Below are 115,343 nucleotides of genomic sequence, written 5' to 3' on the forward strand. Positions count from 1 at the left end.
CCTGCACATATCCCAAGAAAATTACCACCGTTTTTAATATAATTCTTTATATTAGCATTTCCTGTGCCTTGCAATTTTTGTACATAGTATAAATCTCTTCCACCGAGTAAAATAAGTAATAAGGTGTTTTGAACCCACTTTTCGTCTATAATTTCTTGTGCAGTAATATAATCTACGTTATACTTTGGAGCATAAAGTCTTAAGGTATGCACGCAATGCTTAATACTTTCTTTTGAAACTCCTAGATCATTATAAATTTTTATTTTCATTTTTATATTCTTGACAAGGACATTATATAATTCTATTTAGTGTAATTACTTAAAAATAAATCATGCGGTAATTTTATGCAACTTAATTCAATCGCACTACAGTTAACCACAAGGCAAGCAATAGAAATAGTTTTAGGAGTGGCATTACTTACTATTTGTTCACAAATAGTAATACCTATAAAGCCTATATTTATTTCATTGCAAACCGTTGCAGTGATATTCATCGGACTTACATATAATAAGACTACCGCACCTTTAACAATATTATCTTTCATAACTCTTGGAGCAATGGGAATCCCTGTGTTCGGAGAATTTTCAAGCGGTTTACGAATATTATGCGGTCCTACCGGAGGATATCTAGCAGGTTTTGTAATTGCCGTATATGTTATGGTTAACTTAAAAGATAAAATTTTTACTTCTAATAAATGGTTAAATCAGATATCTTTATGTTTGATCGGTAATATAATTATTATGAGTTTAGGCTGGATGTGGCTCTCTACACTCTTAGGAGCAAGTGGTGCATTTTACGGCGGCGTATTACCTTTTATAATACCGGGAATAATTAAGTCAGTATTATTAATTGGACTTATCAATGTAGTAAAACCAAAAACTCGATGAACTTCAGTATTGCCTAAAAACAGTGGATCTAAAGTTTCGATGTCACATTCCCGCGCAAGCGGGAATCCGCTACTTTTAAGCTTTTTAAAAGCTCGATTGAATGACATCGAGTAGGTTTTTCGAGCCATGCAAAAACACCACCTTTGCAGGAATGGCATCGATCTTTAAGTTGACAACAAATATGGTATAACTCTATCATTCATGAAAAAAATCAATAACAATGCTAATGCCGCATTTTCCGGTGCCGACCTGGAAAAATAACATTAAATATAATCTTGAAAATATAGCAAGACTTTTAAGAGCCTTAGGTAACTCTCATTTAAGGCTTCCTCCCGTCATACATATAGCAGGTACAAACGGCAAAGGTTCAAGCAGTGCTATGCTTAAAAGCATCTTTACGCTTGCCGGTTATAAGGTACATTGCTATACATCTCCTCATTTATTAGAATTTAATGAACGAATCGTAGTAGCAGGTGAGAAAATCTCGGATAAGGAATTATGGCAGGTTTGTGAGCAGGTGAGGGTAGCAAGCGAAAAATTTAATATTGAACCTAGCTTCTTTGAAGGTACTACGGCAGCAGCGTTTCTAGCATTTGAGAAAACAAAAGCCGATATATTAATTTTAGAGACGGGACTAGGTGGTCGGTTAGACGCAACAAATATAGTAGAACGACCGTTAATTACTTTAATTACACCTATTTCACATGATCATATGCATATGCTGGGTAATACATTACCCCTAATAGCAGTTGAGAAAGCTGGTATTATGAAGTCTTGCGTTCCTTGTGTTATAAGTATGCAAGCTTTGGAAGTTTATGAAACATTATTTGCAAAGGCTGACGAGTTAGAAGTACCGAGTTTCTGTTATGAATATGATTTCGGTATTAAAAAGACGGACAACGGATTTATTTATTCATCACGAAATTTTACCTATGAGTTTCCGACTCCTTCGCTACTTGGTGATCATCAATTAATAAATGCTGCAAGCGTTATTGCCTTAATAAGCCTTATTAACAAACAATTTAATATTAATAATGAGGTTATTGCTAAAGGATTACAAAATACTATTTGGCCTGCTAGAATCGAAAAAATAGAACCGAAAAAATATTCTAAATTAATAGGTGATAATGTTCAAATTTGGATAGACGCAGCTCACAATAATAGCGGAGCTCAAGTTTTGGCAAATTGGATGCGTGATAATTTAAAATCATCGATATATTTAATACTCGGTATGACTCAAAATAGGAATATCGAGGAATTTTGCTCTTACTTTAAGGGCTTGACAATTAAAGGTTACGGCGTTAAAGTTTTATCCGAACCGCTAAGCCATAGTGCAGAAACAATAAATTTGGAAGGCAGAAAGAGTGGTATTGATTTTAGCGAAAGCGACTCACTCGAAGAAGCGATTAGTGATATAAAGAAGATAAACGGCGATAATAAAGCAAATATTATAATAACCGGATCGCTTTATTTAGCTTCCGATTTTCATAAGTTACTTTAGATGTCATTCCTGCGTAGATACTAAATCGTCATTGCGAGCAACTGCAAGGAGTGTGACAATCTCATAAAGTAAGACTCCTGAGATTGCTTCGTCAAAATTTTCAATTTTTCCTCGCAATGACGTACTGATTCTCGCTATAAATATATAAAAACCAACATAAGAGAAAATAACATGACCTATTGCAACAAATCTAATCAAACCTCATATCCTTTTATCTTACCTGATTTACCTTATGAGAAAGAAAGTTTTAAACCACATTTTACTCTCGAGACTTTTGATTATCATCATGGTAAGCATCATAATGCTTATGTACAAAATCTAAACAATTTACTCAAAGATAAAGAAGAATTACAAAAAAAAGATTTAGAAGAAATAATCGAATGGTCATCACAAAACTCAAATGCGGTTATTTTTAATAACGCAGCCCAAATATGGAATCATACCTTTTTTTGGCATTCAATAAAGCCGCAGGGCGGAGGTAAGCCAAGCGGTAAAATATTAGAACAAATTAATAAAGATTTTGGTAGTTTTGAAGAGTTTTGCGAACAATTTAAGCAAGAGGCAGTAGGGCAGTTCGGTAGCGGCTGGGCATGGCTTGTATATCACGATAATAGGTTACAAATTATAAAAACCGCTAATGCCGGTACACCTATAGCAAACGGTATGAAGCCGCTTCTTGCATGTGATGTATGGGAACATGCTTATTATATTGATTATCGTAACAAACGACCTGATTATGTTGACATATTTATTAAGCATATGATTAACTGGAAGTTTGTAGAAGATAACTTAATAAAATAAAACTATGGCTGATATAAAGGTAAGAAAACATCCTATTATTAATAATCTGAAGCAAGAGTCAAAAACTCCTGTAGTTAATGAGCAATCTGATATATTAGAGGAGTTAAAAGACCTACAAAAAATTCAACAATCTTCTAGCAATCAAACAAAAACATTGCAGGAGTTAGAGCAAGCACAGAAAGCTCCTATCGAATATATAGCTTTTAGTGGAGGAGGAGCTAAGGGAGCAATATATTCTGGAGCTTATGAAGCAGTAAAAAAAGCTGGTATTTTAGATAATGTCAAGGCGGTAGCAGGTTCTTCCGCTGGTGCTATAACTGCCACAGTGGTAGCTCTTGGGACACCGCCTGAGCGATTTGAAGAAATTTCTAAAAATACAAATCTGCAAACTTTACTTGGAAAAAAAGGGTTTTCTGCGGGTATAGTACAGTTAAATAAAGACGGTAAACCTTTATATGCTCTATTAGAACTTGTTATTAAAGAAAATATAGGAAATTTTTTACAGAGATCAGATATAGTAAATGTTAAAGATGATAAAGCTCTTGATGAATTAAGAGAAAGATACAACCAAAAAGACGGTAAAATATATTTTAAGGATATAGCGTTACTGCGAAAATACGATCCAGTGCAGTATAAGGATTTAGTAATTACGGCAACTCAGCAAGAGACAAGTGAACTAACTATTTTCAATAGCTTTGATACGCCAAATGTTGAAATTGCTTTAGCTTGCCGTGCTTCTGCTTCTATACCGCTTGTTTTTAAGCCGGTAGAAATTGACGATAAAAAATATATCGACGGTGGATATAGAGATAATATACCGACAAAATATTTTAAAGGCAATGAACCGGAATTTGATACAAAAGCAGTAACTGATAATATGGAGGAGATTACCTTAGCTAAAAAGCAAGGTAGAACTCTAGCTATGGCTTTTGGTACGGGTATGGAAGCTGATGCAAATATTGCTATATATAGTGCAAAAAAATTTGAAAGCCCAAGTGATATCGTAAAGTTTTTAGCTGATATATTATTTAAGACGCTTGCAAAAGTAGGAGGAAAATTTAAATATACTGAAACTCTAAGAGCAACTAATGAGCAGTTACGTGAAAATGCTTTAAACACTGTTGTTTTAGATACTGCCGGAATAGATACTTTGGATTTCAAAGATGCACAAAAATATTCTGATTATTTGCATATTAAAGGATATTGTCAAACTAGAGAACATTTGAATAATCATAACCTTGGCAAAGAAGCAGATAAAATATTTGACCATCAAAAATTTCTACTAAATGTTTATGAAATTTATGATAATAAAAATTTACATAAAACATTTGGCACTAAATTGTTAGAAATGTTTATTCCGTCAAAAGAAAATAATACTTCTAAATGGCAAGAAGGAGTTATTGAAAATCATAATGATAAAGCAAAGATGTTATTATCATTTTGTAAAACCGGAGCATTAAACGAAAAAGAATTAAATGAAAAGCTTAAAGAATATGTAATTATTGCTGCAACTAGTCGTAATAATACACTAAAAGCCGATACAAACTCATTGAACGCTTTGTTGTATACCTTAAACGATACTGCTGCTTCAAGTAAAATAAAAGATAGTTTCATTGAGGTACTTGGAATAGATAAAAATCAAAATGTAAGATTTGATAAAACTAAAACCTTTGATGAAAATATTGCTAAGTTTAAATTTACTAAACAAGATTTAGAAAGCTTTATAACTAAGAGTAAAAACGAAGCACCAAAAATTCAAAGCAAACATAGTGTAGCTACAAGTCATGTCAGTAGGGGGTGAGTTAGGTGTTTTTATGTCATTCCCGCGAAAGCAGGAATGACATCGAGCGGGTTTTTCGAGCCATGCAAAAAGCTCGCCTTTCCTCGCAATGACGGCTACTAAAAAAATGAATATCGGTAAATTTAAACTAATTGTTTTTGACAAGCTAGACAGTACACACTCTGAGGCTATGAGAATGGCTCAGAATACTAAAGTTGATTCAAACTATGCAGTACTTGCCAAATCTCAAACTAACGGACGTGGTAGAAGCGGCAAAAACTGGCAGTCTAGGTCAGGTAACTTACATGTAAGTTTACTAATAAAACCTGATAAAGAGCTAGAATTATTGCCGCAATTATCTTTTGTTACGGCACTTAGCGTTTATGATAGTATAACCTCTTTATGTCACTCCCATAGTGCTCTATGTCATTCCCGCGAAAGCAGGAATGACATAAGGAACGAAAATAACATTATACAACTAAAATGGCCCAATGATGTATTAATTAACGGTCGGAAAATTGCCGGTATACTTCTTGAATCTGTTAAAGTAAAAAATAATTATTACCTTATTATCGGTATCGGCATTAATATTACCTATCACCCTGATAATATTGACCAGCCTACTACTAGCTTAATAAGCGAAAATCTACCACCTATAGAACCGCAAGCTTTACTTGAGATATTAATAGAAAATTTTGAAGAATATTATCAAATTTGGCATAATAACGGTTTTCCTTTTATTAGAAAAAAATGGTTAGAACATGCTTATAAGTTATATGAAAATATTAGCGTTAAATATCAAAACGATATAGTAACCGGTCTTTTTAAAGATATCGATAATACCGGCAGAATAATATTGCAACTACCTTCCAAAAAAATAATCTCTTTTTCCACTGCCGAACTTTTTTTTAGCAAAAATATTACTAAATTTAAATTGTAGACTTAATTTTTGTTAACTTCTACTTAAGCTCCCATTTAACAAGGTAATAAATATATGCCCCAAGAGAATAACAACTCAAGTTATCTGTCTCAAGTGTTTTTAACAAATGCATATGAGCAATTAAACGAATTTAAAAAACTTTCTTCTAATAACATTCGTACATTAATGCAAGATTTTTATAAAATTGAAAAAGCTTTTAAATGTACATTATTTACGGGTAATAATAACGCATGTGAAGGTTTAGTAGAATTATATGACGAAGTAATAAAAAAAATGCCTAATTATGAACTTCAAAATATAAATATAACACAATTTAGAGATATTATGGTCTTAGTCGGAAGAGAACTTAAGCATGAAAAATGTATAAAATACCTCCTTATTGTCAGTAAATATTAATGAAAAATTTCTCAAACCAAGTGTTGTTACTCACGTAAAAACTATTGAAATATGTCAACAGCAAAATAGTGAAGATCCTTTCGCAATTAACGAGGATGAAATTATTGAAAATTTTAATCTCACTCTTGATAGCCTCCGTATATTTGTAACAATAGACTATTCAGGGCTTGTATCCTCAATAACTATAGACGAAGATGAGATAAAATAATAACCTCAGAATATAATTTATGTAATATATTATAGGGATATGGATTATGCAAGCAACTCCTATTTCAGCTCAAAAATTTATACAACTAACTCTTGAATATTTATATGAAAAAGGTAAAAAATCTTATCAAGATGCTTTACTGGAAGAAGAGATTTCTAAGCAATAAGAAAAATTTGTAGATACCATGTTATATTTTCAAGGTGCTATGTTTTTAGGAAGTAATGATGCTTGTACATATTTATCAGAATTTTATAAAAATGGAAATCACCTTGGAATTAATAAGGAACAACTAAGTAATTTAATAAAAATTGTAATTAATATAGGAAAATTTTTACATCATAGCAAGTTAACAAATTCTGTATGTTTAAAAGATTTTGGGATATCTGATTACTCTGAACTTAAAGAGCTAGCTATAATAGAAAATGGACATATGAATGCAGTACAGGGAGAATGGCGTAAAATTCCCGTTCCTGAATACTTAATTCTTTCTAATTTAAAATCAATTATAACAGATTTTAATAGCACTTTACCCACTGAGTACCATTTTTAATTACCAATGAAAGTGTTTTTGAATGTAAAGAAGCAATAAACGAATTTACCGTATTAGGTAACAATAAAGATAAGCATAAATCTATAATTCAAAAACCTCAAGAAACAGAAGCAATAATAAAGCCTACTAACGCCCAATCTCAATCTATAACTTCAAAACCAATAGAAGAATATAGAGAGTATGTTAAGCATGATGATTACGGGCTAACAGGCGCAACACACTGCACCATATCTTAAAAAAATAAAGGGATAAAAATAATGATCAATAACCAAGATAAAAAATTAACTTCTGATGCAATGTTTACAGCAGCACGAGATCAATATATAACAGACATCAACCGGCTACTTATTAGATCAGAAACTAATACATTAGAAATGACACCTAAGAACGAAAACATTATATGTGATTTACATCAAAAAATTAAAAGAAACATTCTTTTGCGGGCAAGGGGAGGCAGCTTACTATTTATCTCAATTTTACTATAACGGCTGGTCAGTTAAAAAAGATATTATTAAGGGAGATTTTATTCTTTCAATAGGGAAAAAATGCGGTGATCAAAATTGTATGGTTTTGGATTATAAAAATGATAGTTTAAGCATGTTAATGCTGCTTTCTAAAGTAAATGAACCGACAAAATATAATAATGCTGATAGAACCTCCACCACCTGTTCCCTTACAGCAGACAGAATTAAATACCGCACAACAAATAGAGATTCTTGGGTTAGGCGAAGATACAGAAACAAATAATAATTGCTTCGTTAAAAAATGTTTAATTCTATAAAAAACAATAAAATCTTTTATCTAGCACCGGTAAATCAGTTGCTTAAGGCAGGTTTAAGACAACAAGAAATGTTTTTTGTTTTTCACTATAAAATGGCCTTCTTATACTAAAAAAGCAGTTAATCTATTGTTTGAGTAGGCAGTAGAAAATTTGACCTGTGGCTACTTGGTGAAGAAGAGGCAATATTGCCTATATCGCAGCTTTATTGTAGCGGTACTATTTACGATATTTTACCGGATTTAGTTTTTAGTGATTATATTATTTTAATAGGTCAAAAACTTGGATATAAATCATGCCAAAATATTCCTTTAAGAATGATTACTAATACTAAGTGTTTAGAAAAGCAGCTAGATAGTCTCGCTATTACTTCTAATATGTTATTTTATTATCGTAATTTTAAATGCATAAGTAATGATGTTAAAAAAATTATTAGAGATTGCAATGAGCAATTTGATAAAGCATGGCATTTTTGTAAATTTGAATATTCCTCTCTTCAACATTATTATCTTTTGAAATGCCGGAAGAAGAAGCCGCAAAACTGAAGAAGTACCTTTGATGGGTACAAAATCTACTGATGATAGTAAATATTTGATATCTTAAATGTTACTCCTGTCATCCCGCGACTTGTGAGCTAGATCCAGTATTTTTAAATTTTTTTATGGATCCCGTGGTCAAGCTAGCCTTGTTGCGTGGATAGGTTTATGTCATTCCCGCCTACGCGGGAATGACATTGAGTAGGTTTTTCGAGCCATGCAACAAAGCCGGTCAAGCCACGGGATGACACCGTATTTTTCGATCCATACAACACCCACCTCTTAGTGCTAGCATTTTTTCAGTTATATTATCTTAATGGATCCTGTGATCAAGTCACGGGGTGACAACAGAAAATAGGTAATAAATATATGAAAAAATAATCTACAGCAATCAAACTTTCGACAATATGGAAATAAAATCCATAACCGATAAAAAGGTAGTAATTATCGGCTATGCGAGTGTTTATAATCTTATCGATCATCATAATGATACACTGGTGAAGGGGGCTTTTGCAAATGCTTCTCATCATAACGTAAAATTTCTTTGGCAACACGACAGTAAAAAGTCTATCGGGATTATTACTCATTTGGCTGCAAATGATCACGGTTTAAAAATGGAAGCAGTGATAAATAATAAGTTCAAGGCAGGCATGGTGGCGATAAAGCTAATAAAGCAAGGAGCAATAGACGGATTATCTATAGGTTTTTATATAAAAAACTCGGTTTATAATGATGCAAGGCAAAGAGTAATTACTGAAGCAGAGCTTTTAGAGATAAGTATTGTTACTTCTTTTCCAGCTAATCAAAGTGCTAAAATTTTATATATTACTAAAAGTCAAGATGTAGAATATCAAGATAAAATCAATGAGTTAGAGGAAAAGCTATATAATATGCAAAATATTTTAGAAATACCAAATAGTATTAATATAGAAAATCAGGAACAAAAAAACTCGTTTATTAATTACGTACGTAAAGGCGAAGATAATGGGCTTATGCAAAAGTCATCTCTAAATAGTAGTACGGAAGCAGGGGGCGTTTTAATATTACAGACTTTATATAACAGTATCATCACCGAAATAAATGCTAGATCACCAATGAGGCAGTTAGCTTCGATTGAAACAATTTCTACGAATGCACTTGATATAATAAGCGAGGACGGCAAATTTAGCAGTGGCTGGATTGGGGAAGTAGAAGCTCGAGAAGAGACTCCGGCAGCGAAGTTAAAGCAGCAGCGTATTTTTGTTCATGAACTATATGCACAGTCTAAAGCTAGCCAGGCATTACTTAAGGATACGACTTAGGGCTGAAATTGGTTCGGTGAAAGATTGCGTGATAGTTTCGTTAAAATGGAAAATAATGCGTTTATCAATGGTAACGGTATAAAAAAACCTAGAGATATTTTATCACCTGACCATGATACAATCGAGAAGATTTAAAATTACCGCCGATGGGCTGCTTGATTTTATAAACTCCCTTAAAGCAGAATATTTAGTGAATGCAACTTTGCTCATGAATCGTATTACTTTATCCGAAGTTCAGAAGCTTAAAGATCACCAAGGACGTTTTATTGGGTAGTCTTCAATATCCGATTCCCTTAAGCAAACTATATTTGGAATACTGGTAGTTTGTAGCTCCGCTATGCCTCCTATAGATAAAAAGGGAAATGCTATAGCGATAGGTGACTTTAAAGCAGGTTATAAAATAGTAGATAGAAGCGGTATTAATTATTATACGTGATCCTTACACTGAAAAGCCTTTTGTAAAGTTTTATGCCGTAAAGAGAGAGTAGGGGGTAATGTGGGTGGGGTATTTAATTAGATATACTTGTATGTCAGGCCCGCGAAGGCGGGCATTCAGTAATAAAAAGGTACAAATATATTGAATTTTTAATATTAAAAACTCGATTTATCTCGCTTTACCATGGATTTCCGCCTTTGCGGGAATGACATAAACGATCCATGCAGGCAACGCCTACAAGTGAGCTAGGATGACATCTTACTTAATTTTAAAGGTAATAAAATGACAAAAACAGTCGTGAAAAATTTTCAGCATTAAATTAAATTTTAAAAAAATATCGCAGGAGAAGAAATGGAAGAGGATAGATGGATAGAGAAATTAACAAGCTATGCTGAAATTAAATCACTATGCGATAGTAAATTCCTTGCTCTAGAAAAATATAAGCTTCGGACATATAATAACAGAAGGATATTTTTTATTTAAAATAAGATTTATTAAAAATATCACTACTAAAATGCGTATTTTATTTAAAGAACGGGAATTTGAAATTAAACGAATTATTAACGTTGAAGAAAAGAGTAAATTTTTAAATATAATAGCGTTGGAAATATATGTATCATGATTTTATCTATAATTTGCAGCTAAGTTTGTATAAATTACTTATAAACGATAATGAAATCAAAACTAAAATTAATAAAATATATTTTCCTGTTGTTCAGGATACAAAATGTCCGTTCTTACTTGTTAATATATTGAATGTTAATAATATATCTACTAATGTACAAAATATAATGCAGCTGGAATTTGCAATATGTATTTTTACTAATGATAAAAACCGTAATATTGCTCTAAGCCTTGTTAGTAAAATAAGCGATAAAATAGAGCATCACTCATTTGAAAATGTTGCTGGTATAAAAACAAATAAAATAGAGTTTCACACTAGCAAAGACTTAGTCAGTACAAAACTGGTAATGAATTATCAGGCATTATTAAAGCAAAAAATAGGAGTATAAAATGCATTTAATCGCAGGGCTAGATATAAGTATCAAGGCAGAAATTCGAAGAGTTGCGTAAACATTTAGATACTGAGCAGAATAAAGCCGGCAGTATCCAATCTTTTGAATTTTGTTATGAACTAGCTTGGAAAACAATGAAATGCTTTTGTGAAAAATCCGGCAAAACACCTTATATTTTAAAGGATGTATTTCGGGAAGCAGCGGTTAGCGGGTTGATTTCTAACCCTAGAATATGGTTTAAATTTATAGAGATTCGTAACATTACGGTTCATACTTATAATGAAAAAAATTTAGAACTAGTAATTAGTATTTTTGATGATTTTTCTGATGCTTTAAATGAGCTTATAAATAATTTGGAGAAATATAGTGGTTCAGATTGAAAAGCAAGATTTGTTAATATTACGTTCTATACTTGGGAAATATCCTTATAAATTTTATGCCTACGGTTCAAGGATTAAAGGTAATGCAAAAAAATTCTCCGATCTTGATCTTTGTATTATGGATGATATTAATTATGAAGTTTTGCTTGAAATTAGGGAAGCACTAGACGAATCTGATATATCAATACATATAGATATGAATGAAGATTTTCGCTCTTTAATTAAAAATGATCTTATGCTTTTTAATTAACAGCTCAGATATCTTATAAATTTTCACGATATACGCATGCCGGAATTTATTGAAAGTTTTGCGGTTAGGAAGCCGGAATTTTCTACTTCTCACGCTATAACTAAATTCGGTAGAGAAGCAAGACATTTAGATCGCAACTATGGCTGTCAGAAATATTTAATCAAAAATGCAAGGTTAAGCAGTACGGAATTTGAGCAATTTAATAACTTTTTTAAAGCAATACGTGGCAGTAATTTTGCTTTGAGATTTAGGAATTATGCAGATTATAGAGAAATTAACGAAGTTATTGCTAAAGGGGACAGTAATTTAAATAAACTTCAGCTAAGGAAGATATATAGCGATCCTATTGCTCCTTACGAACGAGTTATCACTAAACCGGTTAATAATAGTGTAATTCTATATATTAATAATGTAAGAACTATGGGCATTGTAGATTACAACGATGGTATAGTGACTTTACCAAGTCCCTTAGGTCAAGATGTAATTTTAACTGCTGATTTTACTTTTGACGTAGCAGTTAGATTTAGTATAGATAGTTTTGAATATTCTTATTGTAATGACGGTTCTATAGCGTTATCCAACATAGAGTTAGTGGAGGTGATTATATGAGTATTGCGATTGAAGAGGAAAGCTTACGAATTTTGTTTATTGTTTTCAAATTAAGCGAGCTAGCGGTGAGGAATTAAACTTAACAAATAGCGATCATGCTATAAAAAGTGAAGAGAGAGTTTTTTTACCGAATGCCGGTTTAGATTTAAAAGCAGCGGAATTTAACGATTCCGCACAAAACCATATAATCATTGAAGGTATTTTTGGGGAAAACGGCATTACGACGACAATGGATTTAAATAATGCTATTGTTAAAATAATAATATATACTGACAAGGTTTTTGAGCATTTCGTTACATATTATTGCACTTTAATATACAAAATACGATTTAAACTTTTAAATACATTTAAAACCCGAAACGGTAAAATATAATCAGACTATAATTAATCGATATAGCAAAACATGTAGAGCAGTTTTCGGAGATAGTCAATGTAAAATAGATAAAGCTTGATATAGTGGCATATATAAGGTTAAAGAAATGCTCAAGGAAAGTTTAAGAATACTAGATTTAGATAAAGAAAACGGCTATTATAACGGCGGTCAAATTATATTCAGCGAAAATCGTTTTAACAGTAAAGTTCTAAGCAATTTCGGTGATTTGATTATATTAGAGGATATTATACCGGATTATGTTAAAGATGCCGAGGAAGTAAAAATTACTGCCGGATGTGATAAAAATTTTATAACCTGTTGCAATAAATTTAATAATGCTATAAATTTTAGGGGCGGACCGCTAATACCAAAAACAGATTTTATAAATTTAGTATAATCAATGAAACAAAGTTTTATAAAACTAATATATGCAGAGCTAAAGAATATAATAAATATGAAAAGCTCCAAACAACAGCAAAAAAAAGAAACGCAATTAATTGATTATTTTAAAATAGTTGAAAGTAATATATTATATACATTTCAAAAAATAAAAAAGGAATATGAAAGAGACTAAACGTTTTTTTAACAAAAATAATAGATTAAATAAAGGTTATGCTAAGACTTTTAGTGTAAACGAACCTGATGATAATTTTTACCGTAAAAAATTTGAACATATATTACCGCCAATTGATTTAATCAGTGAGTATGAGAGTATTTATCCCGGTACTTTACAGGAATTAATGCATATGGCACAAAAAGAACAAGCTCATAAGCATGCTATAGACCTAAAAAACTTGAAAATACAGGCAAGAGTCACTAAATTAACACGAATCTGTTTATTAATATTTGGAATGTGCCTTGTCGTTTCAATTTTTTTTAAAACTTTCTAAATAAAATTAAAGATGAAATATTTTATTTACTTGTAATTTTAAATAAAATAAGTTAAATGCAATATATATTTATTTATAAACATAATACGGAGAAATTTTATTTCTAAAAATAATTTTCCTAAGGCTAATAGAGAAATCAGAGCTAAAGAAGTTCGTTTAGTAGGCGAAAACGGCGAAATGCACGGCGTCGTAAATATTAGAGAAGCATTAGATATGGCGGAAAGAGCTGGTCTTGACTTAGTCGAGATATCACCAAATGCTGTACCCCCTGTCTGTAAAATTCTAGATTTTGGTAAGTTTAAGTACGAAAGCAAAAAACGTTTGCATGAAGCACGCAAAAAGCAAAAAATTGTCGTACTTAAAGAAATGAAATTTAAACCTAATATTAGTATAGGTGATTTTGAAACTAAGCTAAAAAAAATAAAAGAATTTTTAAAAGACGGAGATAAAGTAAAAATTTCTTTATGGTTTAAGGGACGAGAGATTCTTCATAAAGAGGTCGGTCAAGCACTATTTAAACGTATAGAAATAGGGCTCGCAGGACTCATTAAAATCGATCAGCATGCTAAAATGGAAGGTAAGCAGATGATAATGATCGTTAGCCCTGATATTAAGGTGCAATAGCTACTCAAATCGTCATTGCACGCGAACGTAGAGAGTGTGGCAATCTCAGGAATTTTATTGTTTCATGAGGTTGCCACGTCGAGGCTTTGTCTCTCCTCGCAATGACGTGTAATAACAACAATAAAAAATCAAATCTAAATAAGTTATGCCGATTAAAATTTTAATGCCTGCTTTATCTCCAACTATGACGGAAGGAAATCTAGCTAGGTGGTTAAAAAAAGAAGGGGACAAAGTTAATCCTGGAGAAGTAATTGCTGAAATTGAAACCGATAAAGCAACGATGGAAGTAGAAGCAGTAGACGAAGGTATACTTGCCAAAATAGTTATCCCACAAAATAGTCAAAATGTACCTGTTAACTCTTTAATTGCCGTGTTAAGTGAAGAGGGAGAAGAAAAAACGGACATTGATGCGTTTATTGCAAAAAATAATAGTGTATCACCGTCACCGAAAACAGATGCTAATCTTCTGAAACCCCACGAGAACATAGCTAATGTAGAAGAACAGGTAACAGTTATAAAACATGATGCTAGTAAAATATTCGCCTCACCGCTTGCAAAAAGACTTGCAAAAATGGGAAATATTAGATTTGAGAGCGTGAAAGGTAGCGGTCCGCACGGTAGAATAGTCAAACAGGATATCTTATCATATACTCCTAGCACTGCTCATAATAAAATAGTTAGCAGAAATCCTGAAGAATATCGTTTAGTACCAAATAATAATATCCGCAAGATTATAGCCAAGCGTCTGTTTGAATCGAAACAAACAGTTCCACATTTTTATTTATCTATAGAATGTAATGTCGATAAATTGTTAGATATACGAGAAGACATTAATAAATCTTTTTCTGAAGATAAATCAACAAGGATATCGGTTAATGATTTTATTATTTTAGCAGTAGCCAAAGCTTTACAAGAAGTGCCAAATGCCAATGCTAGCTGGGGAGAAGATGCAATTAGATATTATAATAATGTCGATATTTCAATAGCGGTAGCGATTGAGAACGGGCTTGTTACACCGATAGTTAAAAATGCCAATCAAAAAAACATTCTAGAACTATCTCGTGAAATGAAAGAATTAATAAAGAAAGCAAAAGATAATAAATTAACCCCTGAAGAATTTCAGGGCGGAGGGTTTACCATTTCTAACCTCGGTATGTACGGTATTAAGAATTTCAATGCTATAATTAACCCACCACAAAGTTGTATAATGGGCGTCGGCGCTAGTGCAAAACGTGCTATAGTCAAGAATGATCAAATCACTATAGCAACAATTATGGACGTAACTCTTTCTGCCGATCACCGAGTAGTAGACGGAGCAGTCGGTGCTGAGTTCTTGGCAGCATTTAAAAAGTTTATAGAGAGTCCCGCTTTGATGTTGATATAAGTCGTCATTGCGAGCAGCCATAGACTGCGTGGCAATCTCGTCAAATATCCTGAGATTGCTTCGTTGAAACTTTCAGTTTCTTCTCGTAATAACGTTGAAATCTCACCCATAAACAAATCACAATAAAATAACATGCGTTTTTCAGATAATTTAGCAAAAATTTTAGATAAATACGAAAATTTAGGCAACAAACTATCTTCCGCCATTATGGGAGACGAGTTCGTTAAGACATCTAAAGAATATGCAGAACTTGAAGATGTTGTAGCAAAAATTAAAGAATATAATAAGGCTAAATCTGAGCTTGAAGAAGCAAATAATTTTAAGCTAGAAGTGGGACTTGATAATGCCACTTTAGAAATGATTGAAGACGAAATACACACTCTTGAAAATTCGTTACCAAAACTTGAAAGAGCCGTAAAAATTGCTTTATTACCGAAAGATGATGCGGATAGTAAAAGTGCTATTATTGAAGTTAGAGCAGGAAGCGGCGGAGAAGAAGCTGCACTTTTTGCTGCCGTACTTTTTAATATGTATCAAAGATATGCTGAGTTAAAAGGATGGCGTTTTGAGATATTAGCAATTTCCGATACGGGAATAGGCGGTTATAAAGAAGCATCGGCGTCAATAAAAGGCAAAGATGTATTCTCTAAGCTCAAATTTGAGTCAGGCGTTCATAGAGTACAGAGAGTACCGGAAACGGAATCACAAGGACGTATTCATACTTCGGCAGCAACGGTTGCAGTACTTCCTGAGGCTGAAGAGGTTGATATTCAAATTGAAGATAAAGACTTAAGAATCGATACTTATAGAGCTTCAGGGGCTGGTGGACAGCACGTTAATACTACCGATTCTGCCGTACGTATAACTCATATCCCTACCGGTATTACCGTAGCCTTGCAAGATGAGAAGTCACAGCATAAAAATAAAGCAAAGGCGTTAAAAATTCTACGTGCTAGAATTTATGAAGAAGAACGACGTAAAAAGGAACAAGAAAGAGCCGATAGCAGAAGAGGGCAGGTAGGTTCGGGAGATCGTTCGGAGCGGATACGTACTTATAATTTCCCACAGGGAAGAGTATCCGACCATAGGATCAACTTAACACTTTATAAGATAAACGAAGTAGTTAAAAACGGACAATTAGATGAGTTTGTTGAAGCTTTAATTGCAGATGATGAAGCTAAAAAACTTTTGGGGATATACAGCAAAAATACAGCCTAATAAACAAATGAAACCACAAGCATCTATAAACGGTAAAATCTGGCAGCAGAAACTGATTAACGAAGATATAGTCACCGAATTATGTCGTAGTTTTAAAATTAGTGATTTACTTGCTAGGATAGTATCATTAAGAGTAAATAATCTAGAGGAAGTAGAAAATTTTTTGATACCGAAAATCAAAAATTTATTACCTGATCCTTTTCATCTACTTGATATGGAAAAGGCTGTAGATAGAACCGTTACAGCTATTTTAAATAACCAAAAAATATGTATCTTTGCCGATTATGATGTAGACGGTGCTACTTCAGCCGCTTTACTTAAAAATATTTTTAGAGATTTAAATATACTATGTGATATTTATGTTCCCGATCGTATAGCTGAAGGATACGGTCCAACTCCTTTTGCTATGCAAAAAATTAAAGATAACGGCACAGAATTATTAATTACGGTTGATTGCGGTGCTATGGCACATGAAGCCCTAAAATACGCAAAAGACGTTAACCTTGATGTTATAGTAATCGATCATCATATAGCTACGGAAATATTACCGGATGCAGTAGCTATAGTAAATCCAAATCGTATTGATGAAAAAAGCGAATATAAACATTTGGCAGCCGTAGGAGTTGCTTTCTTATTTGCAACTGCAATATTATCGAATTTAAAGAAGCAAAATTATTTCACGCAAACAATGCTTCAGCCTAATCTAATGAAGTATCTAGATTTAGTGGCTCTTGGTACTGTTTGCGATATGATGAAATTAACAGGCTTAAATCGTGCATTTGTTGCAAGCGGATTGAAAGTAATGCAACAAAGGCAAAATATAGGGATTAAAACATTATATGATATGGTAGGGCTTAATGAAATACCAAAATGTTATCATTTAGGGTTTATTCTAGGTCCGCGTATCAATGCGGGCGGTAGAGTAGGAAAGTCAAGTTTAGGGGCTAATCTCCTATCTACTAGTTGTTCTAATGAAGCAAATAAATTAGCTGAAGAACTTGAAAAACATAATAATGAGCGTAAAGTAATTGAGTTATTAATGATAGAAGAAGCGATGGAAATTGCTTTAACACAACAAGATAGTAGTTTATTATTTATCGTAAAAGAAGGATGGCATCCAGGCGTTATAGGAATCGTTGCCGGCAAATTAAAAGAAAAATTTGATAAGCCGGTGGCAGTTATAGCTTTAAATGACGGGATTGGTAAAGCTTCATGCCGTTCTATTTTAGGTATTGATTTTGGTGCTGAAATTATCAATGCTAAAAGCAAAGATTTGCTAATAGCAGGCGGAGGTCATGCTATGGCGGCAGGTTTTACCGTAACTGCTGACAAATTACAAGAATTGCAGAATTTTTTTAATAATGCTTTTAGAATTAGTATAAATAAACTAGAAAATTATAAGCATGCGGAATATGATATTGAGTTAACGGTTAATAGTGTGAATTTCCCTTTAATGGAGGAATTAAACACTTTAGAGCCTTTCGGTCAAGGAAATCATGAGCCTATATTTAAATTCGATGATTTATTTGTATTAAAAGCGGATATTGTTGGAAGTAAGCATATTAAATGTATGCTTGTTCCAAATAAGCGAGGCTTTGGTAATAAAGCCTTATCTGCTATTGCTTTTAATTCGGTAGGAACTGCATTTGAAGATGTTTTATTAAGCTCTAAAGCAAAAAATATTGCCGCAATAGGAACATTAAAAACTAATAATTGGCAAGATAATTATACTATTCAATTAATTATAAAAGATATACTTCTAAAAGAGTAGATAGACAAGTATATATAATAACAACTTAAAAAAATAATAATTTATGAGCAATTTAAAGAAAACAAAAAATACTACAATTTCTAAAGACTTAGCAGAAGTACAAGAGCATTATCAAGATTATCCTTATCCTTTCAGAGACCCAAATCAAGAAAAAGAACGTTTACTTACAATATGCGGTGAGTTCTTAGGAGAATTAAACCATTTTCTATATCAAGGAAAAGAAAATTTTAATAATAATTTTAGATGTTTAATAGCAGGCGGCGGCACCGGTGATTCGACTATTTATCTTGCCGAGCAGTTAAAAGATAAAAATGCCGAAATAATATATCTAGATTTCAGCAAGCCTAGCATGGAAGTAGCACAAAAACGTGCAGAAGTACGAGGTCTTAAAAATATTAAATGGATTAATGATTCAATATTAAATATACCTAATCTAAAACTTGGAAAATTCGATTATATAAATTGTACCGGCGTGCTTCATCATTTAGCAAATCCTGATGAAGGTTTAAAAAATCTAAAAGATTCTTTAAAGCCGACCGGCGGTATGGGTTTAATGGTATATGCTAAATACGGACGTACCGGTGTTTATCAAATTCAGGATTTAATGAAAATGATAAATAAAGATACTAAAAGCCGTGTCGAAGAAGTAATGAACGGGAAGCTAATTCTAGATAATTTGCCTGCTACTAACTGGTATAAAAGAGGTTGGGAGTTATTTTCAGATTACCAAAATTATGGTGACGTCGGAGTTTATGATATGTTTCTGCACAAACAGGATAGAGCCTATTCCGTTCCTGAGTTATATGAATTCGTAGAAAAAGCAAGCTTAAATTTTGTTGATTATCTTGATCCTTTAGAAAAAATTTTATTAAGACCGGAAAATTATATAAAAGATTTTTCACTTCTACAAAAAGTTAAAAAGATGGATAAAGTAACTAGAGAAGCAATTTCCGAAATACTTACCGGTAATATTATTAAACATTCATTTTACGTATCAAATCAAAAAGATAGTGTAGCCTCTCTTGATGACCTTGATAATATACCGTACTTCCATAATATTGCCAATTTTGCTAAACAAATTTATGAGCATTTGGAATCTAATCCTTCAGCAGTAAATAATGCTATTAATTTTACTATTAATAATGGGATATTAAATAATGTTAATATCTCAATGTCGATATTTAGAAGCACTAAATATATTTTTAAATATATGGTAGAAGAGAAAAGTTTAAGAGAAATATTTGATGCGGTACGCAGCGAATTAAACCAAGAAATAAACAATGAGGCCTTATTAAATGAAGTTAAAAACGTATGCATTCCATTACTTAATACAAATGTGTTATTGTTAAAATCAAAGGATTGCTAGAGTTACGTGGATTGATTTATCCGTCATTGCGAGAAGAGGTTACCAGGGTCGTCATGAGCTACGCAGCCGTAAGCTGTGCGGCAATCTCATGAAATAATAATAAACTCCCAAGATTGCTTCGTAATTTTCCTGCAATGACCATTTACCGATTACCTGCTCACAATGACGATTTGAGTTGACAATATGCTATTAACGTTGTTAGTATGCTTTTACATACATAGGCAGCTCTTATAAGCTAACAAGATAAATAATTCTTCAAACCGCAAGAATAAATAAAACTTTCTAAAAATCTAATTTGATTCCTAATTTAAATAAGTATATTACTTAACCTTTAAACTTAATTGCTAACTCAACTTTTCAATTATAATCTAATGAGCACAACTAATAAAGAATCCACAGCAGAACTTAACACCGAATCCAATAACAATCATAATAATTTTGCAGAGAACGGTAATATTATTAATTTAAAACAATTAAAACGTAAATTACCGGAGGAACTACAAGCTCAAGCAGAAGAATTAAAAATTGAAAATATTAATTCATTACTTAAACAAGAGTTAGTTTTTGCAATTTTGAAAAAATCCGTAGAGCAGGGAGGTTTAATAGTGGGAGAGGGGGTACTTGAAGTACTACCTGACGGATTTGGTTTTTTACGTTCGCCGGAAGTAAACTACTTAGCAGGCCCTGATGATATTTATATTTCTCCTAGTCAGATTCGTCGCTTTGGTCTGCGTACCGGTGATACTGTAGAAGGTCAGATCAGAGCTCCAAAAGCCGGAGAACGTTATTTTGCTTTACTGAAAGTCAATAGAGTAAATTTTGAAGACCCTTCTAAAGCTTATCATCGTGTTCATTTTGATAATTTAACCCCCTTATATCCTGATGAAAAATTAGGATTAGAACTTGAAAATAATAGTAAAGATAGTAAGGATTTTAGTACACGGGTTATTGAACTTGTTGCCCCTATGGGTAAAGGACAACGTGCATTAATAGTAGCACCGCCTCGTACAGGTAAAACCGTATTATTACAAAATATAGCACATGCAATTACAACCAATAATCCGGAAGTATTTTTAATAGTACTGTTAATAGACGAAAGACCTGAAGAAGTAACCGATATGCAACGTTCCGTGCGTGGGGAGGTTGTTAGCTCTACTTTCGATGAACCGGCAAGTAGGCACGTGCAGCTTGCAGAAATGGTTATCAAAAAAGCAAAGCGTTTAGTAGAACATAAAAAAGATGTGGTAATTTTAGTAGATGCGATAACACGTTTAGCTCGTGCTTATAATACCGTAGTGCCGTCATCAGGTAAAGTATTAACGGGCGGTGTTGATGCTAATGCTCTTCAGAGACCTAAAAGATTTTTCGGAGCAGCAAGAAATATTGAAAACGGCGGTTCGCTTACTATAATCGGTACGGCTTTAATTGAAACCGGTTCTCGTATGGATGAGGTAATTTTTGAGGAGTTTAAAGGTACAGGTAATTCCGAGATAGTTCTAGATCGTAAGATTGCCGATAAGCGTATTTATCCGGCTATTGATATAACTAGATCAGGCACTAGAAAAGAAGATTTATTAGTAGACAAAATAATATTAAATAAAATGTGGGTTCTTCGTCGTATTATCGATCCGATGGGTAGCAGTGAAGCAATAGAATTTTTACTCAAAAAACTTGAAAATACTAAAACTAACGGTGAGTTTTTTGAGATGATGAAGAGTCCTGAACGTCCTAAGAACGGTCTATAGTCAATTGATACCTATATTGTGCTTCGTTGTTCGTCGGCTTGCCTATTATTATAGGCTTCGCTCCTCACGCCTGTCACGGTATAGATCTGAATTGACTATAGTATTCTAAAAAAGTATATAAAATCATGAGTATAACACCTGATTATTTAATTGAAAGAAGACAAATAAAATCTCGTTTGTTAATTTGGAAGCTAGCAGCTATTATTTTAATTGCGATCGTATTCTTACTAGTCGGTAAAGATTTTGCTCCAAAAGAGGTTTTACCTATTAATAGTAATGAAGACTATATAGCTTCTGTATTAATAGACGAAATAATTCTTGAAGACGAAAAGCGTGACAAAAAGCTCAAAAAAATAATCGATGATTCTCATATTAAAGCGTTAATAGTTAACGTAAATTCTCCCGGCGGTACGGTAGTCGGCTCTGAAAAAATTTATAATATTCTGCGTAAAATATCCGCAAAAAAGCCGGTAGTGATAGTTATGGGAACAATGGCTGCAAGCGGCGGTTATTTAATCTCTCTTGGAGGTGATTATATTATCAGCCATAACGGAACTATTACGGGTTCAATCGGTGTAATACTACAAACAGCCGAGGTAACGGAGCTTGCTCAAAAATTGGGGATTAAGTTTAATAATTTCAAATCGGGTGAATTAAAAGCTGTCCCAAATCCTACCGAAAAACTGACGGAAGCAGTGCGGGTAACCATTATGGAAAATATAGAAGATACTTATAATTTCTTCCTTGAACTTGTTTCAGAGAGGCGTAATCTTCCTATAGAAGAAGTAAAAAAGCTCGCAGACGGACGAGTATATTCAGGTCGTCAGGCTTTAAAGTTAAAGCTTGTGGATGCTATAGGCTCGGAAGATACTGCATTAAAATGGTTACAGGAAGTTCAGAAAATTAATGTTAATTTACTAGTTAAAGATTATCAATTAAAACCAAAACCAAAATTAATGGACATAATACTTGAAGATTTTGATAGTATAGTACCTAGTTTTTTTAAAAATAGTTTTAACGGAATCAAAGCGATTTTTTAATAATGATTACTAAGAATTATTTAATAGATAAAATACATGATAAGCTGAATTATCTTTCTAAAGAAGATGTTAAAGATTCAGTAGATTTAATTTTAGATTATTTAAACGAATCTCTTAAAGAACAAAAGCGTATCGAAATCAGAAATTTCGGTAATTTCTCTATCCGCAAACGCAAATTTCCTGAAAGCGAAAATTCTATAATACGGTTTATTACAGAATACCTAAAAATTTATTTAAGAAGTAAAGAAGTTATGGAATGGGCTAAATATAGTACTATAGAGAAGTGGCAAATAATAAAAAGCATGGTACTACATGATAATATTTTTCCATGGGTCTTCATATTGAAGATTTAGAACTCTTCAAAAAAATATTATTGATAGATGGGCAGCTGGTTATTCAAGCACTTAATATAGACTCTTTTATATATCACGACATTATAGGTAATGGGAAATATGTGATTCTTTTTTTGAAGCATTATATAATTACTTAAATGATAGTAAACCAACAATCATGCCTTTAGTATCTGAATAAGAAAGAATATTATCCTATTGTTGAAGAATTATGTAATGAATCTTTAAAGGAAAAAACATCATCAATAATGATATATTTAGAAAAAGAATCTGATAATCACCCTCTACCTAGATGGGAATAAAACTTTAGAATATTATTTAAAAACTAGAAAAAATTATGATAAGCCTGAACCCGAAATAGAAAGAAGCGAAGATGAACCTAATTTAAATTATGCAGAATTAGATTTAAAATATTATGAAGAATCTTTAGACTATTACTGAAAGGTTATAGGGTAGGGTAATAAAATTTTCCTCTCACTTGACATTATAATAATAGGCAGCTATCTTAAGTGTAAAATTAAAACAGGATATTTATGATAAGATATTTAATAATTTTATTTGCTTCTATAACTTTAATTGGCTGTACCGGTCAAAAAACTACGAAACCCAAAGAAGTAGTAGAGCTTAACGGTGATCCAAGCTATGCAATTATGCAAACAATCGATAGTACTAACAGAAATATCGCTAGCACTACTTCATCTCTTCCGAGTACTCCGGCTAGATAGAAATGCTTGCTATTATTTCTTCTGCTAAAACTCTAAATTTCGAGAAGTTAGCTCCCAAGACGGAGCTGACGATTCCAATGTCCCTTACATTATAACTAATCAATTACTTTCTACACTCCAAAGCTATTCTGAGAATCAATTATCGAAAATAATGAATATAAGTGCAAAACTTGCACATATAAATAAAGAAAGATTTAAGGATTTTGATAATCAAGAGAGTAAAGCGGCTATTTTTGCTTATGCAGGAGATGTTTTTAATAATATACATATAGAAAAATTAACTAATCATGAATTAAATTTCCTGCAATCACATTTGCTTATTATATCAGGACTTTACGGAGTCTTAAAACCGCTAGATACTATTAAGCCGTATAGATTAGAAATGGCAACAAAATTAAATGAAATAAATTTAACAAACTTTTGGCAAGATGAAGTCACTAATTATATTAATAAAATTCTTGCTAAACAGGAAAATAAATATTTACTCAACCTAACATCACAAGAATATTCATCTGTAATAAACTTAAATATCAATTAGTTAACGTTCATTTTAAAGAAAATAGTAACGGTAAATCATCAACAATCGGTATAAATGCTAAAAAAGCTCAGGGGGCGATGATCAAGGTTATTGCTAACAACCTAATTGACTCACCTGAGCTACTTAAGAATTTCTCATATTTAGGTTATGCATTTTTAGTACTAAACACTCATCCGATAACGAATTGGTGTTTTATTAAGAGTTAAAATAGCAGAGGTGAAATACCAATAGAAATGTTTCAAGTTATTAACTTTAATTAAAAATTAGTATTTTCTTTACAAAATAGTGGTTTACTTTATAATACATGCCTATTTATTAATAAGTATTTATTATGATAAAAAATCCTAAATCTTCAGCAGTCTCAAAATTTAATCCTATAGCATTGTCACACAATAAAATAATAGAGTTTAAATCAAAAAAGTCTTTAATTGTAGCAGGGGAATGAATAGAACCATTAAAAAATGTAAAAAGTTCTATAGATGCCAGTGCAGAAATATTTAGAGAACATAAGCAATAGCTCTATTCTTGGCACTTTTTTAAGTAGTATATTGATACAATATCTCCTGTTAACTCTGTTGGTTTTACAAAAAAGTTATCTTGTTGAACCGTAAAAACAAATTCATTATTAACAAAACAGTTATTTTATTGTTGTTTATCTTGTATACCAACATCATAATTATTGAGTCTTGTTAAACCATCTATTGGTATAACAGCATCAAAGGATTTTATTATTATTAGATCTCTTGCAAAACTAGAGTTTAAAGAATAAAAGTTAGTTGTAACTTCATATACTTTGATCTTACATTTATAACTATGTCTATAAATCACACATTTTTCCCACTATATTCCACAATTTAACTGATACGTAAATCACCGCACAAATTGATTATACTGTCTGTCTGATCATCTGGTAACATTGTTTCTAAATTAATGTCTGCACCGCCTAATATGAAAGATTTTAAAATATTACAATTGTTAAACTCCATAATAATGTTTAATACTGTTTCACCACTATTAGTTTTAGCATTAACATCAGTACCATTGTGAATTAGCAAAGATACTAAATTTAAGTTACCATTCTTAGCAGCACAGTGTAATGATATTACACCATGACAATTTGTAGCATTAGGATTAGCACCATGTGTGATTAATAATGGCACTGATTCTACACAGCCAAGTTGAAGTCCAAGATGTAATAACTGATCCTTATTACTATCTGATATATCATTTATTCTCTTATTCAGCTCTGATGGATCTACTAATAAGGTTATTATAGGAAGCATTTGAGTAATGTTTGTGTTTATAGTAGTTGATAAAAATTCCTTTTGACCATATTGTTCCAAAACAACTTTATCGTTTATGGTAGCCAATAATGTATTGTATGTTGTGTTAATTATATCTGTTTTTGGTGATGGTGGTTTAAATATTGATCTGATATTGGAATCTTCATGTCTCTTTGTATAAGTTATAGTTGCCGGAAAAGCACATTCAGCTAATATTGGTTTGTAAGTGATGTTAATAAAAACACTATTATGTTCGAATAATAGATTACTTGCCGGAATCTGTACTACTGCTAAAGGTACTAATTTATATTCTAAAATATTACGCAAATTGAGATTTATATTTAGAGAAAAGTTGTAAGGTATAGTATTAGTGTCTTTTATCAAAAGTGATAAATTATTATTATAATACGTTATATATTCTGGGGTGGTGGTCCGAGACAATGTGCATGTTGTAGTGTTATTGACAACAAAATGAGTACTATGTTGAGTGTGGGTAAATGAAGCAAAAGTATTATAAGTACTCACGTTATTGATTATTTTACTGGTAATAGTTACGATGCTTATATCAACATTGAGTATCCCATTACTATAACTTAATGTAATATTACACTGACATTATTATTAGTACGAGATATATAATACTTATTTGCTTTATAAGTGTGATGTGCACTACCGTATTGTGTTTGCCTATGCATAGTGGTAGAGCGTATTTGAAGTTCAATATTACCTTTATTACTACCACCTGATATGACTAAATGTATTGATTGATATCCATTATTCTTGGGATATCTAATATAATCAACAAACTGTGATGTTATGGTATTATAATGTAGATGAATTAATTTAGAAAAATCGTAACATGCTTTTTTATTTGGTACAATTGCTCTAAAAGCCAAAATATCATTAAGTGCTGTAATATGGATATCTTTAACAAGTGTTTTTATCCATATAGAATATGGGGACTTAATTCTGTAGCTTAGGCTTGCTTTTATATTTAGTTTTCTAAATATATTTCTGAATTGCTGTTCTATATTGTGAATTATATTATCTATGTCAGGATATAGCCAATTCATATAATGAAGAATTCTATTACGTTCTTCAGGATATTGAATCTTAAAACATAAATCTTGTAAAAGATAAGGGATATAACAATTAGTGATGATCTCTGATATATGCTGAGCATCGGTATTATTATACTCAAGGTTAAAGATACTCGCCTTATGTAATAATGGAACAAGCGAAGTTAATATTGCCGTTTCCTGTAGTTTGGGATTAATAGTTAGTAACAGCTCATGAAAATGAATATATTGCTCAGCATATGGTTTATAGTGAATAGTAGATAATTTATTAATAACATCAACTAGATATATAATATTATTATTAAAATGATTATAATCTTCTAGATTAAGATGTTGTATATTTTCATGTAATAGTACTGCTGTGAATAAGGAAGAATCTAGTTGTAATGCTTTTGTAATGGTATGTATTTGGTCAGGATAGGTTGTTGTTTTATCAGAGCAGTATTGATGGTATAACTCTAAAGCTTGATTAATGCATGAATTATTGGTGATATTTTGATATAACATTATTTACTTAAGCATCTGTGAAAGTGTTGCAAGATAAAAAATTTTTAACCACACTATAAAATCTATATCCTGAAATCGTAATACTTTCGTTCTGAAATAAAAATTTTATCTTGCAACACTTTCAGTACATTTAATTTTTTGTAATTTGCAGCTATATTTAAGCAATGTGTATATAATTGCCTTACAACTCTCGGTACCTTGAAATAAGTAGCAATAGTTAAGAAAAATTGTAAAGTCTCTAAAATTGTTTTCCATCCTTTCTCAGGAATTTTAGCTCCGACTGTTTGTATATTATGTAATCGATCAAATAATTTAATTAATAGCAACTCTTTTTTCTTTTGCTGATATAATATTTTAACTATTTCTGCTGAACTAATTTTTTTATCATTTTTAACTCGTGTTAAATCTTCAACTTGATTAGCAATCTTATGGCCAAATTCTTGTATAATCATTTCTTTAGTAAGTAACGTATCTTCAACACAATCATGCAATATGCTAGTTACTATAATATCTGTTCTAAATAAATAATCAGAAACCATATATGCTACTTCTAAAGGATGTGAGTAATAGAATTCTCCTGTTTCTCTCTTTTGCCTGCCATGATACTTTTTAGCAAAATAAATTGCTTTTTTAATTTTATTAAGATCAACCATGTTCTTAGAAATCTTATTAATAAGCATGATCTTCGTTAATAGCCTTTTACTATATCAGCAATTTGATAGATCTGTAACTTTTATTTTGTCTAGCTCAAGAGCTATACTTTTAGGTTTTAACTTTCCTATAATAGGATCTATAGTTTTTTGATGATTTTCTTGACTTCTTGCCATATATCCTTCCTTACTATAATTTACTTAAAGTGTAACAAGTAAAGCACAATAATCAAGAAAATCATCATTATTAGTTAATGCATAATCATCAAAACCTTATCAATATCAACATTATGTATCATAAATCAGATCATCAAGAAGAGGTAACTTAATTGGTATATTACAGACGATAGTAGTACTTTTACCTTTTTCACTTGTTACTTCAATCTCTCCATTTAGCTCACCAATGAGACGTTTTACAAAACTTAATCCTGATCCAAGTCCATGATATTGCATAGCAACATCAAATTTATCAATCTTTTCATGAAGATGTTGCCTGATTTCTTTAGACAGACCAACACCACTATCATGCACCATAAATTGGAATACCATTTCTCTGTGTTGTTGTTCTAATTCTGAAACGGCTGGACTAATAGCAAACATGTTCACATAAATTTAATCCCTTACATTGAGCTATTGGCATCGCTTTATCAATAATCTTATTTACTAACTGTTTTGGATCAAACTTATTTAAAATTATAGGAGGTAATCCAGAATTATTCTGTAAATAACTGAGTATATTGTTATAATAATCTAGTAATTCTTCAGCACAATTTACCACACTAGCTAAATAATCCTTTTTTTCAGGATTATCTTCTATTTCATAAAGAGCTGTTACTAATGGAAAAATCCCGCTACATGGAATCTTTAATCCATGTACCATATTTTGAACCACATCTCTTTTAAATAACTCAGATTCTTTCAATTTATTATTTGCTTCTTGTAATTCTAATTTATATTTAATTATATCAGTATAATTTGTGATCGTCGAGTTAATGATATTCTCTTCTTGCTGATATGGTATTAATGTGACAGATATGGGAGATAATTGAAGATTCCAATTTGTTTTAGTAAGATTAGTAATATTATGATTATCTTTTGGTTGATTTTGATTATTAATTGTCATAGCATCTCCTTGCTGTTAAAGTTCAGCAAACAGCTCAGAGGTTAAAATGCTAAAATTTTGTAGTTTTAATTTAACCTCTGAACTAGAGTTGCACCACGGCCGCTCTTAACAAGGACAGATATCACCACAATTCTCTGAAGTACAGAGGATTTAAGAGCTTTTTTGACAAACTTTGCACAATTTAACAAACAGCTGCACAAATGAGACAGTGCTAAATTACTATTGTTTGCTTGCTCAACTTTTTATCTATTACATATAAATCAAAAGTAGCATTGATTATGCTACAAAAAAACATTAAAAATTCCTTCGAGTACAGCATTTTGCTGGCATTTAAGCCTATTTAATACTATAATTTAAATTTAGTATAAATATTTTATAATAATTTCATGTCAGTAAATAACTCAAACAAGGCACAATCATTCCTACAATGGGTTGGTGGTAAAAGAAAAATTGCCGATCCATTAATTAGGTTTCTTCCGTCAACACTGAATAATTACTATAAACCATTCCTTGGAGGTGGGGCTTTATTCTTTCAAGTTAGAGATAAATTTAAATATTGCTTCTTATCTGATATTAATCTAGAGCTAGTAACGTCCTATAATGCGGTTAAGAAGAATCCAGATAAGGTTAGTAAGTTACTAAACTCCTATAAAGAAAAACACTCTAAAGAGCATTATTATCAGGTTAGAAGTAATAATGACAGTAATGATCCAGCAAAAATTACTGCAAGGTTTATCTATCTTAATAGATATTCATTTAAAGGCATTTACCGGATTAATATTGATGGCAAACCAGCTCAAAGTTTTTCTGGTAGAAACTATAGTAAATCTGATATTGCCTCTAGATTAAAACAGTGTAGTCAGCTTTTAGCTGGTACATACATTTATGCGATGGATTTTTCTTTTATTGAACCGCAAAAAAATGATTTTGTTTATTTTGATCCTCCTTATCATAAATCAGGTGAGAAGTTTTATACCAAATTACCCTTTGATGAAAATGAGCAAACAAGACTTAAAGATTTTGCTACAGAACTTAATGATAAAGGTGTTAAAATAATGGTTTCTAATAGTGATACTTCCTTTATTAGAAACTTATACAAAAATTTTAATATTAGTACTATTAAGGTTAAATATTCCATGCGTGAGCACAATAAAATATCTGATGAAGTAGTTATTACAAATTATCAATTACCACAATAGCTTAGTTATATTCAAACTTGATTAATTCAAAGCAATAGTCTTGAGTCTTAAAAGCTTCTTCTAGATCTTGTATATGACGATTTCTAACATAGTAATCATTAAAAGCTGATATTGATTTAAGGATTATTTTCTTATTGATTCTATCTTCCTCTACAATTACTAATTTACTTAATACCCCAAAATCAATATATTGGTTATAACGTTCAATGAGGAATTTCCTCACTTTATACCATACTGAATCAGGATTTAATTGTTTACTTAATTGCCGTAAATAATCTTGTTTTTCATCTTCATTATTATTCTGCTTCGCTTCAAGCTCAGCAAACGGTATGATTTGTAACTGCCCAATATTACTGCCATAGATCATTTGTACTTGCTGTAGTATTTTATCTTTGCTATGTTCTGAAAGCGTAATATTTTTAAGAAGTTTTATTTTGTATTGATTCTCAACTATTCCAAGAAAGCGGCAAGAGCTGAGTAATTCATAAGCTGAATCAGGATCAAAAATACCGACGATTTTACGTTTTAACTGAGCTTGTTTGCTAGTATCAGTACTACGTTCTATTTTATCTAGATATTGCTCCTGAACTTTATACACATTGCTAGATTTAAACTGAAACTGCTGACAATTAGCTTGAGTAGTTTCTCTTAGTTCATTAGCTAAAGCTTTAGCCATGTAATTTAAAAATACTTTTTTATGACCAAAATGATGTTCTGGGTATTGTTCTACTAGTTTCAATAAGAGCTTGTTAATAAAAGTAAGATTAAATTCTCGATTTGATTTTATCTGTAATAAATCAGCCTCTTCTTGGGTTAATGGATGGAAATCTGTTAATTTTTTTCTTTTGAACCAGCTTTTATGATTAACAGCATTAATTACTGAATTATTGCTATTTGATGGTGTAGAGTCATATTTTTTAGAGATTTTATTAATAACTGCTTGTAGTACAGTATTAATCCTTGTAGCACCTGTTGTGATATTAGCACTAAATAAACTGGTATTATCAGCTTGTTGTTGATCATTGGTTGAGCTTGCTGTTTTGGATTGTAAATTTGTTGCACGTTTTTGTTGTTGTAACTGACCTTGGTTATTATGATTAAATATATTTTTTTCATTTTGAAAAATTGTAGATTCGCTAGATCTAGATTTATTAGATATATTTTTATTATTATCTATATATAAGTAGTTAGCGAAATTTTTTTCAGGTTGACCTGAAATTTCTTTCGGGTTGGGGCGAAAAATTTTTCGTGTATGGCTGAAATTTTTTTCGTTTTCAGCTGAAGATTTATGATTATAAGGTTGGAAATCTTTTGCTAATTTTACACAAGGAGTATTACGACATTTGATACCATATTTAATTATTGTTGTAGTAGAAAGATTGATAAACCCGGATTGTTCTAGTTCGAGTAGACATTGTCTTACTCTTCGTTGACAAACACTTAAGTGTTGTTCAAAGAAATGATAGGTTTCATGAAGTTCGTCGATACTATTGTTATAGTAGATTTGCATGCGGAAGACTATTAGAGATAGTAGCTGTCTTGCAGTTTTGCTTAAAATTTTACCATTATGAGAGGAAAGAGTACTCCATTCAGGAGGGATAAAATTACCGACAAAATTGTAGAATATAACAGAGCTATTATCACTATTGTTAATATTTAACTTATTATTAGAGTTAGAGGTGGAAAAAGAGGAGAATATGTTATGCATAATATTCCTCTTGAATATCAGTTATAGGAGAGATTTTGAAGACATTATAGCTCTGATAACGTAATCTCAAAGGAGAATATAAGGAGCATATAAATTTTTTGACAATAGTGCTAAACTGTGAAAAGCTTGATTGTATGGTGGTGGGCGATAGAGGGATCGAACCTCTGACCTTTACGATGTCAGCGTAATGCTCTAACCAACTGAGCTAATCACCCTTATAATTTTTTTAATCTTTATGTAGTTTTGGCTTTATCGAATTATGGACCTTATGATATTTACAATTAAGATAAGTGTCAATTGATTAGTTCAAGTTATATGTTAAAAAGATTATATTGATAAAAAATAGTTATATTGCATACATTTATTAAAAAAACAGAAAAAACTCCTAAAACAGCTATTGCAATAGCTAAAACTTAAGATTAAAGGAAGGTTTAATGAAAAACTTTGATGAATTTAAAAAAGAGTTATTATCAAACCCTGAAGTAAAAAAAGCTTATGAAGAACGAAAAATGGAATTTGAAATAGCAAGCACTTTAATAAAGGCTCGTCTTGCATCTGACTCAGGCGGATGGTGCTAAAAAAATGTCTACTTCTCAAGCTCAAATAGCAAGAATGGAAAGCGGACATCATATTCCTAATTTCTTAAGCCTTCAAAAATACGCTAAAGCTGTAAATCAAAAAATTAATTTGTTGATTACCCCATAGGGTGTACTACTAAATCTATATGTAGTTTTTAACCCTTGTTTTTTTACAAAAATTCATTAATGCACTAGATTTCAAGCTTTATTTCCATTATTTATAATATTTTATTATTTAGTCTATAATTTTATGGTGGATTTAAAAACTAAAGCCTCTGATATTTCTCAAAATTTCACTATTTCTCTTGACGGTCCTGCTGCTTCAGGTAAAGGGACTATCGGTTTAATATTGGCCAAGAAATTTTCTCTTAAATATTTTCAGTCAAGTATTGTTTATAGACAACTTGCGTTTGACTGTATTAGTCAAAAAATAGATGTCACTGATATAGATACGGTAATTGCTTTATCTAAAGAATTAAAACTCGACAATAATTTTGACTTAGAGAATGAGAATATAGGAAATATAGCATCGCAAATTGCCGTAATAAGTGAAATTAGAAATAATCTAAACAAATACCTGATTAATCTAGTAAAAACAACACCTAGAATGATTATGGAGGGTAGGGATATAGGCACCGTTGTTGCACCTGACGCCGATTTAAAGATTTTTATAACCGCAAATCCTCAAATTAGGGCTGAAAGACGATATAAGCAGTTGCAAGCAAAAGGAAAAACATGTATACTCGATGAGATTTTACGGCAAATAATTTTGCGAGATAAAAGAGATAAAGAGCGAAAAGCTGCACCGTTATTACCGGCTTCAGATGCTTTAATTATCGATACTTCAAGGCTTTCAGCTATGGAAGTCGTAGAAGAAGTAACAAATTATATAAAGAATAAAATAACTTGAAAAAGTGCTAGGTTATTTTATTCGATTTTATGGCGTTGTTGCATGACATAGAAGGCTTTTTTTGGTCATGCAAGAACCTCTAATTTTATTAACCTTTCAAAAAAAATTTTATTAGCCTAGGCACTTTAGCTAATATTACGAGAAGAATATGTCAATAAAACTAAAACAACGATTTGTTCCACAACTTGCAGCAATGAATCACGAATTTGAAGAAGATTTCTCTAAAATGCTTGAAACCGTTGATACAAGTCATATAAAAGAAAAAACGGTAGTTAAAGGTCAAGTAATCGAAATAAAAAACGATATGATTATTGTTGACGTTGGATTAAAAAATGAAGGTAGAATACCTAAGTCTGAATTTTTAGCTTTACCTGAAGTTGGGGACGTAGTTGAAGTTTTCATCGAGAAAATTGAAGGACGTAACGGCAGAACGATATTGAGCCGTGAAAAAGCAGTTAAAGAAGAATTATGGGGACAACTAGAAATCATGTGTTCCAAGGGCGAATTTGTCGACGGTACGATTTTCGGTCGTGTAAAAGGAGGCTTTACCGTAGATTTATCCGGTGTAGTAGCATTCTTACCGGGAAGCCAAGTTGACGTTAGACCTATTAAAGATCCTACTTCTATAATGAATATCAAGCAACCGTTTAAAATTTTAAGTATGGATAAAAAGCTTGGTAATATAGTAGTTTCAAGAAGAGCTATTTTAGAAGAATCACGTTCCGAAGCTAGAGATGAGATGCTATCTAAAATTAAAGAAGGCATGGTATTAGAAGGAACCGTAAAAAATATTACTGATTACGGTGCGTTTATCGATCTTGGAAGTGTTGACGGTTTATTACATTTAACCGATATTTCTTGGGGAAGAGTTAACCATCCTTCAGAAGTGTTAGAATTTAACCAAAAGGTTAAAGTAATGGTTATTAAGTTTGATGAAAAAACCAAAAGAATATCACTCGGTATAAAACAACTTGATTCTAACCCATGGGAAGCAATTAAAGAAGAATTCCCCGTCGGTAAACAAATGACCGGTAAAGTTACAAATTTTGCTGATTACGGCGTATTTATAGAATTAAAAGACGGGCTTGAGGGACTTGTTCATTCAAGCGAAATTAGTTGGTTAAAATCTAATCAAAATCCTAGAAAAACACTAACTATAGGGCAAGAAGTAGAATTCGTAGTTTTAGAGGTCGATACTGAAAAGCATCGTGTTTCTTTAAGTATTAAACAATGCCAAGAAAATCCTTTAACAAAGTTCGCTGAAAATAATCCTGTCGGTACTATAATTAAAGCACCGATTAGAAATATTACGGATTTCGGTATTTTTGTTGCACTCGGTAATAATATGGACGGCATGATTCATGAAGGTGATATTAGCTGGGAAGATAAAGGACCGGATCTACTAAAATCATACAAAAAAGGTGACGAAATAGAATGCAAAGTTCTAGCCATTAATATTGAAAAAGAACAAGTTAGTTTAGGTATAAAACAATTGTCGCCGAATCCATATCAAGAAATCAGTGATGAATATAAAAAAGGCACAATAGTTAAAGCCCTTATAACCGAAGTTAAAGATGAGGGACTCGAAGTATTATTAAACAATAAAGTAGCAGGTTTTATTAAAAGAACTGAACTATCGGATAAAAAAGACGAGCAGAAGCCTGAAATGTTTTACATAGACGAAGAAATAGAAGCAAAAGTTGTTTCTATCGAGAAATCAACCGGTAGAATTTTATTATCGGTAAAAGCTCATAAAATAGCAGAACGTCAAAAAGCTCTCAAAGAATATGGTTCTAGTGATAATACTACCAATATGGGAGATATACTTGCTAATGCTTTAGAAGATAAGAAGTAATAATCTATAAGTCATTGCGAGGAGAAACTGTAAGTTTCAACGAAGCAATCTCAGGAGTTCTGTGCTACTTCATGAGATTGCCACGTTGGTTATTAAAATAACCTCCTCGTAATGATGAAAAACTATTTAATTCATAAATTTCAGGAGAAAATATTAATGTCGTATGTACCGATAGTAATTGAACCAACATCACGCGGTGAACGTGCTTATGATATATATTCAAGATTGCTAAAAGAACGTATAATCTTTGTATGTAGTACTGTTGAAGATCATATGGCAAACTTAATTGTTGCACAATTATTGTTTCTTGAAGCAGAAAATCCTAAAAAAGATATATATATATATATTAATTCCCCCGGAGGAGTTGTAACCGCAGGTCTTGCGATTTATGACACAATGCAATATATAAAACCTAAAGTGGCTACATTATGCATAGGTCAAGCTTGTTCTATGGGTTCACTTTTACTGTGCGGAGGCGAGCAGGGGATGCGTTATAGTTTACCTCATAGTCGTATTATGATCCATCAACCGTCAGGAGGTTATAAAGGGCAAGCTACCGATATAGAAATCCACGCTCAAGAAACCCTAAAAATCAAAAGGTTACTTAACGAATTGTATAGTAAACATACTGGACAAGAGTTAAAACATATTGAAAAAAGTATGGAACGTGATAATTTCATGTCACCGGAAGAAGCAAAAAAATTTGGATTAGTAGATAATATAATTTCTTCTAGAGATGTTATGGCATTGTTAGCAAAATAAAGATTAAATTTTATAGATTTAGTTTTATTATTATAGTATAAGAGAATTAATTTGTTATAGTCAAGTCAGTGGGATTTGCACACCAGGAGCGAGGAGTTAAGCCTAACTAATAGGAGAACGACGAATGACGATGCAGGCGAGTCCAAATCAATTGACTATATTGTGGGGTCATAGCTCAGTTGGTAGAGTGTTTGAATGGCATTCAAGAGGTCGGGGGTTCGAATCCCCCTGACTCCACCACTTCCTATCAGGATTTTCTCAATTCTCACATTCCTTTACATAATTCATATGCTGCTTATATGCTCTTCACATTTTTAAAATAGTGCTTTAATCCTCTTACTACCTCGATTAAACCTGATGTTTAAGTTGAGGTCTTATGCACACTATATGCTGCTCACATTTCACTCCTGATTGTGTAATCCATAATGAGAGTGATAAAAATCCCACTATCTTCTACAATTTTGTTGGCAATTTTATCCCTCCTGAATGGAGTAATCTCTCATCTCATAATGGTAAAATTTTAAGTAAAACCTCAAGACATCTACTATCTTTAATAGTCTTTCGCTTGCAAATATGCTATAACAACAGTATAGACGAACTTCAGGAAACCTATCATTTCTTTGAAGAACATTTGGGAGTTTGTCAAGAACGTATCAGACAGTGCCTAATTGAATTAGAAAAGAGTGGCTTCATTAAGTTTTATAAAGCAACTATTAGTAAATATGGTATTAAATGCCGCAATACTCCTTGTATTAGGCTTATTAAAAACTTCCAACCTGCTTCTAGCAACATTCCTCACGAAAATGAAAAAAATTTTGCCTCAACTCCAAAAAACTTTGGGGTCAAACCCAAAGAAATTTTGCCTCAACCCCAAAAAAGTTTGGACCAGTACATATATATAGATAATAATAAAGATATATCTAATAAATCTAGATCTAGCGAATCTATAATTTTTCAAAATGAAAAAAATGAAAATGAAATTGATCAAAATAGGCAATTATCACAACATTCACCACAGCAAAATCTTAAACAAGATTTTCTATCTACAACAAAACAATCAGCAAATAATCATCAAGAGAGTGAAAATGTAAGAAAATCTGAGGTTAATTTTATCACAGGTCCACTACAGGTAAATCAAGCACTGCAAACAATTCTTGATGAGGTTGATAAGGCAAGATGTGATCAAATATCATCAGCTAATAACAATTCAGCAGTAGGAATCGTAAAGAATAAGGGCTGGTTCAAAAGAAAAAAATTAGCAGATTTTTATCCATTAAGCCAAGAAGATGCTGATTTACTACAAGTAAAATCAAAGAGAGAATTTAACCTAGATTTTATCAATAAATTGCTCTTAAAGCTTGCAGGAGAATATTCCAATCACCATTTTGGTCATAAGAAAGTCCTACTGAACTATATGGCTAAAGCTTTAGCTCATGAGTTACGTGAAACTACTAAAGCTAATAATGCTACATTTCAGTTTAAATCTAGCGACTTAAACAACGCTAAAGAGCAATACCTAGATAAGATAGAAAGTAGCCTTGATACTAGCTTGCAAGCTCAGCTAAAACGTAAAATTGTTGGCAGTTTTGATCCTGATTCAGCTTATAAATTACTAAGCTCCTGCTTATTTATTGGGGTAGTAGGTAATAGCTATCAAATAAAACTGCTTAAAAATATTATGCTTTCAGAAAATGCACAAGATAAAATACTACAGCAAGTACAAATGATCTATGGCAGTAGTATTGAGAAGTTGAAAATCATACCATTTGCTGAGCTTGAAGCGAAGCAGAATAATACTGAAGATGAAAAACAAGATTATCTATTGCAGCTAAGCAAACAATTAAATCCTGATTCAATATGGTATAAAGTAAGGAAATTCCTCATTGAACGTTATAACAAATATATTGATTTTGCTGTATTAACTAAATTAGTAGTTGTAGAGGAAGATATAGTCAATAAAAAGGTAATCCTTAAATCCACAACGGCTTTTAATGATTACTATGTTAGGAATCGTCATATGCAAGATCTAGAAGAAGCTTTTAAGACGCAAGATTATTGCTTTGAATTAATCAAGTTTGAATATAACTAAGCTATTGTGGTAATTGATAATTTGTAATAACTACTTCATCAGATATTTTTATTGTGCTCGGGCATGGAATATTTAACCTTAATAGTACTAATATTAAAATTTTTGTATAAGTTTCTAATAAAGGAAGTGTCACTATTAAAAACCATTATTTTAACATTTTTATCATTAAGTTCTGCAGCAAAATCTTTAAGTCTCGTTTGCTCATTTTCATCAAAGGGTAATCTGGTATAAAACTTCTCACCTGATTTATGATAAGGAGGATCAAAATAAACAAAATCATTTTTTTGCGGTTCAATAAAAGAAAAATCCATCGCATAAATGTATGTGCCAGCTAAAAGCTGACTGCACTGTTTTAATCTAAAGGCAATATCAGATTTACTATAATTCCTACCAGAGAAAGTTTGAGCTGGTTTTCCATCAATGTTAATCCGGTAAATACCTTTAAATGAATATCTATTAAGATAGATAAATCTTGCAGTAATCTTCGCCGGGTCGTTACTGTCATTGTTACTTCTAACTTGATAATAATGTTCTTTAGAGTGTTTTTCTTTATGAGAGTCTAATAGTTTACTGACCTTATCTGGATTCTTCTTAACTGCGTTATAGGATGTTACTAGCTCGAGATTAATATCAGATAGGAAGCAATGTTTAAATTTATCTCTAACTTGAAAAAATAAAGCCCCACCACCAAGGAATGGTTCATAGTAATTATTTAGTGTGGACGGAAGAAACTTAATTAATTGATCGGTAATTTTTCTTTTACCTCCGACCCATTGTAAGAATGGTTGTACCTTGTTTGAGTTATTTACTGACATGAAATTATTATAAAATATTTATACTAAATTATAGTATAAAATAGGCTTAAATGCCAGCAAAATGCTGTATTACAAGGAATTTTGGTGTTTTTTGTAGCATAATTAATGCTACTGTTGATTTATATGTCATAGATAAAAAGTTGAGCAAACAAACAATAGTAATTTAGCACTGTCTCATTTGTGCAGCTGTTTGCCCAATTGTATAAAGATCTGTCAAAAAAGCTCTTAAATCCTCTGTACTTCAGAGAATTGTGGTGATATCTGTCCTTGTTAAGAGCGGCCGTGGTGCAACTCTAGTTCAGAGGTTAAACTAAAAACTACAAAATTTTATCACCTTAACCTCTGAGCTGTTTTCTTAACTTTAACAGCAAGGAAATGCTATGACAATTAATAATCAAAATCAACCAAAAGATAATAATAAATTTAAAAATATGGTGCAGCAAGCTTGGATATTGCAATTATCTCCTATATCTGTCACATTAATGCCATCTGATCAAGAATATAATTTTACAGCTCAGCATCAAGAATTAGAGCAAAAATTACAAAAGGCAAAGCATGAACTAAAAGAATCTAATATATTTAAGATAGATTTAATTAAAAATATTAGTAATAAATTAGATATATCATGTAATGAAATGCTCTCTGAGCTACTTACACTTTATGGAGTAGAAAAAGATCCTAATAAGAAGAACTCCTTATCTAATATTGTCATAGATTGTGCTAAGGGACTATTAGATTATTCTCATAATCTAGTGAGTTTTTTACAACAAGATACCAAATTAGTTCCCATAGATCTACAAGCTTGCGATCTAGAGCAATTAGTAAATGATACTGTTAATAAAATTATACCAGAAGCTAAGGATAAAGGTTTAGATCTTTTTTGTAATTTTCAGTACGACATAGCAAAGATTATTATTGGCGATAGTTACTGGATAGGAGCAATATTAGAACAATTAGTAGCTAATGCAGTTAAATTTACTGAAGCAGGCAAAGTTATTGTGACAATCAATCTATTTCCTACTACTATAGCTGAAGATAATAAAGAGATGGTGCTACAACTTATTATCCATGATACAGGTATTGGCATGTCTGAAGAAATACAGCGATATATTAGAGATCAGAATAGCGAATTTGATTCTGTAACTGGGTATAAAGGATTAAAATTAGGACTTAGTTTTGTTAAAAGACTTATCAATGAAATGCATGGAGATATTGAGGTAGAAAGCGAAGAAGGTAAGGGTACTACTATTACTATGTAATATACCAGTAAAATTACCTATATATCATCAATAATTACTAAATAACTTAAAGTCTTGTAAAATAAAATTTACAAGACTTCACTTAACTATCTATAAAACTATAGTCCTGGTAACCATGCTGTAGTAAAAATATCTTGACTATTATTAGTTTAGTTAACTAAACTAAAGGGATGAGTAAAGAATGGCGTAATATGGTTAAAAATCAAGTTAATTGTAAATACGAGGAGTCTTTAAATTGTTATTATAGTAAAAGATTATTACAAAAACTTTTACTACTAGATAAATATACAACAAATAAGATAGATTTTAATCAAGTTACTAAGGCTATTTACTATGCCAAAAAATATCACAATGGACAAAAACGCAGAACTGGAGAATTATTTTATACTCATTCTTTAGAAGTCGCCTATATGGTATCTGATTACATATTTAAAACTGATATTATTGTTACCGCTATATTACATGATGTTATTGAGGATACAGAATGTACGCAAGAAATGATAGCAGAAGCATTTAGTGATAAGATAGCAAGTTATGTTGAAGATTTAACTAGAATTAAAAAAGATCATAAGATTAGTGCCGTAGAAATGGTTAAGATATTATATATGCAAAAGAAGGATGATTTATTACTAATTAAGCTGTTTGATAGATTACATAATATACAAAGAACTAAGTCTCTTGACAAGATCTGGCAAACCACATCTGAAACTTTACAAATATTTTTAGCTTTAGCTGCTTATTTAAAAATACCTGAGATTGCGGGGCAATTAGAAAAACACTGCCTAGGTGTAATCTTCAATTATGAAATTTTACAGAGTGCTGTTACAAATAGGGAGAAATATTAATTTTATGAGCAAATGATTAGATATTCTTTAAAAAGCTCGTAAGTTATTAGTAATGATTTAAATCTCACCTTTGGAGATTTGAACGTATTTTCATAACTAAAATTTTCTTTTTTAAACATTTCTAGGGACTGTTGCGAGATACATTTTTGTTTAAAATTTTCTAATTTTAGAACGAAAGTATCAGGGTTTCAGGGCAGTTAAGTGCAAAGAAATATTTAATACCGTAAATTTAGATCAGTTAAAAAATATTAATACTAATATAACAATATTTATTAAGTATAGTTAAACTTTACAAAGTGTTGCCAATATAATCATTTTTAAATTTATCTATTTTCAAAAAAAATTATCAGAGCTTTGAAGCATATCGTAAAGGCATATTAAAGAGTTATTTTTATGTATTCTACATAAGAGATAATAGTTTCTTATACCGGTTTCTACATTAAAGTTCCTAAAGAAGAGTATAAGTCATAACAAACCGAGTATTATTAATAGTAGTAATTAACAAGATATAAAAGGATTGATACATGCCTAATGATTTATATTATTTTTATGAAAGTGATTTAAACAAAGGAAGCTGGACAGATTTTGTCAATAGTTTACCACACCATTTACAGGAAATGTTTAAAAACTCAATGGGAGAGGGGGTTGTTGGTAAAGGTCCTGCTAATGTGTTGCAAGGCTATCGTGGTCCTCATAATAATGGAACTAGCGGAGATAGTGGATATTTAGGTGCTAGTAATGGTTTACAAGAAGTAAGATATTGGTGGGGAGCATCAAAGCATATGAACTGGGTGCCTATAAGTGGATGGATAGCTTATGGTATTTGTAGCGCAATAGGAGATACCAATTGGCACAGTCTTTATTTTGACAGTAAAACTGGGGAGTGTTTAAGTCATAATAAAAATCAAGCGACTGAAAAACTCAATAACAAAGGTTGGCAATTATTTCAGGAGGGAAAATACAGTGAAGCTGCTGAATATTTCAATAATGCTTATCAAGCCTGTTCTTCTGGCTATCAAAATGAACAAACATTTAAAAATAATATAGACAAGGCAAAGGCCGAACTAGATGCTATAAACTTAAATTCTCAAGGCGATAATTTATTTAACCAAGGCAGGTATCACGAAGCTCATAGTAAATATCAGGAAGCGTATGATAAGTCTCAAGTTAGTACACAGTATAACAAATATAGCACTAATAGAGATAAGGCAAAAGCCGAACTAGATGCTATAAGCCTAAATTCCCAATCCTTCCTTCCAGATAAATCAATACCTAATGCCACATATACAGACTTATTGATAATTCGTTTATCTTGACGTACTTTTACTACTAAACAGTCAAAAAATATTATAGCATATACTCGATCCAATGGTCGGCTTTGCCATATCTTGACATCCTCAATTACATCATCAGTAATTTGACTTATCAAACTTTCGCTAACGTCAGCTCCATACAATTCTTGCATTTGAATCTTAATATCAGATAAGCTCATTCCTTTAGCGTATAACGATATTATTTTATCATCAAATCCTTCAATACGTCTTTGACGCTTTGGAATTAATGCAGGTTCAAATGTACTACTTCTATCCCTTGGAACCTCAATCTCTACAACTCCATTATTTGTTACTAGATTCTTTACATTCTTACCATTACGAACATTATCACTATCAGTATGACAATATTTATCATATCCTAAGTGATTATTCATCTCTGACTGCAATGCATTCTCTACAAGCCGTTTGGTTAATTGCTTTAATAAACCATCCTCTTTAAGTAATGTTGATATATCTGTATCATTATTTATTAATAAATCTATCGCTTGATTCATTGCTGCATTTTGTTTTTGGTCCATTATAATTTCTCCTTTTGTTATATTATATTTTTATATAACCTTTGAGAAATTCCCACACTTATTTGGACAGAGCCTCATTTATTGCAGAATAAACTACCTTTAAATCAGCTGTTACCGATTTTAAATCTTTATATGATACGTATTTTACAGAGTTTCTTACCATATGAACAATACACAGTTGTACTGTGGTTTTTGGGAAAATGCTATTTATTGCTTCTGGAAAACCTTTAAGACCATCAACACACGCAACATATATTTGTTCTACACCACGATTCTTCAGTTCTGTTACTACTTGCATCCAAAATTTAGATCCTTCATTCTTGCCTATCCAAATACCTAATAGTTCCTTCTTGCCTTCTATATTCACGCCAATAGCTAGATAAACTGCTTTATTTATTATATATGATTGTCTCTTGCCTTAACATGAATACAATCTAAGTACATTATAGGATATACACTATCAAGTGCTCTATTCTGCCACGCAGTAACTTCCTCTAAAATGCCATCAGTTACCTTTGATATTAACTCAGATGATACTTTGGTGGCAGTTTATAGTAAAGCCGGCTTTAAACAGGTCGGAGAATATAAAGCTCAAAGCGGGGCATTTAAAGGTAATACAAGTTATTTAATGATAAGAAATATATTAACATAGGCTTTACCCCAATTTCTACTTCTCATTTTTTGCTTTTTTTAAAATAGCTAGAAATGCCACATATAAAACTATGGTGGGATAAGGATATAGAATGGAGTTTAGAATTGATCGCACAAAAATACTCAAGCTATGTTAGAGGGTATAAGCTAGAAAATAATGAGCCTAAAAATATACACGCTTACATTATAGAAGCAGACCGTACTCCTATAGGATACATCCAAATTTACAATGCTTATGATTTTGAGCGTTCAGACCCATTAATAAACTTACCTTCAAAACTTACAGCACTTGATTATTTCTTTAATGCTTAGCTTCTGTGGACATTTAATAGAATAATCATAATTATGACTCTTTTTTTGCTGCAAATTATAAGATTTTTTTGAAATATGAATAACTATTCCTTCAAAAATCTTATTAATTTTCGCTAAAAAATACTTCAAAATAAAAAATCAATTAGAAATCTTCACAGAACCTAGATATATTAATATAGATTACGTGTAAAAAGAATTAGTGAGAAAATGCTAAAAGATCAGAATTTAGATATAGAAAGAAAGCGAGACCATATTGACATTAATCTTACGAAAAACGTTGAATCTAAGCTTAAAAGCGGTTTTGAATCTATTCAATTTATTCACAATGCATTACCGGAAATTAACTACGATAGCATAAATACAACTACTACTTTCCTTGGAAAATCTTTACAAGCACCTATCCTAATTTCTAGTATGACCGGAGGCACGACTAGAGCTAGAGATATTAACTATAGACTTGCACAGGTCGCTCAAAAAGCCGGTATTGCTATGGGGCTTGGCTCTATGCGGGTTTTGTTAACGGAACCGGATACAATCACGACATTTGCAGTAAGGCATATAGCTCCCGATATCCCTTTATTAGCCAATATCGGTGCAGTACAGCTTAATTACGGAGTGACACCTAAAGAATGTCAGTATTTAGTGGATGCTATTAAAGCCGATGCCTTAATTTTACACTTAAACGTGTTACAGGAACTGACTCAGCCGGAAGGTAATAGAAACTGGGAAAAGCTGTTACCTAAGATAAGAGAAGTGGTTAATTACCTCTCTATTCCGGTAATTGTTAAGGAAGTAGGATACGGTTTATCTAAAAAAGTTGCTGAGAGTCTTATTGACGCAGGGGTTAAGGTTCTTGATATTGCAGGGAGCGGTGGGACATCTTGGAGTCAAGTAGAGGCTTATCGTGCTACAAATTCGTTACAAAACCGTATAGCTAGTAGCTTTATTAACTGGGGAATCCCGACTTTAGATTCTCTAAAAATGGTGCGGGCAGTTTCAAAAGATATTCCGATTATTACCAGTGGCGGGTTAAAATCCGGCATTGACGGTGCAAAAGCAATTCGTATAGGAGCTAATATTTTTGGACTTGCCGGTCAATTTTTAAAAGCGGCAGATACTTCTGAAAGCTTGCTTTCCGAAGAGATACAATTGATAATCGAGCAGCTTAAAATTACCATGCTATGCACCGGATCACGCACTTTAAAAGATTTAGCAAAAGCAGAGATTAGGTTGTAGTAAAATTTATATTCATAATATATTGGCACCAAATTCAAAAATAACTCTTTCAGCCTTATAATCACTCATTTGAACAAGTTTAACTTCTTCAAGATAATTACCTTTGGTAAATTCGTTAATGACTTTCCGCCGAAATATTAATTCCGGTTTATTTTCCTTCCCATAATCCTTTATGCATTTACCAAATTTGCTTAGCTACTTGCCTACCAACTCCTTTATTTTGAAATCTTGCTATAATAAAAAAATGCCCCCATATTCCAATCGATTTTATAATGCGTTCCAACCTCATTAAGCAATATAAACCTGCTATTTCGCCATTTACTTTAATTCAATAGGCTTTCCTATCCGTTTCTATAAAATATTTTTTGTAATCATCAGCTTCATATAAACCATCTCGTGGCAATGTCCAATCATACTCATCTGATTCAAACCCACAATAACGCGATATATCATATATATAAAACCGTGCCATATTTTGGATTAGAGGGTAATCAGCAACGGTTGCAGTGGTTAAACGTATATTCATTTACAGATTCATTCTTCATAACTCTTTTCTTAAATATATATTTAGCCATTTCTCCGGAATTATGATAACCTAGCACTTCATAAAATATATGCGTACTGTCTGTCTTTAGCACGTCGATAACCAGAAGTAAGATCAACGATTACGGGGCTATATTTTTTTGCTATTTCTTCTAAATATTCCATAAGCTTTTTACCTATTTGCTTTCCCCAATAATTCTCATCAATAACTAAAACTTCAATATGAATTCTAGTTTTATCTGAGACGAAAAGCAGCGATTTAGACCAAGCAATAAATCCAACTATTTTATTATCTAAACTAGCTAAAGCAACACCATACCCCTCACGATTTATAAAATTCTTAAAACGTGCTGTTAATTCTTCTGAACTAGAAGGATAGCCAAGTTGAGCCATCAAAGGTAAAATATTTGTAATATTATCAGGAGATGCTAAACTAATATTTACACTACTCATAATTATCCTTTTTCTCTTCGTTTCTTTAACCTAGCTAAAGCTTTTGGACTAGGTAAATAGCTTTTTAATTTCGTAGGAATTCTTCGGTTAATTTAAATTGTGCTATTCCTATAGGTTTTTGCAAGCTTTCTATAGCGTATTCTACTGTAATATTTCGTTTTGCTTCACATAGAATTACTCCAATTGTAGGATTATCAGTTTCATCTTTAATTTTATGATCTACTAAATTTAAATAAAAATTTAGTTTTTCTGCATATTCCGATTTAAATTTACCTGTTTTTAATTCAATAACAACATAGCATTTAAGTTTAACATGATAAAAAACTAAATCTAAGTAATAATCCTCTCCTTCTAATTCTATATGGTATTGATTACCTATAAATGCAAAATCTTGACCGAGTTCTAATAAAAAATCCTTAATATTATCTATTAGCTTATTTTCTAGTTCTCGTTCTAAAATATTTTCTTTAATATCTAGAAATTCTAAATTATAAGGATTTTTTATAATTGATTTTGCTAAATCAGACTGCATTGCCGGTAAAGTATGTCCAAAATTATTTATACTTTTCCTGATCTTGCGTATAAATTGCTTTTAATTTGCAAGGTTAGTACGTTACATGATCAACCGTTTTCTATAGTTTTTTATGCATACCAAAGCCTTTCAGTATGATTTTTAACTTTTGAGAAAATGACTATATGATATCCCCAGGGAATTTCTCCAACAGGCTGTTGGAGGATTTGTTCATCGTTATATTCTTCAGCAAATTGCCTCATATAAGAAATATTTTGATAAGATAATCTTTTCATTTCAGGAAATGCTTTTAATAAGTCCTTAGAAATATTTTCTACAACTTTTGCTCCCCACTTCTCAAGCTTTTGACGTTTAATTATTTGAAAACCAATATTTCAATATAGTTTTATCAATTCTTTATTTACGCTTAAATGTGCACGAATTCATGTTTGCTTGATTTCTAGCTTCAGATTCTCAATTAAATCGTAGTATGATTTGTAATCTAAAATATTATTCATTTACTCAATATTATTTGTATGCTCTACAATCTTCTCTGCTAAAGCACTTGCCGTTAGATCACTAACATCTATTTCTAACAAATGAGGATGCGTTATATTAATTAACTCTGCGTTTCCTTCAATATTCAAAGATTTATAACGCAAAACTCTATCGGGCCTTTGTATTCGTTTATTATTTTCCTCTGCTGAAATAAGTAGTTTTACCGGTACAACAAGAGAGTCACGCTGCAAAGCCATATTTTCTACTTGCTTAAAAAGCTTATGATCACCTTGATTATCTTCTAAGACATTGGTTAATATATAACTATTAAAAGGTTCTTGCACGATAAACTCAAAAACATGATCTCTAATACGTCCGATTGTATCCTATACAAATTCTGGAATCTTCTTAAAACCGTCACATCCAAGCAAAGCAAAAATAGGATTATTAATTAACTGATTATCACATATAACATAACCGCTTTTGCTAAGCTCTTTCGCTATAGTATATTTACCCGTCCCGGACTTTCCTATTAAATAGATAATATTTTAGAGGCAATTTCTATAGCCCCTAACTTTGAGCTATCGAACCAAGTATTATAGAAGTTTCTACAAAATTCAAAAACATCATATTGTCCACTCTGTCATCTTACAAAATCTTCCGTTAAGAAGAGATTGTCAGTTCTAGTTTTTAATCTTTTTAATCGTTCTTCAACCGGACAAAAGATTCCTAAAAAGGTTATTTTGTAACCATTTAGATATTTAAGATAAAATTTAGCAAGTTCTTGAGCATCCGGACCATCTAGTACCGTATCGATTACAATATTAAAATTTTTATCTAATAATGCTTTTGCGATTGTAAGCAATATCAACTCAACAATTCTTCTTCTTGCTAACCTATTATTATTAAAAAGACCTTTTAGTCTATCATCATTGTTTTCAGTGCCGGCTTCATTTTCTGCAAACTTAAATTCTGTAGGAAAAATCGTACTATAAAACGCTCCGACTTTATCAATTTGTAAATGAATAAATTTATTATTAGATTGCCTACAAATTTCTTTGGCTATTGTTGTTTTACCTGCACAAGAAGGACCGTTGATTATTATAACTTGATTAATATTTAAACTAATCTCAATTATGATATAATAAATCGTCCCATAAGTAGTTTATTTACTTTTAAATCTTTCTTCAAGTTCCTTATCTAAAAGCCAAATATGTTCTTTTTCTAGTATTTCATAACGTAATTGTTCTTTTTCTTTATCAAGAATAGGCAAGGAGGCTATTTTAGCAGCTCCGTAATGAATACCCTGAAAATCAATATTCAGTTCATGGCAAATTTTTTCAACCGATTCAAGGAATTTTTAAACTATCATCAATAAAAATAATCTTTTTAAAATGTAAATTTGATTTTTCAAGAACAGAGTTTTAAGCACTAAACCTTTATCTGCAGAGGCGGTTAAAATAACTTCTGATTTTAACATAGGAATACCGTCTTTGTTTTTAAATTCCGGAGAAATCATATCTTCTTTAAAAGGTGAAGTATTGATAAAAGAAATATCTACTTGTTGTAGGTATTTAAATCTAAATTTTTCCATTTCGGTTATATAACAATGTTTACCGGTCCACCATCCCGTTAAAGCAATTGCCGGAATATTTCGTTGTTCTAGGTGGTTAATTAAGTCTTTCATATTTGAATTAACAGGCTGAACTCTGCGAATTTTAAAAATGGAGCTGAATAAGTATTTAAGTTCATCTTCAGAATATTTTTCTTTTAGTTGCTTAGTTAGTTCTTTTCTAATGGGAGCATTAAAGGCAAATACATCGGTCGGCATAACCAATACAATACTTAGTCCACATCAAAAATAACTTAAAGTATCTTTATCAGCTTTATTTACATACTCTTCTATTAATTCAAAGTCATTAGTAGGGATGATTCCAGCGCAGCAGTTATAAGATAAACAAATTAATCTTAAGGGAATAACATTTAATATTTCCTATACCCCCAATACTGAAAAAGACTGTTTTAATCAGTCTTTCCCTATTATTCATATTAAAACAGATGCAAAATATAATGCTTGACTTCACATAATTCGCACTGATTGCTCGGATAAGGAATTACAAGAGTTTATAGACGGTTATATAAAACTCAATTACCCATTTTAGACTTTAGAACAAGATTTTTATGATTCTCCTTTATGGTGCTACACACTTTTCTCTAAACCTTTATCTTATTGGATCGGTCACGTTTATGCCATTAAAATTGATCATGAGCGTAAAACAATAAAAGTTATAGACGGTATCAAATTGGGGTTTAAGCTCTCGTATTTTCCCATTAAGCCGCAAATGATTTTACCATCGCCGCTTAGTTTAGAAGACTGGCAAGAGGATTGGACTATTTTTAAAGAAGAATTAAAAGGATATACAACGAATTAAACTATCATTCATATTTAGCAATTTGATGCCATATATCACTGACTTCTTTTTTCCATGATGAAGACCATTCGCCTTTAACTATATTTCGCACAGAATTTAAATATTCTTTTTTTTTCTTCAATATCCATATTAGGCAAAAGATCCCATAAAACTTTGTTTGGATAATAGTCTGTTAATGCTTTTTCTTGATTGAATTTGAAGGCATCAAGACTGCTTGTTAAAGGACTAATTAATACAAAACCTCTACGACCTAGATGTCCCCTGCAATATGATCATTTAAATCTTCGTCCGATGCTAAACTCGGTACAGAATATCATTTTAAATATGGCTTTACAAATTCAAGGTCTTCAGAAGCAAAATGTTCTACTACACTTAATAAATATAAAGCATCTTTTATTAATTCTTTAATTGGCGGAGCTTTAATATTTTTATACAAAAATGTATCTATTAAAATACGTCTTTTTGCTTCTTCTTCAGTTTGTTTTTGCTATTTTATAGCTTTCTTACAATTATCACATGAAACAACTAGAGTTATTGTTATGATTACATACATATAGGACCCAATAGAGCAAAACTCGTTTCTCCATAAACATAGCTATAATAATTTCTACTCTTTAGCTTAATAACTAAATTTGTATCTCGGCAGTATTTACAGAATAATTTATGATGCGTAACAAGCGGAAATAAACTAACTAAAATATTGTGAGATACGTTAACATTAAGTTCTTCTAATAAATTAGCTATTTTCTCATAGTTATAATAACGTTTTATTAAATCTTTGATTTGTTCTTCTGTTAAATGTTATAAATCCTTATGAGCCACAACTTAATATAAATTATAACTTATAAAATTATAGCTGTAATAGAACAAATAATATAAATATACAACTATTTTTATTATAAAAGTAAAAATAGAAATTAAAAGACTATCAATATGAGGTCATTAGTAGACGATAAGCTTTGTAAAAAGCTTTTAGACTTTATAAATGTAATAACAAATGCATATGAAACTTTTAAATACTCGACAGTGGAAACCTTGATTACTATTTGGCTTTCCGGTTCGATAAACTACAAAAATTGGCTAACTGTCCAGACTAGAGCGTGGTGTACGTTAGTATTACAGAAAAAAGATATTTTTGTTTAGGTACAGTTTTGATGGTAATATTTTAACAGTCCGTTTTACGTTCCGAGATAATCCATATAAGAATTTTTGGAGCAGGATACTGGCATAAAGGTAAGAGAATTTATGAGCAAGAGAATAAAATACACTGATGGGGAAATAGGGGAAGTAAAAATAGTAAAAGATTTCTTGCCGCACCCTAGAGAACTTTTATTAAAAGATGATTCAGTAAAAGTAACCATTTCTTTAAGTAAAGAGAGCGTAGAATTATTTTAAATCATAAGCAGCAACTGCACATGTTCCTTATCAAAAAATGATTAGGATTTTACTAGATAAATATACTAAGTATTATAAAGAAAATAAACGAGCATAACATACTCTTCTACTTTTAAGAATTGCTCTTTGTTATCTTCATGAATTCACGTACTCACTTATTAAGTATAAGCTGTACACACTCACCATTTGATAACAAATTCAATTCTTGAAATCATTCGAATATACCATAAACTGAGCTGGCGGAGAGAGGGGGATTCGAACCCCCGACACGTTGCCGTGAACACGCTTTCCAGGCGTGTGCCTTAAACCGCTCGGCCATCTCTCCAAAATTTTTAGCATTGCCTATATGGCTTCCTATGTCATTCTCACAAGGTATTGATGTTGTTGCATAGAGTAAAAAGCCTACTCGATATCATCCCAGCGAAAGCGAGGATCCAAAAAAATAAACCTATAAAAACAAGTTTTTTGTAGGTTTTACTGGATTCCCGCTTTCGCGGGAATGACATAAAATGATCTATGCCGCAAAGCCTTTAGTCGCTTGCAATGACGACTCGGGTATCCATACGACAAAGCTAAGACTTATTCTGAGAAAAAATATTATTAGCTTCTTCTAGCTCATTTTTAGTATTAACACCAACAATTAAATCATGATCAGTAGATAATAAATATGAAACTTTTTCACCGTGATTTTTACATATTTTTACTATTTCAGTTAAATAAACTTCCTTATGACCGTTAGTATTAGTAGCAAATAAAGGTAAGTATTTATTTAAAATTTCGCTACTGAAAGCCATAATACCTGAATTACAAAGCTTTATGTTTTTCTCTTCTTCGCTTGCATTTTTATGTTCGATTATCTCTAAAAATTCACCATTTTTATCAGTAGCTATTCTTCCATATTGAACCGGATTTGCTCTCTCAAAGCTTAAAGTCACTAATGCAGAATTAGTAAGGCTTAAATAAGCTATTAATTCATGCATAAGTTTTGGAGTAATAAGAGGATGATCAGCGTATAAAACTAATATTGTTTTATTTTTATTAATTAAATCTATTGCTGCATAAGTAGCATGAGCCGTACCTTTAGGTTCTTCTTGCAGTACAAAGCGACACATATTTTCATAGGGCATTAAATGTTTTTTAAGTTCTTCTGAATATACTATAATTACATCATTTGTGACGTTAAGCGAATTCTTTAATACCGTTTCAAGCATTGGAACTCCACCAACTTTATGCATTACTTTCGGTAAATCGGACTCCATTCTAGTACCTTTACCGGCTGCTAAAATAATTATTTGATAATTTGCATCGTTATAAGTCATGGTTCTCCTTGTATTATTTCGTAAACATCATCAGATAACTCATAATTCCCAAAAACTCTTTGCACATCATCGCTTTCTTCTAAAACTTCCACAAGCTTTAGTAATTTTTCAGCTTTTTCCTTATCATCTATAATTATTGTATTTAATGGGATCCAGCCTATATACGAATCTTCAGGTATGCCGTATTTGCCAGTTAAAAATTCTAGAACTTTAGAGAAATTTTCAATATCCGTATAGATTGTATGGGTGGTATCATCGGATATAATATCATTCCCCCCGGCTTCTATGGCTGCCTCTAAAACATCTTCATTAGATGCTATATTTATTGGATACTGAATAACTCCGCAATGGTTGAATAAATAATTGACACTACCGGTTTCGCCTAAACTCCCACCATATTTAGTAAAACTAGAGCGTACTTCTGCAGCAGTGCGGTTTTTATTATCGGTTAAAGCTTCAACTATTATAGCAATACCATTCGGTGCATAACCTTCATATCTAATTTCCGTATAATTTTCGATATTAGAAGAATCATTAGCACTATTAATAGCTTTATCTATTCTTTCTTTAGGGAGATTCTGACTACGTGCGGTGGTTAAAGCATTTCTAAGACGTGGATTATTTTCAGGGGTATTAGAAGAACCGGTTTTAGCTGCAGTAACTATTTCACGAATTAATTTAGTGAAAACTTTTGCTCTTTTTTTATCTTGAGCCCCTTTACGATGCTGAATATTTTTGAATTTTGAATGACCGGCCATATTTATTTCTTTTCTTTCAAAAGTAGTATTATAAATACTCTGAAGTAAAATGAAAAGTAATATACGAAGATCAACTTGAAAAAGAGCAAGGAGTCTGCAAACCGAGGAGCGGAGCATATAATAAACACTCAGCATCCGAGGACTTACAAAGACAACGTAGCTAATTTTTCAAGTTCATCGAGTATATTTTTTTGCTCCAAAAACGATTAATTAACCTTGTTTTGCTTTAAATCTTTTATTCTTTTTATTTATTACAAAAATTTTGCCTCTTCTTTGAACGATCTGACAATCTTTATCACGTTTTTTTAACGATTTTAATGAGCTAACAACTTTCATAAAATATATTTTTACATTTAATTTGGATTGATAATAAACATTTTTATTTAATCAGTCAATTAGGTTCTGTACTCTTGTAATAGAATAATCATAATTATGGCTATTTTTAGCTGCAAATTATAAGATTTTTTTAAAATATGAATAACTATTTCTGCAAAAATCTTATTAATTGTTGCTAAAAAATATCTCAAAATTATAATCATTAATCAAAAGTGTACAGGACCTAACAATTTAAAGCATTTTAAAAAATACCATACTTCGTGGTTTTTAAATATAAATTTAACCAATAATTACAAAGGGATCAAATTATGAATAAATATTCATTATATAACTTTACTCAAGAAACTATAAATGAAATCAAGCAAAATGGAAGAGAATGGAGTTTAAACAAACCATATTATGATGAATTTCTTGTTGAATTACCGAAATTAGTTCAAAAATTTGATCTATCTGAAATAATTACAAAAGTAGATTATTCAGGTAAACATGTATCCATATTTAATGCAGTAGGGGAGCTATAGCATCATATGCTCAACTTGCTAAATGGGCTGAGAATGCTATTAAAGATGAGCAAGCAAGGTGAAAATGAAAAAGCTAATAATCAATGGAAAGCTATAAAAGCAGTATTAGAGCATGCTAAAACATCAGATATAGATTATTGTAGTTTAATAAGAGGCTGGGAAAATAATAAAGGGGCAGCACAAGGCGATCAGATACTGAAACTTCTTTTAAACAAAGTTAAACAAAATATTGACTTAAGTATAGATGAGCTGAAGATAGCTAAAATCATAATAGACTAAGCAGATAAAGGAGAATACGGCTCATACGCTATTCCAAATAATTATAAAAATAATGAAAATGCAAAACATGCAGCTAACGAACATAAAAAATGGTATGAAAGCATAATTAAAGATGATGATTTTCAATGTTACAAGCTTTAAGCTATAGTGTGGATACAAGCTCTATATTGCAAGAAGAAGATCTAATTGATCTATCTGAGGATGATTTTACTATATCTCCAGAAATGTCAAAGGAACAAAATAATCTTAACGATCAACAACTTGCAGCTTTGGTTTATCAAGCAACGGCTCACGCTAACAGAGAGGAAATACCACATATACAACCTTCTACTAGTTCTAATAGAGGAGAGAGCGGTACAGAAGATACTATTTTAGGTATGCAAGCTAAGGATTTAGTAACATTAATTAATGCCGGAGTGCAAGCTTTAGATGGGACTACTAATCCTCAAGATGCTCAAGGTAGCACTGCTGAAGACTTTGTAACACAAGTAAGTAATCTTTTGCAAGCGACAGGAGGCGATATTAATAATTTGTTGGATATGGTACCTGATATATTAGGTAATCCTCAAAACACTAATGATGCTGCTTGGGATTTAGATTAAATCCTTACCTCTTAAATGCTATAACTTCCCTTGTTTCATAAGATAAGTTATGGTAGGATAGTTTATCTTATTGTAATTCAAGTTATTTTAGCGTTGCCGGTATGGTTTCGGAATTATGCCAAAATTGTCATTGCGAGCAACTACAAGGAGTGTGGCAATCCAGCAAAACAATAAAAAAATTCTGTAAATCAGAATTTTTTACTGGACTGTTTCGTCAATTACTACGTAATTTTCCTCGCAATGACGTTAAAACCATACTACTCCTATTATTATCCTTTATCCTCTTCTCTAAGCCGACTATTGCCGATCCTGAAATAGCTGAATCCTTTAAATGTTCAAAACTTTTCCCTTACTTTGAAAAAAAATTTAATATCCCATCTAATATGTTACATTCAATAGCTTTAAAAGAATCGGGAAAAAAACATACAACCCGTAAAATTAGAGTAGTATGGCCTTGGACGGTAAATGTTGAAGGAAAAGGCTATTATTTTAACACAAAAAGAGAAGCCGTAAGTTTTGTTAGAATAGAGCTTATAAAAGGGCGAGAGAGTATTGATGTCGGATGCATGCAGATTAACTTAAGGCATCATTTAGGGGCTTTTAATTCCCTTGAACAGGCATTTGATCCAAATAATAACATTCGTTACGGTGCAGAATTTTTGCGTTCAAAATATGATCAGCTAGGGAGCTGGCACAAGGCGATAGCTCATTATCATTCGGCTACACATTCTTTAGGGTTTAAATATAAACAAGACGTAGTTAAAATAGCAAGTAATATGGCTCTTTATAAAGCATCCTTACATAGTTATCTAAATAATAATGAAGGGGCTTTAGAAGATACAATTCCAGTAAATAATAACAAAGTTCAAAAAAAATCACTTTTTAGTGGCAATAAAAGATACAGAAGTAGTATTATGATACCGGTTCCTGCTAAAATTAATTAATTCTATGAATATTAAATTAATTACATATTTTTTAATATTAGTAAGTGCGGTAAAAGTAAATGCCGATTTTAACAATATTCAAGATAATTTTGAATATCAGGAAGAGCAACTAACAATAGAATTACCTTGGAGCGATTGTACCGAAATTCATAAATTATTAGAGGAAAAATTATCTTTTTCAGAACAACAAATAAAAAAAGAAAATAAAATTCATGAGAAATATAAACAATTTTATTTAAAACATAATAATCCTACTAATTTTTCTATGCAATTTCTTGAGAAAAAATCTGAGACTAATGGAGTAGACACTTTAATATCAGGTTTTTTAAAATTTTGTGAAGATAATTTTCAAACTAGTAAAAGTAAATCTAATTCTCTAAATTATTATATTAAAAAACAACAAGACCAATGGTTTAATGATATAAGAAATGAGAATTACAAAATATATTATAGAAAAAAATACGAAGATAATATCTTTAGAAATAATTAATTAAAGCAACTATATATCTTGTATAACCTAAATTGTTTTGATATAACAATTTTATATAAAATTGTGTTAGTATAGTTAAGTGTTAGATTTTAAAAGTGTTGTTGATTTATTTGAAAAATTACCTACTGAACAAAAGTGCATAGATTATTTTACTGATATATATACGTTGGGCTAACGGAGCTTATTGTCCGTATTGCGGCAACCAAAAGATTTTTCATTATGCGGATGGAACGCATCACAAATGTTCGGCATGTAAAAAGCGTTTTAGTATCAAAGTCGGCACAATTTTTGAAAATAGTAAGATTTCTTTAAAGAAATAGTTTACAGCAGTGTTGCAAGTTACTACGCCAAAAAAAGTTTATCATCGTTACAGCTTTCAAGAGATATTAATGTTACCCAAAAAACTGCATGGTTTATGCTTCATAGGATTAGAGAAGTGACAAAACTAGAAAGTTTTAGTATTCCTTTAAAAAGCACTGTAGAAATAGATGAGACGTATATTGGTGGTAAAGAAAAGAACAAACATCAAAATAAAAAAACTAAAGGTACACAAGGTCGCAGCATAAAGACAAAAACCGTTGTAATCGGCATGATAGAGAGAAACGGTAACGCTAAGGCTCAAGTTATAACAAAGGTTAATTCAAAGACCATAGAAAAAATTGCAATAAATAATATTCTAATAGGGGCAACTATTTTATCTGATGAATGGGGAGCTTACAAGGTACTAGAAAAGTTATATAATCATGAATATATAAATCACGACTTAGGTAAATATATAAGATCTGTGTCCACAAACACGATAGAAAGCTTTTGGGCGGTGTTTAAGCGTGGTATAGTCGGATCTTATTCTATTAGCAAAAAACACATAGAGAGCGATATTTAAACGAGTTTGTATTTAGGTGCAACCATAAAAACTATAATGTAAGCAATATGTTTAATGCTATACTTTTAAATACAGGTAATTATTTATCTTATAAAGCCTTGGTAGGTCGGTATGAAACTCAAAGTAGTTAAAAACGGAGAATTATCTTTTAACGAGGCTTTAGCAATGATAGGTCAAGCTCCGTTAAAAATTAATTCTCCAGAGATTGAAGAAGACGAAATCCCTAAACCATTTATAAAATGGGCAGGGGAAAAAGAAGCCTTATCAAAGAGTTGTGCTTACGCTTACCTGCTAGTTACAATAATTATTATGAGCCTTTTATAGGAGGAGCACTTTTTTTGCACTCGTTCCAGACAAAACTATTATATCAGATATAAACTTAGATTTGATTATTACATACAAGACAGTTAAGGATGAAGCTCGAGCATTAATTGAGCTGTTAGCTAAGCATAAAACTAATCACTCTCAAGATTATTACTATGCTGTTAGAAAGAACGCAAATAGTGATAACCCTATTGAGATAGCAACATGTTTCATATACCTTAACAAAACTTGTTATAATGGTCTTTATAGAGTAAACAGCAAAGGAGAGTGCAATGTCCCGATGGGAGCTTATATGAATCCTAATATTCTTGATAAGGACACAACATACTTGCGTGTAGTAAAGCTTTACAAAATGCTGAAATAATATATTAGGATTTCAGCAATATTTCGCCTAAGCCTAAAGATTTCGTTTATATAGACCCACCATATCAACCTATTAATAATACTTCATTTACAAAATATACAAAGCTTGGCTTTACAGAGGCAGATCAAGTTAAGCTTTATGAAAAATGCAGAGTATTAAATAAGAAAGGTGTATATTTTATGCTTTCAAATTCAGATAGCGATTTTATAAAGAACTTATACAAGTCTTTTAGTATAGATATAGTAAATGCACCAAGAAGCATAATAAATTGTAAATCCGACAGTAGGCAAGGAGCCAATGAAGTTTTAATAAGAAATTATTATTACAATGGTAAAACAAATTGCAATTTTACAAGCTAATAAAACTGAAAACGAACTGGAGATTTTTATACATGATCGACTAAAAAGAGAAGGGTATTGTTTTGTACCTAATAAAAGATTTAGTGCAGCTAGGATCCTTAAGCAGCCTATTTATACTAGACAGTTTGAAGTTGGCAAAAATATTTATGATACTAAATGGAAATGCGATTTTATATTATATCATCCAGAACAATCAGGAGGATCGGTTGATGAAAAAATATCCTTATCTTGTGCTAAACATAAAAAACAAGGAATTGATGATACTAATTGATGGTGATGGATATAAAAAAGAAGCCTTGAAATGGCTCAAGGATCAAGTTGGCAGTAATTTAATAGAAGTGTTTAGTATGTCTGAATTTACATCTTGGGTAAATAAAAAGAAAATATAGGTTATACAAGTATATAATTCCCTTAATTTATTTCAGTACTTGATGCATATATTATTTAATTTATATTAACTGTAATAATATACAGGGTTATTTATGTTAAAGAAATTTATATTAGTATTGTTGTGTATAAGTAGTTATAAATCTCTAGGAGAATGTAATAAGACCGAGAACAATGTTTCAGCGATAGAAAGCAAAAAAGTTTCTAGTAATGATAAACAACTAAAACCTGTCTACTTAGAGCATTTGGATCTAACTTCGGATTTAAATCCTGCAGAAAAAAGCCTGTTGAGTTTAGAACCTTTATCGCCTATAACAATACGAAACCTATAGTTGTGGATATTCAGGAGAATTTTGAAGGGCTAGATAGAGTTAAAGGGGCTGATATTCGCACTGCAAGACAGAGAGAACTTGTTCCAAATAGTTTGCTAGGAGATTTTTTAGGGGGTTTTATTTCTCGACCGCCACCAACAATTTTAGGAGAGAAAATTCAAGATAGGAGAGGATTATATATTCAACAGACTAAAGCTAAAAAATCACCGAAATAATGCAGTAGAGGGGATAAGTAACAGCTTATTTATCAAGCATGCAGCTAATGATATAATAAGTCGATTAGGGATGATTGATAAGGATTTTTCGGATATTCTAGAAATATCGGCTAAATGCGGTTATCTTACGAGCTTACTAAAAAATGCTTATCGAAGTGCCGATATTACCGTAACAGATATGTCGCCTTTATTGCTTGATTCTTTTGAGCATAATCATAAATTATTAATCGATGATGAAGATTTAGAATTGCCAAAAGACTCTTTTGATTTAATTATTTATTCATTAGGGTTACACTGGATAAATGATGTACAACGCTTTTTATCTAATATAAGAATATTTTTAAAATCTGACGGTATTTTTATCGGTAATTTTGTCGGAGGAAATAGCTTAAAGCATTTACGTAAATCCTTAATAGATGCCGAAATAGCAAGTGATTTTAAACACTCTCCTCATATTACTCCTTTTATTCATTTTGATCATGTTCCGATTTTATTTTCGCAAGCAAGATTTGCCGAAGTAATTGTTGACTATGAAAATATAGAGCTAAAATTTGATAATCCTTTAGCTTTAATGAGAGAAATAAAAAATATAGGTGAGGCAAATTCACTAAATGCTAGTCATAATTACACTATTTCTAAAAAGATGTTTTCTTTACTACAAAATTATACAAACGGCTTTGAAGATAATATTAATTTAATTAGTTTTATTGCTTCACCAAATAAGAATAGTATAAGATTAAAGTTGTTATAAAGGTGATAGTGGTGTATTTTTAGCAGCATTACGTCATTGCGAGGAAATTATGTAAGTAATTGACGAAGCAATCTCAGGATATTTGACAAGATTGCCACGCAGCCTATGGCTGCTCACAATGACGATCCAACAATTTATTAAGGTCAAACAAATATGCAAGAATTTGATTTAGTGGTAATAGGTAGCGGTCCAGCCGGTTATACAGGCAGTATTAGGGCTGCTCAGCTTGGTATGAAAGTAGCATGTATTGAGAAAAGCGATACTCTTGGCGGCACTTGTTTAAATATAGGATGCATACCATCGAAAGCTTTACTTAATTCTTCCGAAAAATATGAAGAAGCTCTAAAACATTTTGAGAATATAGGTATTACTGCAGATGTAAAACTAGACTTACAAAAAATGCTAGCTAATAAAGATAAAGTAGTTCTTGATCTTACAAAAGGTATAGAAAGTCTATTTGCCAAAAACAAAGTTACTAGGATAAAAGGTGAAGCTAAAATTAGCTCTAGTAATATCGTTGAAGTAAATAAAGAGCAAATTAAAGCCAAAAATATCCTAATTACTACAGGTTCCAGCGTAATAGAAATACCGAATATCAAAATAGACGAAGAATTTATTGTTTCATCTACCGGTGCTTTGAAACTTTCTAAAGTACCTGAGAACTTAATAGTAGTCGGCGGAGGGTATATAGGCTTAGAACTTGGTTCAGTTTGGCGTCGTTTGGGAGCTAAAGTAACGGTTATTGAGTATGCACCGAGCATTGTACCTATGCTTGATAAAGAAATTTCTACACAATTTATGAAACTACAGCAAAAACAAGGTATAGAGTTTAAACTGAATACTAAAGTGCTATCTGCTGAAGTAAATTCAGGAAAAGTAAATCTGACAATAGAGGAGGGCGGTAAGAGTTCGGTAGTAACAAGCGATGTTGTGTTGATGGCGGTAGGCAGAAAAGCTTATACGCAAAATCTAGGACTGGAGTCTGTCGGTATTATTACGGATAAGCAAGGTAGCATTGAGATTAATGACCGGTTCCAAACAGCAATTTCAAATATTTACGCAGTTGGTGATGTGGTAAAAGGAGCTATGCTTGCTCATAAAGCCGAGGAAGAGGCTGTAGCTGCCGTGGAAATTATGGCAGGGCAGGCAGGACATGTTAACTATAACTTAATTCCAAGCGTAATATATACTTATCCTGAAGTAGCAAGCGTCGGTGAAACGGAAGAACAGCTAAAAGAAAAAGGTATTAATTATAAAGTCGGTAAGTTTCCGTTTTTAGCAAATAGTAGAGCAAGAGCAATCGGTAGTACGGAAGGGATGGTTAAGATCCTTGCCGATAGTAAAACCGATAGGGTTTTAGGAGCTCATATTATAGGAGCTGATGCAGGTACATTAATTGCCGCGCTTACGGCTTATATGGAATTCGGAGCAGCTTCAGAAGATATAGCAAGAACCTGCCACGCTCACCCAACTTTAAGCGAGGCTATAAAAGAGGCAGCACTTAGTGTAGATAAGAGGACTATTAATATGTGATATATTTCTACGTCATTGCGAGGAAAAACTGTAAGTTTTGACGAAGCAATCTCAGGAGTCCTGCTTTATGAGATTGCCACGCTCCTTGCAGTCGCGGTGTTGTTGCATGGCTTGAAAAACCAGTTCGGTATCATACCGTGGCTTGGACCACGGTATCCAGTAAAACCACTAAAAATACTAATAATATTAGTATTTTTAACTAGATCCCACAACAAGTCGCGGAATGACAGAGATGAAGCGAGCCATGCCACAAGGCCTTTAGTCGCTCGCAATGACGAATTTAAGGATATTTATGACCAAACAAGAGCTGCGTCTTTATTTCAAAGAATTTTTAATAAAAAACCAAGATAAGATTAATTCTGATTTAGTCAAAAACTCTCTAATCAATAAAATTAGCCGGTTATTACAGGAGTTAAAAGTAAAGACAGTAGGACTTTACTTTCCTCTAAAATACGAAATTAACTTACTTGAAATAACAAACTTACATCCTAAAATAAGATTCTTCCTACCGAAAATCATAAAAAATGAGATAAAATATTGTCCTTATCATTATAACGATCAATTGGCTTTAGGGGCTTTTAAAACCTATGAACCTATAAATAATGATTTTTTTATTCCTGAGTTAGTTATTATCCCAGGGCTTGCGTTTAGTAAGGAGGGTTATAGACTTGGATACGGCAAAGGACATTTTGACCGATATCTTAATAATAACCGAAATATATTAACCGCCGGAGTTTGTTTAAAAGAACAATTAATAGATAATATTCTGATTGAATCTCATGATCGTAAGCTTAAATTTATGATTTCGGTATAATAACCTTAATTTTTTAACTTTTTTTATTATATAAAATATTATATTTATATATTTTTATTACAAAAATCAACTTAGGGTAAAATGGTTGATATAATAAAAAAAATTGTCGTATTGATCGGTGTACCTTTTTGCTTTTTTTTTGCACAAGCAGTTGGAGATTGGCTAGAAACAGGACAAATATCCGGCGATACTCAGACTGGAGATATTTGCTTTCAATTAGCATTAGTAGGAGTAGGGACACTTATCATAGATCAGGCATTTAGTAACTTGCCTGATGATGTATACAACGAATATGTCAAAGTAGTACAAGATATTGAGATACAAGTTACATTAGTTGGCTAATTTGTTTCTATTCATAATAGGCTACAAGTTATTTGATTTATAGCTTTTTTTTCATAAGTTATTACACAAACTTATTATTTCATCTTTATATTTTTGTTTGTGTAAATATTTGCTTTTTAAATTTAGATTTTTAAAATCCTTGTGATTCAATGGCGGGTATTTACTAAGCTTTATTAAATCTTCATCTAAAATAAAATGCTTACGAGGAATATTTATAGTTTGTGCATTCTCTTCACGATAAGCTGCAAGCATTTGAATTTTGTGATTAAAACTCTTATCATCACTTCTATATTTTATTTTTTTCCAAGCATCTTTCGACTCAACCTTATAATTTCTAACATCTAATAAAGAACTAAGAGTAGTTTGATATTTATTAGTTAAATTATTTCTAATAATTATATTATTTAACTCTTTATATATCTTATACAAATACTCCACGTCTAACATTGCATAATTTAACATATCACTAGTAATAGGGCGTTTTAGCCAGTTAGATTTTTGGTGGGTTTTATCGATAGTAATACCGATGAGCTTATAGCAAAGGTCATCATAGCTTAGCTGTTTACCGAAGCCGCAAATATTTGCTGCAATTTGTATATCAAAAACATTAGCAGGTAGTGTTTTAAATAAATTATAGAAAATCTCTAAATCTTCACGAGGAGCATGAAATATTTTAGTAATATTATTATCTGCAAGCAGCTTATTAAAAATATTCAAATCTAAATTGCTTAATGCATCAATTATTCCGCAATATTCTTCTGCTTTAACTTGAATTATACTAAGCTGAGCATAATAAGTATAGCGACGCTCAAATTCCGTATCTATGCTTAAGCATGCCTTATTTGCTAACCGATTACACAATTCTTCTAATGTTTTTTGATTATCGATAATTTGCATAGAAGCTATTTATAAAGCTCCAATAATTTTTAAGAAAAGATTAGTATGAGATAACGACAGAACAACTTCAAGACCGATTAAAATAATAATAATCCACTCAAGTTTGGTGGAATGTTTATAATTAAGATCGTTTGAAAGAATGTCTAAAAGCTCGTGAATCATATTAAGACGATGATTCATTATATTTTGCCGTATTTCTATGTCTTGAAACTCTGCCGTCATGAGATATAGAGGCTCATAACTCGGACGACGCCAAAAGAATTCCGGAGTATCGAATATATCGCTATGCAAACTGATTGAATAACGCTCGTTAAATAATATACCTATTTGCTGTAATATCTCTTTTTTAGAAAGCGATACGCTACCGGTTCTAGCTAGTTCCTGTTGTATAGGGGTTGTCTGAACAATCAAGTTACTAACAGATTGCTCAAGAACGCTAAGTTTAACCGATTGTGCAAGAGCATGGGAAATAGAAAGTTTAACAAAAACTGATTTATCTGCTAAGATTATTTTATTTTTTTCTTCATCAATAAATGTTTTCTTGACTTCCCTATTATATTCAAAATAAATATAATCGGATACCAACTCTTTAAGCTTATTTACTGGTACTAAATCAGTATCGCTTAAAACTATTTTTTCTTGAATTTCATCGCCGCCCCAAATAGTTACACAACCAAACGGAAAGAAAAATATCTCTATAAAATCAGAATCTTTATTTATCTCTTTCCGAATATATAAAACATCGTCAAAATGTTGAGGTTCAAGACCAATCTTTTTTAAATTAGTAACTAGATCACTCATCTTATATTCGGAAGAAGTACAGTAAGATGAACATCTCATAATTATTAAGTTTAATTTATATAAATTTAGAGTATAGTAGTTAGGAACCTATAAAGTCAATAATATTATAATTATGTATGAAATATTAAGTAATAGAGAAGTTATCAAAATAATAGGTTTCGATTCCGTAAAGTTCCTACAAAATCTCATTACTAACGATATTTGTAAGAGTATAGTCAATTCAGTTGAATTCGGATACAAGGAGCGAGGAGCGAAACCTATAATAATAGGCGATACGACGAGTAACGCAGTAGGCGAGTCCAAATCAATTGACTATAATTATAGCTATACTTATTTGCTTAATAATCAAGGAAGATATTTATTTGATTTTTTCGTGTATGTTCATAACCCTGAGGAAATTTACCTTGATATTGATAAAAGTAATAAAGCTGCTTTGATAGAGTATTTAAACTTCTATAAATTTCGCTCAAAAATACAAGTAATAGATTGTAGTGACGAATATAAAGTTATCTACTCACTTCAAAAATTAGATATAAACTCGCTAATTACGGTTCGTGATCCTCGTTATGCTAAGCTTGGTTTCCGCTCAATAAATAAGCTCGATGTCATACCACGGCTTGACCGCGGTATCCAGAAAATAATTAAAAAAGACTGGACCACGTGGTCAAGCCACGGGGTGACAGAGGGGGAACCGCCCCCCTCAATAACATCTCCCAGCGAAAGCGGGAATCCAATATACCTAGAAGATAAATATAATTTTGCAATAATAGATGGTGTGGAAGATTTAATCACAGATAAATCTATTCCAAATATGTATGGCGCTGAGGAGTTAAATGCAATTAGTTTTGATAAAGGTTGTTATGTCGGGCAGGAAGTGATTTCAAGGGCTAAATATCAAGGAGTTATAAGAAGAAAGATATATAAAATTACAGCAGATGAAGATTTATCTTCATTAGTTAAAGATGAAGAAATACTCGCAGATAACAATAAAATTGGCGTAATATGCTCAAGTTATCACAATAAAGCAATCGCCTTAATCAGAGAAGAAAAATATCTTGCCGATAAAGAAGCTGATGTTACCGTTAAAGGGATTAAAATAAACTTATCTCTTGCACCTTGGTATTAAATAATAGTTAATTTTTTACTCGACATTTATTAAGTTTTCATGCATTATTATAATTATAAATAATAGATACAAACCATATTTCATGGTATTTTTTTATAAAAAATTAATATAAATTGGAGACTTTTATGTATACACCTTATTAACTTCAGGAAACATACAATTAATACCGGCTATATTAAACGGAACTAATGTGAATAATGTTAACAACAAACTTAATATTTTTGAAGCTCTTTGTAGTTTAATACCTCAACAATAAGATCAGAATGTTAAAAATGTTTTAGAAAATACTGCTGCTGTACAGATATTAAACAAAATGATCCTCATCCCTGACACTAATTGGGATAAGAAAGATACAAACGGTAATACTATACTTGAATGGGGTATTTGGAGTAATAGCTCCAATGTTATTGATGTATTTCATCATAACCCTGCACTTATGGCAAAATTTGTTTCAACTGAGAAAGCACAAATTCATAATTTTTCCGTGTTGCTATGGAGTCGCATATTTCTGATGATTTCCGTAAGACACAAATTGAAAAATTTACACAATTAGGTTTAGATATTAATGATCTTGATCAAGATAATCATATTGCTTTATATTCTACAATACATATTTAAATAAATATCAGCTTATTACTAATAATCCGAGTAATCAAAATATAAGTTTATTTCAAACTCAAATGGATAAATATATAAAATGATTGAGAATCTAGTTAAATTTGGTGCTAATCCTTCGCTTAAAGCAAATAATATATTAAATTATATTAGCTACCGGTACTTTACAAATACAAAATACAATATCTAAAATGTCCGATAACGGTCATAAATATTTAGCTCAAGCAGGTTTTAAAACTTTAATAATGAATGTAAAGGAATTAGTAGAAAAAACATTAGAAAATTGTAACCTAAATTTTACCGGCGGTAATAATATAATTGCTACGCTTGGTAATATAATATAGTCTATTAAACAAGATATTTCAAAAGCATCCGGTCAAGAAAAAACATTGTTAATCAATAATTTTAAAGAGCTGAAATCTTTAGCTGAGCCTATAATAGAAAAAATAGTAAAACAGCAAGGATTAAATCCTAACATTGTGGATCAATTGAATTCTAATGTAATAGCATGGTTCGGTGAATTTGGAGCCGCATTCTTAGAAAAATGCATAAAAAATACGCATACAAAACCTGATGTAAATTTCTATGATAAGAGTGGTAAAACACCACTTGATTGGTATAGCGATTATAACGCTACTAAAATCGTAGAAACTTTAATACAAAATGGCGGTAATGTAAATCTTCAGTGTACTCAAGATGCAGCTACTCCTAGCCATAGATTAAATGTATTAGAAGAGAAAAAACAGCTATAGTTGATTACAATGATCGTCATAATGCACTTGATGAGTACACAACTTGGTATAATAACGATTATACTGTAGCATCATTAGGTCAGGCAGTAGAAGAGTTGAATCTTTATGAATAAAAATGATGTCATGCCTAACTAAAAGCGGCCTTATTGCATGGCTCGTTTATGTCATGCCCGCAGAAGCAGGAATTCAGCATAAAGCGAGATAAAGCAAGCTTTAAAAAAATCTTTTAAAAAGTTTTGAAGTACTGGATTCCCGCCTACGCGGGAATGACATCGAGTCTTATGACACCCATGTGTATTCGTAGGAATGAAATACTTTTTTAACTCCACAAAAATATTGTTTGTTTCTTTTTTTATCTTTATTATTATTTGCATAGAAAATCCCTATAACTTAACTCTATGCCAAATATAGATCTCCTTATTTTTACTAGCTTTTTAGCGATTAATTTGCTAGTTGGACTTCTAAATATCAAAAATATAAAAAATATTCGCGAATATGCGATAGGAACAAGGAATTTTTCTACAGGTACAATAGTTGCAACTCTTATTGCTACTTGGATCGGTACTAGTACTTTTTTAATCGATAATTCAAGAATATATACGGACGGATTATTGTACTTATTACCTAGTATATTCGGTAGCGTCGTTAGTTGGTTATTAATTAGTGACTTTATAGCTCCTCGTTTTGAGAATTTTTTGGGTAGCTTATCGGCAGCAGAAATAATAGGGGAGACGTACGGTAACAAAGTTCATATTCTTACATCGATAGTTAGTATATTAATGTCTATAGGTAGGATTGCCATACAATTCCACGTAGCAAGTTTAACATTACAGATATTCTTTAACATTTCAAATTTTTATATAGATTTATGTATTGCCACTATAATAATAAGCTATTCTGCTTTTGGCGGTGTAAAATCGGTTACTTTTACCAAAGCCGTACAGTTTTTTACTTATAGTGTAATTATTCCGGTAATAGGAATTGTCGTATGGAATGTTTTTAGCGATCCACATATAGTTATAGACTCAAATGTACAAACTCGTCTTACTGATTTACAAGGATTGTTTCACTATACTAGTCCTAAATTTTGGATTTCTTTAAATATTTTTATATATTTTGTGATTCCGTCACTTGGTCCTTCAATTTTTCAAAGAATATTGATGGCAAAAGACACAAGGCAAATATCACGAACATTTTTTATTTCGGCAGTTATTTGTCTTTGTTTATCCGTTTTATTCATTTGGATTGCAATATTATTATTGTCTCAAGATCCGGTAGTTAACACCAATGAATTGTTTTTACGGATCATTAAAAGTTATATAGGATTTAAGGGGTTAATAGTCGGCATTATTATGGCAATGATAATCGCAAGTACGAACTCTTATATAAACGTTGCAGTGGTAACGTTTACTAATGACATCATTAAAAAAGCTTCATTAAATTATAATTATATAACCGCAATTACTATAGGATTAATAGGTTTTATTATATCGCTCTACACTAAAGATTTAATAAATCTATTTTTATTATTGACTAGCATCTATTTACCGCTAATCACTTTGCCGTTAATTTTGTTAATATACGGTTTTAAATCAAGTGCAAAAAGTTTTTTTATCGGTATGATTGCTGCAATATTAACTATTATATTGTGGCAAATATTTTCTTTAAGAGCAGTTCTCGGTATTTATCCGATACTACCCGCAACTATTGTAAATTTACTCTTTTTCCTTGGAAGCCATTATATTTTAAAGCAACCCGGAGGGTTTAGTTCTTTAAAAGAGCCGCTAGCCGTTAAAATAATCAGGCAAGAGAGAAAAAGAAAAGGTTTGACTTTATTTCGTGATCTTAAGAATTTTAACATCTTTAAATATTTGGAAAGTACCCTACCAAATCAAGAAATTACTTATAGTTATGTCGGTATATTTATTTTAATATCGCGATGTTCTCATCTTTATATACCACCACATCAGGTAGCAGAATAATGAACCATTTGGAGATATATAATATTATTTACCATACCACACTTATAACTGCTGCAATATTAATTACTTATCCTTTATGGTCTTGAAAGTTTCAAAAGAATTATATTATATCTTTATCTTGGTTTGTAGCTACTTTCGTTATATTAATATTTTTCGGTAGTTTACTTGTTATATCAAGTAGTTTTGATCAACTGCAATTAATGTGTTCGATAATTAACTTACTTATAATTGTAACGATATTCAGGCGGCAAGCTACTTTACTTATGACCGTTACAGGCGTGTTTGCTAGTATAGAGTTTTATAAATATTTTATGGATGAGAAGTTATTAATTAGCATAGATAGTTTTCAATTCAAAGTAGTATATTCCTAACCTTATTTAGTAGCCTTTTAATAGTATGCTTAAAACCAAGGCAGGAGCAAGAAAAATTAGTTAACCTAAAAAATACTCCTTTAGGTAATAGAGTTAATTATAGAGAGCAGGAATTAGAGAAGTTACTTGATTTGAAACAGGAGTTCTTACGTAATATAAACCATGAAATCAATACGCCGCTAACCGGTATTATTAGCCTTGGTGAAACCTTATGGGCTAATTATGATAAATTTAATGAAGATCAGCGTCGCAATGCAGTAGAGATTATAGCTAAAAGCTCTATTAAATTAAATAGCTTGATAAACAATACTCTAGATTTTTCAAAATTATCCAGTCTTAATGATGCACTAAATAAAAAAGATATAAACTTAAGCGAATTGCTACATGAAAGGATTAAAATATGTAAAAAATTATATCTAAGCGGCAAAATCTTACATTTTGTATCTGATATTGAAAAGAATATAATTATTATATTCTTTTCAATTTTAACCGTGATCCTCATTATATTAAACACACATTCGATAATCTAATAATAAATGCTATCAGCTATTGTATAGTGAGGGAATAATAAAAATTGATCTACACATACAAGAAAATAATATCTTGTTTAGTATAAAAGACGATGGAATAGGAGTACTAAAAGAGAAATTGCAGAGTATATTCGGTGTATTTGTCGTAAGCTCTAAAACACTTACACCGGCAGGAGGTAGAGAAGTAGGACTTTGCATTATGTAAGAAAGTAATAGAACTGCACGCCGGAAAAATTTGGGCAGAAAACGATAAACAGGGAAAAGACTACTTTTATTTTTACGATGCCTTTGTAATTAAAAATGTCATTCCGTTGATCACAGGAATCCAGTACTTTTTGCTGTCATACCGTGGCGGGGCCACGGTATGACATTATTATGAAAAAAATTATTTTTAATAAACAACGAGATTTTATATCAATTATAGCACTGGCGTCAAGCTGTCCAGATGCACAAGATAAATTAAAGGAAGCTATTAAAATACTAGCGTTGCATGGTTTTAAAACTTTAGTAGATGATAAGATTTTTTCAGGTGATGAATTGCCTTTTTTCGCTGCTTCTAAAGAGGAAAGGTTGAGAATGTTTAAAGAAGCTATGGAAAATGAACAAGTTAAAATAATTTGGGCTTTTCGCGGCGGATATGGATGCAGTGAATTTGTAGAAGATTGTTTTAATATAGAACAAAAAGGGAATAAAGTCCTGATAGGCTATAGCGATATTACCGTTTTGCATTTATTACTAAATAACCATTATAATATCCCAACTATTCACGGTTCAGTGTTAACTTCGTTACTACCGCCTACTAATCAGGATATTATGCCTATAATAAATGTTCTTAAAGGAGAAAAGAGTGAAATACAACTTATACCTATAAAGAAAATTAGTGAGGAAAATATAACAGGTACAATAACAGGCGGAAATTTAACGGTTTTAACTAAATTGATTAGTACTGGTTTGCAAATTCATTCTCATTCCTATGCTTCTTTATGTCATTCCCGCGGAAGCGGGAATCCAGAAAAAATAATACTGGATCCCCGTTTTCACGGGGATGACAATAAAATTCCATTGCTTGAAGACGTTAATGAAAAAGCCTATGCCGTACATCGTAATCTAGTTCAATTAAAAAATACCGGTATATTTGAATGCATACAGGCAATAATCTTTGGTGATTTTACTAAAGGGGATGAGTTTGTAGAACAAGCTATAAAAAGTTTTTGTTTAAATCATATTCAAAATATTGGAACTTATAAAGCAGCAGGAATAGGGCATGGAGAAGTAAATCATCCGGTTATTATGAATCATGAAGCAATTATAAACAGTAATGTTTTAAGTTTTACTAGCCCTTTTGCAATAGTAGAAAACAAATGACAAATTCTATCAGAATAGGTACAAGAAAAAGTCCACTTGCTTTAATACACACTAATTTAGTTATTCAGCAAATCAAACAATTTTTTCCTGATATTAATTGTGAAATAGTGCCGATTATTACTAGCGGGGATTTAATCCAAAATAAACCATTATACGATATAGGCGGTAAAGCTTTATTTTTAAAGGAAATAGAGCAAGCCTTGCTTGATAAAAAAATTGACTTAGCTGTTCATTCTTTAAAAGATGTACCGGGTAGAATACCTGAACCGCTAGTAATAGCTGCTGTTTTAGAGCGTGAAGATCCCAGAGATGTTTTTGTTTGTCTAAAATATAAATCTATAGAAGAGCTGCCGCAAAATGCCGTAATAGGTAGCTCGGCAGTACGAAGAAAAGCATTTATCCAAAAAATAAGACCGGATTTAAAGGTAACGGTTTTTAGGGGGAATGTTGATTCAAGAATAAAAAAGCTAATGACCGGCGAAGTTGACGCAACAATTTTAGCATATACAGGTCTTAAAAGGTTAGAAGCGTTTAATCCGGAGTATTGCCATTTGATAGAGTATTCACAGATGTTACCATGTATAGGGCAGGGAGTCATTGCAGTTGAGATTAGAAAAGACGATAATGCTATGCTTAAGATATGCAACCAAATTAATCATCTTCCCACTTTTGAACTAATAAAACCCGAAAGAGCATTTTTAGAGTATCTAGATGCTAATTGCCGCACCCCGATTGCTGCTTATTCACAATATCTAGATGCAGATCCTAGACATCTTTCCAAACTCGCTTATAGGGATAGGGAGGCATTTGAAGGAAACACGGAAGCACTTGCCACCGCAGCGTACAAAAGCGATCGCACAGATGCGAGTACCGAACTGACGTACAAATTCCCCCTAGAAGTAGAGTTTGGAAAGATGTCTAATATACAAACCGATTTTATGCTCGGTAACCTTGACGGCAGTAAAATAACTTTCCATACCGAAACTACCAATATAAAAACTTCAACAGAAGCAGGCATAAAAGCTGCTAAAATGATGTTGGAAGCTATCTGTAAATAAATTTTAATCGATAATCCAATTCTTTTTTGCTGCAAATTATAAGATTTTTTTGAAATATGAATAACATCCTATCAAAAATCTTATCAATTTTTGCTAAAAAAGCTCTTTACTTGCTAATTACAATTTATTTACAGATAACCTCTTAAATCAACTAGACAAATAGATATTTAGACTTAGAGTTACCAAAAGGACAGTCCTGTTTTTTGTGGGGAGCACGTAAAACTGGTAAGTCAACATATCTGAAACAACGTTTTCCGGATAGTTTATATATAGATTTATTACAAGCTGATATCTATAAAGTTTACTTTCAAAATCCTGAACGTTTAAGAGAAGAGCTTAAGTCAAAAGACGGCATCTCAACTATTATTATTGATGAGGTGCAAAAAATTCCCTTACTGTTAGAGATTCATTATTTAATAGAATCTAATAAATCTTTACAATTTATCCTTTGTGGCTCCAGTGCTAGGCGCTTAAAATCAACAGGTAGCAATTTACTTGGCGGAAGAGCTTGGAGATATATGTTTTTGCCGCTATGCTATTCTGAGATAAAAGAGCTTGATTGGCATAAAATTTTTAATCATGGACTACTTAATACCTGATCATTATATTGCATCAAAAAAGATTCATATATCTTGCGTCCTATTTATATGACTATATTTTACCTGAAGTACAGTTTGAAGCAAATTTAAGAAAACGCGAAGCATTTGCAAGGTTTCTAGAGATTATAGGCATTTCAAACGGTGAGATGATAAATTATAGTAATATAGCAAGAGATTGCGGTGTTGATGCAAAAACCGTTAGAACATATCTTGAAATATTAGAAGATATGTATTTAGGATATCATCTTTATCCGTATAGAAGATCACGTAGTAAAAGGCAAATTATTACGGAAATGCCTAAATTTTACCTTTTCGATACCGCACTTAGCAATTACCTAAGGAAATATGAATATCAGGAAATGACAGGGTTTGATGCTGGTAAATCTTTTGAGCATTATGTATTCTTAGAATTAATAGCTTATAAATATTTAAACGACAAAAGAGATGAGTTATTTTTTTGGCGTACTAAAGAAGGATATGAGGTTGATTTTATATTTCAAAATAATGCATTTGAAGTTAAAATTGCTTCTTCTATACAAAAAAATCATTTAAAAGGTCTATTAGAGTTTAGTAAAGATAGTGATTTTAAATTACATGTTATATCTTTTGAAAAAACAAAACGTATAATTAATTTAGAAAATAAAAAAATTACCATTTGGCCTATTCAAGAATTTTTAGATACTCTTTGGAATAATGAAATATGGCGATAAAATAATTAATAAATTTTTTCTTAAATTTTAATTTAAAACTGAAAACAGTATGGTTTATTACCCATATAAATATATGGACATTTAGTATAGAGCTAAGTATTATTAAATTAATCGATTAAAGGCTAAAAATGCATTCTTCTTTTGAATAGGATGAAGAAAAAAAATAAAATTAATATTGGTAAGCATAACGTAAGCTTTTATGAAGCTCAAAGAGCTTTTCTAGATATCAAAAGGATAATCCTTCAAGATGTAGACCATAAGTATTACAGAAAAAAGATATTTTAGGTACAGTTTTGATGGTAATATTTTAACAGTCCGTTTTACGTTCCGAGATAATCATATAAGAATTTTTGGAGTAGGATACTGGCATAAAGGTAAGAGAATTTATGAGCAAGAGAATAAAATACACTGATGGAGAAATAGGGGAAGTAAAAATAGTAAAAGATTTCTTGCCGCACCCTAGAGAACTTTTATTAAAAGATGATTCAGTAAAAGTAACCATTTCTTTAAGTAAAGAGAGCGTAGAATTTTTTAAATCATAAGCAGCAACTGCACATGTCCCTTATCAAAAAATGATTAGGATTTTACTAGATAAATATACTAAGCACTATAAAGAAAATAAAAGGGCATAATACTATAAACTGAGCTGGCGGATAGGGTGGGATTCGAACCCACGGTACGGTTGCCCGTACGCCAGTTTTCAAGACTAGTGCCTTAAACCGCTCGGCCACCTATCCAAGAAGATTCATACCAAATAATCTTATATATTTCAAGGGAAATCTTGCAATATATGAATTTAAATTACAAATCCGAATTGTTCTTTCACTTCGTTAACCGTTTCAGAAACTCTAATGCTTGCTTTTTCTGCTCCTTTGTGCAGTATTTTTAATAAATATTCTTTATCATTCATTAATTCTAAATATTTATCACGTATCGGTTGTAGATTTGTAATAATAATTTCTGCCAAATCTTCTTTAAATTTTGCGAAGCCTTGGTTTTGATAATTACCGATTATTTTTTCCAAGCTTTCTTCAGATAAACTTCTATAAATATCTAATAAATTACTAATTTCCGGTCTTGTTTCTTTATCATAGCTAACAAAACTTAAGTGATCGGTTTTGGCTTTTTTTATTTTTTGATGAATAAGATCGTTATCATCTTTTAAATTGATACGGGAAAAATCCGAAATATCAGATTTACTCATTTTCTTTAATCCATCCCGTAAGCTCATGATTCTTGTGCCTGTTTCACTAATTAAAACCTCAGGAACTTTTAGAATTTCTTTGTTAAATTTTCTATTTATTACCCCTGCAATATCTCTTGTTAGCTCTAAATGCTGCTTCTGATCCTCACCTACAGGCACTATATCGGCTTTATATATTAAGATATCCGCTGCCATAAGTACCGGATAGGAAAATAACCCCAGACAAGCCTTTTCTTGATCACTACCTGCTTTATCTTTAAATTGCGTCATGCGCTTTAACCATCCAAGCGGTGTAACACAATTTAGTAGCCAAGCAAGTTCAGTATGCTCTTTCACCATACTTTGGGCAAAAATCGTTACTTTGTTGGGGTTAAGCCCTGCTGCTAAATAAACAGCAAGCACCTCCATAATTGAATTGTTAAGTTCTGATGGCTTAATATCAACCGTGATAGCATGCAAATCTGCTAAGAAGAAAAAACAATTATATTCTTCCTGCATTTTAACCCAGTTTTTAATTGCACCAAGATAGTTACCGAGGTGTAAAGCACCGGTTGCTTGCACACCGGAAAGAACAGTTTTTTTCATTTAATACCTTTTTATTTTACTCATTGTAAAATTATGTTATAAATACCATTTTAATTAATATAATTATCTTAATAATTTATGCTGTGGCGTTTAAGAATTTTATCATTTTACGGATTATTATCGTTATTTACATTTATTTTTTTTCTTATATGTTACATACCCGTAACATTTTTCAATGTCAACTATCAAATAAGATATAGAATTGCCATTATCTTTTCTTATGCTTTTGTGTGGCTTGCAAAAATTTGTTGCAGTTTAAAATATGAAGTAGAGGGGCTTGAGAAATTACCGAAGACTACTTCAATAGTCGTGTCTAATCACCAATCCTTTTGGGATCAAATGTTTATGCAACTGATTATTCCTAAACATTCTTGGGTATTAAAGCGTGAATTATTTAATATACCCCTGCTTGGTTGGGGACTTCGGATGGTTAAACCTATTGCGGTTGACCGTGGTACTAATAGCTCGGTTGCTCAGATTTTAAGAGAAGGTCAGGAAAAAATAAAAGAAGGATTATGGTTAATAATATTTCCAGAATCAACTAAAGTTCCGCCTGATAGAACGGTAAAATTTAAACCAAGTGCCGTAAAGCTTGCTTCAATTACTAAAGTTCCAATTGTGATGATGGCTCATAATGCCGGTTTATTTTGGCCTAGAGGTTTTTGGTTTAAGCAACCTGGAACTATAAAGATAAAGATTATAGGTGTAATAGAAAAAGAAGAAATAGAGCAAACAGACGTACGTATACTTAATGACAAGGTTGAACAAATTATTAACAGTGAAAAGCAAAAATTATTAAATTAATATTAGGTTTTAAAAATAATTAGTATTATCATAAAATTACAACTTAGTTCTTATGGAGGTATTTATGGTAAGTACAGCACCGTTAAAATTAATTGCGGTTATCGATAGTAAGCAAATGATGCTTTACGACGCTCAAGGAGTTAAAATTACTACTAATACACCTTTAAAATTATCTTTGGATTTAGAGGAGCATCACCACCATAGAGAAAAAAGACAAAGCCTTTACCAAAATAAATCTACACCGGCTTCGTTGTTTGAGCCGCATACTTCGCTAAAAGATATAGAACATAAAGAAGCAGCAAGAAGCGTTATTAAACATTTAGAGAAAGTAACTACTGCTGATCAAGCTAAATATAAGGAATTGATTATTGTAGCAGAACCGCAAATGCTTGGATGTGTTAGACAAGAACTTAAAAACGGTCTAAAAAAGATGATTACTAAAGAAATTGCTAAGGATTTAGTGCAACATAGCGTAGATGCAGTGGAGCGAGCAGTATTTTCTTAGATAATCTTTATATGTCATTCCCGCGAAAGCGGGAATCCAGTAAAACCTATAAAAAACTTGTTTTTTTTAGGTTTATTTTGTCAATAACCTGTAATTTACTAGTATTAAGGTGATTTTTTCTAGACTCCCACTTTCGCGGGAATGACATAGAAGTCGTACAACAAGGTTTTTAGTCGCTTGCAATGATGATACAAATTAGGTGCCTAACTTATTAAACATTTCTTTTGTATTATTTGAGATAGTTAAACCAATTTGCTTATCTGTATCCTCAAAAGTTTTTATAGTCTTTTCATTAGGAATCTTAATATGTGGTTTGAAAGGCAAACCGCCGCTATTTATACATTGATTTAGGAACATCCTCATGGCTTCTGACATAGTCATCCCCATTTGCTTAAATATTTCTTCTGCTTCAATTTTTATATCTGCTGAAACACGTAATCTAATGTATTCATAATATAGCTCCATTCAGTTATTATTATCCGCTATAATCAAAATTATAGTATATATGGCGGCATGCGTCAATACAATCATATTCTAATTAAGAATAGTTGCACTAATAAGAAAAAGTGGTAAAATATCATATCGAACAAATTAAATATTATGAATAATTATGCCGCAAATTTATTTTAACGGTCCGGAAGGACGAATTGAAGGAAGATATGCAAAAGCTACCTCGCCTAACGCCCCTATTGCATTAGTTCTTCATCCTCATCCTTTATATGAGGGTAATATGAATAATAAAGTAGTTTATAATGCCTATAAGATTTTAGCAGATAACGGTTATACCGTCTTACGTATTAATTTTAGAGGAGTAGGGGGATCACAAGGTAAATTTGATAACGGAGTCGGTGAAGTGGTTGATGCGGGGGCAGCTCTCGACTGGTTACAACAGAATAACCCAAATGCTCAGTCTAACCTGATATTAGGATTTTCTTTCGGAGCATGGATAGCTATGCAACTTGTAATGCGACGTCCGGAAATAAATCATTTTATTGCTATTTCACCGCCGGTTAATACAATTCATAAATATGACTTCTCATTCCTCTCACCTTGTCCTATTCCAGGGTTTATATTACAGGGAGATAAGGATAGTATAGTATCGGCAGATGATGTAAAAGACCTAGCAAATAGATTATCTAAGCAACAATCCCATATTAAAGTTGATTATAAAATTATCAATGGAGCTGACCATTTCTTTCGTTATAAAACTGAAGAATTTTCTAAAGCAATAAATGCTTATTTAATAACAATTCAATCTAATTATCATCACCATAATAATAATGTAAATGAAGAAATTAGTAAGAGCCCAAAGAAATTATTTTTATATTAGTTTTTGTTGTGTGGTTCGGCTTATCCGTCATTACGAGCAGGCGTTGTTGCGTAGGTACCCAAGTCGTCATTGTGAGGAAATTGCGTAGCAATTGACGAAGCAATCCAGTTAAAAATTCTGTAAATCAGAATTTTTTTTATTATTTTTCCGGATTGCCACGCAGTCTACGGTTGCTCGCAATGACGATTTGTTATCCACGTGGGAATGACATAAAAGAATCCATATCACAACGTCTACAATTCTAAACAAGCTTCTATTGCCAAAATTAATATTGCATCTTTTTTAGCATCTAACTCTTGAGTTAATTCTTCGTAAATTTGCCTATTTGATAGAGAAGTAAATTTTTTAAATAGCTGCACTAATTTTAAAGAGGGGATAATACGAAAAGCATGTTTTAATATTTTGATCTTTTTATTAACATTAAGCTTATTTATTTAAATTAAAGTAAAACGCTAGTAATTCGTCATTATAAAAATTTAAATCTACAGCCGTTGCCAAATAATCTATAGCATTAGCCGTATTATTACTTTCTACTTCTTGCTTCGCTGCTAATAAATAATACTCAGCAATTTCCGGCATAGACTCATGTTTATGAAATTTTGCGAGCTTATTCGTTATAAAAATAAATTTCGTCCATAGAGAAAGTCTAGCATAACAACGCATTAAAGTAATTAAATTGTCAATATCAAGTTCATTGAAATTATAAGCCTTTGTTGCGTAATTTTCTGCTTTCTCATACAAAGATTTATCATAATAAAGTTTTGCTAGATTTTTGCTACCGTAAAAAACAAATTCTTTAGATGTAATAAGTTTTTGAAAATAGGAAATTTTTCTATCTACATCCTCTTCAGTTACGGCTAAGATTAAATTATGGAATTCTTGTGAATCTTTTAGAGCTTCAGAAGATAAATTTTTGCGAGCAATAGAAGCAGCTTTAGCTTTATTATTCATAATATATTCGGCAAAAGCTAAAATTAAAGCATATCTATCATGATTAATTTTTCGTTTACTAAAAATATTATGTATTTTAGATGGTAAATCGATAATTAATATTAGAAATCTAATGACAATAAAACAAGAAATTAGTAATAAAAGCCCTAAAATAAGACTAAAGAACAAGGTAGTCTCAATATTATAATCATATAAACTAATAAAAACTTTTGAATCAAAGCTCTCTATAAAAGTAAACCCGAAATAAAGCAGTAAAAAAGTAGCACATATTAATAATAACCTAAACATCTTTATTTACAAACTCCTGCATAAATTTTTCTGAATAAAGAAAATTGATTAGATAATTTAAGTGCTCTAAAATTAGCGCTTTATCTTGTTCTTTTATCATCATAGCAGAAGGTTTTTTTTCAATTTTGATAAACTTCTCCAGCCACTTATGGTTGGTAGGAAAAATTACTTCCGTACTACTTGATTTAGAAAAAAGATAATTATTATATGCTTCTAAGTTATTTAAAATATTCCTTATATCTTGAGACAGCAGGCGGGATTTTACTATTCTTAGTTCTTTACTATAATCCTTATCTTGCATGAAATTATATACTAATAGATTTACATTTAATAAGTAATTAATATAGTCAAGTGATACCCATCCGCCTACCTCGTCACTCGTCGCTCTCCTATTAGTTATAGGCTTCGCTCCTTGTTCCTTGTATCCGAATGAGGCTGAATTGATTACAGTTTCTAATTTTGGTTCTACTAAATTAGTCGGTGCTTCAGGAAACTTTAAAGAACTTACGTAATTTAAAAGCGACTTGGTAGATAATAGAGGCGCTGCTTCCTTTTCTTCCAGGGTAGTATTTTCTTTATTTTCTACTACTTGATCAGGAACTTGGCTTAAATCCTTATTTTCACTTTTAAACAGTTTTAAAATATCGGATCTATTATGATAAAGAGTAAAAGAAGATAAGACAAATATTACTATTGCTATAAAAAAGATGTTTTTGCTTTTAAAGAAACTATCGAATTTGTGCATTTTCAGATAATAACTTGATTATATCGTTAAGGTTTTGATCATCACAATAAACCACATTTTTTATAAAAGGTCTAACTATATTTGCGACTTTCAAACTTATGGCTACAACTAAACTATCTTGTAAGTACTCTAATAAATTATTTTGAAGTAATAATTTTACTAAAGTCTTAGCACTATTTTGAGAATAAAGTAATATAAAATCAATATTATTTTTAAATTCTTTTATAATAGATACGGGCAGCTCATTCAAATATTCTACATTATAAATGATATGTCTAGCTATTTTGCTAGGTAAATCTTTAGTAATTTCATTTGAAGATAAATATATAGTCTGCTCATATAAATCAGGAGGAAAATGCTTAATCAAATCTTCCACGTTTTTAGCAGTATACATTACTTTCTTGCCTAATAATCGTTTTGACTTACTACCTACTACCCAAATATCTTGTTTTAAGTTATGACCGGTTAATAAGATACTTGCCGCATATTTACTAGTTATTATTATATTCGAGTAATTATCTAAAATATCGATATTAAAATCTAGAGTTTTATATTTAATTAAAGGACAATGAATATCACGTAAATCTAAATTATATTTACTTATTTCCTTTATAGTTTCATTATTTTCTTCAATATGTCTAGTTAATAAAACCGATTTCATACAATATTTGTACTCCAATATAAAAAGCAACTGCCCAAATAATAATAGCAGCTATTTTATTAATTATAGTTAAAATCGTACTACTTTTATTTAGCTTTCTGATATTATAACCTACAACTGCTAAAGAAAAAAACCATATCCAAGATATAAGTATGCAAGTTAAGGTAAATATAATTTTTGCAATACCGCTATACTTTAAAGCACTAGTACCTATTACTATAATCGTATCCATAATTGCATGCGGATTTAATATTGATACCGATATAGCAAATAAAATTTGTTTTTTAGCTGAAAAAGCCCCGGAATTCATTGTAAGATCAATAGGCGGCTGATTCCAAGTATTATATCCCATATAAATTAAGAAAATAAATCCAACAATAAATATAGATAATTTTAACCAAGAAATTTCAAGAATTAACAAAGATATCCCAAGAACTGCCATACATATAAGCATAGTATCACATATTGAGGCTGCAATTATGCTAGGTAAAGCCTTGCTAAACTTTGGCTGTTTTGCTCCTTGATTGAATATAAAAATATTCTGTACTCCGAGCGGCACTATTAAACCGAGAGCTAAAACGATGCCATGTAAAAAAGCACTTAATATATCATTATTCATTTAAATAGCCATTTTATTGAACTTATCAAGTCCGATATAATAATATACTAGAGCTATGATGCTCCAAATTGTTACTGCTCCTATTTTATTAATTATTTTTAATATTATAGCATTTTTATTTAATTTTCTAATATTATAACCAATTATTGCCCATGATAAAAACCATATACAAATAAACATGTAAATAATTTTATTTCCTTGATATTTGTAAAAACCAATATTTAATATACTCATTATATATGGATTTAATATAGATAATATTGATATCACAATATAGAAACTAAACTTTGTTTCCACATAAAAATAGGCTAAGGTTCTATTGTTAAATTAAAATATGATTGATTCCCAGTATTATATTCCATACAGATTAGAAAAATAAATCCAATTATGAAAAGAGGTATTGCTATATACCAAATCATAAAAATAAAGAAGAAATCATGATTGAAAACGATTATATGTATAAGTATATTATTATAACATATCGAAGCAACAATTACACTAGGTAGAGCTTTTTTGAAGCGACGATATTTTTTTGCACTTTGATTTAATATAATAATATTTGGTATATGGTATTAAAAATATTATACTTAATATATCATTCATTATTGTAATTTAGTTTTTATTTTTAATAATATTAATAAAGACGGAATAGTTATAATAGTAGTAAATAAAAAGAAATTTTTCCAACCGAAATTTACTACCATATAGCCTGAAATTATAGGAAAAATTGAGCGCGAAATCCCCATCATCGATGAAAGAAAAGAATATTGAGTAGCTCGAAATTTACCTTGACAGAGTGAAGAAATAAAAGCGATATAAGCAGTCATCATCATACCGCCGGTAATACTTGCTATTCCTATCGTAATAAATAATAATAAAGAATTTTTACCGTTTATTTCAAGAAAAATAAATAAAATATGTCCTAAAGCATGAATAATACCAAATAAAAATATACTATTTAATATATTTTTATGTTTCATAATAACACCGCCGACAAGTCCACCGATTATAGCTCCTACAACTCCCCAAAACTTTCCAACGCTTGCTATTGCAAAAGCATCATACCCAAGATGAAGCAAAAACGGGTTAATCATAACATTAATTAAGTTATCCGTTAATCTATATAATACTAGGAAAATTAATATAAGAATAATGAAATAAACAGAACCTATAGGTTTTAACGCATTATATATAAAATTTATTATGTTTTTTTTATTTTGATTATTTTTTATATCATTCTTGATTATCTGTATATGTTGTATATTCTCGTTTAAATAACAATACTTAATTCCTACAATCAATAAAATTAAATAAATAAATACTAAACCGGCAAAGATTTTATATATTTCATTAAATGTTAAATAAATAGATAAATAAATAGCTCCGGAACCGGCTAAAAGCATACCGACCCGATAACCGAATATATATATTCCTGAAGTAAACCCAAGCGATTCTTTAGGTACTATTTCCGTTCTTAAAGCACTCAATATAGTATCTTGTGCAGCACTAAAAAAAGAAATAATTAAAGCCGTGAAAGCAAATAATAATAGATTAGTACTAGGATCTAGAAAGCTGAAAATATATATAAGAAATATCAATGCACTACTAGTTAAGCAAATCCAAGATAATCTATGACCGAATATTTTGTTTAAATATTTAATTTGCACTGCATCAAAAATCGGTGCTAACAAGAAATTAATAGAGTAGGGAAGCGTTATGAATGATAATATACCGATTGTTTGCAGTGCTATATCTTCTTTAGCAAGCCAATAATTTAAAGTATTACCGGTAATCATTAGATTAAAACCGCTAATAAGCCCCAACAACCAAATAATACATAAACGAGAGTTATTTAACATGAATTTATATACTTCGAGTAAATGAAGAATTGGTAGACAAAGATCAACTGCAAAAAGAGCAAGGAGTCTATAAGGCGAGGAGCGGAGCGTATACTTAAAAATACGTGAGCACCGCAGAGCTTATGAGACAACGTAGCCAATTTTTGAAGTTCATCGAGTATATATGCCTTTAGCTCTAAGTTCCTATAGGCTTAATATGCAAAAATGTGAGTATTCTGTTTATTTGCGGCATGTAATGTAATCATGTTATTTTAATTTCTCAATATCTTTCTTATCTAATTTTGTTATTTTCATAATAGATTCTAAAGAAAGTCCTTCTTTTTTCATTTCTTTAGCCATAGTAATTTTCTCTTTTTTGCTACCTTCCTCAATACCTTCTTGTTTCCAGCTATGAGCTAAGCTATTCATAAGGTTTCCTCCTAATGCAGGGTTTAAAATAGATGTGATTTAAGCATTTTTTCTATTTCTATTTTATCATTTTCCCTAATCTTATTCAAGGTGTAGGACAAAATTAGCTCTATATAATCTATACCGATATTAACTTTAATAAATTCTGGTAAAAGATCAGCTACTTCTTGCCATCTCTTTAATAAATCTCGTTCGTGGATATGTTTGAAAAAAAACTGCAAGATTCCAGACCAAGCTTTTTCTTTTAATTTTTCATCAGAAATATTTTGAACATTAATTAACTGATAATCATTAATCCATGTATTTTTTACAAGTTCACTGTTTACTCCAATAGATTAGTAAGTGCATTATACATTTTGTACAACATTGTAGAACAACATAAGGGTACACAAAAGGAAATTTTTTATTTCCTGTCGCTTTCCTATGATATTCAGCAATTTTTAACATATATTTAAACAATAGATTTCTTTAGGCTACGCTCTACAAAACTATCTTTTTCCATTCTAAGAGCTTCAAAAGAAAGTAAAGTTTTGATAGCGGTAGGTAGATTTCAAAGAACTCTTGAGTAACTATAGGGTTTTCAAATGCAGCTCTTATAACCTCGTCATGTTTTGGCTTGCTATTTTTCTTTTTAGACATAAATGTTATTTTTTGACAAAAAACATTATATAAGGTTCTTTATTATGAGTATATAAATAACTAATAAATTTTTTATCGCTATTTGTGTAATAATTATTGCTCTTTTGTTATTAATTGTTAAAATCCATGCATTAATTTTTTATAATATGTAAATGTCTCGTACGAATTTAATACTATCTTTTTTTATTTTTCTAGCAGTAATAATTACTGCAACTTTTTTCGCAAATAATTACAGAATGTATAAACTACAGGTTGTATTATAGATATTGGGAATTATAGTTATAAAAAGTTCTATAGTACCACGTGAAGATCAATTAAATTTTGATCTAGCACTTGAGCAATTAGAAGATAGCGAATCTTTAAACTCAAAAGATAAAGCAAAGTTAGAAAAAATTTGCTCTTTTCAAGTAGAAGACGGAATGGTGCGTTTGGAGTTAGCAAAGGGTTATGATTGCTTGCTACGTCTTTATCTAGACAAAAATGCTACTTTAGTTCAGCAATATAAAGCGATTAAAAACGGTAGTTACGATTTAGATACTTTATATACTAAAAAAGCTGTGATTAATTTAGCTAAACTCATTATTTTAGGTCACGAAGGAAAAGTAAAAGAAATATTAGAAATAAAAAATGATGATGATTTCCTAAAATATTATAGCGGTATACAGCGGATGAGATTCCTTTTTTAAACAGTTTACTCTCTTACTTACTGCTAGATGTTTATTATAGGCTTAGCTTAATTCATGTATTAGGCAGGTCATCTTTTAATGAAAAAACTATACAAACCGATTACAGGCTTGCCCTAAATAGTGACTTAGATAGTTTCTATAGATTGCATATTGTTATGAATTCTAATGACCCCGTTAGTCAAGAATCAATGGAAAAATTAGCTTCCATGAAATATATCAGAGATTATTCTATAGATTTTACTACTTTTCCTGAAAATATATATTAAATCAAGCTTTAGCCGATAAGAAAATAAAATTTACGGATAATTGGCCTAGTTCAATAATGTATAGGTTATATTTTGATCAAATCTTTCCTCATCTAGATTCTATATTATATCTTGATGCAGATATTGTGTAGTACTGCATGATTTAAATTCTCTTAAAAAAATAGATATGGGTGATTATATTGCTGCAGGTAGCATAAGAGATACAGGTATTACATATTGTAGTCATAAAGTGACAAAAGAATGTAAGAGAAATATAGCTCATTCTTATAAAAATAGCAGGGTCGTATTTTAAACTTAAAAAATATGCAAGAAAAGCAAGATAAAAATATGCTTTTAGAAACTTTACAAAATTCAAAATGTGATTTTTCTTTTCCTGACCAAGATTTATTAAATATTGCATTTCAGCATTATATTTATCCCTTATCGATGAGATGGAACTTTTTTACATATTTTGAAACTCAAAGCCCTTATTTTTCTTATTTCATTTTACACTATGCAAGGACCTAAGCCATGGACTACCGATAAGCAGGAATTATGGAAGATAAATCAGGACAAATTAGATAAGATCACAAAATATTATTGGCGATATAGAGAAATAACACCTTGGAGTAGTATAAATTAATTATTTTAATTGACTTTAGCACTTAAGAGATTTAAAAGTTAACTTTAATATGTAAGGTTACAATAAAAATGTTACCGCCTAAAATTTTCTTTGAAAAAGTTAAAGAAATAATGTGGCCTATAGAAAGGAAAGAATTAAAGCTATTTATACCTATGGCTTTAATGATGTTATGTATCCTTTTTAATTTTGGGGCTTTAAGATCTATCAAAGATAGTTTAGTAGTACCCTCTATGGGGGCTGAAATTATTAGCTTCTTAAAATTATGGTTAGTATTACCCTCGTGCGTAATTTTTACCGTACTTTATGTTAAGCTTAGTAATAAATTAAATTTTGAATATATTTTCTACATTATAGTCGGCAGTTTTTTACTATTTTTCTTATTATTTGCCTATATTATTTATCCAAATCAAGATATTTATCATCCTAATGATAAAATGATAAATAACTTAATTGCCTCATACCCTAATTTTAAATGGTTTATTAAAATAGGTAGTCAATGGAGTTATGCACTGATGTATATTTTCGCGGAATTATGGAGTGCAGTAGTCATAAACTTAATGTTTTGGCAGTTTGCCAATCACATTTTTGATACTTCTAAAGCTAAAAGATTCTATCCCGTTCTTGGAATGGTCGGTAATATCGGTCTTATAATAGCAGGCAGCGTACTTGTCTTTTTCTCAAGCGAGCAGGATGTCATTGGTTCAGAATTATTACCGGATTCTTTTAATTCAGCTGCCGGAAATGCTATAATGCTTCAGCCAATCATGTCAATTATTGTTACTGCAGGAATAATTGCTATGCTTCTATTTAGAATAATAAATAGATTTATTTTAACAGATTCCATAAATGTTTTAGATGCAAAAAAAGTTACAGCTAAAATGAAAACAAAACTTTCGGTAATTGAAAGTATCAAATTAGTAATTCACTCAAAATATATAGGTCGTATTGCCTTATTAATAATCTGTTATGGATTATTAATAAATATAGTTGAAGGACCTTGGAAAGCAAAAATAAAAGAATTACATCCAAACACTATAGACTATGTTAACTTTATGGGCAGGTTTAATATTTGGATGGGGATATCATGCGTTACTTTCATGATAATAGGCAGTAATATTCTTAGAAGACTCGGTTGGCTCATTTCTGCATTATTAACTCCTATTATGTTGTCTATTACCGGCTTGATGTTTTTTATCTTTATAATTTTTATTGAAGAAATAGGAGCATGTTGCGGTGATTTTAATCTTCTATATGCAGCGATTATTGTTGGAGCAATTCAGAACATACTGAGTAAATCGTCCAAATATTCATTATTCGATTCAACAAAAGAAATGGCGTATATTCCTTTATCTTTAGAGCTTAGAACTAAGGGAAAAGCTGCCGTAGAGGTAATAGGTACTAAATTCGGTAAATCGCTTGGAGCATTTATACAGTCTTTGATATTTATTATTATTCCGACTGCTACCTTTGATTCTATTATAATATATCTGTTAGTAACTTTTATAGTTATGATGAGTTTATGGATTTGGAACGTTATAAAATTGAATAAGGAATATATAGAGCTGTGTAAGTAAACGTCATTGCGAGCGGACATTGCGAGCAGTCGTAGACTGCGTGACAATCTCATGAAATAATAACAAACTCCTGAGATTGCTTCGTCAAAATTTTCAATTTTTCCTTGCAATGACGAAAAAACTTATCCATACAACAACAGAAAATCACACTATAATACCGATTTAAAGATGAAAAAAATTCTTAAAATAATATTATTTATAACTATCTTTATTATACTCGCATATAGTGGGCTGTGGTTTACTATTATGTTCTCTTTATCACACTCTATAAATCAAAAATATGCCGGTACCAACCTTAATATAGAAGAGGCTGATAATAATCCTAATCAGCAATATCTTATTAAGTTTTCTAAAGTTCAGCCATATGGTTTTCCTTTCAAATTAGGTATTTCAGTAATTAATTGGCAAGAAGAGAGTATTAATAGAGCAACTGAATTTACCACACCGATAAATATCGGTTATGATTTACTTAAGCAGAAATTATTTATACATTTTTCCGGAGAAGCATTCGGAAAATTTAAGCCGGTTCAAAGAGGCTTTGGAGTAAGATTTTATAATGAGAACTGTATATTATCAACAAAAATACCGTTAAATTTTAAATTATTTGAAATAGTACGATTTAAAAAAGATTTATTTGAAGTTATAAATTTAATAGAAAATATTAAATTTACTTCCGGTAAAACAGAAATTTTTGACTTAGTCGATAATCAAAAATTATATGAAGAAGATCATACTATACTTACTATGTTATTTGACAAAAGTAAGTATTATACAAGTAAACAGGATTTCCTTGATAACATACCGCAAAAATTAGAAATTTATTATGAAACCGAAATAGTACAAAGTAACCTTGAAGACAGAATAATACCTGCCGGTTTATTATTATATAGACCCGCTTGGAATAATAATTTCAAATTTTCCGGTAATTTCTTGATTAGTACTAGTAGTGTGCATTTTAAAGATATTGCTAAAGATTTAACAATTGAAGTTACTAATGCAAAACTCAATAGTAATAACTTTGAAAATAATATTAATTTATTATATAAAGGTAAGTTAAACGATTTCGGCAATAATAATATTGATCTTTTGGTAGATTCGCAATTTAAGCTAAAACCTGGTTTTATAATAGGTTCATTAGAATTTATAAAGAAATATTACGATAAGCAAACCTATTTATTTAAACTTAAAGATTTTAATAATGAACTAAGCTATATTTTAAATAATAATAAACAATATAATTTTAGTATTTTTGAAGATAGGGAATATAATTTTAATTTAAATATTAATTTAGTGACTGAATTAAACAAATTAACTAGAGCACAGATAAATGCTTTAAGTCTCTATTCAAACGCATCGGGATTTAATATAACAAATGAAACTATAGTAAATGCTCTTAAAGATTCTTACAGTAAAGGTACGATAGTAATTAATGATTACTCTAGAATAATAGATGTTTTAAGTGCATATGTACACGGAGTAGGGGATTTTAAAAATTTTTCGGAAGAGAGTAAGGAAGTATACGGGAATGCTTTGAAATCATTTTTAAAAACTATTTCCGATCACCCGAATTCATCTAATTTAATTGATGCTAGCATTGAGTATATGTTTGATTTGTCCGATTTAAACAAAGCTAAAATAGGTAATATAGATGATATAAATAAACTTATACCTTTATATTATTTATCTTTATATCAAGCAGCAGTAAAAAAAGTGCAACCCGGTGAAAATGTAAAAGAAAAAATTATGGAGTTAATTCCTAATGTTAATCACAAAATATTAGAGGAATGTATACTCGATGAACTTCGTTAATCATCATTGCGAGCAAAATTTTCAATTTTTTCTCGCAATGACGGAAAAATTTATAAAAATACCATGAATATTATAGTAAAAATACAGCAAGATTTAAAAGATGCAGTAACTAAGTTAAACAATTTAATCATTAGCTGTTTAAAAAGTGATGAAGAATTAATAGAAAAGGTCGGTAAATATTTACTAGAAGCAGGAGGTAAAAGAATTCGTCCGCTTTTAACTATAATAACTGCTGAAATGTTTGATTATAAAGGCGATAATCATATAAAGCTCGCAAGTGCCGTTGAATTCATTCACACCGCCACATTGCTTCATGATGATGTGGTAGACGACAGCACTTTAAGAAGATTCAAACCTACGGCTAACGTTATTTGGGGAAGTAAAACAAGCATTTTAGTGGGTGATTTCCTCTTTAGTCAGTCTTTTAAGTTAATGGTAGCTTCCGGCTCTATTAAAGCTATGAATGTTCTAGCTAAAGCTTCGGCAATTATTTCCGAAGGGGAGGTAGTACAGCTAGTGAAGTTAAATGAACGACGTATTATAACTATAGACGAATATCAGCAAATAGTTAAATCTAAAACCGCCGAACTATTTGGAGCTGCTTGTGAAGTTGGAGCTATTATAGCAGAGCAGGTAGACCATATTTCTAAAGATATGCAGGACTTTGGGAAATTACTCGGTACGATATTTCAGGTTATAGATGACTTGCTTGATTATTTGGGTAATGATAAACAGGTAGGCAAAAATATTGGCGATGATTTCTTAGAAGGAAAAGTTACGTTACCACTGATTTTTTTATATAATAAGTTAGAGCAAGATAAGCAGCTTTGGCTCGAAAATATAATTAAATGTGATAAGCGTACTAAAGATGACTTTGTAAAAATACATGACTTAATGGTAAAACATGAAATTTACAATGAAACAGTTAATTATTTGAGTAACTTAGAAAATGAAGCAAGTAAGTTATTAAATAAAATTCCGGTTCAGAATATTTATAAAGACTATTTGTTTTCGATTATTAAATTTATTTTGGATCGCTCTTATTAAGTGGATCAATATATTTGCATTCGTAGCTCAGCTGGATAGAGCGTTGCCCTCCGAAGGCAAAGGTCGTTGGTTCAAATCCAATCGAATGCACCATCACTAAATTCACTTTTATTTTCCATAATATAGATTATAGAACAATTACTAATGTATAGTCCAAGCAGCATTCTCTGCACTTTCATCTTCTTCATTGATTAATATTTTGTGAATTGCAAATTGACGAATGAATGGCTGGGACGGGAGGATTCGAACCTCCGGATGACGATACCAAAAACCGTTGCCTTACCACTTGGCGACGTCCCAATGTAGAAACTAGAAATGTATAGACCTTATACCAATAAATAGCGGAAACGTCAATTACAATAATGATTGTAAAAATAAATTTATTTCATTATTAAGCCAATTCCTCGCTTGCGTGGATAATAAATCATAAATTTTAGCTCTAATTTTGTTATAATATTCCTTGATATAGTTTATTTCATCAATATTAAGTAGTTTCATATCAGTCAACTTACTAGCATAAGGCACTAGGCTTAAGGTCTCAAACTCAAGCCATCCGTTATTTTCTTTTACATACATCAAATTCTCAATTCTAATACCATATTTTCCAGGAATATAAAAACCCGGTTCATTAGATAAGATCATACCTGCTTTAAGTATTATTTTATTACGAAGATTTATGCTTTGCGGTCCTTCATGAACACTTAAGAAGCTCCCTACCCCATGCCCTGTACCGTGTGGATAATCTAGCATTTCTTGCCATAAATATTGCCGAGCGAGTATATCAAGATTAGCTCCTGCGATGATATTTTTTGGGAATTTGGCTTTAGCTAAAGCAATATGTCCTTTAAGTACTTGCGTATAACGCTTTTTCTGCTCATCTGTCGGCGTACCTATTACTATTGTTCTAGTTATATCGGTAGTAGCACCTTGATACTGACCGCCGGAATCTATCAGTAATATCCCCTGCCCTTCAATTTTTTTAGCAGTTTTTTGGTCAGCTCTATAATGAATAATAGCACTATTTTCCTGAAATCCGCAAATAGCAGGAAAACTATCCGAAACATATCCCTCTTGTTTAGCTCGTTGCTCTGTAAGCTTTAAACTGAGGGAATACTCGGTCAATTCGTTATTTCCTATGTCATTCCCGCGAAGGCGGGAATCCATATTATGTTTTTCTGGATCCCCGTTTTCACGGGGATGACATTGAGAAAAATCAGCAAAAAATTCACATAAAGCTACTGCATCTTTAATATGTAAATCGATTGCATGCTTAATTTCTACATCGTTCTTACAAGCTTTAAGCATTAAGCATGGATCAGTAATTTTTTGTATTTTTTTATCAGCTACTAAGTCCATTATATGAACAGATGCTATAGTATCATCAATAAAAATATTAGACATCTGCCCACATTTCGCTTCTAGAGGTAATTTAGATATCGATCCGATACTCGCATCCTCACGTACGCTTGTGTACGCTGCGGTGCTGCGTTTCGTATCTCCTTTAAGTTCCTCTCTATAAGCTGTTTTAGAAAGATGTTTATTCTCGCTATCTCTTAAAATATTTTCAAATTCTTCTTCCGGTAAAACCGTTATTTCAGGACGAGCATTAATAATTTCGGCATTGATTCTTGTAGGATTTATAAACAAATATAATTGTGTAGAAGTGAGTATAACTTTTGCAAACATTAAAGGCGTATAAGCAACGTCACTAGCCCGCAAATTTAGTAACCAACATATGGAGGAGCTATCGAGAATGACTAAGGCAGATTGCTCGGTGTCATTCCCGCAAAAGCGGGAATCCAAAAAAATTTCACGACATTTACTTATTTTATCAGTATGACTAACGCCCGCAAACTTAATATCATGCAAATAAACTTTAGAGTTTGGCTCTAGCGGCTGATTTTGCCAAATCTTATCAACTAAATTTCCATTAATCTTCTGAAAATTGAACTTTAAATTTGATATAGTGGGATAAGTAAATAATTCAGAATCGTATCCTATTTTTGCATCTTTACCAAACTTAGATATATCTTTTAAGTCAAAAAGCTTAAAAAGCTCTAAATCCAGCTCTTTATTTGCTTGCTCTAAATAACGTCCATCGGTAAAGAATAATGCTGTATCTTTATATATAATAGCTATACCGTTTGAACCAGTAAAACCTGTTATATATTCAAGTCTCTTTGCATAGCTTGGAACATATTCACTCATATATTTATCGTTAGACGGAATTATATAACCGTCTATATCATATTCTGTGAATAAATTTCTAAGCAGATTAATGCGGATTTTTATCATGTTTATATCTCTTATGTCGTGCTCTTGCCCGCTTGGAGACTGAACCGTCATTGCGAGGAAATTACTTAAGTAATTGACGAAGCAATCCAGTTAAAAAATTCTGATTTACAGAATTTTTTTATTATTTTTTCTGGATTGCCACGCTCCTTGCAGTCGCTCGCAATGACGGCTCAGCATCCAGCTAGGCAACACTCATAGACGGGAATGACATTTATACCATCCATAATACAAAGGAATACCAAAGATAGTAAAAGAACTAGCTATAATCAGAGTTTTAACAGGTGTTTCATAGATAACCCATGCACAAAAGATAATCGATATTATAGCTATAAGTAAATAATAATAAGAAAAATTTTTTTTTGAGCTAAAAATTACCTTTAAGAAAGCTAAGCTACAAATTAAATAGATGAATAAGAATGTTATTGCCGAGAAATCTATTATTTGTGTAATCTGTTTGGCAAAATTATCATTTACCGTAAAGACTAATAACGGCACAATGCCAAGGCAGCTTACAATAATTCCGTGAGTTGGAGCATTATTGCTATTTTTCTTAGCAAAAAATTTTGGTAATAAACCGTCTTCTGCAAGCCCAAGAGCTATCTGTCCGCTAGTTAGCACCCAAGCATTGAGCGTACCTATACATATAATCGAGGCTATAACCGTAATTACGATTGACCATTTACCTCCGAATAATAATGAAGCGGCATTGGCATAAGGAGCTTTAGCACTAATAAGTTCAGAAGCAGGGATTAAGCCCATTATACCTATGCTATTAATAATATATAACACTGCTACGCAAAAAGTTCCAACTATTATGGCTCGTGGAATGGTTTTTGCCGGATCTTTTACCGCACCTGCCGTGGTAGTTGCACATTCTACACCGATAAATCCCCAAAAAGTAAGAAGTGCAACTCTTCCCATAATGCTCGGAATGCTTAAATTCTCTACTTCCTCGGCAATAGTTATATTATCTATATTAAAATGTGATAAAGCACATAAACCTACTACAAGCAATGGAACAAATTTTAAGAGAGTTAAATAAAACTCTGCTTTTCCTGCTACTTCAGGACCTTTTAAATTTAAAACCATAATAGCACCTAATAATATGATCTGTAATATTAAGTCTAAAACCGCTTGTGATTTAAAAAAAGGCGTTAGATAACCTATTGCCGAAATGACTACTATACTTGTACTGACAAAGGATATAACCCAGTAAGTCCAACCGGTGAAAAAAGCTATTTTATCCCCGAAATTTTCCCGTACATAAACGTGCGGACCTCCTGTTTTAGGAAATTTTGCACAAAGGGTAGAAAATACAAGTGCTATACTCATAGCACCGAATAATGAAAGTACCCAGCCCCAAATGCTGTATATACCGAACGGTGCTAAACTTAACGGCAATATAAAAACGCTAGTACCGATTTGACTGCCGGTTACTAAGGCAAAAACCTCCCAGAAACCTAATTTTTGTGACATATTAATCTAATTTAAAGCAACAGCTTTAAAATAGCTGAAATAATGATTTTTAGCAATAGTTAAAACTACTATAATTATTTTACTCTTGATTTCTAAACAAAAGATTGATAGCTTTTTAAGCTATCAAAAATAATCTTAGGAGTTAATATGCCAAATCGCACCGCTAAAGTTTATACAGTGAAATCAGGAGATGCTTTATCAAAAATTTCATAAAATTATGGTACTCCTGTTCAGGATTTAGTTAAATATAATAATATACGCGATCCTAATCATATCGCAGTAGGCTGGGGATTTCATTATTCGGTGATTTGTATGATTTTTCTTAAAATAAAGCTATTGGTGTAATAGTCAACTGCAATTGACTTTTTATGGATGTGCTGTAATTGCTAGAATAGTGATATTATCTTTGTTTGGTCCATAATACCAAAAAATTCTATAAGCAGCAGGAGTATTATTTTCAGCATAAGCTTCAAATATTTCTTCTCCGTTATGTCCTTTAACAGATTTATATTTTATGGGTATTTAAACTAGGATGACGAGGATTTGCCTGTATAGGATATGCCAGTGTTTTTTACTGCTTTTAAACGTTTTTCTAATCCTTTATTATTTTCGAGTTCTTCCAAATCTTTACTAGCTTGAATAGTAAAAAGAATTTTAAAAGTCATCATCTAAATATTTACTGAAATCTTCTATAAATTTAACTTGCCCTTTAGCGGAATCTTTAATACCGTTATTTAATTGCGTTAAAGCTTTTTTGTAATTAAATAGCCAACTTTCTTTTAAAGGTATTTCCGTATAGGGTTCTAAAATAATTTGTCCTTTTTTACTATTAACAATAACGTGAAAACTACTTACTCCTTTAGCTAATTTACCAAGTGTTATTCTTCCTTTCGTATTACCTAAAAAACAATTACCATTAGGGTTTTCATAGAATACAATTTCATTATCCATGCCCACTAGTATCTTTTCCTCCTACAATATGACTATTTTTCAAATCATATATTTTCATAGAAAAACAAAAGTACGAAAACATTTTTGCGAATATCTCTTGAAAAGTAGAGGCTGCTCTTAAATCAAAACCTATATTTTCTACCTTCTCTGCAATAATAGAGAAAGGGACGCCTTGATTATTAAATTTAAGATTTCCTCCAACAACAGCAATTTTTTATCAGAATCCAAACTTTTAATATTACTGACATTTAAAACATATTCAGCAGATTCTAAACCATCAACTTTAATATTATAAACCGAATATCCATACTCTTGCTCAATCTTTATCCCCTCTATATTATCACGGTCATGTACTTTATTACCTTGAATTATTTTGATTCCATGCTCATTTTCTTCTGTATTAAGCGGAGAAAAGAAATCAATTCTTTCCTCTAGTTCTTTATATTTTAAAACCTTTATTGATTTTAAAGTGTGACACGCTAAAAGATTTGCCGCAGCCGCAATTAGCTTTTTCGTTGGGATTGGTGAAAGTGAATTGGGATTTGAATTTAGTCTCTACATAGTCCATTTTAGAACCTAGAATATACATTAATGCCTTTGGGTCGATTAGTATCCGTACGCCCTTTTCTTCAACTACTTCATCGAATTGATTTTTACTATCGGCATATTCCACGTAATAAGTCTGACCGGCACAACCGCCTGACTTAACCCCTACCCTAATACCAAAGGTAGGCTTGGCGCGTTTTGCTATGAGCAATTTTACTTGCTTTGCAGCAGAAGCGGTTAATGAAATAACATTTTTCATGTTTTAAGAGTCTTTTTTGCTTTCTTTTTTCTGTTTGTAATCGGCTATAGCTGCTTTTATTGCATCTTCAGCAAGTAATGAGCAATGTAATTTTACCGGTGGAAGTGACAATTCTTTTGCTATTTCGGTATTTTTAATAGTCTCGGCATCTTCTACCGATCTTCCTTTAACCCACTCCGTTACTAAAGAACTTGAAGCAATAGCTGAACCGCAGCCGAATGTTTTAAATTTAGCATCTGTAATAATCCCGTCATCATCAACTGCGATTTGTAACTTCATAACGTCACCGCAAGCAGGAGCTCCAACTAGTCCTGTACCAACATTTTTATTTTCTTTATCAAGCGATCCAACATTACGAGGATTTTCATAATGATCTATCACTTTTTTGCTATAAGCCATTGTTATTCTCTAAAATTTGGTTTTGTATGTTATACTTGCGTGAATACCTGAGCCATCATTGCGAGAAAAAACTGCAAGTTTTGACGAAGCAATCTCAGGATATTTTGACAAGATTGCCACGCAGCCTACGGCTGCTCGCAATGACGATATTCTCAATGTACAGCCCATTTAATCTTTTTCAAATCAATTCCCTCTTGCATCATTTCCCAAAGAGGACTTAATTCCCTTAGTTTATCGATTTTTGAGCATATTAAATTTACTGCGTAGTCAACTTCCTGCTCGGTAGTAAATCTACCTATGCCGAACCTAATTGCAGTATGGGCAAGCTCTTCACCGATTCCCATAGAACGTAAAACATATGACGGCTCTAAAGAGGCAGAAGTACAAGCAGAACCGGAGGAAACCGCTAAATCTTTAATGGCAAGGATAATGGATTCTCCTTCAACTCCGGCAAAGCTTAAATTTAAATTACCTTTATATCTTTGATTTTTATCGCCGTTTAAATACACTTCTGAAATTCGCTTATGTATATTATTTAAAAATCTGTCGAATAAGTAATTTACATGCTTAGTATCTTTTTCCATCTCACTATACGCTATTTCAGCAGCCATGCCAAGCCCTACGATTAAAGGAGTCGGTAGCGTACCTGAACGCATACCTCTCTCCTGCCCGCCACCGTTTATGAGCGGTGTAACACGCACACGAGGTTTTTTCCTTACATATAATGCCCCTATTCCTTTCGGACCGTAAATTTTATGCCCTGAGATACTGGCAAGATCAATATTAAACTCGTTAACATCAATTGGAATTTTACCAAAACCTTGAGCAATATCGGAATGAAAAAAAACGCCCTTTTCACGGCAAATTTTCCCGATTTCCTTTAAAGGCTGAACAACACCTATTTCATTATTAACCACCATAACTGAAACTAACATAGTCTGATCGGTAATGGCATTTTTTAGAGTTTCTAAATCGATTATTCCATTTGGCTTAATCGGTAAGTATGTGATTTTTATACCTTCTTGCTCTAAATGCCTGCAAGCATCAAGTACGCATTTATGTTCACTGACTACGGTAATAATATGATTCTTTTTATTACTGTAAAATTTTGCTATTCCCTTTATTGCAAGGTTGTTAGACTCAGTTGCACCGGAAGTGAAAATAATTTCTTTAGTATCCGCTCCTATTAACTTTGCTACCATACTCCTTGCCTCTTCAACGGCGTTTTCTGCCTCCCAACCGAAAGAATGGCTGCGTGAATGAGGATTGCCGAACTTGGTAGTAAAATAAGGCAACATTGCCTCCATTACTCTTGGATCTATTGGAGTCGTCGCCTGATAATCCATATATATCGGTAAGGTTAATTTGTTTAATTGTGGGTTCATATGGTTAAATTAATTCATGTTTTGGTATAGTTTAAACAGTCATCGATGTCATTCCTGCGGAAGCGGGAATGACATAAACGGAGCCGTGCAACAACGTCGCTTTTAGCTAGGAATGACATCGTAAATCTCCTCAAAAACCTCTATAAAAGCCTCTATATCACTTACCGTATTAGTATGGCTTAAAGATATCCTAATCGAAGATTTTGCTTCTTCTTCCCCTACACCCATATTGGTTAATACATACGATTTAGATATTTTTCCCGATGAACAAGCAGAACCGGAACTTACGCAAATATTATGTAAATCAAATCCGATTAATTTCGCTTGTGCATCCGTATTTGGTATAGTAATTAAGGTAGTATTAGGCAACCTAGCTACGTTATTACTAACAATATTTACATTAGGATATTTTTTAAATTTTTTCTCTAAATTTTCTTGTAACTTTTTGATTTTTATATAATTTTCTGAGATATTGTCTGTCCTCAATGCAGAAGCTAAACCAAATCCTGCAATTGCTAAAACATTTTCAGTGCCTGAGCGTACTGATTTTTCCTGCCCTCCTCCTATAATCATTGGAGTAACTTGAAAATTACAGCTAGAAATTAAAGCAGCACCACCCTGCCCCCCTCCTATTTTATGCCCTGAAATTGTAGCAAAATCTAATCCTAATGCTTTGATATTTATTGGTATTCTGCCAAAACCTTGCACTAAATCGCTATGAAATTTTGCCTCATATTTTTTAGTTATTTTACCTATCTCAGCTATATCTTGTAAAACTCCGCTTTCATTATTAGCCATTATTACGGAAACAAGTTTTTTACTAGTATTACTTTGAGCTAACAACTCTTCTAAATGTTCTAAATCAACTAACCCTTGCGTATTAACTCTTATAACTTTAATATTTGGAGCGTAGTTTATATGGTTATAGATCGATAAATGTTCAATAGCTGAAATAAAAATATCGCTGTCATAAAAATTTTTCATTATTAAATTATTACCTTCAGTCCCTGATGAAGTAAAAGTAATATCATATTCTCTAGATGATAAGGTTATACCAAGAGCCGCCGCTATTTGTGCACGTGCCGTTTCTATGAGATTCTTAGCAAATCTACCTGAGCTATGTGCTGATGAAGGGTTAAGTTCCTTGTCCATTAAACTTATTATGAATTCCTTAACTCTAGGGTCGATAAAAGTAGTAGCATTATGGTCTAAATATATCATATATTTAAATTTGAGTTTAAAGCATCTTTAATTGAGATATTTTCAAAATAATCTCTAATATGCTTACCAAGACCTTGCCATAATTTATGCGAATTACATTTTATTGTATCAGGCACGCAAGTTTTAACTGACTTCTTATAGCAGGTAGTCATTATAAAATTTTCGTTAACGGCGTCCATAATATCGGAAATTTTTATTTCTTCTAGGTTACCTATTAAAATATACCCACCTTTTGATCCTCTAATAGCCTTAACTAGATCAGCGTTTTTAAGTTTAGAAAATATCTGCTCTAAATAGTTAAGCGATATATTTTGTTTTACGGACATTTCATTCAAAGTGACCGGTTCGGCACTTGATTTTGAAGCCATTTCAAGTATTGCCATTACGGCATATCTGCCTTTCGTCGTCAGCATCATATAACCAACCTATTAAAACTTAAAATTGTTTAATATCTACAATACCCAAGTAATTTAGTCAAGTATATAATTATATTATTTAATAAAAAATTAGCTTGTTAATATAAACTAAAATTTAATTGTGTAGAAAGAAGTAGAAAAGAAGGAGAGAATATTATTATAAATTAAGTGATTAATCCAACATTACATAGGAACGTTGTTGCATGGTGCAAAAAACACCTTCGATGTCATTCCTAGCTAGAAGCGGGAATCCAAAATTGCTTTGTCATCATCCCGCAAGCTTGTAGCGGGACCCAACTTAAATATTAGTACTTTAAATTATTTTTATGGTCCCAGTGGTCAAGCGCACTAGGTGACATAGTGGGTTTTACCAATCCACGCAACAATGCCAGAGTATGAAATTTAGCTGGATTCCTGCTTTCGCAGGAATAACATTTAATTATAAATAGTTAATTACACGCCCTCTGTTTGTTCTATTTCTAGCTTTAGGTTTTGAAGAAGCAGCAATATTTTTTAAATTAGCTTGATAGTTTTTAATTTTCTCTATTCTTTCCTCTCTTAGTGTTTCATAATGAGTTTTAGCATTTTTTCCGAAACCTACTTTGGTTTCCATATTTTTTACAAAATCAGTAACAAGTATTCGTGGATGCCCTTGAATATCGATTTGACAATTTTTATCTAAAGCACCGGGCATAGTTTCTTGTATTTTTTTTACAGCACGGTACATATCTAAAACTTCAGGTTGATAATGACCGCTATTATTACGAAGGTAATCAATTTTTCCCCTATCATTTATACCTATAACTCCTGCTGCTTCCGCAGGCTTTCCACTTAAAAATGAACCATGAACAAGATTTTTAGTATTTGGCAAATATTGATTTTTATGAGTACCCATATAAATTTGTTCCATCATCTCCCATTACAAATGCTTGAACATTATTCATGCTTTTACTTTTTTTACAGATAGTAGAAGCTACTTTACCATTAGCATCAAGTAATCTTTGAGAGGAGATATCATAGAATAATTGGTGATTTTTTTCCTCTGGTCCTATACGTAATATTTCAAATTCATGCCCATCCCATATTTGTTTACCTTGAGCTATTTCTTGAAGATGATGTTCTGCAAGTTTTGGATTTGGATGAACTACTTTAACTCTTACAGAATCTACTATAGCATCGTTTAATTTTCCTAACTCATGTTCCGGTATTAAAGCATGCTTAAATTTCTTTATTAATCTATTCCAATTATCTCTAGCTCTAGTTTTTGGATCTCTAAAAGGTGTATCAATATTTCTTCCGGCATCTCCCACTAGATAAACTTTCTTATCTTTTTGGACTCAGTTATCTTTGTATAAAGGCACTCCTTCTTGATTTATAAGTGGACCTTTTCTTTCAATAGCCGCTAATTGACCATCCTTATAAAGGATAATTTTTCATTACTTAGTCCAAACTTTGCATTAATTTGTATTTTACCCTGATGATTTAAATTACCAATACCGATACCGGATACCGTCAATATCTGCAATTTGAATATCTCTATTTTTATCAACAAAATTTTAACAATAAAAACTTTTATTTTTTTAATAATAGGCTGTTTTTTTAGTAAATTGAAATCACATATTATATGACAACTGATTTTTCTTATATATAGTGCGATAGGTTCTTGTTAATTTGCCAAATAGCGACAAATACTAAACAAGTTGTAAACATTTGTAGTAGCTGTAATAATATGCTTAATTCCGGTATTAATATAATAATAATCGGTTGTAATATTATCGGGACTCCGCTTGAAAACATTACTAGCCTTATAGAAGTTTGTATTGAAGTTTTAGTAGTAAGTAAATTAGCTAAGCTATATACTAACAAAACTATAATACTTCTCTCTAATAAGAATGTTACAAACCAAAATAATATAATAGCCGGCATACCGAAATAAATAAATAAATTTGGTACATATAATAAATTATCGGCAAAATATTTTTTTATTATTTCAGGAGTTAAAATTACTTCATTTTGCTTGAATATCTCAGAATAGTTAACAGTACTTGGGAAATTTTTCTTAGTATTGGCTACAATTAAATTTATCTTCAGCTTATTCTCTTCAAGTACAAACGGTATTTTGCTTTTTTCTTTGTTAGAAACTTGATTTTTTGTATCAATGACGACTATTTTATTATTATTCTTGCTATATAAATATATAGGCTCTACTTCTTCAACTGAAATGTTTGAATTATTATATTTAATTTCCGGTAATTGATTGATAATATATTCAATGTTGGCTGTAACTTTTGATGATTGTATTCCGTTAAAATAATCTTTTAAAGTTATTATGTAATTTAATATAAAAATACAATAAATTATTGATGGGATAAAAGATAAGGTAAATACATATCTTATTCCATACCCTTGATAGTTTTTATATACGTCTTTATAAAACTCTATAGAGCTAATTGATAAACGTAATTGACGGAGTAATGCATTTAATCCTCCTAATATAAATGATAATAAATACATGTATAAGTAATTTATTTAAGTTTTTCAACCTCTTCCTTCTTTAATCCGGTTGAGGTAGCTATTAAATCAGTTTTTACACCGGCTTTGATTAAATTTTTGGCTATATTAATTGTGATTTAAGTATTTTTTCTATTTTTTTGACCAAGTTTGGTCAAAGTGTAGAATAAAATTAACTCTATATAATCAATCCTTATATTAACCTCAGCACATATAGGTAAAAGGTCCGCTATTTCTTACCATCTCTTTAACAAATCTCGTGTATGAATGTGCTTCATAAAAAATTATAAAATTCCGGACCAAGTATTTTCTGTCAATTTTTCATCAGGAATTTCATGAACATTAATTAGCTGATAATCATTAATCCAAGTAGCTTTTACTAATTCACTATTTTCAAATAATTCCCATAAATTTAAAGGAGCAGTATATTTTTGTATGCCATTATAAAACACTAACGGATATATGAAAAGAAATTTTGTGTTTTTTAGTACTTTCTATGATATCCAGCAATATTTAACACATATACCTAAATAACCGAAAAGCCATATAATAGTGTGTGACACGAGGTTGTATCAAAGAATTGTAAGACATGTGAAAGTTAAAATGGATACTACAATATATGATCCGGCATATAAGAAATATTTTGAAAAGCGTGAGCCGACTCAAAAGAAACTCATCACATGTGCATTAGTTTCATAATAAAACGCTCCATTGAATGGGAGTAAGGTGACACACAACCAAATAGCTCTGGGGGTCTAACAAGGTTTGAGCTGTGTGTGGGAAAACCAGCATACACGATTCTGAGGAGAGTGGCAATTGCTGCTTATCTGATTTTACATTTATTAAGGTGTCAGAAGAGATTAACATTAGACAATATTACTATTTTCACCCTTTTCATCCTGCACGTAAAAATCGTTTTTTTTCATTGCAATATATCATCACGGTTTGTATATAAAGATTCAATAAATAAAATAGAGTCCTTTAAAGCTAGTTGCACAGCTATATTGTCCTTATTTCTGTAGCTTTAGGAAGCCCAAATTCTTTAACTACATTACCTAATTCTTTTATATTAGCTCGAAATTTAGTGTAATAAGAATTTGATATAGGTGTTTTTGATTTATTATTTCGTTTCTACGTTCTTGTGTTTTAATAATAGCTATTTTCTTTAAGTTATCGTCTAAATCTTCCATTCCAATTTTATTGCGAATAATATCGTTTATACTAATTACTTTATTTCCATGCTTTCTCTCACGCCTTGCTGCTACTTATACTGCAAGCCAAATCTGTTAATATATCTATTAAGAAACTTTGCGTTATTAAATCTATATCTTTTGCTAATATTTTTATTATACCCTCTTGCTCATTAATATTATTTTTAAATATTTTAGTTTCAGCAATACAGCAAACATTTATGATATTTTTTATATTCCAATAAAATGCATTACAGTAATCATATAATAATGGGCTTTCTTGTGCTAAACTTTCAATTTCTCTAAAGATTTCTGCTTTTTGTATTGTTCCACTAGCTTTTAGTGTTTTATTGTGGCTATCTATCTTAAATTTCATAGGCATCTAATCTTTTATTTGCCCCGGCATCTAGTAATTTTAAATTACTGGTTTTTCACCTTATTTTTACATCTTGAATTATTTCACTTGCAAACTTCAGCTTACTACTATGTTTAAATATCTGTTTTTCTTCTTCAGGCTTAAGCTTTTCATTCTTAATAAAGCAATCACATTGTTCTTGAGCTGCTAATTCGTTAAATAGTTGCCCTCTTAGTTCTGTGTTAATTTCTGCTGGATAAATAGTGGCTATTTTCTTTTATATTCGGTAATTCGTTAAAACTCGCAATAAACCATTCTATTACTTCAAGGATTTTTACTTTTTGCATATTCTTGAGTGATGTAATCGGTTATTGTGTGTAGAGTGGTGTTTGCCTTTGTGTGTAAATCTTCATCAAATTGGAATGCTTCAATTTTAATTAAGTAAATTATTTTTAATAATTCATTAAATTGTTTATGACCTCCTTTATTAACTAACATTACTTTTAATATTTCAATTAAATTCCAAGCAGCTTCATACTTAGCATATCTGTCAACATAAGGGTCACTGAGTATATCTTTGAACACTTTAAATGCTTCTTCTGCCGGTTTTACCTTGCCTAATTCAACTAAACTTAAAGCAGACTCGGATTTAATAATATAGTCAGAATTACTAAACAGATTTTTCAGTATTTTAGATGCGTCATGTGATACATTGGGGTTTATTTGTATTATCCAACCTAGGATTTTGGCGATTGTGAATTCAATATAATTACTAGGGTTATTAAGTAGTGTATTCAATATTTTTAATGTCTCTTGGGCTAAACTAGGATTTTATACGTATTGTTTCAGTTAAGCTCCAAATAACTACAATTTTGACTTCGTTGCTGGAATCGTTTAATACTTCTTTCAATATACTAAATATTGCTAATGTTAAACTTTGGTACAATATATATTAAATCTAAGCTTAAAACAGCCGTAGCCTTAATATAAATATTAGAATCATTTAGTAGATCTTGCAGGGTATTTAAAGCTTCTTGTTCATGCATTACACTTAGCATTTCAGTTAAGCTTCGAGTAGCTTGATATAAAATTTCATTATTAGGGTTACCAAATAGTTATTCTGATTTTAAACATTGCACAGTATCAAATTTGACATAATTAGCATTATGGATTAGTGTTTTCAATATGTTCAATGCTTCTTTTACTAAACTAGGCTTTGCTTTTACTATTTCAACTAAAACTGAAACTGCCTCGAACTTGAATTTTTCTATAGGATCATTAAATAATTTTTGCAGTGCATTAAATGCCTTGGGTGCTATAATTAGGTGTTGTATTTACTATCTTAACTAAGCTTTTAGTAACTAAAAGTATTTATTGTATAATTTTTTTACCTGATTTAATATTTTTATATCTAAATTAGGCATAATATTAATTATTTCAATCAATATTATATTTACATATTCATTTAATACCTTTTTATTTAATAACGGTATTATTTTTTTAAGCTTTCCTGTAATACTGTCTGATCTATCGTCTCATCTAATATTTGGGCTAATTTTTGTAACATCTTTAATTTCTAATAGGCTTGTTAACTTCTTATAAATTTTCGTTTTACTGCCCCATTCATTTCTATTGGCTAATCCTGTGATGATTCCTATAACTGTTTTAAATTCTTGAGGATCAGGTTTTTTGTTTTGTAATTTTTCACTTACTGTTTTAACAATCGCTTCCGATAAATAACCGTTGTCTATTATATGTTGTTCCCAACCCGTAATATCTTTTAGCACAACTTCATCTATTAAATTTTGTATTTGTTTTAAATTCGGTATTCTACTATCAAATTTCCCGTTAATTTTGCTTTGAGCTAATAAAAGCATTAAGAGTATAATCTTTCTTTCAATCCCTAATTCTAATATCCTATTAACATTACATGTTACAGCTTCCCAAAATATTTCTGTTAACTCTTGTTTGTTATCATTACTAACTATTCCAGCTAGAACCTTCAGTCATTAAATATTTCGGTTCGTTTCTATGCTTACCTATAAAGCTCGCTGCTTTGTGTTTTGTATTATTATCTGTTAACTGATTTTTTAAATAACATGCTGCTAAAAATTCTTGAATAGTTAAGTGAATAAATTGATAATTACTTCCTTCTCTTTTTAATCATCCTTGTTCTATAACTTCATCTTTATTTTTATATTTATTTTGGGTTTTTTCCAGATGCCTATTATTAAGCCAGTTTATTATTTTACTATATAAACGACTTATATTAAAATCTTCATCGCTGTTTTTGTGAAACTGATCCCTTATATCTTGATCACTCCAAACCAAACATATTAATGCAGTATTGATAGGAACTTCACATATTTCTTTTCTATTTGGCTATGAGTATTCAAAAAGCTTTTTAATTGCACTCCTAGCTCTTTATCATACTCAAAATTTTTATGTACATATTGCTGCTCTATTCCCTCTAGCCTGTATTGTCTACTTTCCGCGCAAACCTGTTACGCATTTCTTCTACAACCGCATTAGGTCTAGAACTCATTATTACGTTTTTATATTCTAATATTTTATCTATTAACTTTTTAAATTCATCTCGAGTATTTTATGAAATATAAAAATATGAAACGAACATCTAAAATATTAGCCATAGGAATTTTAATAGCCGGTAATAATATATTTGCACAGGATACGAAGTCTGCTAAATAATAAGGACAAAGAAGGATTATTAGAACTAAGCTGTAGAGGGCTTTAGCAACTATAGGGTTTTCAAATGCACTACGTACAATCTCATCATGGTTAGGCTTTTTTTGTATAATATAATTTTACGAAGAAAATAATTTTAATTAGAGGTAGTATTAAAGTTCAATATTATATATAAGTTTGTTGATAAAAAATGATTTATTTACTAATATCTATATTTCCATAAATAATATTAGTTTTATATGCTACTGCTACTTCCTGAAATAACTTTGACTTTAATAGCACTTTTAGGGCAGTTTTTTGCCGTAATGATCCCAAATAAAAATAGAATTATTTCTAATATTATTATTTTACTATGCATATTATCAATTTTTCTTACCTTTAAGTACTCAAGTTATGAAGGAGTATGGTACTCATTTGCTACCGGAATAAATATCGGTATTAGTAAAAGCATAGCACTACTATTCACTATTATCTCCATGATTATATACCGTGATTACTCTATTCTTGTTGCTGAGGAATTAAAGTTTGAATTTATTACTTTAATGTTATCATCGGTCGTAGGTATTTTTGTTGCAATTTCATCACGGAATTTTCTATTATTATTCTGCGGTATGGAGCTTACTGCTTTAACTTCATATGCACTTGCAGGATTCAAATTAAATGATATGAAATCATCGGAAGGTGCTTTAAAATATTTTATCTTAGGTAGTTTAGTTAGTTGTTTATCATTATTCGGTATTTCTTTTATATACGGATTCGGCGGAAGCCTACAATTTGAGGATATCTTATATAAACTAAATGATAATTCCGGAATGAATCTTGGTTTAATAATCGGTATTGTACTATTTTTAAGTAGTATTTTCTTTAAACTCTCAAGTGTTCCACTCCATTTTTGGGTCCCTGACGTATATGAAGGATCACCGATTACTTCGGTTACTTATTTCACCGCTGCCTCAAAAATAGGTATGGTTATTGTTTTATTAAATATCAGCAAATTAATTATAGGTAATTACTACCCTATTAATTATAATTTAATAAAGATAATTGCTATATTATCTATGCTGTTTGGAGCTTTTGGAGCCATTCGTCAAACTTCTCTAAAAAGATTAATGGCTTATAGTACTATTTTAAATATCGGTTATGTATTAATCGGCGTTCTTCTGCATAATCAAGAAGGATATAAAGCAGCTCTACTATATATTCTAATATATGCGGTAGGGAGTATAGGATTTTTTACTTGCTTAATTATACTGCTCGGTAAAGACGCCGATAAAGCTAGTTTTAAAACTATACAAGGAATTGCAGAGCACCATAAAACTATAGCTGCCGTAATTAGCATAGTTATGTTTTCAATGATTGGAATCCCTCCTCTTACAGGATTTTTCGGTAAATATTACCTTTTTTACCAAGCAATTAATCAAGAAGAATTCGCATTAGCTTATTGTGGTATTTTTACCAGCATAGTTGCTGCGTTTTATTATCTTAAAGTAGTAAAAGCCATGTATTTTTCTAAAAAGATTGAGATAATTAAGCTGCCGATGCAATATGGGCTTTTACTGATTAATTACTTAGTTGTAGGCTTCTTGTTGCTTGGTTCATTTATTATCTCGTTTTAGCCAGTGTAGACTTTTTATTAACAACACTAGCTGCAGTAGTTTTAGTAGGCTTCCTAAGCTTTTCTTTTAGATTCTTTATATGTTTTAGATTTTCTTCATCTAATTTTAATAAATCTTGGTCTTTTTGTTTAGCTTTTTTAGCTAGACCTAATTGACTTGGAATAACACTAACAATATCATCCGTTCCAACTTCTTTCTTAAATTTTTCTAGAGCATCTACTACATATTCTCTGTTTGCATATATATTTGTCTTTACCGATTTTTGTCTTGGTTCTTTCTTTATTTTATCAGAAGAACCAGCTACACTTCTTTCATCTTTAATATCTTCATTTAAACTTTTTATTGTCTTTATTAAATGTTTTTTCGCACTATCTCTAATACCAAGGATTTCTAAAATTCTTGCAAAATTAGTAGTAATTTTATTTCTTAATTTAAGTTTTTGTCCTCCTTTTTTTCTTTCTTCATAATTAAGAATTTTCTCAAAATAATTAGGATACTCTTTCATTAATGTTTTTAATCCTTGCTCTTTCACTTCGTAATAAGGAAAACTATATTTTTTAGAAATTAAACTATTTAGTTTAATTTCTAAGCCGTATTCCTTTAAGGATTCTTGCCTTTTTTTCATTGTATCTATTAAACTAGCCTTAATTTCTTCAGGCGTTATTTCTTTAGATTGTTTATTATTAAATTGCTTTGGCATCGCTTGTTTTGCAAATTCTGCAATTGCTTCATTACTATAGTATTTAGTTAATTCATCAAAACTTTTATCAATAGTTTTGCTTAAATCAATTTTAGAAACGGCAAGTAAGCTATCGGCAAAATTAGGATTTTTTGTTCTTAAATTAGAAGGAAATTCTCTAAAATGGTTAGTGGGACCAAATCCAGGCAAATGTTTAGCTCTTGAATGCGGATATATATTATTTGTTAAATTATCAAAACTACCAGCAAAATCAATTCTTACTAATTTAGGTAAACTTTTTGGATTTTTTTGATCTCTGATAACTCCTATATTTCCAACATGTATATCAAAATCGCCGATCAATAAACTTGCCGGCATAATGTTTTCAAAGTTCTGATACTTAATTTCCTTAAAAGCATTTTCTAAGGTTCTAAATAATTTATTTCTAGCCCCCATAAAAAGTGGTCTACCGCCGTCCTTTCTAAACCAAGAACTCGGTTTAGTTTTAGCAGACATATGTTTATCCATGTCCACATACATATCGCTACTATAATTCTCAAAAAATTCAGATTTGACATATATTTGCGAATCAACGGCTTTAGATTTATTAAAATCATCAGGAGCAATTAAATTAACCTTTGCTCCATTTCCAGGACTTATAGCTTCAAAAATTTGAGATCCTAAAAACTCGGCTATATTTTTTGAGCTTGAAGCCTCTTTTTTTATCATCGCCGTAATTTTACCGTCTAAGCTTTGATATACTCCGCCATGCTCTCCTGCCTCATTAGCTCCGCCTCCTTTAGGCTTTAAAAAATTCCAACCTTTAAATACTGATTTCTTATTTTGCATCATCTTCGCCTCTTTATAATGATTTACATCAAATTGATAATTTTGATATAATTATAAAACATATTATTTATTTTATATCAAGGACAGAAGCCGGTTTCTACTTAATTTTATTGTTCTTTAATATTTCAGCTACTTCAAGAGCGGCATAGGTAAATATACCTGTGGCACCGGCACGTTTAAAACTAATTAATGACTCCATCAAAGCTCTCTCCCAATCAATTGCCCCTGCTTCTGATGCAAATTTTAACATTGCATATTCTCCACTAACCTGATATGCAAAAATTTTAGCATTAAAATTTTTTGCCGCTTCACGAATAACATCCAAAAACGACATACCAGGCTTCACCATTACCATATCAGCTCCCTCTGCTATATCATGCTCAATCTCAAGCATTGCTTCCTTAATATTACGTACATCCATTTGATAGCTTGATTTATCTAAATAATTCTTTTTATTACTCTTAACAGCATCGCGAAACGGACCGTAAAAACTTGAAGCATATTTAGCGGCATAAGCAAGAATTCCAACATTTATAAATCCCTTTTTGTCAAGATATTCCCTTATAGCCCCGATTCTTCCATCCATCATATCGGAAGGTGCAACAATATCTACTCCAGCTTTTGCTAGCACTAATGCTTGATTACACAAAGCTCTTACTGATCTATCATTATCAACTTCCCCATTATGCATAATACCGTCATGACCATGTGTAGTATAAGGATCAAGTGCTACATCGCATATTACACCAATATCGATATTAGCGTTTTTGATGCTTCTAATAGTTCTACATATTAAATTATCTAAATTATAAGCCTCATCGGCATTTTCACTTTTTAGACTTTGATCAATACTCGGAAATAATGCAATAACATTAATACCAAGCTCTGCTGCTTCTTTTGCCGTTTCTACTATTTGATCAATCGATAAACGATATATACCAGGCATAGTTTTAATTTCTTGCCTTTCATTATGTCCTTCAACAACAAATAAAGGCAACACTAAATCACTAACCGATAAATTACTTTCGGATATTAACGCTCTAAGCCAAAAAGCTTTTCTATTTCTTCTAAGTCTAATATGGGGGTACATAAAATTCATATCTCATTTTAGTTAATAACTTGGATTCTAATGTATAAAATATATAACCTAACTATCTTATAGTAAAAATATTGCATTACAAAAAGAAATTTTGCTTGCAATTTATAAAAAATTTAAGCAAACTGTTTAATTATGTAAATAAACATAGGAGCTTAATATGGCACAAGATAATATTCCAAAATCAGTAAAAGATAGAATACAAGAGTGGGAACAAAAATCAAAAAATATGTCAAATAACTCACCAAAAAATACAAAACCGGCTGTTCCTCCAAAACCTACTTCTGAGCAAATAAAGGCATGGAACAAGGCACATAAAAAACAGACTGACTTCACTACACATGCCCAAGCACTTGATGATGATATATTTGTCGACACCCCATCTCCGCAAGTTGAAACCCAAAAGCCTATTATTTTTTCAAAACCGGCTCCGAAACAAACAAAAGTACCGGAAGAAACACCTAAAAAACAATCTAATTTAACCGTAAAAGAGAAAATAGAGCAATTTTTTCAAGATCATAATATTGATACCAAAGATGCTTTGATTCCGGAATTTAGCCGCTATATAGAATTAAGCGGTTCTATGGCAGGGAAGCGTCTTGATGTTACTATTAAAGCTTATGAACAATCATTAGGACGGCTAATAAAACAAGTAGGAGTACCTCAAAAAGAGTTTGTTTCCTTTATAGAAGATGATCTAATAAAGAATCATCCACACAAAGATAAATTTGAAAAAATCAATCAACATTATAAATTACCTGAACCACCTAAATTATCTGATATAATTGATAATCTTAGAGAATTAGTAAATAATGATGATATAGTAACTCATTTGAAACAAAGTAGAAAACACCTTGAATTTAAAGAAAAAGTAAATAATATTATTCAGATTTATGATGATAATAAACATAATCCAGCTACTATAGCTAAAGTTGAAGCAAAACTGAAAGAGATAGGTAAATGGTGTGAAGAAACTACAAAAATGGATAATAATCCTATTTGGAAAAATATTGGTAATTTTATAAAATATTCTTTTACCGGAGATAAAGCTAAAGCTGCTTTTTATAAAGATGCTATAAAAAATTCTACTCAAGATACTAAAAAGGCTATAGCAGAAATACAAAAAGCTCTTACCAATCCTTCGCCTCATTCATCTAATGTTCCACCGTCGAAGAATAAAGGAGAAAGATATAGAAGCTAATAAAAACTTTTAGGATCGATATCTATTTTTAGATGGCAAAAAGAAGGAATTTTTATAAGGCTTAGCCAAAATTTTAAATATTGCTGCAAATTAAATTTCTTATCGGCTATAATAAGTATCCGGTAACGATATTTACCAGCAAGCTTTGACATTAATGAGCTTGCTGGTCCTAAAATTTTCACGTTTGCTTTTGGTGCAATTCGGACCATATCCCTAGCAATTTCTAGAATTTTAGCCTCACTGGAACCTGATAAAATTACCGATGCTGTTTTGGAAAATGGCGGCATATTTGCTGATTTTCTTATTTCAAGTTCATTTGCAAAAAAACTATCTTCATCACCGGCTTTAACATAACTAAAAATTGTATTATCAGGATAATAGCTTTGTAAATATACTACACCTTTACTATCTCCTCTACCCGCTCTACCACCTACTTGATGTAGTAGCTGAAAAGTTCGCTCAGATGCTCTAAGATCGGCATTATTGCTTCCAAGATCGGCATCTATTACTCCAACTAAAGTAAGATTCGGAAAGTGATAACCTTTTGTTATTATTTGTGTACCTATTAAAATATCAATTTCTAAATTTTCCATTTGATGTAGAAGTTGTGCTATTTTTTCTGGGCTTTTAGCATGATCTTTACTTATCACCGCAATTTTACTCCCAGGAAAAAGTGCTTTTGCTTCTTCCTCTATTCTCTCTATACCTGGACCACAGATAGTTAATGTTTCATCCTCTAGACATTCCGGACAAGAACTAAAAATTTTACTTTGATAACCGCAATGGTGACATTCAAGTTTTTTAGTCGCTTTATGTACTACCATCCAAGAAGAGCAGAATTTACAGGTAAATCTGTGACCGCAAGCTTTGCATAGCATGAGCGGAGCATAACCACGCCTATTAAGAAATAATAAGACTTGCTTTTTATTATCTAAATTACCTTTGATAGCTTCTATAAGAATCTTGGATAAATAGGAATTCTTAGATAGCTTTTCTTTAGTCATGTCGATTATTTCTATATTTGGCACATCGACATTTTTGTATCTATTAACCAATGTAACCAATTGATATTTATCCATTTCTATATTATGTATCGTTTCAATAGACGGTGTTGCCGAACACAAAACAATTTGTGCTTTATCAAATATACCTCTTACGATAGCCGTATCCCTAGCATTATATAATATACCGTCATCTTGTTTATAGGAATCGTCATGCTCCTCATCTATAACTATTAAACCGAGATTTTTAAAAGGTAAAAACAAACTACTTCTAGCCCCAATTACTACTTTAACTTTATCGCTTAATATACCTCTTAAAATCATTTTCTTGTGAGCTTTGGTAACGCTTGAGTTCCATATGATAGGCTCAAAACCGAATCGCTCTATAAAACGATTAATAATTTGTGTACTTAAAGCAATTTCAGGCAACATAACAAGCACTTGTTTGCCTTTTGTTAAGTAATCTGCTATTAGATGAAAATATATTTCTGTTTTACCTGATCCCGTAACACCTTTAACAAGTGTTGGCTTATTACTTTCATTTAAAATTGTTACTGCTTGTTTCTGCTCTTCTGATAAATCAGGTAGCACAACGTTATTATTGACTTTCTGTTCTTTAACTTTAATCGGTTTTTCAGCAATATCTATAGGTAATACTAACTTGGCTATGCTCCCAAACTCTGACATATAGTAGCTACTCATCCATTTAATTAATTCTAAAACTTCTGAAGTAATATTTAAATTTAACGGTACTTTCGCTCTAATAGTTTTTATTTTTTTTGCCTCGGAATTTGAAACAAGCTTCCATACTATGCCGGTTAATTCCTTATTTCTAAAAGGCACTACAACAAGATCACCTATGTTTAGCTCTAAATCTTCAGGTATTAAATAATCTAGCGGAAATAATTTTGCTACCGGTAATAATATTTTTGCTATTCGCATATATAATGTATTTTATAATTTTTTTTTTATTATATACTAAACTGATAAATTATAGAAACCTAGATGAATAAAGAAACAAAAATTGTTATAGCAATTTCTGGAGCTTCAGGAGCAATATACGGTATTCGTTTGCTTGAAGTACTAAAGCAACAAAATATCGAAACTCATTTGGTTATTTCAGAGGGAGCAGCTCTTACTATAAAGCTCGAAACTAAATATTCTATAAATGAAGTTAAGCTACTGGCTAATTATTATTATGACTATAAAGATTTAGGTGCTACTATTTCAAGCGGCTCTTTTAAAACTTCAGGCATGATAATAGCCCCTTGTAGTATGAAGACCTTAGCAAGTATTGCTCACTCAATGGAAGATAATTTAATTAGTAGAGCGGCAGGTGTTATACTTAAAGACAGAAGAAAACTTATTTTAATGACCCGTGAAACTCCTTTGCATATCGGACATTTAGAAAATATGTTAAAAGTAGCGAGTTACGGCGGCATTATATCGCCGCCCGTGCCGGCTTTTTATAATAACCCTGTAAGTATAGATGATATAGTGAATCATTCTATTACTAGAGTTTTAGATTTTTTCGATATCGAAACTAATTTAATTAAACGCTGGGATAGTTATGAGCAATAAAGTATCAACTTTACTATTAAAACTTGCATTTAAAAAAGCCCGTAATATCATTAATAAATATTTTTCACCGGAAGAAAGTTTAGTAGATAAATTAATCGCTGAACGTAGAAATGAAGCAAAGAATGAATAATGTAAAACGTTCTGTTTTGGGCTTTGTTGTGTGGATCGGTTTTAACGTCATTGCGCGGAAATTACATAAGTAATTGACGAAGCAATCCAGTAAAAATTCTGATTTACAGAATTTTTTTATCATTCTCCTAGATTGCCACGCAGCCTACGGCTGCTTGCAATGACGACTCGGTATCCACGAAACAATACCTCGTGGGAATGACATAAAGGGATTCTTTTTTCAAACCATATAATAATTTAACAAACAACAATGGCACGTAATAAAATAAATAACGAAACAAATAATATATTAGCTGATAACGAAGATAATTTACCTATACCAAGGGTTTTACCTTCAAATATTCAAGCAGAGCAAATGCTACTTGGGGCGATTTTAACCAATAACGAATTACTAAATTACGTATCAGAATTTTTACGTGATGAACATTTTTTTGAACCTATTCATCAAAAAATCTATAAGGCAATTGAGAAAATTACTGAAAAAGGGCTGACAGCTACACCTATTACTTTACGTAGTATGTTAACTCAATATGAACTATTTCAAGAAGTAGAAGGAGCGGAGTATTTAGCAAAATTGATAACTATGTCAATGATGGTAATAAATCCGGTTGATTATGGTAAAATAATATATGATTTAGCAATAAAGCGTAATTTAATAAATATCGGTGAAGAAGTAGTAAATAATGCCTATAATTCTTCATTAGAAGTTGAAGCAAAGGAACAGATTGAACATGCCGAAGCTAAACTTTACGATTTAGCTAGCGAAGGCTTGAATGAAAAAAGTTTTACCAAAATCGGTATATCTATTTCAGAGTCACTAGCTAGTATTAATAGGGCTATGAAAAATAATGATCATGTAATTGGTATATCTACCGGTTTGATTGATCTAGATAATAAATTATGCGGCTTTCATAATTCCGATCTTATAATTCTTGCAGGACGTCCGTCGATGGGTAAAACGGCATTTGCTATAAATCTTGCACTTAATGCCTGTAATAATATGCGTTTTAAAAATATTAGAGATAATCAAGAAATTCAGTCAGTAGGTTTTTTCTCTTTAGAAATGTCCTCAGAACAGCTAACCACACGTCTACTTTCAATGTGTGCAGAAATTGATTCTACTTCTCTTCGTACGGGGATTCTAGGTGAAGAAAAATATAACCGTCTTCGTAAGGAAGCAAATACTTTATCGGAATTACAATTTTTTATCGATGATACCCCTGCTCTATCTATTTCCGCTATAAGAACAAGAGCTAGAAGAATGAAACGCAAGCATAATCTCGGTATATTATTTATTGATTATTTACAATTAATTAGAGGAGTAAGTAAATCTGAAAATAGAGTTAGCGAGATTTCAGAAATAACCCAAGGTTTAAAAGCAATAGCAAAAGAGTTAAATATTCCGGTTATTGCGTTATCTCAGCTTTCAAGAGCGGTAGAACTACGTGAGGATAAAAAACCTATACTATCCGATCTGCGAGAATCGGGAACTATAGAACAGGATGCTGATATAGTAATGTTTATTTATCGTGAAGAATATTATTTAACTAGAAAAGAACCAGCAGCAGGCGATGCTAAACAT

Annotated in this window: 118 protein-coding genes, 6 tRNA genes and 23 pseudogenes (2 of these 147 cut by a window edge); 89 read left to right on the forward strand and 58 right to left on the reverse strand. The window is 31.2% G+C overall.

Annotated elements, in window-relative coordinates:
- Positions 1-269 carry the 5' end (the start) of a BPL-N domain-containing protein gene (locus MCC_RS04070; protein ID WP_014408651.1) on the reverse strand. It extends 484 nt beyond the left edge of the window, so the window shows 269 of its 753 coding nt (coding positions 1-269); it begins with the start codon at positions 267-269; its stop codon lies beyond the left edge, outside the window.
- 75 nt (positions 270-344) lie between these two features.
- On the opposite strand from MCC_RS04070, the gene MCC_RS04075 reads away from it, so the two are divergent.
- The 31 genes and pseudogenes from MCC_RS04075 (at position 345) to MCC_RS04210 (ending at position 24,592) form a co-directional block, all read left to right on the forward strand.
- Positions 345-887: a biotin transporter BioY gene (locus MCC_RS04075; protein WP_014408652.1), complete on the forward strand. Its 543-nt coding sequence runs from the start codon at positions 345-347 to the stop codon at positions 885-887.
- Positions 888-1,107: 220 nt separating this feature from the next.
- Positions 1,108-2,388 carry a folylpolyglutamate synthase/dihydrofolate synthase family protein gene (locus MCC_RS04080; RefSeq protein WP_014408653.1) on the forward strand — a complete coding sequence of 427 codons (1,281 nt, stop codon included), beginning with the start codon at positions 1,108-1,110 and terminating at the stop codon, positions 2,386-2,388.
- A gap of 171 nt (positions 2,389-2,559) precedes the next feature.
- Positions 2,560-3,189: a superoxide dismutase gene (locus MCC_RS04085; protein ID WP_014408655.1), complete on the forward strand. Its 630-nt coding sequence runs from the start codon at positions 2,560-2,562 to the stop codon at positions 3,187-3,189.
- Positions 3,190-3,193: 4 nt separating this feature from the next.
- Positions 3,194-4,990, forward strand: a complete 1,797-nt coding sequence (locus MCC_RS04090) for a patatin-like phospholipase family protein (RefSeq protein ID WP_014408656.1) — start codon at positions 3,194-3,196, stop codon at positions 4,988-4,990.
- A 106-nt stretch (positions 4,991-5,096) separates the two neighbouring features.
- On the forward strand, positions 5,097-5,909 hold the full coding sequence (locus MCC_RS04095) for a biotin--[acetyl-CoA-carboxylase] ligase (protein WP_041405511.1): 813 nt from the start codon (positions 5,097-5,099) through the stop codon (positions 5,907-5,909).
- A gap of 54 nt (positions 5,910-5,963) precedes the next feature.
- Complete coding sequence (locus MCC_RS10320; RefSeq protein WP_231288649.1) at positions 5,964-6,305, forward strand: hypothetical protein; 342 nt, start codon at positions 5,964-5,966, stop codon at positions 6,303-6,305.
- Positions 6,289-6,513: a hypothetical protein gene (locus MCC_RS04105; protein WP_231288650.1), complete on the forward strand. Its 225-nt coding sequence runs from the start codon at positions 6,289-6,291 to the stop codon at positions 6,511-6,513. The genes MCC_RS10320 and MCC_RS04105 overlap by 17 nt, the downstream gene beginning before the upstream one ends.
- Before the next feature lie 184 nt (positions 6,514-6,697).
- Entirely contained in the window at positions 6,698-7,063 is a 366-nt protein-coding gene (locus MCC_RS10325) for a hypothetical protein (protein ID WP_014408658.1), read from the forward strand.
- 402 nt (positions 7,064-7,465) lie between these two features.
- Complete coding sequence (locus MCC_RS10330; RefSeq protein WP_014408660.1) at positions 7,466-7,810, forward strand: hypothetical protein; 345 nt, start codon at positions 7,466-7,468, stop codon at positions 7,808-7,810.
- Between the two features lie 219 nt (positions 7,811-8,029).
- Positions 8,030-8,386, forward strand: a complete 357-nt coding sequence (locus MCC_RS10335) for a hypothetical protein (RefSeq protein ID WP_014408661.1) — start codon at positions 8,030-8,032, stop codon at positions 8,384-8,386.
- 398 nt (positions 8,387-8,784) lie between these two features.
- Positions 8,785-9,678 (forward strand): phage major capsid protein, encoded by an 894-nt coding sequence (locus MCC_RS08035; protein ID WP_081498423.1) that lies wholly within the window; start codon positions 8,785-8,787, stop codon positions 9,676-9,678.
- Between the two features lie 112 nt (positions 9,679-9,790).
- Positions 9,791-10,114 (forward strand): annotated as a pseudogene (locus MCC_RS08040) (phage major capsid protein).
- Between the two features lie 514 nt (positions 10,115-10,628).
- The gene (locus tag MCC_RS10340; RefSeq protein ID WP_014408662.1) at positions 10,629-10,736 is read left to right on the forward strand and encodes a head-tail adaptor protein; all 108 of its coding nucleotides are present in this window, start codon (positions 10,629-10,631) and stop codon (positions 10,734-10,736) included.
- A 25-nt stretch (positions 10,737-10,761) separates the two neighbouring features.
- Positions 10,762-11,127: a hypothetical protein gene (locus tag MCC_RS04135; protein ID WP_231288651.1), complete on the forward strand. Its 366-nt coding sequence runs from the start codon at positions 10,762-10,764 to the stop codon at positions 11,125-11,127.
- A 53-nt stretch (positions 11,128-11,180) separates the two neighbouring features.
- Complete coding sequence (locus MCC_RS04140; protein ID WP_014408664.1) at positions 11,181-11,510, forward strand: HI0074 family nucleotidyltransferase substrate-binding subunit; 330 nt, start codon at positions 11,181-11,183, stop codon at positions 11,508-11,510.
- Positions 11,497-11,760, forward strand: coding sequence for a nucleotidyltransferase domain-containing protein (locus tag MCC_RS04145; RefSeq protein ID WP_014408665.1), 264 nt, complete (start codon positions 11,497-11,499; stop codon positions 11,758-11,760). Before MCC_RS04140 ends, MCC_RS04145 begins: the two co-directional genes overlap by 14 nt.
- 36 nt (positions 11,761-11,796) lie before the next feature.
- A complete protein-coding gene (locus MCC_RS04150; protein ID WP_014408666.1) occupies positions 11,797-12,369 on the forward strand; it encodes a phage distal tail protein, Rcc01695 family in 573 nt (190 codons plus the stop codon).
- A gap of 49 nt (positions 12,370-12,418) precedes the next feature.
- Positions 12,419-12,586 (forward strand): annotated as a pseudogene (locus tag MCC_RS11665) (hypothetical protein); the annotation flags it as partial.
- A gap of 166 nt (positions 12,587-12,752) precedes the next feature.
- Positions 12,753-12,821, forward strand: coding sequence for a hypothetical protein (locus MCC_RS11670; protein ID WP_458693781.1), 69 nt, complete (start codon positions 12,753-12,755; stop codon positions 12,819-12,821).
- Between the two features lie 27 nt (positions 12,822-12,848).
- Positions 12,849-13,139, forward strand: a complete 291-nt coding sequence (locus MCC_RS08055) for a phage BR0599 family protein (protein WP_081498424.1) — start codon at positions 12,849-12,851, stop codon at positions 13,137-13,139.
- A gap of 163 nt (positions 13,140-13,302) precedes the next feature.
- Positions 13,303-13,632, forward strand: a complete 330-nt coding sequence (locus tag MCC_RS04160; RefSeq protein ID WP_014408668.1) for a DUF2335 domain-containing protein — start codon at positions 13,303-13,305, stop codon at positions 13,630-13,632.
- Between the two features lie 135 nt (positions 13,633-13,767).
- Positions 13,768-14,256 (forward strand): translation initiation factor IF-3, encoded by a 489-nt coding sequence (gene infC / locus MCC_RS04165; protein ID WP_231288771.1) that lies wholly within the window; start codon positions 13,768-13,770, stop codon positions 14,254-14,256.
- A gap of 145 nt (positions 14,257-14,401) precedes the next feature.
- Positions 14,402-15,640: a pyruvate dehydrogenase complex dihydrolipoamide acetyltransferase gene (locus tag MCC_RS04170; protein WP_014408670.1), complete on the forward strand. Its 1,239-nt coding sequence runs from the start codon at positions 14,402-14,404 to the stop codon at positions 15,638-15,640.
- A gap of 132 nt (positions 15,641-15,772) precedes the next feature.
- Positions 15,773-16,858 (forward strand): peptide chain release factor 1, encoded by a 1,086-nt coding sequence (gene prfA / locus MCC_RS04175; protein WP_014408671.1) that lies wholly within the window; start codon positions 15,773-15,775, stop codon positions 16,856-16,858.
- Between the two features lie 7 nt (positions 16,859-16,865).
- On the forward strand, positions 16,866-18,629 hold the full coding sequence (gene recJ, locus MCC_RS04180; RefSeq protein ID WP_014408672.1) for a single-stranded-DNA-specific exonuclease RecJ: 1,764 nt from the start codon (positions 16,866-16,868) through the stop codon (positions 18,627-18,629).
- Positions 18,630-18,672: 43 nt separating this feature from the next.
- Positions 18,673-19,995: a class I SAM-dependent methyltransferase gene (locus tag MCC_RS04185; protein ID WP_014408673.1), complete on the forward strand. Its 1,323-nt coding sequence runs from the start codon at positions 18,673-18,675 to the stop codon at positions 19,993-19,995.
- 371 nt (positions 19,996-20,366) lie between these two features.
- Positions 20,367-21,740, forward strand: coding sequence for a transcription termination factor Rho (gene rho, locus MCC_RS04190; RefSeq protein ID WP_014408674.1), 1,374 nt, complete (start codon positions 20,367-20,369; stop codon positions 21,738-21,740).
- Between the two features lie 125 nt (positions 21,741-21,865).
- Positions 21,866-22,780, forward strand: coding sequence for a signal peptide peptidase SppA (sppA, locus tag MCC_RS04195; protein WP_014408675.1), 915 nt, complete (start codon positions 21,866-21,868; stop codon positions 22,778-22,780).
- Positions 22,781-22,782: 2 nt separating this feature from the next.
- Positions 22,783-23,024, forward strand: a pseudogene (locus MCC_RS04200) (HU family DNA-binding protein).
- A gap of 639 nt (positions 23,025-23,663) precedes the next feature.
- Positions 23,664-23,855: a hypothetical protein gene (locus tag MCC_RS04205; protein ID WP_014408677.1), complete on the forward strand. Its 192-nt coding sequence runs from the start codon at positions 23,664-23,666 to the stop codon at positions 23,853-23,855.
- A gap of 2 nt (positions 23,856-23,857) precedes the next feature.
- Positions 23,858-24,592, forward strand: a pseudogene (locus tag MCC_RS04210) (YaaA family protein).
- Between the two features lie 116 nt (positions 24,593-24,708).
- Here the strand turns inward: MCC_RS04210 and MCC_RS11180 are convergent.
- From MCC_RS11180 to MCC_RS10360, 6 genes and pseudogenes are all read right to left on the reverse strand, one after another.
- On the reverse strand, positions 24,709-24,888 hold the full coding sequence (locus MCC_RS11180; RefSeq protein WP_081498465.1) for a hypothetical protein: 180 nt from the start codon (positions 24,886-24,888) through the stop codon (positions 24,709-24,711).
- A 359-nt stretch (positions 24,889-25,247) separates the two neighbouring features.
- Positions 25,248-26,117 carry an ankyrin repeat domain-containing protein gene (locus tag MCC_RS10345; protein ID WP_231288652.1) on the reverse strand — a complete coding sequence of 290 codons (870 nt, stop codon included), beginning with the start codon at positions 26,115-26,117 and terminating at the stop codon, positions 25,248-25,250.
- 152 nt (positions 26,118-26,269) lie between these two features.
- A complete protein-coding gene (locus MCC_RS10350) occupies positions 26,270-27,262 on the reverse strand; it encodes an HD domain-containing protein (protein WP_014408681.1) in 993 nt (330 codons plus the stop codon).
- A 62-nt stretch (positions 27,263-27,324) separates the two neighbouring features.
- Positions 27,325-28,089: pseudogene (locus MCC_RS04225) on the reverse strand (HD domain-containing protein).
- 111 nt (positions 28,090-28,200) lie between these two features.
- The gene (locus MCC_RS10355) at positions 28,201-28,512 is read right to left on the reverse strand and encodes a sensor histidine kinase (protein ID WP_231288653.1); all 312 of its coding nucleotides are present in this window, start codon (positions 28,510-28,512) and stop codon (positions 28,201-28,203) included.
- On the reverse strand, positions 28,499-29,035 hold the full coding sequence (locus MCC_RS10360; protein WP_231288654.1) for an ATP-binding protein: 537 nt from the start codon (positions 29,033-29,035) through the stop codon (positions 28,499-28,501). Before MCC_RS10360 ends, MCC_RS10355 begins: the two co-directional genes overlap by 14 nt.
- 386 nt (positions 29,036-29,421) lie before the next feature.
- On the opposite strand from MCC_RS10360, the gene MCC_RS04235 reads away from it, so the two are divergent.
- Positions 29,422-30,234 (forward strand): DNA adenine methylase, encoded by an 813-nt coding sequence (locus MCC_RS04235; protein WP_014408682.1) that lies wholly within the window; start codon positions 29,422-29,424, stop codon positions 30,232-30,234.
- Between the two features lies 1 nt (position 30,235).
- On the opposite strand, the gene MCC_RS04240 is transcribed toward MCC_RS04235, so the two are convergent.
- Together MCC_RS04240 and MCC_RS04245 are read right to left on the reverse strand one after the other, a co-directional pair.
- Positions 30,236-31,942 carry a hypothetical protein gene (locus MCC_RS04240; RefSeq protein WP_014408683.1) on the reverse strand — a complete coding sequence of 569 codons (1,707 nt, stop codon included), beginning with the start codon at positions 31,940-31,942 and terminating at the stop codon, positions 30,236-30,238.
- Positions 31,943-32,080: 138 nt separating this feature from the next.
- A tRNA-Val gene (locus MCC_RS04245) sits at positions 32,081-32,157 on the reverse strand.
- 133 nt (positions 32,158-32,290) lie between these two features.
- On the opposite strand from MCC_RS04245, the gene MCC_RS11445 reads away from it, so the two are divergent.
- The 7 genes and pseudogenes from MCC_RS11445 to MCC_RS04275 all read left to right on the forward strand — a co-directional run bounded on the left by MCC_RS11445 (position 32,291) and on the right by MCC_RS04275 (position 38,136).
- Positions 32,291-32,359, forward strand: coding sequence for a type II toxin-antitoxin system RelE/ParE family toxin (locus MCC_RS11445; protein ID WP_408005718.1), 69 nt, complete (start codon positions 32,291-32,293; stop codon positions 32,357-32,359).
- Positions 32,360-32,376: 17 nt separating this feature from the next.
- Positions 32,377-32,647: pseudogene (locus MCC_RS11185) on the forward strand (helix-turn-helix domain-containing protein).
- A gap of 123 nt (positions 32,648-32,770) precedes the next feature.
- Entirely contained in the window at positions 32,771-33,430 is a 660-nt protein-coding gene (cmk, locus tag MCC_RS04255) for a (d)CMP kinase (protein WP_014408684.1), read from the forward strand.
- 148 nt (positions 33,431-33,578) lie between these two features.
- The gene (locus MCC_RS04260; RefSeq protein WP_014408685.1) at positions 33,579-35,285 is read left to right on the forward strand and encodes a 30S ribosomal protein S1; all 1,707 of its coding nucleotides are present in this window, start codon (positions 33,579-33,581) and stop codon (positions 35,283-35,285) included.
- Between the two features lie 156 nt (positions 35,286-35,441).
- Positions 35,442-36,047, forward strand: a complete 606-nt coding sequence (gene clpP / locus MCC_RS04265) for an ATP-dependent Clp endopeptidase proteolytic subunit ClpP (RefSeq protein ID WP_014365761.1) — start codon at positions 35,442-35,444, stop codon at positions 36,045-36,047.
- Between the two features lie 164 nt (positions 36,048-36,211).
- Positions 36,212-36,287: transfer RNA gene (locus MCC_RS04270), tRNA-Ala, on the forward strand.
- Positions 36,288-36,423: 136 nt separating this feature from the next.
- A complete protein-coding gene (locus tag MCC_RS04275; protein WP_041405423.1) occupies positions 36,424-38,136 on the forward strand; it encodes a hypothetical protein in 1,713 nt (570 codons plus the stop codon).
- 1 nt (position 38,137) lies between these two features.
- On the opposite strand, the pseudogene MCC_RS04280 reads toward MCC_RS04275, so the two are convergent.
- Positions 38,138-38,951: pseudogene (locus MCC_RS04280) on the reverse strand (DNA adenine methylase).
- Positions 38,952-39,331: 380 nt separating this feature from the next.
- Here MCC_RS04280 and MCC_RS04285 point away from each other — a divergent pair.
- The 3 genes from MCC_RS04285 (at position 39,332) to MCC_RS11675 (ending at position 42,371) form a co-directional block, all read left to right on the forward strand.
- Complete coding sequence (locus MCC_RS04285; RefSeq protein ID WP_014408688.1) at positions 39,332-40,210, forward strand: sensor histidine kinase; 879 nt, start codon at positions 39,332-39,334, stop codon at positions 40,208-40,210.
- A 170-nt stretch (positions 40,211-40,380) separates the two neighbouring features.
- The gene (locus MCC_RS04290; RefSeq protein ID WP_014408689.1) at positions 40,381-41,055 is read left to right on the forward strand and encodes an HD domain-containing protein; all 675 of its coding nucleotides are present in this window, start codon (positions 40,381-40,383) and stop codon (positions 41,053-41,055) included.
- Positions 41,056-41,579: 524 nt separating this feature from the next.
- Positions 41,580-42,371, forward strand: a complete 792-nt coding sequence (locus tag MCC_RS11675; RefSeq protein ID WP_041405424.1) for a tetratricopeptide repeat protein — start codon at positions 41,580-41,582, stop codon at positions 42,369-42,371.
- Here the strand turns inward: MCC_RS11675 and MCC_RS08075 are convergent.
- Both MCC_RS08075 and MCC_RS07235 read right to left on the reverse strand, forming a co-directional pair.
- A pseudogene (locus tag MCC_RS08075) lies at positions 42,302-42,907 on the reverse strand (IS256 family transposase); the annotation flags it as partial. The gene MCC_RS11675 and the pseudogene MCC_RS08075 overlap by 70 nt on opposite strands.
- A gap of 82 nt (positions 42,908-42,989) precedes the next feature.
- Positions 42,990-43,444: pseudogene (locus tag MCC_RS07235) on the reverse strand (IS256 family transposase); the annotation flags it as partial.
- Between MCC_RS07235 and MCC_RS07240 the strand changes: the two are divergent.
- The 3 genes from MCC_RS07240 to fni all read left to right on the forward strand — a co-directional run bounded on the left by MCC_RS07240 (position 43,407) and on the right by fni (position 45,106).
- Positions 43,407-43,559 carry a hypothetical protein gene (locus MCC_RS07240; protein WP_014408692.1) on the forward strand — a complete coding sequence of 51 codons (153 nt, stop codon included), beginning with the start codon at positions 43,407-43,409 and terminating at the stop codon, positions 43,557-43,559. The pseudogene MCC_RS07235 and the gene MCC_RS07240 overlap by 38 nt on opposite strands.
- 53 nt (positions 43,560-43,612) lie before the next feature.
- Positions 43,613-43,870 (forward strand): GNAT family protein, encoded by a 258-nt coding sequence (locus MCC_RS04305; protein WP_014408693.1) that lies wholly within the window; start codon positions 43,613-43,615, stop codon positions 43,868-43,870.
- Positions 43,871-44,077: 207 nt separating this feature from the next.
- Positions 44,078-45,106, forward strand: coding sequence for a type 2 isopentenyl-diphosphate Delta-isomerase (fni, locus tag MCC_RS04310; protein WP_014408694.1), 1,029 nt, complete (start codon positions 44,078-44,080; stop codon positions 45,104-45,106).
- 328 nt (positions 45,107-45,434) lie between these two features.
- Here fni and MCC_RS04315 read toward each other — a convergent pair.
- The 8 genes and pseudogenes from MCC_RS04315 to MCC_RS10890 all read right to left on the reverse strand — a co-directional run bounded on the left by MCC_RS04315 (position 45,435) and on the right by MCC_RS10890 (position 49,979).
- Positions 45,435-45,651 (reverse strand): annotated as a pseudogene (locus MCC_RS04315) (hypothetical protein).
- Positions 45,648-46,102: pseudogene (locus MCC_RS04320) on the reverse strand (GNAT family N-acetyltransferase). The pseudogenes MCC_RS04315 and MCC_RS04320 overlap by 4 nt, the downstream one beginning before the upstream one ends.
- Positions 46,103-46,166: 64 nt before the next feature.
- A pseudogene (locus MCC_RS04325) lies at positions 46,167-46,752 on the reverse strand (PDDEXK nuclease domain-containing protein).
- 55 nt (positions 46,753-46,807) lie between these two features.
- Positions 46,808-47,005 (reverse strand): annotated as a pseudogene (locus MCC_RS10375) (DUF1016 N-terminal domain-containing protein); the annotation flags it as partial.
- A 126-nt stretch (positions 47,006-47,131) separates the two neighbouring features.
- A complete protein-coding gene (locus MCC_RS04330; RefSeq protein ID WP_041405515.1) occupies positions 47,132-47,368 on the reverse strand; it encodes a hypothetical protein in 237 nt (78 codons plus the stop codon).
- Positions 47,369-47,754: 386 nt separating this feature from the next.
- Positions 47,755-48,261 carry a phosphotransferase-like protein gene (locus MCC_RS04335; RefSeq protein WP_331270640.1) on the reverse strand — a complete coding sequence of 169 codons (507 nt, stop codon included), beginning with the start codon at positions 48,259-48,261 and terminating at the stop codon, positions 47,755-47,757.
- 210 nt (positions 48,262-48,471) lie between these two features.
- Positions 48,472-48,942, reverse strand: a complete 471-nt coding sequence (locus tag MCC_RS08970; protein WP_041405425.1) for a DUF2608 domain-containing protein — start codon at positions 48,940-48,942, stop codon at positions 48,472-48,474.
- A 914-nt stretch (positions 48,943-49,856) separates the two neighbouring features.
- Positions 49,857-49,979: a hypothetical protein gene (locus MCC_RS10890; RefSeq protein WP_014408702.1), complete on the reverse strand. Its 123-nt coding sequence runs from the start codon at positions 49,977-49,979 to the stop codon at positions 49,857-49,859.
- Positions 49,980-50,788: 809 nt separating this feature from the next.
- Between MCC_RS10890 and MCC_RS10380 the strand changes: the two are divergent.
- Positions 50,789-51,035, forward strand: a pseudogene (locus tag MCC_RS10380) (CopG family transcriptional regulator).
- 140 nt (positions 51,036-51,175) lie between these two features.
- Here MCC_RS10380 and MCC_RS04350 read toward each other — a convergent pair.
- The 4 genes from MCC_RS04350 to ykgO all read right to left on the reverse strand — a co-directional run bounded on the left by MCC_RS04350 (position 51,176) and on the right by ykgO (position 53,351).
- A tRNA-Ser gene (locus MCC_RS04350) sits at positions 51,176-51,263 on the reverse strand.
- A 247-nt stretch (positions 51,264-51,510) separates the two neighbouring features.
- A complete protein-coding gene (locus MCC_RS04355; protein ID WP_014408705.1) occupies positions 51,511-52,257 on the reverse strand; it encodes a sugar phosphate nucleotidyltransferase in 747 nt (248 codons plus the stop codon).
- A complete protein-coding gene (locus tag MCC_RS04360; RefSeq protein ID WP_014408706.1) occupies positions 52,254-53,015 on the reverse strand; it encodes a YebC/PmpR family DNA-binding transcriptional regulator in 762 nt (253 codons plus the stop codon). The genes MCC_RS04355 and MCC_RS04360 overlap by 4 nt, the downstream gene beginning before the upstream one ends.
- 210 nt (positions 53,016-53,225) lie before the next feature.
- Positions 53,226-53,351 carry a type B 50S ribosomal protein L36 gene (ykgO, locus tag MCC_RS04365; RefSeq protein WP_012152884.1) on the reverse strand — a complete coding sequence of 42 codons (126 nt, stop codon included), beginning with the start codon at positions 53,349-53,351 and terminating at the stop codon, positions 53,226-53,228.
- Between the two features lie 308 nt (positions 53,352-53,659).
- On the opposite strand from ykgO, the gene MCC_RS04370 reads away from it, so the two are divergent.
- The 17 genes and pseudogenes from MCC_RS04370 (at position 53,660) to MCC_RS04435 (ending at position 62,491) form a co-directional block, all read left to right on the forward strand.
- Positions 53,660-53,872, forward strand: coding sequence for a hypothetical protein (locus MCC_RS04370; RefSeq protein ID WP_014408707.1), 213 nt, complete (start codon positions 53,660-53,662; stop codon positions 53,870-53,872).
- Between the two features lie 33 nt (positions 53,873-53,905).
- On the forward strand, positions 53,906-54,151 hold the full coding sequence (locus MCC_RS10385) for a hypothetical protein (protein ID WP_231288657.1): 246 nt from the start codon (positions 53,906-53,908) through the stop codon (positions 54,149-54,151).
- Between the two features lie 125 nt (positions 54,152-54,276).
- On the forward strand, positions 54,277-54,753 hold the full coding sequence (locus MCC_RS04380; RefSeq protein ID WP_014408709.1) for a hypothetical protein: 477 nt from the start codon (positions 54,277-54,279) through the stop codon (positions 54,751-54,753).
- 101 nt (positions 54,754-54,854) lie between these two features.
- Positions 54,855-55,697: a lytic transglycosylase domain-containing protein gene (locus MCC_RS04385; RefSeq protein ID WP_014408710.1), complete on the forward strand. Its 843-nt coding sequence runs from the start codon at positions 54,855-54,857 to the stop codon at positions 55,695-55,697.
- Positions 55,698-55,701: 4 nt separating this feature from the next.
- The gene (locus tag MCC_RS04390; protein WP_014408711.1) at positions 55,702-56,187 is read left to right on the forward strand and encodes a DUF2532 domain-containing protein; all 486 of its coding nucleotides are present in this window, start codon (positions 55,702-55,704) and stop codon (positions 56,185-56,187) included.
- A 161-nt stretch (positions 56,188-56,348) separates the two neighbouring features.
- Positions 56,349-56,507, forward strand: a complete 159-nt coding sequence (locus MCC_RS11450) for a transposase (RefSeq protein WP_408005719.1) — start codon at positions 56,349-56,351, stop codon at positions 56,505-56,507.
- On the forward strand, positions 56,504-57,070 hold the full coding sequence (locus tag MCC_RS04395; protein WP_041405426.1) for an IS1595 family transposase: 567 nt from the start codon (positions 56,504-56,506) through the stop codon (positions 57,068-57,070). The genes MCC_RS11450 and MCC_RS04395 overlap by 4 nt, the downstream gene beginning before the upstream one ends.
- Before the next feature lie 111 nt (positions 57,071-57,181).
- Positions 57,182-57,394: a hypothetical protein gene (locus MCC_RS04400; RefSeq protein WP_014408713.1), complete on the forward strand. Its 213-nt coding sequence runs from the start codon at positions 57,182-57,184 to the stop codon at positions 57,392-57,394.
- Positions 57,310-57,758, forward strand: a pseudogene (locus tag MCC_RS10895) (DNA adenine methylase). The gene MCC_RS04400 and the pseudogene MCC_RS10895 overlap by 85 nt, the downstream one beginning before the upstream one ends.
- A gap of 71 nt (positions 57,759-57,829) precedes the next feature.
- Positions 57,830-58,117 (forward strand): DNA adenine methylase, encoded by a 288-nt coding sequence (locus MCC_RS10900; RefSeq protein ID WP_269208683.1) that lies wholly within the window; start codon positions 57,830-57,832, stop codon positions 58,115-58,117.
- On the forward strand, positions 58,086-58,388 hold the full coding sequence (locus MCC_RS09535; protein ID WP_014408715.1) for a PD-(D/E)XK nuclease superfamily protein: 303 nt from the start codon (positions 58,086-58,088) through the stop codon (positions 58,386-58,388). Before MCC_RS10900 ends, MCC_RS09535 begins: the two co-directional genes overlap by 32 nt.
- Positions 58,375-58,506: a PD-(D/E)XK nuclease superfamily protein gene (locus tag MCC_RS11190; RefSeq protein ID WP_014408716.1), complete on the forward strand. Its 132-nt coding sequence runs from the start codon at positions 58,375-58,377 to the stop codon at positions 58,504-58,506. The genes MCC_RS09535 and MCC_RS11190 overlap by 14 nt, the downstream gene beginning before the upstream one ends.
- 93 nt (positions 58,507-58,599) lie before the next feature.
- Positions 58,600-59,051, forward strand: a pseudogene (locus MCC_RS04415) (hypothetical protein).
- A 31-nt stretch (positions 59,052-59,082) separates the two neighbouring features.
- The gene (locus MCC_RS04420; RefSeq protein ID WP_269208684.1) at positions 59,083-59,802 is read left to right on the forward strand and encodes a methyltransferase domain-containing protein; all 720 of its coding nucleotides are present in this window, start codon (positions 59,083-59,085) and stop codon (positions 59,800-59,802) included.
- Positions 59,803-59,955: 153 nt separating this feature from the next.
- A complete protein-coding gene (lpdA, locus tag MCC_RS04425; RefSeq protein WP_014408718.1) occupies positions 59,956-61,335 on the forward strand; it encodes a dihydrolipoyl dehydrogenase in 1,380 nt (459 codons plus the stop codon).
- A 292-nt stretch (positions 61,336-61,627) separates the two neighbouring features.
- Complete coding sequence (locus MCC_RS04430; RefSeq protein WP_014408719.1) at positions 61,628-62,149, forward strand: 5-formyltetrahydrofolate cyclo-ligase; 522 nt, start codon at positions 61,628-61,630, stop codon at positions 62,147-62,149.
- Between the two features lie 111 nt (positions 62,150-62,260).
- Positions 62,261-62,491, forward strand: a complete 231-nt coding sequence (locus MCC_RS04435) for a hypothetical protein (RefSeq protein WP_041405517.1) — start codon at positions 62,261-62,263, stop codon at positions 62,489-62,491.
- Positions 62,492-62,542: 51 nt separating this feature from the next.
- Here MCC_RS04435 and MCC_RS04440 read toward each other — a convergent pair whose 3' ends face one another.
- Together MCC_RS04440 and MCC_RS04445 are read right to left on the reverse strand one after the other, a co-directional pair.
- Entirely contained in the window at positions 62,543-63,388 is an 846-nt protein-coding gene (locus MCC_RS04440) for a ribonuclease D (protein ID WP_014365731.1), read from the reverse strand.
- 9 nt (positions 63,389-63,397) lie between these two features.
- Complete coding sequence (locus MCC_RS04445; RefSeq protein ID WP_014408721.1) at positions 63,398-64,189, reverse strand: RMD1 family protein; 792 nt, start codon at positions 64,187-64,189, stop codon at positions 63,398-63,400.
- Positions 64,190-64,301: 112 nt separating this feature from the next.
- On the opposite strand from MCC_RS04445, the gene ygfZ reads away from it, so the two are divergent.
- The 12 genes and pseudogenes from ygfZ (at position 64,302) to MCC_RS11470 (ending at position 73,929) form a co-directional block, all read left to right on the forward strand.
- Complete coding sequence (ygfZ, locus tag MCC_RS11615) at positions 64,302-65,315, forward strand: CAF17-like 4Fe-4S cluster assembly/insertion protein YgfZ (RefSeq protein WP_014408722.1); 1,014 nt, start codon at positions 64,302-64,304, stop codon at positions 65,313-65,315.
- A gap of 313 nt (positions 65,316-65,628) precedes the next feature.
- A pseudogene (locus MCC_RS04455) lies at positions 65,629-65,933 on the forward strand (hypothetical protein).
- 188 nt (positions 65,934-66,121) lie between these two features.
- Positions 66,122-66,274 carry a hypothetical protein gene (locus MCC_RS10390; RefSeq protein WP_231288658.1) on the forward strand — a complete coding sequence of 51 codons (153 nt, stop codon included), beginning with the start codon at positions 66,122-66,124 and terminating at the stop codon, positions 66,272-66,274.
- 45 nt (positions 66,275-66,319) lie between these two features.
- On the forward strand, positions 66,320-66,682 hold the full coding sequence (locus MCC_RS10395; protein ID WP_231288659.1) for a hypothetical protein: 363 nt from the start codon (positions 66,320-66,322) through the stop codon (positions 66,680-66,682).
- A 398-nt stretch (positions 66,683-67,080) separates the two neighbouring features.
- The gene (locus MCC_RS04465; protein WP_231288660.1) at positions 67,081-68,664 is read left to right on the forward strand and encodes a sodium:solute symporter family protein; all 1,584 of its coding nucleotides are present in this window, start codon (positions 67,081-67,083) and stop codon (positions 68,662-68,664) included.
- A 502-nt stretch (positions 68,665-69,166) separates the two neighbouring features.
- Positions 69,167-69,565 carry a sensor histidine kinase gene (locus tag MCC_RS04470; RefSeq protein WP_014408724.1) on the forward strand — a complete coding sequence of 133 codons (399 nt, stop codon included), beginning with the start codon at positions 69,167-69,169 and terminating at the stop codon, positions 69,563-69,565.
- A 19-nt stretch (positions 69,566-69,584) separates the two neighbouring features.
- Positions 69,585-69,770, forward strand: coding sequence for an ATP-binding protein (locus MCC_RS08985; RefSeq protein WP_155813862.1), 186 nt, complete (start codon positions 69,585-69,587; stop codon positions 69,768-69,770).
- 170 nt (positions 69,771-69,940) lie between these two features.
- A complete protein-coding gene (locus MCC_RS04480) occupies positions 69,941-70,930 on the forward strand; it encodes an LD-carboxypeptidase (protein WP_014408726.1) in 990 nt (329 codons plus the stop codon).
- Positions 70,927-71,988: a hydroxymethylbilane synthase gene (gene hemC, locus MCC_RS04485; protein ID WP_014408727.1), complete on the forward strand. Its 1,062-nt coding sequence runs from the start codon at positions 70,927-70,929 to the stop codon at positions 71,986-71,988. The genes MCC_RS04480 and hemC overlap by 4 nt, the downstream gene beginning before the upstream one ends.
- A 203-nt stretch (positions 71,989-72,191) precedes the next feature.
- Positions 72,192-72,587, forward strand: a complete 396-nt coding sequence (locus MCC_RS10400; RefSeq protein WP_041405427.1) for an AAA family ATPase — start codon at positions 72,192-72,194, stop codon at positions 72,585-72,587.
- A gap of 8 nt (positions 72,588-72,595) precedes the next feature.
- Positions 72,596-73,297 carry an ATP-binding protein gene (locus MCC_RS10405; RefSeq protein WP_408005695.1) on the forward strand — a complete coding sequence of 234 codons (702 nt, stop codon included), beginning with the start codon at positions 72,596-72,598 and terminating at the stop codon, positions 73,295-73,297.
- Positions 73,298-73,683: 386 nt separating this feature from the next.
- Positions 73,684-73,929: pseudogene (locus MCC_RS11470) on the forward strand (CopG family transcriptional regulator).
- 15 nt (positions 73,930-73,944) lie between these two features.
- Here the strand turns inward: MCC_RS11470 and MCC_RS04505 are convergent.
- Together MCC_RS04505 and trpS are read right to left on the reverse strand one after the other, a co-directional pair.
- Positions 73,945-74,034, reverse strand: a tRNA-Ser gene (locus MCC_RS04505).
- 59 nt (positions 74,035-74,093) lie between these two features.
- Positions 74,094-75,086: a tryptophan--tRNA ligase gene (trpS, locus tag MCC_RS04510; RefSeq protein WP_014408730.1), complete on the reverse strand. Its 993-nt coding sequence runs from the start codon at positions 75,084-75,086 to the stop codon at positions 74,094-74,096.
- Between the two features lie 78 nt (positions 75,087-75,164).
- Here trpS and MCC_RS04515 point away from each other — a divergent pair, with 78 nt between their 5' ends.
- Both MCC_RS04515 and MCC_RS04520 read left to right on the forward strand, forming a co-directional pair.
- A complete protein-coding gene (locus MCC_RS04515; protein ID WP_012152899.1) occupies positions 75,165-75,890 on the forward strand; it encodes a lysophospholipid acyltransferase family protein in 726 nt (241 codons plus the stop codon).
- A 64-nt stretch (positions 75,891-75,954) separates the two neighbouring features.
- Entirely contained in the window at positions 75,955-76,395 is a 441-nt protein-coding gene (locus tag MCC_RS04520) for a host attachment protein (RefSeq protein ID WP_014408731.1), read from the forward strand.
- A 195-nt stretch (positions 76,396-76,590) separates the two neighbouring features.
- Here the strand turns inward: MCC_RS04520 and MCC_RS04530 are convergent, their stop codons facing one another.
- Entirely contained in the window at positions 76,591-76,860 is a 270-nt protein-coding gene (locus MCC_RS04530) for a type II toxin-antitoxin system RelB/DinJ family antitoxin (protein WP_014408732.1), read from the reverse strand.
- 145 nt (positions 76,861-77,005) lie between these two features.
- On the opposite strand from MCC_RS04530, the gene MCC_RS04535 reads away from it, so the two are divergent.
- Positions 77,006-77,725: an alpha/beta hydrolase gene (locus MCC_RS04535; protein ID WP_014365719.1), complete on the forward strand. Its 720-nt coding sequence runs from the start codon at positions 77,006-77,008 to the stop codon at positions 77,723-77,725.
- Positions 77,726-77,958: 233 nt separating this feature from the next.
- Here MCC_RS04535 and MCC_RS04540 read toward each other — a convergent pair.
- From MCC_RS04540 to MCC_RS11195, 8 genes and pseudogenes are all read right to left on the reverse strand, one after another.
- A pseudogene (locus MCC_RS04540) lies at positions 77,959-78,964 on the reverse strand (tetratricopeptide repeat protein).
- Positions 78,957-79,709, reverse strand: coding sequence for a palindromic element RPE2 domain-containing protein (locus MCC_RS04545; protein ID WP_014408733.1), 753 nt, complete (start codon positions 79,707-79,709; stop codon positions 78,957-78,959). Before MCC_RS04545 ends, MCC_RS04540 begins: the two are co-directional and overlap by 8 nt.
- On the reverse strand, positions 79,693-80,370 hold the full coding sequence (locus MCC_RS04550) for a uroporphyrinogen-III synthase (protein ID WP_014408734.1): 678 nt from the start codon (positions 80,368-80,370) through the stop codon (positions 79,693-79,695). Before MCC_RS04550 ends, MCC_RS04545 begins: the two co-directional genes overlap by 17 nt.
- Positions 80,348-80,989: a LysE/ArgO family amino acid transporter gene (locus MCC_RS04555; protein ID WP_014408735.1), complete on the reverse strand. Its 642-nt coding sequence runs from the start codon at positions 80,987-80,989 to the stop codon at positions 80,348-80,350. Before MCC_RS04555 ends, MCC_RS04550 begins: the two co-directional genes overlap by 23 nt.
- The gene (locus tag MCC_RS07250; RefSeq protein ID WP_231288661.1) at positions 80,990-81,223 is read right to left on the reverse strand and encodes a hypothetical protein; all 234 of its coding nucleotides are present in this window, start codon (positions 81,221-81,223) and stop codon (positions 80,990-80,992) included.
- Between the two features lie 368 nt (positions 81,224-81,591).
- The gene (locus MCC_RS04565) at positions 81,592-82,848 is read right to left on the reverse strand and encodes an AmpG family muropeptide MFS transporter (protein WP_014408737.1); all 1,257 of its coding nucleotides are present in this window, start codon (positions 82,846-82,848) and stop codon (positions 81,592-81,594) included.
- 246 nt (positions 82,849-83,094) lie between these two features.
- Positions 83,095-83,345 (reverse strand): annotated as a pseudogene (locus MCC_RS10410) (transposase).
- 111 nt (positions 83,346-83,456) lie between these two features.
- A pseudogene (locus MCC_RS11195) lies at positions 83,457-83,588 on the reverse strand (Rpn family recombination-promoting nuclease/putative transposase); the annotation flags it as partial.
- Positions 83,589-84,047: 459 nt separating this feature from the next.
- On the opposite strand from MCC_RS11195, the pseudogene MCC_RS11200 reads away from it, so the two are divergent.
- The 5 genes and pseudogenes from MCC_RS11200 (at position 84,048) to MCC_RS04605 (ending at position 89,992) form a co-directional block, all read left to right on the forward strand.
- A pseudogene (locus tag MCC_RS11200) lies at positions 84,048-85,469 on the forward strand (glycosyltransferase family 8 protein).
- Positions 85,470-85,537: 68 nt separating this feature from the next.
- Positions 85,538-87,043, forward strand: a complete 1,506-nt coding sequence (gene tlc3, locus MCC_RS04590) for a nucleotide exchange transporter Tlc3 (RefSeq protein WP_014408739.1) — start codon at positions 85,538-85,540, stop codon at positions 87,041-87,043.
- Between the two features lie 168 nt (positions 87,044-87,211).
- Entirely contained in the window at positions 87,212-88,852 is a 1,641-nt protein-coding gene (locus MCC_RS04595) for a hypothetical protein (protein ID WP_014408740.1), read from the forward strand.
- A 63-nt stretch (positions 88,853-88,915) separates the two neighbouring features.
- On the forward strand, positions 88,916-89,899 hold the full coding sequence (locus MCC_RS04600) for a polyprenyl synthetase family protein (protein WP_014408741.1): 984 nt from the start codon (positions 88,916-88,918) through the stop codon (positions 89,897-89,899).
- Between the two features lie 16 nt (positions 89,900-89,915).
- Positions 89,916-89,992: transfer RNA gene (locus MCC_RS04605), tRNA-Arg, on the forward strand.
- A gap of 132 nt (positions 89,993-90,124) precedes the next feature.
- On the opposite strand, the gene MCC_RS04610 is transcribed toward MCC_RS04605, so the two are convergent.
- The 3 genes from MCC_RS04610 to MCC_RS04620 all read right to left on the reverse strand — a co-directional run bounded on the left by MCC_RS04610 (position 90,125) and on the right by MCC_RS04620 (position 93,670).
- A tRNA-Gln gene (locus tag MCC_RS04610) sits at positions 90,125-90,199 on the reverse strand.
- Positions 90,200-90,253: 54 nt separating this feature from the next.
- The gene (locus MCC_RS04615) at positions 90,254-92,194 is read right to left on the reverse strand and encodes an aminopeptidase P family protein (protein WP_014408742.1); all 1,941 of its coding nucleotides are present in this window, start codon (positions 92,192-92,194) and stop codon (positions 90,254-90,256) included.
- A gap of 192 nt (positions 92,195-92,386) precedes the next feature.
- A complete protein-coding gene (locus tag MCC_RS04620) occupies positions 92,387-93,670 on the reverse strand; it encodes an APC family permease (RefSeq protein ID WP_014408743.1) in 1,284 nt (427 codons plus the stop codon).
- A 147-nt stretch (positions 93,671-93,817) separates the two neighbouring features.
- Here MCC_RS04620 and MCC_RS11205 point away from each other — a divergent pair.
- A pseudogene (locus tag MCC_RS11205) lies at positions 93,818-93,996 on the forward strand (LysM peptidoglycan-binding domain-containing protein).
- Positions 93,997-94,324: 328 nt separating this feature from the next.
- On the opposite strand, the gene MCC_RS04625 reads toward MCC_RS11205, so the two are convergent.
- The 15 genes from MCC_RS04625 to MCC_RS07255 all read right to left on the reverse strand — a co-directional run bounded on the left by MCC_RS04625 (position 94,325) and on the right by MCC_RS07255 (position 105,234).
- Positions 94,325-94,621, reverse strand: coding sequence for a hypothetical protein (locus tag MCC_RS04625; RefSeq protein WP_014408745.1), 297 nt, complete (start codon positions 94,619-94,621; stop codon positions 94,325-94,327).
- A 439-nt stretch (positions 94,622-95,060) separates the two neighbouring features.
- Entirely contained in the window at positions 95,061-95,426 is a 366-nt protein-coding gene (locus tag MCC_RS04630; RefSeq protein ID WP_014408746.1) for an iron-sulfur cluster assembly accessory protein, read from the reverse strand.
- Between the two features lie 3 nt (positions 95,427-95,429).
- Positions 95,430-95,825 (reverse strand): Fe-S cluster assembly scaffold IscU, encoded by a 396-nt coding sequence (gene iscU, locus MCC_RS04635; protein WP_010977348.1) that lies wholly within the window; start codon positions 95,823-95,825, stop codon positions 95,430-95,432.
- A 152-nt stretch (positions 95,826-95,977) separates the two neighbouring features.
- Complete coding sequence (locus tag MCC_RS04640; RefSeq protein WP_014408747.1) at positions 95,978-97,210, reverse strand: IscS subfamily cysteine desulfurase; 1,233 nt, start codon at positions 97,208-97,210, stop codon at positions 95,978-95,980.
- Positions 97,211-97,312: 102 nt separating this feature from the next.
- Entirely contained in the window at positions 97,313-98,431 is a 1,119-nt protein-coding gene (locus MCC_RS04645; RefSeq protein WP_014408748.1) for a cysteine desulfurase family protein, read from the reverse strand.
- Complete coding sequence (locus tag MCC_RS04650; protein WP_014365701.1) at positions 98,428-98,847, reverse strand: Fe-S cluster assembly transcription factor; 420 nt, start codon at positions 98,845-98,847, stop codon at positions 98,428-98,430. The genes MCC_RS04645 and MCC_RS04650 overlap by 4 nt, the downstream gene beginning before the upstream one ends.
- Before the next feature lie 439 nt (positions 98,848-99,286).
- Positions 99,287-99,541, reverse strand: a complete 255-nt coding sequence (locus tag MCC_RS11210) for a hypothetical protein (protein ID WP_041405430.1) — start codon at positions 99,539-99,541, stop codon at positions 99,287-99,289.
- 187 nt (positions 99,542-99,728) lie between these two features.
- A complete protein-coding gene (locus MCC_RS08170; protein WP_014408750.1) occupies positions 99,729-100,157 on the reverse strand; it encodes a hypothetical protein in 429 nt (142 codons plus the stop codon).
- 331 nt (positions 100,158-100,488) lie between these two features.
- Positions 100,489-101,361, reverse strand: a complete 873-nt coding sequence (locus tag MCC_RS04670) for a DUF1189 family protein (RefSeq protein ID WP_041405431.1) — start codon at positions 101,359-101,361, stop codon at positions 100,489-100,491.
- Between the two features lie 281 nt (positions 101,362-101,642).
- Positions 101,643-101,810, reverse strand: coding sequence for an Rpn family recombination-promoting nuclease/putative transposase (locus MCC_RS10440; protein WP_014120874.1), 168 nt, complete (start codon positions 101,808-101,810; stop codon positions 101,643-101,645).
- Positions 101,811-102,606: 796 nt separating this feature from the next.
- On the reverse strand, positions 102,607-102,924 hold the full coding sequence (locus tag MCC_RS10445) for a hypothetical protein (protein WP_231288663.1): 318 nt from the start codon (positions 102,922-102,924) through the stop codon (positions 102,607-102,609).
- Between the two features lie 303 nt (positions 102,925-103,227).
- A complete protein-coding gene (locus tag MCC_RS04685; protein ID WP_014408754.1) occupies positions 103,228-103,701 on the reverse strand; it encodes a hypothetical protein in 474 nt (157 codons plus the stop codon).
- Positions 103,702-103,817: 116 nt separating this feature from the next.
- A complete protein-coding gene (locus tag MCC_RS09550; protein WP_014408755.1) occupies positions 103,818-103,961 on the reverse strand; it encodes a hypothetical protein in 144 nt (47 codons plus the stop codon).
- Positions 103,962-104,438: 477 nt separating this feature from the next.
- Positions 104,439-104,780 (reverse strand): hypothetical protein, encoded by a 342-nt coding sequence (locus MCC_RS04690; RefSeq protein ID WP_014408756.1) that lies wholly within the window; start codon positions 104,778-104,780, stop codon positions 104,439-104,441.
- Between the two features lie 286 nt (positions 104,781-105,066).
- The gene (locus MCC_RS07255) at positions 105,067-105,234 is read right to left on the reverse strand and encodes a hypothetical protein (RefSeq protein ID WP_014408757.1); all 168 of its coding nucleotides are present in this window, start codon (positions 105,232-105,234) and stop codon (positions 105,067-105,069) included.
- A 614-nt stretch (positions 105,235-105,848) separates the two neighbouring features.
- On the opposite strand from MCC_RS07255, the gene nuoN reads away from it, so the two are divergent.
- A complete protein-coding gene (gene nuoN, locus MCC_RS04700; RefSeq protein WP_014408758.1) occupies positions 105,849-107,225 on the forward strand; it encodes an NADH-quinone oxidoreductase subunit NuoN in 1,377 nt (458 codons plus the stop codon).
- Here nuoN and MCC_RS04705 read toward each other — a convergent pair.
- Positions 107,212-108,756 (reverse strand): hypothetical protein, encoded by a 1,545-nt coding sequence (locus MCC_RS04705; protein WP_014408759.1) that lies wholly within the window; start codon positions 108,754-108,756, stop codon positions 107,212-107,214. The two genes, nuoN and MCC_RS04705, sit on opposite strands and share 14 nt — an antisense overlap.
- A 94-nt stretch (positions 108,757-108,850) precedes the next feature.
- Positions 108,851-109,843, reverse strand: coding sequence for a porphobilinogen synthase (gene hemB, locus MCC_RS04710; RefSeq protein WP_014408760.1), 993 nt, complete (start codon positions 109,841-109,843; stop codon positions 108,851-108,853).
- 166 nt (positions 109,844-110,009) lie between these two features.
- Between hemB and MCC_RS04715 the strand changes: the two genes are divergently transcribed.
- The gene (locus tag MCC_RS04715; RefSeq protein WP_014408761.1) at positions 110,010-111,050 is read left to right on the forward strand and encodes a hypothetical protein; all 1,041 of its coding nucleotides are present in this window, start codon (positions 110,010-110,012) and stop codon (positions 111,048-111,050) included.
- Here MCC_RS04715 and MCC_RS04720 read toward each other — a convergent pair.
- Entirely contained in the window at positions 111,047-112,993 is a 1,947-nt protein-coding gene (locus MCC_RS04720; RefSeq protein WP_014408762.1) for a primosomal protein N', read from the reverse strand. The two genes, MCC_RS04715 and MCC_RS04720, sit on opposite strands and share 4 nt — an antisense overlap.
- A 63-nt stretch (positions 112,994-113,056) precedes the next feature.
- On the opposite strand from MCC_RS04720, the gene MCC_RS04725 reads away from it, so the two are divergent.
- The 3 genes from MCC_RS04725 to MCC_RS04730 all read left to right on the forward strand — a co-directional run.
- Entirely contained in the window at positions 113,057-113,632 is a 576-nt protein-coding gene (locus MCC_RS04725) for a UbiX family flavin prenyltransferase (protein WP_014408763.1), read from the forward strand.
- On the forward strand, positions 113,622-113,762 hold the full coding sequence (locus tag MCC_RS09555) for a hypothetical protein (RefSeq protein WP_014408764.1): 141 nt from the start codon (positions 113,622-113,624) through the stop codon (positions 113,760-113,762). The genes MCC_RS04725 and MCC_RS09555 overlap by 11 nt, the downstream gene beginning before the upstream one ends.
- 249 nt (positions 113,763-114,011) lie before the next feature.
- On the forward strand, positions 114,012-115,343 hold the 5' portion of the coding sequence (locus MCC_RS04730; protein ID WP_014408765.1) for a replicative DNA helicase. Its footprint extends 156 nt past the window's final position; the window shows 1,332 of its 1,488 coding nt (coding positions 1-1,332); it begins with the start codon at positions 114,012-114,014; its stop codon lies beyond the right edge, outside the window.

Source organism: Rickettsia rhipicephali str. 3-7-female6-CWPP (genome assembly GCF_000284075.1).
Classification (GTDB): Bacteria; Pseudomonadota; Alphaproteobacteria; order Rickettsiales; family Rickettsiaceae; genus Rickettsia; species Rickettsia rickettsii.

Coding starts and splice junctions, on each gene's coding strand:
- MCC_RS11190 (WP_014408716.1), top strand. CDS start 58,375: ATGATACTAATTGATGGTGATGGATATAAAAAAGAAGCCTTGAAATGG.
- MCC_RS04555 (WP_014408735.1), bottom strand. CDS start 80,989: ATGAATAATGATATATTAAGTGCTTTTTTACATGGCATCGTTTTAGCT.
- iscU (WP_010977348.1), bottom strand. CDS start 95,825: ATGGCTTATAGCAAAAAAGTGATAGATCATTATGAAAATCCTCGTAAT.
- MCC_RS04075 (WP_014408652.1), top strand. CDS start 345: ATGCAACTTAATTCAATCGCACTACAGTTAACCACAAGGCAAGCAATA.
- MCC_RS04240 (WP_014408683.1), bottom strand. CDS start 31,942: ATGCATAACATATTCTCCTCTTTTTCCACCTCTAACTCTAATAATAAG.
- MCC_RS08970 (WP_041405425.1), bottom strand. CDS start 48,942: ATGCCGACCGATGTATTTGCCTTTAATGCTCCCATTAGAAAAGAACTA.
- MCC_RS04185 (WP_014408673.1), top strand. CDS start 18,673: ATGAGCAATTTAAAGAAAACAAAAAATACTACAATTTCTAAAGACTTA.
- MCC_RS04515 (WP_012152899.1), top strand. CDS start 75,165: ATGCTGTGGCGTTTAAGAATTTTATCATTTTACGGATTATTATCGTTA.
- tlc3 (WP_014408739.1), top strand. CDS start 85,538: ATGTTACCGCCTAAAATTTTCTTTGAAAAAGTTAAAGAAATAATGTGG.
- MCC_RS04355 (WP_014408705.1), bottom strand. CDS start 52,257: ATGACTTATAACGATGCAAATTATCAAATAATTATTTTAGCAGCCGGT.
- MCC_RS04480 (WP_014408726.1), top strand. CDS start 69,941: ATGAAAAAAATTATTTTTAATAAACAACGAGATTTTATATCAATTATA.
- ykgO (WP_012152884.1), bottom strand. CDS start 53,351: ATGAAAGTTGTTAGCTCATTAAAATCGTTAAAAAAACGTGATAAAGAT.
- MCC_RS11210 (WP_041405430.1), bottom strand. CDS start 99,541: ATGCCCGGTGCTTTAGATAAAAATTGTCAAATCGATATTCAAGGGCAT.
- MCC_RS04650 (WP_014365701.1), bottom strand. CDS start 98,847: ATGATGCTGACGACGAAAGGCAGATATGCCGTAATGGCAATACTTGAA.
- MCC_RS04260 (WP_014408685.1), top strand. CDS start 33,579: ATGTCAATAAAACTAAAACAACGATTTGTTCCACAACTTGCAGCAATG.
- MCC_RS04360 (WP_014408706.1), bottom strand. CDS start 53,015: ATGGCCGGTCATTCAAAATTCAAAAATATTCAGCATCGTAAAGGGGCT.
- prfA (WP_014408671.1), top strand. CDS start 15,773: ATGCGTTTTTCAGATAATTTAGCAAAAATTTTAGATAAATACGAAAAT.
- MCC_RS10355 (WP_231288653.1), bottom strand. CDS start 28,512: ATGTTTGCTATTAGTCCAGCCGTTTCAGAATTAGAACAACAACACAGA.
- MCC_RS04170 (WP_014408670.1), top strand. CDS start 14,402: ATGCCGATTAAAATTTTAATGCCTGCTTTATCTCCAACTATGACGGAA.
- MCC_RS04385 (WP_014408710.1), top strand. CDS start 54,855: ATGGTTTCGGAATTATGCCAAAATTGTCATTGCGAGCAACTACAAGGA.
- MCC_RS04160 (WP_014408668.1), top strand. CDS start 13,303: ATGAAAGAGACTAAACGTTTTTTTAACAAAAATAATAGATTAAATAAA.
- MCC_RS04715 (WP_014408761.1), top strand. CDS start 110,010: ATGGCACAAGATAATATTCCAAAATCAGTAAAAGATAGAATACAAGAG.
- hemB (WP_014408760.1), bottom strand. CDS start 109,843: ATGTACCCCCATATTAGACTTAGAAGAAATAGAAAAGCTTTTTGGCTT.
- sppA (WP_014408675.1), top strand. CDS start 21,866: ATGAGTATAACACCTGATTATTTAATTGAAAGAAGACAAATAAAATCT.
- MCC_RS04530 (WP_014408732.1), bottom strand. CDS start 76,860: ATGGAGCTATATTATGAATACATTAGATTACGTGTTTCAGCAGATATA.
- MCC_RS04085 (WP_014408655.1), top strand. CDS start 2,560: ATGACCTATTGCAACAAATCTAATCAAACCTCATATCCTTTTATCTTA.
- MCC_RS07250 (WP_231288661.1), bottom strand. CDS start 81,223: ATGAGTATATTAAATATTGGTTTTTACAAATATCAAGGAAATAAAATT.
- MCC_RS04625 (WP_014408745.1), bottom strand. CDS start 94,621: ATGGATAATGAAATTGTATTCTATGAAAACCCTAATGGTAATTGTTTT.
- MCC_RS04690 (WP_014408756.1), bottom strand. CDS start 104,780: ATGCTTTTATTAGCTCAAAGCAAAATTAACGGGAAATTTGATAGTAGA.
- MCC_RS04600 (WP_014408741.1), top strand. CDS start 88,916: ATGAATATTATAGTAAAAATACAGCAAGATTTAAAAGATGCAGTAACT.
- MCC_RS04720 (WP_014408762.1), bottom strand. CDS start 112,993: ATGCGAATAGCAAAAATATTATTACCGGTAGCAAAATTATTTCCGCTA.
- MCC_RS04400 (WP_014408713.1), top strand. CDS start 57,182: ATGAAACTCAAAGTAGTTAAAAACGGAGAATTATCTTTTAACGAGGCT.
- MCC_RS04440 (WP_014365731.1), bottom strand. CDS start 63,388: ATGCAAATTATCGATAATCAAAAAACATTAGAAGAATTGTGTAATCGG.
- MCC_RS04550 (WP_014408734.1), bottom strand. CDS start 80,370: ATGAAATCGGTTTTATTAACTAGACATATTGAAGAAAATAATGAAACT.
- MCC_RS10320 (WP_231288649.1), top strand. CDS start 5,964: ATGCCCCAAGAGAATAACAACTCAAGTTATCTGTCTCAAGTGTTTTTA.
- nuoN (WP_014408758.1), top strand. CDS start 105,849: ATGCTACTGCTACTTCCTGAAATAACTTTGACTTTAATAGCACTTTTA.
- MCC_RS10325 (WP_014408658.1), top strand. CDS start 6,698: ATGTTATATTTTCAAGGTGCTATGTTTTTAGGAAGTAATGATGCTTGT.
- MCC_RS09535 (WP_014408715.1), top strand. CDS start 58,086: ATGGTAAAACAAATTGCAATTTTACAAGCTAATAAAACTGAAAACGAA.
- MCC_RS04520 (WP_014408731.1), top strand. CDS start 75,955: ATGGTAAGTACAGCACCGTTAAAATTAATTGCGGTTATCGATAGTAAG.
- MCC_RS04150 (WP_014408666.1), top strand. CDS start 11,797: ATGCCGGAATTTATTGAAAGTTTTGCGGTTAGGAAGCCGGAATTTTCT.
- MCC_RS04285 (WP_014408688.1), top strand. CDS start 39,332: ATGACAATTAATAATCAAAATCAACCAAAAGATAATAATAAATTTAAA.
- MCC_RS04095 (WP_041405511.1), top strand. CDS start 5,097: ATGAATATCGGTAAATTTAAACTAATTGTTTTTGACAAGCTAGACAGT.
- MCC_RS04305 (WP_014408693.1), top strand. CDS start 43,613: ATGCCACATATAAAACTATGGTGGGATAAGGATATAGAATGGAGTTTA.
- MCC_RS11675 (WP_041405424.1), top strand. CDS start 41,580: ATGCCTAATGATTTATATTATTTTTATGAAAGTGATTTAAACAAAGGA.
- MCC_RS04615 (WP_014408742.1), bottom strand. CDS start 92,194: ATGATAAAAATCCGCATTAATCTGCTTAGAAATTTATTCACAGAATAT.
- MCC_RS04620 (WP_014408743.1), bottom strand. CDS start 93,670: ATGTCACAAAAATTAGGTTTCTGGGAGGTTTTTGCCTTAGTAACCGGC.
- MCC_RS10390 (WP_231288658.1), top strand. CDS start 66,122: ATGTCCGATAACGGTCATAAATATTTAGCTCAAGCAGGTTTTAAAACT.
- ygfZ (WP_014408722.1), top strand. CDS start 64,302: ATGTATGAAATATTAAGTAATAGAGAAGTTATCAAAATAATAGGTTTC.
- MCC_RS04640 (WP_014408747.1), bottom strand. CDS start 97,210: ATGAACCCACAATTAAACAAATTAACCTTACCGATATATATGGATTAT.
- rho (WP_014408674.1), top strand. CDS start 20,367: ATGAGCACAACTAATAAAGAATCCACAGCAGAACTTAACACCGAATCC.
- MCC_RS04330 (WP_041405515.1), bottom strand. CDS start 47,368: ATGGCTTTGCAGCGTGACTCTCTTGTTGTACCGGTAAAACTACTTATT.
- MCC_RS08035 (WP_081498423.1), top strand. CDS start 8,785: ATGGAAATAAAATCCATAACCGATAAAAAGGTAGTAATTATCGGCTAT.
- lpdA (WP_014408718.1), top strand. CDS start 59,956: ATGCAAGAATTTGATTTAGTGGTAATAGGTAGCGGTCCAGCCGGTTAT.
- clpP (WP_014365761.1), top strand. CDS start 35,442: ATGTCGTATGTACCGATAGTAATTGAACCAACATCACGCGGTGAACGT.
- MCC_RS07240 (WP_014408692.1), top strand. CDS start 43,407: ATGCCATCAGTTACCTTTGATATTAACTCAGATGATACTTTGGTGGCA.
- cmk (WP_014408684.1), top strand. CDS start 32,771: ATGGTGGATTTAAAAACTAAAGCCTCTGATATTTCTCAAAATTTCACT.
- MCC_RS10350 (WP_014408681.1), bottom strand. CDS start 27,262: ATGTTATATCAAAATATCACCAATAATTCATGCATTAATCAAGCTTTA.
- MCC_RS04235 (WP_014408682.1), top strand. CDS start 29,422: ATGTCAGTAAATAACTCAAACAAGGCACAATCATTCCTACAATGGGTT.
- MCC_RS04390 (WP_014408711.1), top strand. CDS start 55,702: ATGAATATTAAATTAATTACATATTTTTTAATATTAGTAAGTGCGGTA.
- MCC_RS04670 (WP_041405431.1), bottom strand. CDS start 101,361: ATGTATTTATTATCATTTATATTAGGAGGATTAAATGCATTACTCCGT.
- MCC_RS04645 (WP_014408748.1), bottom strand. CDS start 98,431: ATGATATATTTAGACCATAATGCTACTACTTTTATCGACCCTAGAGTT.
- MCC_RS04370 (WP_014408707.1), top strand. CDS start 53,660: ATGAATAAATATTCATTATATAACTTTACTCAAGAAACTATAAATGAA.
- MCC_RS10340 (WP_014408662.1), top strand. CDS start 10,629: ATGCGTATTTTATTTAAAGAACGGGAATTTGAAATTAAACGAATTATT.
- recJ (WP_014408672.1), top strand. CDS start 16,866: ATGAAACCACAAGCATCTATAAACGGTAAAATCTGGCAGCAGAAACTG.
- MCC_RS10385 (WP_231288657.1), top strand. CDS start 53,906: ATGCTATTAAAGATGAGCAAGCAAGGTGAAAATGAAAAAGCTAATAAT.
- MCC_RS04545 (WP_014408733.1), bottom strand. CDS start 79,709: ATGCACAAATTCGATAGTTTCTTTAAAAGCAAAAACATCTTTTTTATA.
- MCC_RS04725 (WP_014408763.1), top strand. CDS start 113,057: ATGAATAAAGAAACAAAAATTGTTATAGCAATTTCTGGAGCTTCAGGA.
- MCC_RS04275 (WP_041405423.1), top strand. CDS start 36,424: ATGCACACTATATGCTGCTCACATTTCACTCCTGATTGTGTAATCCAT.
- MCC_RS04080 (WP_014408653.1), top strand. CDS start 1,108: ATGCTAATGCCGCATTTTCCGGTGCCGACCTGGAAAAATAACATTAAA.
- MCC_RS04565 (WP_014408737.1), bottom strand. CDS start 82,848: ATGTTAAATAACTCTCGTTTATGTATTATTTGGTTGTTGGGGCTTATT.
- MCC_RS04380 (WP_014408709.1), top strand. CDS start 54,277: ATGTTACAAGCTTTAAGCTATAGTGTGGATACAAGCTCTATATTGCAA.
- MCC_RS04090 (WP_014408656.1), top strand. CDS start 3,194: ATGGCTGATATAAAGGTAAGAAAACATCCTATTATTAATAATCTGAAG.
- MCC_RS04535 (WP_014365719.1), top strand. CDS start 77,006: ATGCCGCAAATTTATTTTAACGGTCCGGAAGGACGAATTGAAGGAAGA.
- MCC_RS04595 (WP_014408740.1), top strand. CDS start 87,212: ATGAAAAAAATTCTTAAAATAATATTATTTATAACTATCTTTATTATA.
- MCC_RS09555 (WP_014408764.1), top strand. CDS start 113,622: ATGAGCAATAAAGTATCAACTTTACTATTAAAACTTGCATTTAAAAAA.
- hemC (WP_014408727.1), top strand. CDS start 70,927: ATGACAAATTCTATCAGAATAGGTACAAGAAAAAGTCCACTTGCTTTA.
- MCC_RS09550 (WP_014408755.1), bottom strand. CDS start 103,961: ATGCTAAGTGTAATGCATGAACAAGAAGCTTTAAATACCCTGCAAGAT.
- MCC_RS04705 (WP_014408759.1), bottom strand. CDS start 108,756: ATGATGCAAAATAAGAAATCAGTATTTAAAGGTTGGAATTTTTTAAAG.
- MCC_RS04445 (WP_014408721.1), bottom strand. CDS start 64,189: ATGAGTGATCTAGTTACTAATTTAAAAAAGATTGGTCTTGAACCTCAA.
- MCC_RS04465 (WP_231288660.1), top strand. CDS start 67,081: ATGCCAAATATAGATCTCCTTATTTTTACTAGCTTTTTAGCGATTAAT.
- MCC_RS04630 (WP_014408746.1), bottom strand. CDS start 95,426: ATGAAAAATGTTATTTCATTAACCGCTTCTGCTGCAAAGCAAGTAAAA.
- fni (WP_014408694.1), top strand. CDS start 44,078: ATGCTAAAAGATCAGAATTTAGATATAGAAAGAAAGCGAGACCATATT.
- MCC_RS08055 (WP_081498424.1), top strand. CDS start 12,849: ATGCTCAAGGAAAGTTTAAGAATACTAGATTTAGATAAAGAAAACGGC.
- MCC_RS04430 (WP_014408719.1), top strand. CDS start 61,628: ATGACCAAACAAGAGCTGCGTCTTTATTTCAAAGAATTTTTAATAAAA.
- MCC_RS10445 (WP_231288663.1), bottom strand. CDS start 102,924: ATGAAATTTAAGATAGATAGCCACAATAAAACACTAAAAGCTAGTGGA.
- MCC_RS04290 (WP_014408689.1), top strand. CDS start 40,381: ATGAGTAAAGAATGGCGTAATATGGTTAAAAATCAAGTTAATTGTAAA.
- trpS (WP_014408730.1), bottom strand. CDS start 75,086: ATGAAAAAAACTGTTCTTTCCGGTGTGCAAGCAACCGGTGCTTTACAC.
- MCC_RS10360 (WP_231288654.1), bottom strand. CDS start 29,035: ATGACAATTAATAATCAAAATCAACCAAAAGATAATCATAATATTACT.
- MCC_RS04205 (WP_014408677.1), top strand. CDS start 23,664: ATGATAAGATATTTAATAATTTTATTTGCTTCTATAACTTTAATTGGC.